The organism is Rhizobium sp. S163 (assembly GCF_030380805.1).
Taxonomy (GTDB): domain Bacteria; phylum Pseudomonadota; class Alphaproteobacteria; order Rhizobiales; family Rhizobiaceae; genus Rhizobium.
The window spans coordinates 784,255-894,066 of sequence record NZ_JAUDSA010000018.1; the positions used below are offsets into that span (position 1 = coordinate 784,255).

General features: G+C 62.2%; 112 protein-coding genes (2 of these 112 cut by a window edge). 62 read left to right on the forward strand and 50 right to left on the reverse strand.

Annotation, left to right across the window (positions count from 1 at the left end):
* Together QTL96_RS19430 and QTL96_RS19435 are read left to right on the forward strand one after the other, a co-directional pair.
* Positions 1 to 474, forward strand: partial view of a S49 family peptidase gene (locus QTL96_RS19430; RefSeq protein WP_113238573.1) — the 3' portion only. It extends 384 nt beyond the left edge of the window; 474 of the gene's 858 nt are visible here — the last part of the coding sequence; its start codon lies beyond the left edge, outside the window; it ends in the stop codon at positions 472 to 474.
* A gap of 41 nt (positions 475 to 515) precedes the next feature.
* Complete coding sequence (locus tag QTL96_RS19435) at positions 516 to 707, forward strand: hypothetical protein (RefSeq protein WP_113010089.1); 192 nt, start codon at positions 516 to 518, stop codon at positions 705 to 707.
* A gap of 4 nt (positions 708 to 711) precedes the next feature.
* On the opposite strand, the gene QTL96_RS19440 is transcribed toward QTL96_RS19435, so the two are convergent.
* Positions 712 to 1,026: a type II toxin-antitoxin system RelE/ParE family toxin gene (locus tag QTL96_RS19440; protein WP_289728798.1), complete on the reverse strand. Its 315-nt coding sequence runs from the start codon at positions 1,024 to 1,026 to the stop codon at positions 712 to 714.
* A complete protein-coding gene (locus tag QTL96_RS19445) occupies positions 1,016 to 1,303 on the reverse strand; it encodes a hypothetical protein (RefSeq protein ID WP_289728799.1) in 288 nt (95 codons plus the stop codon). Before QTL96_RS19445 ends, QTL96_RS19440 begins: the two co-directional genes overlap by 11 nt.
* A gap of 149 nt (positions 1,304 to 1,452) precedes the next feature.
* On the opposite strand from QTL96_RS19445, the gene QTL96_RS19450 reads away from it, so the two are divergent.
* The 8 genes from QTL96_RS19450 (at position 1,453) to QTL96_RS19485 (ending at position 11,238) form a co-directional block, all read left to right on the forward strand.
* Entirely contained in the window at positions 1,453 to 1,683 is a 231-nt protein-coding gene (locus tag QTL96_RS19450) for an AbrB family transcriptional regulator (protein ID WP_289728800.1), read from the forward strand.
* Between the two features lie 76 nt (positions 1,684 to 1,759).
* Entirely contained in the window at positions 1,760 to 2,722 is a 963-nt protein-coding gene (locus tag QTL96_RS19455) for a glycine--tRNA ligase subunit alpha (protein ID WP_026283030.1), read from the forward strand.
* A gap of 312 nt (positions 2,723 to 3,034) precedes the next feature.
* Positions 3,035 to 3,586: a LemA family protein gene (locus tag QTL96_RS19460; protein ID WP_018898637.1), complete on the forward strand. Its 552-nt coding sequence runs from the start codon at positions 3,035 to 3,037 to the stop codon at positions 3,584 to 3,586.
* Between the two features lie 123 nt (positions 3,587 to 3,709).
* Entirely contained in the window at positions 3,710 to 4,966 is a 1,257-nt protein-coding gene (locus tag QTL96_RS19465; protein ID WP_289728801.1) for a 3-phosphoshikimate 1-carboxyvinyltransferase, read from the forward strand.
* A gap of 68 nt (positions 4,967 to 5,034) precedes the next feature.
* Positions 5,035 to 6,990: a DUF2207 domain-containing protein gene (locus tag QTL96_RS19470; protein WP_289728802.1), complete on the forward strand. Its 1,956-nt coding sequence runs from the start codon at positions 5,035 to 5,037 to the stop codon at positions 6,988 to 6,990.
* A gap of 248 nt (positions 6,991 to 7,238) precedes the next feature.
* Entirely contained in the window at positions 7,239 to 8,510 is a 1,272-nt protein-coding gene (purD, locus tag QTL96_RS19475; RefSeq protein ID WP_289728803.1) for a phosphoribosylamine--glycine ligase, read from the forward strand.
* 106 nt (positions 8,511 to 8,616) lie between these two features.
* The gene (locus QTL96_RS19480) at positions 8,617 to 9,090 is read left to right on the forward strand and encodes a plant virulence effector HPE1-like domain-containing protein (RefSeq protein ID WP_113012190.1); all 474 of its coding nucleotides are present in this window, start codon (positions 8,617 to 8,619) and stop codon (positions 9,088 to 9,090) included.
* 327 nt (positions 9,091 to 9,417) lie between these two features.
* Positions 9,418 to 11,238, forward strand: coding sequence for a methyl-accepting chemotaxis protein (locus QTL96_RS19485; RefSeq protein ID WP_289728804.1), 1,821 nt, complete (start codon positions 9,418 to 9,420; stop codon positions 11,236 to 11,238).
* Positions 11,239 to 11,575: 337 nt separating this feature from the next.
* Here QTL96_RS19485 and QTL96_RS19490 read toward each other — a convergent pair whose 3' ends face one another.
* Both QTL96_RS19490 and QTL96_RS19495 read right to left on the reverse strand, forming a co-directional pair.
* Positions 11,576 to 11,839, reverse strand: a complete 264-nt coding sequence (locus QTL96_RS19490; protein ID WP_289728805.1) for a hypothetical protein — start codon at positions 11,837 to 11,839, stop codon at positions 11,576 to 11,578.
* Entirely contained in the window at positions 11,836 to 12,285 is a 450-nt protein-coding gene (locus QTL96_RS19495; protein ID WP_289728806.1) for a putative toxin-antitoxin system toxin component, PIN family, read from the reverse strand. Before QTL96_RS19495 ends, QTL96_RS19490 begins: the two co-directional genes overlap by 4 nt.
* A gap of 140 nt (positions 12,286 to 12,425) precedes the next feature.
* Between QTL96_RS19495 and QTL96_RS19500 the strand changes: the two genes are divergently transcribed.
* Entirely contained in the window at positions 12,426 to 12,866 is a 441-nt protein-coding gene (locus tag QTL96_RS19500; protein WP_289728807.1) for a YqaA family protein, read from the forward strand.
* Here the strand turns inward: QTL96_RS19500 and glyS are convergent, their stop codons facing one another.
* On the reverse strand, positions 12,867 to 15,044 hold the full coding sequence (gene glyS / locus QTL96_RS19505) for a glycine--tRNA ligase subunit beta (RefSeq protein WP_289728808.1): 2,178 nt from the start codon (positions 15,042 to 15,044) through the stop codon (positions 12,867 to 12,869). It abuts the gene before it with no gap.
* Positions 15,045 to 15,245: 201 nt separating this feature from the next.
* Positions 15,246 to 16,538 carry a hypothetical protein gene (locus tag QTL96_RS19510; protein ID WP_289728809.1) on the reverse strand — a complete coding sequence of 431 codons (1,293 nt, stop codon included), beginning with the start codon at positions 16,536 to 16,538 and terminating at the stop codon, positions 15,246 to 15,248.
* 297 nt (positions 16,539 to 16,835) lie between these two features.
* On the opposite strand from QTL96_RS19510, the gene QTL96_RS19515 reads away from it, so the two are divergent.
* From QTL96_RS19515 to ubiA, 4 genes are all read left to right on the forward strand, one after another.
* Positions 16,836 to 19,145 (forward strand): Tex family protein, encoded by a 2,310-nt coding sequence (locus tag QTL96_RS19515; RefSeq protein ID WP_289728810.1) that lies wholly within the window; start codon positions 16,836 to 16,838, stop codon positions 19,143 to 19,145.
* A gap of 135 nt (positions 19,146 to 19,280) precedes the next feature.
* Positions 19,281 to 20,540 carry a cyclopropane-fatty-acyl-phospholipid synthase family protein gene (locus tag QTL96_RS19520; RefSeq protein ID WP_018898649.1) on the forward strand — a complete coding sequence of 420 codons (1,260 nt, stop codon included), beginning with the start codon at positions 19,281 to 19,283 and terminating at the stop codon, positions 20,538 to 20,540.
* 70 nt (positions 20,541 to 20,610) lie between these two features.
* Positions 20,611 to 21,189, forward strand: coding sequence for a histidine phosphatase family protein (locus QTL96_RS19525; RefSeq protein WP_289728811.1), 579 nt, complete (start codon positions 20,611 to 20,613; stop codon positions 21,187 to 21,189).
* A 312-nt stretch (positions 21,190 to 21,501) separates the two neighbouring features.
* Positions 21,502 to 22,461, forward strand: a complete 960-nt coding sequence (ubiA, locus tag QTL96_RS19530; RefSeq protein WP_289728812.1) for a 4-hydroxybenzoate octaprenyltransferase — start codon at positions 21,502 to 21,504, stop codon at positions 22,459 to 22,461.
* Positions 22,462 to 22,474: 13 nt separating this feature from the next.
* Here ubiA and QTL96_RS19535 read toward each other — a convergent pair whose 3' ends face one another.
* Together QTL96_RS19535 and QTL96_RS19540 are read right to left on the reverse strand one after the other, a co-directional pair.
* The gene (locus QTL96_RS19535; RefSeq protein ID WP_289728813.1) at positions 22,475 to 23,365 is read right to left on the reverse strand and encodes an amino acid ABC transporter substrate-binding protein; all 891 of its coding nucleotides are present in this window, start codon (positions 23,363 to 23,365) and stop codon (positions 22,475 to 22,477) included.
* Between the two features lie 142 nt (positions 23,366 to 23,507).
* Positions 23,508 to 24,074, reverse strand: coding sequence for a DUF6101 family protein (locus QTL96_RS19540; RefSeq protein ID WP_112944656.1), 567 nt, complete (start codon positions 24,072 to 24,074; stop codon positions 23,508 to 23,510).
* A gap of 300 nt (positions 24,075 to 24,374) precedes the next feature.
* Here QTL96_RS19540 and QTL96_RS19545 point away from each other — a divergent pair, with 300 nt between their 5' ends.
* A complete protein-coding gene (locus QTL96_RS19545; protein ID WP_289728814.1) occupies positions 24,375 to 27,122 on the forward strand; it encodes a DUF1217 domain-containing protein in 2,748 nt (915 codons plus the stop codon).
* A gap of 50 nt (positions 27,123 to 27,172) precedes the next feature.
* On the opposite strand, the gene QTL96_RS19550 is transcribed toward QTL96_RS19545, so the two are convergent.
* The 3 genes from QTL96_RS19550 to QTL96_RS19560 all read right to left on the reverse strand — a co-directional run bounded on the left by QTL96_RS19550 (position 27,173) and on the right by QTL96_RS19560 (position 30,297).
* The gene (locus QTL96_RS19550; protein ID WP_289728815.1) at positions 27,173 to 28,600 is read right to left on the reverse strand and encodes an FAD-binding oxidoreductase; all 1,428 of its coding nucleotides are present in this window, start codon (positions 28,598 to 28,600) and stop codon (positions 27,173 to 27,175) included.
* Positions 28,601 to 28,616: 16 nt separating this feature from the next.
* A complete protein-coding gene (locus tag QTL96_RS19555) occupies positions 28,617 to 29,591 on the reverse strand; it encodes an L-threonylcarbamoyladenylate synthase (RefSeq protein WP_289728816.1) in 975 nt (324 codons plus the stop codon).
* Between the two features lie 100 nt (positions 29,592 to 29,691).
* A complete protein-coding gene (locus QTL96_RS19560; protein WP_289728817.1) occupies positions 29,692 to 30,297 on the reverse strand; it encodes a DUF6656 family protein in 606 nt (201 codons plus the stop codon).
* Positions 30,298 to 30,715: 418 nt separating this feature from the next.
* Between QTL96_RS19560 and QTL96_RS19565 the strand changes: the two genes are divergently transcribed.
* Entirely contained in the window at positions 30,716 to 31,960 is a 1,245-nt protein-coding gene (locus QTL96_RS19565) for an aromatic ring-hydroxylating dioxygenase subunit alpha (RefSeq protein WP_289728818.1), read from the forward strand.
* 323 nt (positions 31,961 to 32,283) lie between these two features.
* Here QTL96_RS19565 and QTL96_RS19570 read toward each other — a convergent pair whose 3' ends face one another.
* On the reverse strand, positions 32,284 to 33,351 hold the full coding sequence (locus QTL96_RS19570; protein WP_289728819.1) for a GH25 family lysozyme: 1,068 nt from the start codon (positions 33,349 to 33,351) through the stop codon (positions 32,284 to 32,286).
* A 156-nt stretch (positions 33,352 to 33,507) separates the two neighbouring features.
* On the opposite strand from QTL96_RS19570, the gene QTL96_RS19575 reads away from it, so the two are divergent.
* On the forward strand, positions 33,508 to 34,023 hold the full coding sequence (locus tag QTL96_RS19575; protein ID WP_289728820.1) for a BA14K family protein: 516 nt from the start codon (positions 33,508 to 33,510) through the stop codon (positions 34,021 to 34,023).
* Between the two features lie 66 nt (positions 34,024 to 34,089).
* On the opposite strand, the gene QTL96_RS19580 is transcribed toward QTL96_RS19575, so the two are convergent.
* Positions 34,090 to 35,085: a transporter gene (locus QTL96_RS19580; protein ID WP_289728821.1), complete on the reverse strand. Its 996-nt coding sequence runs from the start codon at positions 35,083 to 35,085 to the stop codon at positions 34,090 to 34,092.
* A gap of 287 nt (positions 35,086 to 35,372) precedes the next feature.
* Here QTL96_RS19580 and QTL96_RS19585 point away from each other — a divergent pair, with 287 nt between their 5' ends.
* The 4 genes from QTL96_RS19585 to QTL96_RS19600 all read left to right on the forward strand — a co-directional run bounded on the left by QTL96_RS19585 (position 35,373) and on the right by QTL96_RS19600 (position 41,547).
* Positions 35,373 to 37,163: an acyl-CoA dehydrogenase gene (locus tag QTL96_RS19585; RefSeq protein ID WP_289728822.1), complete on the forward strand. Its 1,791-nt coding sequence runs from the start codon at positions 35,373 to 35,375 to the stop codon at positions 37,161 to 37,163.
* A 10-nt stretch (positions 37,164 to 37,173) separates the two neighbouring features.
* Positions 37,174 to 37,926, forward strand: coding sequence for a crotonase/enoyl-CoA hydratase family protein (locus tag QTL96_RS19590; protein ID WP_289728823.1), 753 nt, complete (start codon positions 37,174 to 37,176; stop codon positions 37,924 to 37,926).
* A 125-nt stretch (positions 37,927 to 38,051) separates the two neighbouring features.
* The gene (locus tag QTL96_RS19595; RefSeq protein ID WP_289728824.1) at positions 38,052 to 39,437 is read left to right on the forward strand and encodes a methyl-accepting chemotaxis protein; all 1,386 of its coding nucleotides are present in this window, start codon (positions 38,052 to 38,054) and stop codon (positions 39,435 to 39,437) included.
* Between the two features lie 289 nt (positions 39,438 to 39,726).
* Positions 39,727 to 41,547 carry a HAMP domain-containing methyl-accepting chemotaxis protein gene (locus QTL96_RS19600; protein WP_289728825.1) on the forward strand — a complete coding sequence of 607 codons (1,821 nt, stop codon included), beginning with the start codon at positions 39,727 to 39,729 and terminating at the stop codon, positions 41,545 to 41,547.
* 81 nt (positions 41,548 to 41,628) lie between these two features.
* Here the strand turns inward: QTL96_RS19600 and QTL96_RS19605 are convergent, their stop codons facing one another.
* From QTL96_RS19605 to QTL96_RS19620, 4 genes are all read right to left on the reverse strand, one after another.
* A complete protein-coding gene (locus QTL96_RS19605; RefSeq protein WP_018902078.1) occupies positions 41,629 to 41,844 on the reverse strand; it encodes a hypothetical protein in 216 nt (71 codons plus the stop codon).
* 125 nt (positions 41,845 to 41,969) lie between these two features.
* Positions 41,970 to 42,371, reverse strand: a complete 402-nt coding sequence (locus tag QTL96_RS19610; RefSeq protein WP_289728826.1) for a DUF1398 domain-containing protein — start codon at positions 42,369 to 42,371, stop codon at positions 41,970 to 41,972.
* A 42-nt stretch (positions 42,372 to 42,413) separates the two neighbouring features.
* Positions 42,414 to 42,869, reverse strand: coding sequence for a MarR family transcriptional regulator (locus QTL96_RS19615; protein WP_289728827.1), 456 nt, complete (start codon positions 42,867 to 42,869; stop codon positions 42,414 to 42,416).
* 71 nt (positions 42,870 to 42,940) lie between these two features.
* Complete coding sequence (locus tag QTL96_RS19620; RefSeq protein ID WP_289728828.1) at positions 42,941 to 43,345, reverse strand: RidA family protein; 405 nt, start codon at positions 43,343 to 43,345, stop codon at positions 42,941 to 42,943.
* Positions 43,346 to 43,571: 226 nt separating this feature from the next.
* Here QTL96_RS19620 and QTL96_RS19625 point away from each other — a divergent pair, with 226 nt between their 5' ends.
* Positions 43,572 to 44,144: a TetR/AcrR family transcriptional regulator gene (locus QTL96_RS19625; RefSeq protein ID WP_289729150.1), complete on the forward strand. Its 573-nt coding sequence runs from the start codon at positions 43,572 to 43,574 to the stop codon at positions 44,142 to 44,144.
* Positions 44,145 to 44,173: 29 nt separating this feature from the next.
* Here QTL96_RS19625 and QTL96_RS19630 read toward each other — a convergent pair whose 3' ends face one another.
* Together QTL96_RS19630 and QTL96_RS19635 are read right to left on the reverse strand one after the other, a co-directional pair.
* Entirely contained in the window at positions 44,174 to 45,424 is a 1,251-nt protein-coding gene (locus QTL96_RS19630) for a class I SAM-dependent RNA methyltransferase (RefSeq protein ID WP_289728829.1), read from the reverse strand.
* Positions 45,421 to 46,167, reverse strand: a complete 747-nt coding sequence (locus tag QTL96_RS19635; protein WP_289728830.1) for a TlyA family RNA methyltransferase — start codon at positions 46,165 to 46,167, stop codon at positions 45,421 to 45,423. The genes QTL96_RS19630 and QTL96_RS19635 overlap by 4 nt, the downstream gene beginning before the upstream one ends.
* Positions 46,168 to 46,612: 445 nt before the next feature.
* Here QTL96_RS19635 and QTL96_RS19640 point away from each other — a divergent pair, with 445 nt between their 5' ends.
* Entirely contained in the window at positions 46,613 to 48,547 is a 1,935-nt protein-coding gene (locus QTL96_RS19640; RefSeq protein ID WP_289728831.1) for a methyl-accepting chemotaxis protein, read from the forward strand.
* Between the two features lie 87 nt (positions 48,548 to 48,634).
* Here QTL96_RS19640 and QTL96_RS19645 read toward each other — a convergent pair whose 3' ends face one another.
* The gene (locus QTL96_RS19645) at positions 48,635 to 49,525 is read right to left on the reverse strand and encodes a LysR family transcriptional regulator (protein ID WP_289728832.1); all 891 of its coding nucleotides are present in this window, start codon (positions 49,523 to 49,525) and stop codon (positions 48,635 to 48,637) included.
* Positions 49,526 to 49,697: 172 nt separating this feature from the next.
* On the opposite strand from QTL96_RS19645, the gene QTL96_RS19650 reads away from it, so the two are divergent.
* Positions 49,698 to 50,594, forward strand: coding sequence for a DMT family transporter (locus QTL96_RS19650; RefSeq protein WP_289728833.1), 897 nt, complete (start codon positions 49,698 to 49,700; stop codon positions 50,592 to 50,594).
* 4 nt (positions 50,595 to 50,598) lie between these two features.
* On the opposite strand, the gene QTL96_RS19655 is transcribed toward QTL96_RS19650, so the two are convergent.
* The gene (locus QTL96_RS19655) at positions 50,599 to 51,024 is read right to left on the reverse strand and encodes a potassium channel family protein (protein ID WP_289728834.1); all 426 of its coding nucleotides are present in this window, start codon (positions 51,022 to 51,024) and stop codon (positions 50,599 to 50,601) included.
* Positions 51,025 to 51,114: 90 nt separating this feature from the next.
* Positions 51,115 to 51,309: a hypothetical protein gene (locus QTL96_RS19660; protein ID WP_289728835.1), complete on the reverse strand. Its 195-nt coding sequence runs from the start codon at positions 51,307 to 51,309 to the stop codon at positions 51,115 to 51,117.
* 255 nt (positions 51,310 to 51,564) lie between these two features.
* Between QTL96_RS19660 and cax the strand changes: the two genes are divergently transcribed.
* Complete coding sequence (gene cax, locus QTL96_RS19665; RefSeq protein ID WP_289729151.1) at positions 51,565 to 52,641, forward strand: calcium/proton exchanger; 1,077 nt, start codon at positions 51,565 to 51,567, stop codon at positions 52,639 to 52,641.
* Here the strand turns inward: cax and QTL96_RS19670 are convergent.
* Positions 52,638 to 53,525: an AraC family transcriptional regulator gene (locus QTL96_RS19670; RefSeq protein WP_289728836.1), complete on the reverse strand. Its 888-nt coding sequence runs from the start codon at positions 53,523 to 53,525 to the stop codon at positions 52,638 to 52,640. The two genes, cax and QTL96_RS19670, sit on opposite strands and share 4 nt — an antisense overlap.
* A gap of 150 nt (positions 53,526 to 53,675) precedes the next feature.
* Between QTL96_RS19670 and QTL96_RS19675 the strand changes: the two genes are divergently transcribed.
* A complete protein-coding gene (locus QTL96_RS19675; protein WP_289728837.1) occupies positions 53,676 to 54,413 on the forward strand; it encodes an SDR family oxidoreductase in 738 nt (245 codons plus the stop codon).
* 303 nt (positions 54,414 to 54,716) lie between these two features.
* Here the strand turns inward: QTL96_RS19675 and dxs are convergent, their stop codons facing one another.
* The 7 genes from dxs to QTL96_RS19710 form a co-directional block, all read right to left on the reverse strand.
* Positions 54,717 to 56,633, reverse strand: a complete 1,917-nt coding sequence (dxs, locus tag QTL96_RS19680) for a 1-deoxy-D-xylulose-5-phosphate synthase (protein ID WP_047508446.1) — start codon at positions 56,631 to 56,633, stop codon at positions 54,717 to 54,719.
* A gap of 135 nt (positions 56,634 to 56,768) precedes the next feature.
* Positions 56,769 to 57,689, reverse strand: coding sequence for a pirin family protein (locus QTL96_RS19685; RefSeq protein ID WP_289728838.1), 921 nt, complete (start codon positions 57,687 to 57,689; stop codon positions 56,769 to 56,771).
* Between the two features lie 11 nt (positions 57,690 to 57,700).
* Entirely contained in the window at positions 57,701 to 58,036 is a 336-nt protein-coding gene (locus tag QTL96_RS19690; RefSeq protein ID WP_289728839.1) for a HepT-like ribonuclease domain-containing protein, read from the reverse strand.
* A 16-nt stretch (positions 58,037 to 58,052) separates the two neighbouring features.
* A complete protein-coding gene (locus QTL96_RS19695; RefSeq protein WP_209189430.1) occupies positions 58,053 to 58,364 on the reverse strand; it encodes a nucleotidyltransferase domain-containing protein in 312 nt (103 codons plus the stop codon).
* 70 nt (positions 58,365 to 58,434) lie between these two features.
* Positions 58,435 to 59,202 carry an SDR family oxidoreductase gene (locus QTL96_RS19700; RefSeq protein WP_289728840.1) on the reverse strand — a complete coding sequence of 256 codons (768 nt, stop codon included), beginning with the start codon at positions 59,200 to 59,202 and terminating at the stop codon, positions 58,435 to 58,437.
* 328 nt (positions 59,203 to 59,530) lie between these two features.
* On the reverse strand, positions 59,531 to 59,782 hold the full coding sequence (locus QTL96_RS19705; protein ID WP_047507965.1) for an exodeoxyribonuclease VII small subunit: 252 nt from the start codon (positions 59,780 to 59,782) through the stop codon (positions 59,531 to 59,533).
* A gap of 2 nt (positions 59,783 to 59,784) precedes the next feature.
* Entirely contained in the window at positions 59,785 to 60,720 is a 936-nt protein-coding gene (locus QTL96_RS19710; protein WP_289728841.1) for a histone deacetylase family protein, read from the reverse strand.
* A 486-nt stretch (positions 60,721 to 61,206) separates the two neighbouring features.
* Between QTL96_RS19710 and QTL96_RS19715 the strand changes: the two genes are divergently transcribed.
* Entirely contained in the window at positions 61,207 to 61,608 is a 402-nt protein-coding gene (locus QTL96_RS19715; protein ID WP_289728842.1) for a thioesterase family protein, read from the forward strand.
* An 8-nt stretch (positions 61,609 to 61,616) separates the two neighbouring features.
* Here the strand turns inward: QTL96_RS19715 and QTL96_RS19720 are convergent, their stop codons facing one another.
* The 3 genes from QTL96_RS19720 to QTL96_RS19730 are packed head-to-tail and all read right to left on the reverse strand — an operon-like array spanning position 61,617 to position 63,487.
* Positions 61,617 to 62,180, reverse strand: a complete 564-nt coding sequence (locus QTL96_RS19720; RefSeq protein ID WP_289728843.1) for a biotin transporter BioY — start codon at positions 62,178 to 62,180, stop codon at positions 61,617 to 61,619.
* A 24-nt stretch (positions 62,181 to 62,204) separates the two neighbouring features.
* Entirely contained in the window at positions 62,205 to 62,813 is a 609-nt protein-coding gene (locus QTL96_RS19725) for an energy-coupling factor transporter transmembrane protein EcfT (protein ID WP_289728844.1), read from the reverse strand.
* Entirely contained in the window at positions 62,813 to 63,487 is a 675-nt protein-coding gene (locus QTL96_RS19730) for an ABC transporter ATP-binding protein (protein ID WP_289728845.1), read from the reverse strand. Before QTL96_RS19730 ends, QTL96_RS19725 begins: the two co-directional genes overlap by 1 nt.
* Before the next feature lie 254 nt (positions 63,488 to 63,741).
* Here QTL96_RS19730 and QTL96_RS19735 point away from each other — a divergent pair, with 254 nt between their 5' ends.
* Both QTL96_RS19735 and QTL96_RS19740 read left to right on the forward strand, forming a co-directional pair.
* On the forward strand, positions 63,742 to 64,932 hold the full coding sequence (locus QTL96_RS19735; protein WP_289728846.1) for a winged helix-turn-helix domain-containing protein: 1,191 nt from the start codon (positions 63,742 to 63,744) through the stop codon (positions 64,930 to 64,932).
* A gap of 117 nt (positions 64,933 to 65,049) precedes the next feature.
* Entirely contained in the window at positions 65,050 to 65,403 is a 354-nt protein-coding gene (locus QTL96_RS19740; RefSeq protein WP_081620002.1) for a KTSC domain-containing protein, read from the forward strand.
* Between the two features lie 51 nt (positions 65,404 to 65,454).
* Here the strand turns inward: QTL96_RS19740 and ribB are convergent, their stop codons facing one another.
* The 3 genes from ribB to QTL96_RS19755 all read right to left on the reverse strand — a co-directional run bounded on the left by ribB (position 65,455) and on the right by QTL96_RS19755 (position 70,965).
* Positions 65,455 to 66,555 carry a 3,4-dihydroxy-2-butanone-4-phosphate synthase gene (gene ribB, locus QTL96_RS19745; RefSeq protein WP_209232859.1) on the reverse strand — a complete coding sequence of 367 codons (1,101 nt, stop codon included), beginning with the start codon at positions 66,553 to 66,555 and terminating at the stop codon, positions 65,455 to 65,457.
* A 10-nt stretch (positions 66,556 to 66,565) separates the two neighbouring features.
* Positions 66,566 to 67,663, reverse strand: a complete 1,098-nt coding sequence (gene aroC, locus QTL96_RS19750) for a chorismate synthase (protein WP_289728847.1) — start codon at positions 67,661 to 67,663, stop codon at positions 66,566 to 66,568.
* 170 nt (positions 67,664 to 67,833) lie between these two features.
* Positions 67,834 to 70,965 carry an EAL domain-containing protein gene (locus tag QTL96_RS19755; RefSeq protein ID WP_289728848.1) on the reverse strand — a complete coding sequence of 1,044 codons (3,132 nt, stop codon included), beginning with the start codon at positions 70,963 to 70,965 and terminating at the stop codon, positions 67,834 to 67,836.
* Between the two features lie 285 nt (positions 70,966 to 71,250).
* Between QTL96_RS19755 and QTL96_RS19760 the strand changes: the two genes are divergently transcribed.
* The gene (locus QTL96_RS19760; RefSeq protein WP_018902046.1) at positions 71,251 to 71,511 is read left to right on the forward strand and encodes a DUF1344 domain-containing protein; all 261 of its coding nucleotides are present in this window, start codon (positions 71,251 to 71,253) and stop codon (positions 71,509 to 71,511) included.
* A gap of 21 nt (positions 71,512 to 71,532) precedes the next feature.
* Here QTL96_RS19760 and QTL96_RS19765 read toward each other — a convergent pair whose 3' ends face one another.
* The 4 genes from QTL96_RS19765 to QTL96_RS19780 all read right to left on the reverse strand — a co-directional run bounded on the left by QTL96_RS19765 (position 71,533) and on the right by QTL96_RS19780 (position 75,086).
* Positions 71,533 to 72,123, reverse strand: coding sequence for a histidine phosphatase family protein (locus QTL96_RS19765; RefSeq protein WP_018902045.1), 591 nt, complete (start codon positions 72,121 to 72,123; stop codon positions 71,533 to 71,535).
* 79 nt (positions 72,124 to 72,202) lie between these two features.
* Positions 72,203 to 73,021, reverse strand: a complete 819-nt coding sequence (gene fabI / locus QTL96_RS19770; protein WP_026283646.1) for an enoyl-ACP reductase FabI — start codon at positions 73,019 to 73,021, stop codon at positions 72,203 to 72,205.
* 122 nt (positions 73,022 to 73,143) lie between these two features.
* Complete coding sequence (locus QTL96_RS19775) at positions 73,144 to 74,370, reverse strand: DnaJ C-terminal domain-containing protein (RefSeq protein ID WP_289728849.1); 1,227 nt, start codon at positions 74,368 to 74,370, stop codon at positions 73,144 to 73,146.
* Between the two features lie 257 nt (positions 74,371 to 74,627).
* Positions 74,628 to 75,086: an RT0821/Lpp0805 family surface protein gene (locus QTL96_RS19780; protein WP_026283645.1), complete on the reverse strand. Its 459-nt coding sequence runs from the start codon at positions 75,084 to 75,086 to the stop codon at positions 74,628 to 74,630.
* Between the two features lie 66 nt (positions 75,087 to 75,152).
* On the opposite strand from QTL96_RS19780, the gene pdxH reads away from it, so the two are divergent.
* Positions 75,153 to 75,773: a pyridoxamine 5'-phosphate oxidase gene (gene pdxH, locus QTL96_RS19785; protein WP_113238491.1), complete on the forward strand. Its 621-nt coding sequence runs from the start codon at positions 75,153 to 75,155 to the stop codon at positions 75,771 to 75,773.
* A gap of 218 nt (positions 75,774 to 75,991) precedes the next feature.
* On the opposite strand, the gene QTL96_RS19790 is transcribed toward pdxH, so the two are convergent.
* On the reverse strand, positions 75,992 to 77,041 hold the full coding sequence (locus QTL96_RS19790; protein WP_289728850.1) for a polysaccharide deacetylase family protein: 1,050 nt from the start codon (positions 77,039 to 77,041) through the stop codon (positions 75,992 to 75,994).
* Positions 77,042 to 77,287: 246 nt separating this feature from the next.
* Between QTL96_RS19790 and QTL96_RS19795 the strand changes: the two genes are divergently transcribed.
* Together QTL96_RS19795 and QTL96_RS19800 are read left to right on the forward strand one after the other, a co-directional pair.
* Positions 77,288 to 78,613, forward strand: a complete 1,326-nt coding sequence (locus tag QTL96_RS19795) for a D-alanyl-D-alanine carboxypeptidase (RefSeq protein ID WP_113008749.1) — start codon at positions 77,288 to 77,290, stop codon at positions 78,611 to 78,613.
* Positions 78,614 to 78,683: 70 nt separating this feature from the next.
* Positions 78,684 to 78,995: a MazG nucleotide pyrophosphohydrolase domain-containing protein gene (locus tag QTL96_RS19800; protein WP_018902038.1), complete on the forward strand. Its 312-nt coding sequence runs from the start codon at positions 78,684 to 78,686 to the stop codon at positions 78,993 to 78,995.
* Between the two features lie 3 nt (positions 78,996 to 78,998).
* Here the strand turns inward: QTL96_RS19800 and QTL96_RS19805 are convergent, their stop codons facing one another.
* The 3 genes from QTL96_RS19805 to QTL96_RS19815 form a co-directional block, all read right to left on the reverse strand.
* A complete protein-coding gene (locus QTL96_RS19805) occupies positions 78,999 to 79,496 on the reverse strand; it encodes a GNAT family N-acetyltransferase (RefSeq protein WP_289728851.1) in 498 nt (165 codons plus the stop codon).
* Positions 79,497 to 79,510: 14 nt separating this feature from the next.
* Positions 79,511 to 80,926 carry a metalloprotease TldD gene (gene tldD, locus QTL96_RS19810; RefSeq protein WP_289728852.1) on the reverse strand — a complete coding sequence of 472 codons (1,416 nt, stop codon included), beginning with the start codon at positions 80,924 to 80,926 and terminating at the stop codon, positions 79,511 to 79,513.
* A 110-nt stretch (positions 80,927 to 81,036) separates the two neighbouring features.
* Positions 81,037 to 81,642, reverse strand: coding sequence for an invasion associated locus B family protein (locus QTL96_RS19815; RefSeq protein ID WP_018902035.1), 606 nt, complete (start codon positions 81,640 to 81,642; stop codon positions 81,037 to 81,039).
* 337 nt (positions 81,643 to 81,979) lie between these two features.
* On the opposite strand from QTL96_RS19815, the gene coxB reads away from it, so the two are divergent.
* From coxB to QTL96_RS19845, 6 genes are all read left to right on the forward strand, one after another.
* Positions 81,980 to 82,873 carry a cytochrome c oxidase subunit II gene (gene coxB / locus QTL96_RS19820; RefSeq protein ID WP_113008710.1) on the forward strand — a complete coding sequence of 298 codons (894 nt, stop codon included), beginning with the start codon at positions 81,980 to 81,982 and terminating at the stop codon, positions 82,871 to 82,873.
* 17 nt (positions 82,874 to 82,890) lie between these two features.
* Positions 82,891 to 84,591, forward strand: a complete 1,701-nt coding sequence (ctaD, locus tag QTL96_RS19825) for a cytochrome c oxidase subunit I (RefSeq protein WP_018902032.1) — start codon at positions 82,891 to 82,893, stop codon at positions 84,589 to 84,591.
* 71 nt (positions 84,592 to 84,662) lie between these two features.
* On the forward strand, positions 84,663 to 85,619 hold the full coding sequence (locus QTL96_RS19830; protein WP_289728853.1) for a heme o synthase: 957 nt from the start codon (positions 84,663 to 84,665) through the stop codon (positions 85,617 to 85,619).
* Positions 85,616 to 85,744: a hypothetical protein gene (locus QTL96_RS19835; RefSeq protein ID WP_280636991.1), complete on the forward strand. Its 129-nt coding sequence runs from the start codon at positions 85,616 to 85,618 to the stop codon at positions 85,742 to 85,744. The genes QTL96_RS19830 and QTL96_RS19835 overlap by 4 nt, the downstream gene beginning before the upstream one ends.
* 9 nt (positions 85,745 to 85,753) lie before the next feature.
* Positions 85,754 to 86,359, forward strand: coding sequence for a cytochrome c oxidase assembly protein (locus QTL96_RS19840; RefSeq protein WP_113238500.1), 606 nt, complete (start codon positions 85,754 to 85,756; stop codon positions 86,357 to 86,359).
* A 57-nt stretch (positions 86,360 to 86,416) separates the two neighbouring features.
* Positions 86,417 to 87,295 carry a cytochrome c oxidase subunit 3 gene (locus tag QTL96_RS19845; protein WP_112945801.1) on the forward strand — a complete coding sequence of 293 codons (879 nt, stop codon included), beginning with the start codon at positions 86,417 to 86,419 and terminating at the stop codon, positions 87,293 to 87,295.
* 326 nt (positions 87,296 to 87,621) lie between these two features.
* On the opposite strand, the gene QTL96_RS19850 is transcribed toward QTL96_RS19845, so the two are convergent.
* The 3 genes from QTL96_RS19850 to QTL96_RS19860 all read right to left on the reverse strand — a co-directional run bounded on the left by QTL96_RS19850 (position 87,622) and on the right by QTL96_RS19860 (position 89,246).
* Positions 87,622 to 87,942 (reverse strand): hypothetical protein, encoded by a 321-nt coding sequence (locus QTL96_RS19850; protein WP_289728854.1) that lies wholly within the window; start codon positions 87,940 to 87,942, stop codon positions 87,622 to 87,624.
* Between the two features lie 131 nt (positions 87,943 to 88,073).
* A complete protein-coding gene (locus QTL96_RS19855; protein WP_289728855.1) occupies positions 88,074 to 88,295 on the reverse strand; it encodes a hypothetical protein in 222 nt (73 codons plus the stop codon).
* Positions 88,296 to 88,304: 9 nt separating this feature from the next.
* Positions 88,305 to 89,246: an AraC family transcriptional regulator gene (locus tag QTL96_RS19860; RefSeq protein ID WP_289728856.1), complete on the reverse strand. Its 942-nt coding sequence runs from the start codon at positions 89,244 to 89,246 to the stop codon at positions 88,305 to 88,307.
* A gap of 107 nt (positions 89,247 to 89,353) precedes the next feature.
* Between QTL96_RS19860 and QTL96_RS19865 the strand changes: the two genes are divergently transcribed.
* From QTL96_RS19865 to QTL96_RS19885, 5 genes are all read left to right on the forward strand, one after another.
* Positions 89,354 to 90,556: an MFS transporter gene (locus QTL96_RS19865; protein ID WP_289728857.1), complete on the forward strand. Its 1,203-nt coding sequence runs from the start codon at positions 89,354 to 89,356 to the stop codon at positions 90,554 to 90,556.
* 128 nt (positions 90,557 to 90,684) lie between these two features.
* Positions 90,685 to 91,656, forward strand: coding sequence for a DMT family transporter (locus QTL96_RS19870; protein ID WP_289728858.1), 972 nt, complete (start codon positions 90,685 to 90,687; stop codon positions 91,654 to 91,656).
* A 162-nt stretch (positions 91,657 to 91,818) separates the two neighbouring features.
* On the forward strand, positions 91,819 to 93,216 hold the full coding sequence (locus QTL96_RS19875) for a DUF1254 domain-containing protein (protein ID WP_289728859.1): 1,398 nt from the start codon (positions 91,819 to 91,821) through the stop codon (positions 93,214 to 93,216).
* Positions 93,217 to 93,235: 19 nt separating this feature from the next.
* Positions 93,236 to 94,279 (forward strand): DUF1254 domain-containing protein, encoded by a 1,044-nt coding sequence (locus QTL96_RS19880; RefSeq protein WP_289728860.1) that lies wholly within the window; start codon positions 93,236 to 93,238, stop codon positions 94,277 to 94,279.
* Positions 94,280 to 94,458: 179 nt separating this feature from the next.
* Positions 94,459 to 94,842: a glyoxalase superfamily protein gene (locus tag QTL96_RS19885; RefSeq protein WP_289728861.1), complete on the forward strand. Its 384-nt coding sequence runs from the start codon at positions 94,459 to 94,461 to the stop codon at positions 94,840 to 94,842.
* A gap of 162 nt (positions 94,843 to 95,004) precedes the next feature.
* Here QTL96_RS19885 and QTL96_RS19890 read toward each other — a convergent pair whose 3' ends face one another.
* Positions 95,005 to 95,646: a chloramphenicol phosphotransferase gene (locus QTL96_RS19890; protein ID WP_289728862.1), complete on the reverse strand. Its 642-nt coding sequence runs from the start codon at positions 95,644 to 95,646 to the stop codon at positions 95,005 to 95,007.
* A 121-nt stretch (positions 95,647 to 95,767) separates the two neighbouring features.
* Between QTL96_RS19890 and QTL96_RS19895 the strand changes: the two genes are divergently transcribed.
* From QTL96_RS19895 to rnhA, 5 genes are all read left to right on the forward strand, one after another.
* On the forward strand, positions 95,768 to 96,151 hold the full coding sequence (locus tag QTL96_RS19895) for a DUF983 domain-containing protein (RefSeq protein WP_047507915.1): 384 nt from the start codon (positions 95,768 to 95,770) through the stop codon (positions 96,149 to 96,151).
* Entirely contained in the window at positions 96,120 to 96,899 is a 780-nt protein-coding gene (locus tag QTL96_RS19900; protein ID WP_289728863.1) for an SURF1 family protein, read from the forward strand. The genes QTL96_RS19895 and QTL96_RS19900 overlap by 32 nt, the downstream gene beginning before the upstream one ends.
* A 63-nt stretch (positions 96,900 to 96,962) precedes the next feature.
* Positions 96,963 to 97,964, forward strand: coding sequence for a 4-hydroxy-3-methylbut-2-enyl diphosphate reductase (gene ispH, locus QTL96_RS19905; protein ID WP_112945792.1), 1,002 nt, complete (start codon positions 96,963 to 96,965; stop codon positions 97,962 to 97,964).
* A 156-nt stretch (positions 97,965 to 98,120) separates the two neighbouring features.
* Positions 98,121 to 99,086 (forward strand): homoserine kinase, encoded by a 966-nt coding sequence (locus QTL96_RS19910; protein WP_289728864.1) that lies wholly within the window; start codon positions 98,121 to 98,123, stop codon positions 99,084 to 99,086.
* A complete protein-coding gene (gene rnhA / locus QTL96_RS19915) occupies positions 99,083 to 99,523 on the forward strand; it encodes a ribonuclease HI (RefSeq protein ID WP_018902017.1) in 441 nt (146 codons plus the stop codon). Before QTL96_RS19910 ends, rnhA begins: the two co-directional genes overlap by 4 nt.
* Positions 99,524 to 99,754: 231 nt before the next feature.
* Here the strand turns inward: rnhA and QTL96_RS19920 are convergent, their stop codons facing one another.
* Positions 99,755 to 100,693 carry an AEC family transporter gene (locus QTL96_RS19920; RefSeq protein WP_289728865.1) on the reverse strand — a complete coding sequence of 313 codons (939 nt, stop codon included), beginning with the start codon at positions 100,691 to 100,693 and terminating at the stop codon, positions 99,755 to 99,757.
* 99 nt (positions 100,694 to 100,792) lie between these two features.
* Between QTL96_RS19920 and QTL96_RS19925 the strand changes: the two genes are divergently transcribed.
* Positions 100,793 to 101,701 (forward strand): LysR substrate-binding domain-containing protein, encoded by a 909-nt coding sequence (locus QTL96_RS19925; RefSeq protein WP_289728866.1) that lies wholly within the window; start codon positions 100,793 to 100,795, stop codon positions 101,699 to 101,701.
* A 779-nt stretch (positions 101,702 to 102,480) separates the two neighbouring features.
* Here the strand turns inward: QTL96_RS19925 and QTL96_RS19930 are convergent.
* A complete protein-coding gene (locus tag QTL96_RS19930) occupies positions 102,481 to 102,960 on the reverse strand; it encodes a helix-turn-helix transcriptional regulator (protein ID WP_289728867.1) in 480 nt (159 codons plus the stop codon).
* A 195-nt stretch (positions 102,961 to 103,155) separates the two neighbouring features.
* Between QTL96_RS19930 and QTL96_RS19935 the strand changes: the two genes are divergently transcribed.
* The 11 genes from QTL96_RS19935 to QTL96_RS19985 form a co-directional block, all read left to right on the forward strand.
* On the forward strand, positions 103,156 to 103,440 hold the full coding sequence (locus QTL96_RS19935; RefSeq protein WP_289728868.1) for a helix-turn-helix domain-containing protein: 285 nt from the start codon (positions 103,156 to 103,158) through the stop codon (positions 103,438 to 103,440).
* Between the two features lie 331 nt (positions 103,441 to 103,771).
* Positions 103,772 to 104,125 (forward strand): hypothetical protein, encoded by a 354-nt coding sequence (locus tag QTL96_RS19940; protein WP_289728869.1) that lies wholly within the window; start codon positions 103,772 to 103,774, stop codon positions 104,123 to 104,125.
* Entirely contained in the window at positions 104,125 to 104,970 is an 846-nt protein-coding gene (locus QTL96_RS19945) for a ParB N-terminal domain-containing protein (RefSeq protein WP_289728870.1), read from the forward strand. The genes QTL96_RS19940 and QTL96_RS19945 overlap by 1 nt, the downstream gene beginning before the upstream one ends.
* Entirely contained in the window at positions 104,967 to 105,428 is a 462-nt protein-coding gene (locus QTL96_RS19950; RefSeq protein ID WP_289728871.1) for a hypothetical protein, read from the forward strand. Before QTL96_RS19945 ends, QTL96_RS19950 begins: the two co-directional genes overlap by 4 nt.
* Positions 105,425 to 105,631, forward strand: coding sequence for a hypothetical protein (locus QTL96_RS19955; RefSeq protein ID WP_289728872.1), 207 nt, complete (start codon positions 105,425 to 105,427; stop codon positions 105,629 to 105,631). The genes QTL96_RS19950 and QTL96_RS19955 overlap by 4 nt, the downstream gene beginning before the upstream one ends.
* A complete protein-coding gene (locus QTL96_RS19960) occupies positions 105,628 to 107,670 on the forward strand; it encodes a transposase domain-containing protein (RefSeq protein WP_289728873.1) in 2,043 nt (680 codons plus the stop codon). Before QTL96_RS19955 ends, QTL96_RS19960 begins: the two co-directional genes overlap by 4 nt.
* Before the next feature lie 36 nt (positions 107,671 to 107,706).
* The gene (locus tag QTL96_RS19965) at positions 107,707 to 108,744 is read left to right on the forward strand and encodes an AAA family ATPase (RefSeq protein ID WP_289728874.1); all 1,038 of its coding nucleotides are present in this window, start codon (positions 107,707 to 107,709) and stop codon (positions 108,742 to 108,744) included.
* A complete protein-coding gene (locus tag QTL96_RS19970) occupies positions 108,741 to 109,040 on the forward strand; it encodes a hypothetical protein (protein ID WP_289728875.1) in 300 nt (99 codons plus the stop codon). Before QTL96_RS19965 ends, QTL96_RS19970 begins: the two co-directional genes overlap by 4 nt.
* Positions 109,037 to 109,312 (forward strand): hypothetical protein, encoded by a 276-nt coding sequence (locus QTL96_RS19975; RefSeq protein ID WP_289728876.1) that lies wholly within the window; start codon positions 109,037 to 109,039, stop codon positions 109,310 to 109,312. Before QTL96_RS19970 ends, QTL96_RS19975 begins: the two co-directional genes overlap by 4 nt.
* Complete coding sequence (locus QTL96_RS19980; protein WP_289728877.1) at positions 109,309 to 109,599, forward strand: hypothetical protein; 291 nt, start codon at positions 109,309 to 109,311, stop codon at positions 109,597 to 109,599. The genes QTL96_RS19975 and QTL96_RS19980 overlap by 4 nt, the downstream gene beginning before the upstream one ends.
* Before the next feature lie 16 nt (positions 109,600 to 109,615).
* On the forward strand, positions 109,616 to 109,812 hold the start of the coding sequence (locus QTL96_RS19985; RefSeq protein ID WP_289728878.1) for a DUF3164 family protein. 442 nt of this gene lie beyond the right edge of the window; the window shows 197 of its 639 coding nt (coding positions 1–197); its start codon is at positions 109,616 to 109,618; the stop codon falls past the right edge of the window.

Sequence of the window (109,812 nt, forward strand, 5' to 3'; positions counted from 1 at the left end):
GTCTCCGGCGGTTTCGGCTTCCCCGAGCTTCTGAAGAAGATCGGCGTCGAGCGCCGCGTCTACACCGCTGGCGAAAACAAGGTGATCCTCGACCCCTTCCAGCCGGAGAAGGAAAAGGACATCGAATATCTGAAGACCCTGCAGCTGGAGATCCATCAGGTGTTCATCGCGATGGTGCGCGAACGCCGCGCCGGCAAGCTGAAGGATGACGCGACGGTGTTTTCCGGCCTCTTCTGGACCGGCACGCGCGGCCTGGAACTCGGCCTCATCGACGGCCTCGGCGACATGCGCCAGGAACTGAAGAAGCGTTACGGCTCGAAAACCAAGCTCGAACTCGTGACCCCTGCAAGGGGGCTTTTCGGACGCCGCATTCCCGGCATATCATCATCGCTCGAAGGAGCCGCCTCCGGCTTCGCGGCGGGTCTTGTCGAGACGGCCGAAGACAAGGCATTGTGGAGCCGATACGGGCTCTGACGCAATTGCATTAAAATAACGAGGGGTTGAAGACAGACGACATGCCGCAGCTTTTGATCATGGGTGTGCTCGTCCTGGGCGCCTGGCTCCTCTACCGCCGCTTCGTGGCCGAAGCCAAGCGCCTGCAGGAAAAATCCCGCCGCGCCCAGAGGGAGCAGCAGACCGGAGCGATCGGCACGCTGGTGAAAGACCCGGTGACGGGCGAGTATCATTTGAAGAAGGATGAGGATTGAGGGGCTATTGCCTGTCCCGAACCCTTGCCTGCCAATCCGCTCCGCCATAGCTGATGCAGAGAACGAAGACGGATTGGGCTTCGTCATTGACGGTAAAGCAGACAGTCGCTTTTTCTGAGGCCGGAATGGCGCGCAGCCCGGGATAGAGGTCGCTTCGGATGGTGCCGATACGAGGAAAGTCGGCAAGAGAGCGCAGCTTTTGCTCAATCAGGTCGATTTTATCCTCGGCAACTTCATCGCCGGCGTATTCACCCACCAGAATGGTGATGTCGAGAAGATCGTTTTTAACGAGAGGATGGCGCGTAACCCTATACGCCATATTTCCTCGTCGCTTTACGTTCGCGGATGAATGCTCTCACCTCATCGAACATGGTGTCGCCTTCCAGCGGTATCCGCTGATCCTCGGGCAACTCCATTCGCCGACGGATTTCGTCGGCCATTCCCGCAAGCGGATCGCTTGAGGCATCGCGTTTCCTCATCCGCGCCAACCCTTCTTTGACGACGTCCGACACGCTCGCAAACCGTCCATCCTCGACGAGCTTCTCCGCGTAGCGAAGATCCTCATCCGACAGCATCACAGTGTTCTTGGCGTTCATAATCGTCTCCAAGGCAAGGTCTGTACTCACTATAAGGCAACCGACACCGCTTGTCCTCCCTGCAAACTGTGGGGAAGCGGCGGGAGGGCGTGCTTTGGCGCTTCCATTGCTGTGTGATACGGTGTGAGAGGTTCACGTCGGAGCGCGCCATGCGGATTTTCAAATTCGAAGACGGTCTCGGAGTCTGCATCCCACAGGCAATTGTGGACGCGCTTGGGTTGAAGGAAGGCGACGACATTGTGGTTCACATCGGCACGGACCGCGACCTTGAGGTCGCCGACGCCGATGCCCGGTCGAAGGCGTTTGAACGGATAAAGGCATCCAAGCTGCAGCTGCCGCCGGATTGGCGATTTGATCGCGACGGTGCGAACAGCCGATAAGTCCCGAAACCCTTGACCCCCATCGCCGCTCGTGGCACCTGTCGCCCACCGATCCAATTGAATGGCGACTAACCTCATGTCTGCACCCAGCATCCCCGACCACATGAACCCGAAGCGCTCGTTTCAGGCGCTGATCCTGACGCTGCACAGCTACTGGGCGGACAAGGGTTGCGCGGTGCTGCAGCCTTACGACATGGAAGTCGGCGCCGGTACGTTCCATCCGGCGACCACGCTGCGCGCGCTTGGTCCCAAGCCCTGGAAGGCCGCCTACGTGCAGCCCTCGCGCCGCCCGTCCGACGGTCGCTACGGCGAAAACCCGAACCGCCTGCAGCATTACTATCAGTACCAGGTGATCCTGAAGCCGAACCCGCCGAACTTGCAGGAACTCTATCTCGGCTCGCTCGCCGCGATCGGCCTTGACCCGCTGCTGCACGATGTCCGCTTTGTCGAGGATGACTGGGAAAGCCCGACGCTCGGCGCCTGGGGTCTCGGCTGGGAGTGCTGGTGCGATGGCATGGAAGTCTCGCAGTTCACCTATTTCCAGCAGGTCTGCGGCCTCGAATGCTCGCCGGTCGCGGGCGAGCTGACCTATGGTCTCGAGCGCCTCGCCATGTATGTCCAGGGCGTCGACAACGTCTACGACCTGAACTTCAACGGCCGCGAAGGCGACGAGAAGATCAGCTATGGCGATGTCTTCCTGCAGGCAGAGCAGGAATATTCGCGCCACAACTTCGAATTCGCCAACACCGAGATGCTGCATCGCCACTTCATCGATGCCGAGAAGGAATGCCAGGCGCTTCTCGCCGCCGGCGCGCCTGGAGACAGCGATAACCAGAAGCTGCATAAGTGCGTTTTCCCGGCCTACGACCAGTGCATCAAGGCCAGCCACGTCTTCAACCTGCTCGACGCGCGCGGCGTGATCTCGGTGACTGAACGTCAGAGCTATATCCTGCGCGTGCGCACGCTCGCAAAGGCCTGCGGCGAAGCCTTCCTCTTGACCGACGCCGGTGGCGTCAATCTCGCCAGCAAGGCTGCCTGATCAATCAGCGGCGCCTGTCTGCCTTCACCTCTACGGTGCGCGCTGCCGGACGCGGCGCGCCCTTGAGCATGAAGAACGAAGCGATGGCAAGCATGTTGAGCAGGAAGATGGCTGCGCTCATGGCTGATTGATCCTCGTGACCTAGTTTGGATCCCGCCGCCGTCGGCCGATCCATGGTCAAGATAAGCCCTATCCGGCCGCCGCGGTATCGCGAGATCTTGGGATGCGCCAGATTGCAAAGGCGGGAGATGACAAGCGGCGCCAAGCCGCATAGTCTCCCGGCCGACCTTGCGTCGTAACGGGGGATTCGCGATGTATATTATTCTTGGCCTCATCGTCCTGATCGCGCTCTATGCGGTCTTTGTCTATAACGGCCTCGTGCGCGCCCGGCAGATGGCGGAAGAGGCCTGGTCCGGCATCGATGTGCAGCTGAAGCGCCGCGCCGATCTGATCCCCAACCTGATCGAAACGGTGAAGGGCTACGCCACCCACGAAAAGACGACACTCGAAGAGGTCGTCAAGCTTCGCAACCAGGCGCAGACCGTTCCGGCAGGCGATGTCGCCGGCCGCGCGCAGGCGGAAGGCCTGCTCGGTGCAGCCCTCGGCCGCGTGATGGCGCTCGCCGAAGCCTACCCGGATCTGAAGGCCAACGAGAATTTCCGCGAGCTGCAGACCTCGCTCGAAACCATGGAAAGCGAGATCCAGATGGCGCGCCGCTATTACAACGGCTCTGCCCGCGATCTCAACGTCAAGGTCGAAAGCTTCCCCTCGAACCTCGTGGCCAACCAGTTCGGTTTCAGCAAGCGTGAGTATTTCGAGATCACCAACGAGGCGGATCGCGCCGTCCCGAGCGTAAAGTTCTGATCCCGAAGTTCTGACAACAGGCATTTGCCTTTGCTGAAAAGCTGCTATGGAGCAGGGCAAGATCGCGGCCGGATAGGGCCGCGCGCATTTGCCGGAAAAGACGTAACGAGTGAAGACAAGCCCATGAGTAAAGACAAGCTCACCATCATCCCGGCGGCCAAGCCGCTGTCCGGCCGCGCCGTGCCTCCCGGCTCGAAGTCGATCACCAACCGCGCACTGCTCCTGGCCGGTCTCGCCAAGGGCACCAGCCGGCTGACCGGCGCGCTGAAGAGCGACGACACGCGCTATATGGCCGAAGCCCTGCGCGCCATGGGCGTGACGGTGGACGAGCCCGACGCGACGACTTTCGTCGTCACCAGCTCCGGCGAACTCAAGGCTCCGGTCGGTCCTCTCTTCCTCGGCAATGCCGGCACCGCCACCCGCTTCCTCACGGCAGCATTGGGGCTCGGCCACGGCCGCTATGTGGTCGATGGCGACGAGCACATGCGCAAGCGTCCGATCAAGCCGCTGGTCGAAGCGCTGAAGTCGCTCGGCGTAGCCATCGAAGCGCCCACCGGCTGCCCGCCGGTGACGATCGACGCCAACGGCCGTTTTGCGAACAACAAGGTCGTCATCGATGCCGGCCTCTCCAGCCAGTATGTCTCCGCTTTGCAGATGGCGGCGGCCTGCGGCTCCGAGCCGTTCACGATCGAGCTTGCCGGTGCCGATATCGGCGCGCGCGGCTATATCGACCTGACGCTATCAGTCATGCGCGCTTTCGGCGCCAAGGTCAGCCAGCCGACGCCGTCCTCCTGGGTGATCGAGCCGACCGGCTACACCGCCACCGATTTCGTCATTGAGCCGGACGCTTCCGCCGCCACCTATCTCTGGGCCGCCGAAGTGCTGACCAAGGGCGCGATCGACCTAGGCGTCGCCAATGAAGACTTCACCCAGCCGGACGCGAAGGCTTACGACGTCATCAGGCAGTTCCCGCATCTTCCCGCCGAAATCGACGGCTCTCAGATGCAGGATGCGGTGCCGACCATCGCCGTGCTGGCCGCCTTCAACGAAACGCCGGTGCGCTTCGTCGGTATCGCCAATCTGCGCGTCAAGGAATGCGACCGCATCCACGCGGTCTCGACCGGCCTCAACAACATCCGCGCAGGCCTCGCGACCGAGGACGGCGACGACCTGATCGTCTCTTCCGACCCGGCGCTGGCTGGCCAGCACCTGCCGGCTGATATCGACACCTTCGCCGATCACCGCATCGCCATGAGCTTCGCGCTCGCCGGCCTGAAGATCGATGGCATCACCATTCTGGACCCGGATTGCGTCGGCAAGACCTTCCCTGACTACTGGAAGGTGCTGGCCTCGCTCGGCGTCGGCATTAAGGACGAATAACCGGCGGCTGATCTCGCCGGGCAATCCAAAAAAGACAATTCTGAAAAGACAAGGGGGAGAATGCCTTGATGCGTTGGTTGTCCGGTCTCGTTGCCGCTCTGATACTTCTGCTGGCGGCATCTCTTGCCGCCGCAAACGAGCGCATCACCTCCTATCATTCGGAAGTCGAGGTCGCCAAGGACGGCGATCTCACCGTGACCGAGACGATCTCGATCGTCGCCGAGGGGTTCAAGGTCAAGCGAGGCATCTTCCGCGACTTCCCGCTGACCATGCTGGATGGCGAGGGGCGCACAATCCGCGTCGGCTTCGATCTCCTCTCCGTCACTCGCGATGGCCAGCCCGAGCCCTACAAGACCGAAAGCATCGATGGCGGCATCCGCATCTATGCCGGCTCCAGCGACACCATCGTGCCTCAGGGCGAGCACACCTATGTCTTGACCTACAGGGCCGACCGCATGATCCGCTACTTCCCTGACCATGACGAGGTCTACTGGAATGTCACCGGCACCGGCTGGCAGTTCGCCATCGAGCAGGCCTCGGCGCGCATCACCATGCCGTCGGGCGAGGTGACGAAGCTTGCCGCTTATACCGGCCCGTTCGGCTCGCGCGCCACGAATGCCACGTCCCGCATCGAGGGCAATCAGGCGATCTTCGCCACGACCCGCATGCTCGGGCAGAACGAGGGCCTGACCGTCGTCGCCGGCGTGCCGAAGGGCGTCATCGACCCGCCATCAACAAGTCAGCTTCGCGCCTGGTGGCTGCGCGACCACATGGCCGATGTCATCGCCGTCGCTGGCCTTCTCCTCGTCGCGCTCTACTATGTGTTCTTCTGGGTGAGGGTAGGCCGCGATCCGGCCCGTGGCGTCGTTGTGCCGCGCTGGGACCCGCCGGAAGGGTTATCGCCGGCGCTGGTCAACTACATCGACAACAAGGGTTTCAACGGCGCCGGCTGGCCGGCCTTCTCGGCCAACGCACTTGACCTCGCCGTCAAGGGATACGTCACCTTCGACGATATCGGCTCCAGCATCACGGTCACCCGCACCGACAAACCGCTGCCGAAAGCCCTTCCGGCCGGCCAGGCCGCGTTCCTCTCCCTCGTTGGCCGCTCCGGCCAGGGCTTTGCAATCAGCAAGTCCAATGGCGAAAAGGTGCGCGACGCCGGCCAGAAGTTCCGCCAGGCGATCGAAGGCGAGCATCGCGGCAAGTATTATCACTCGAATGCGCTCTATACGGTCGGCGGCATCGTCCTCAGTGTCATCTTCATCATCGCCGTTCTGGCCTTCGGCGAAATCGATGCCGATCTCGGCGGCTTCATCGCCGCCACCGTTTTCTCGGCGGTGTTCTTAGGCATCCTGTCGTCGCGTCTGGGTCTCAGTTTCCGCAAGGGCGCGTCGCTGCGCAGCAAGATCGGCGGCGTCATCATCGGCGGCTTCTTCGGTTTCACGCTTCTGTCCATCCTCGCCGGTATCGTTACTGCCGCCGTCGAGCAATTGACCGCAGCCGACCACTGGCCCGTCATCGTCGCCGTCGGCGGTATCGTCATGATCAACGTGGTGTTCTTCTTCCTGATGGGCGCGCCGACGCCGCTCGGCAGCCGGCTGATGGACCACATCGACGGCCTGCGCCGCTATCTGACGGTCGCCGAAAAGGACCGCATGAACATGGCCGGCGCACCCGCCATGTCGCCGCAGCATTTCGAAACGCTGCTGCCCTATGCCGTGGCGCTCGGTGTCGAGAAACCCTGGAGCGATGCCTTCCAGACCTGGCTGGCAACGGCTGCAGCAGCCGGAGCTGCGGCGGCCGCCTATTCGCCCATGTGGTATCCGACCCATTCCGGCAGTTTCGGCGACAGCATCGGCGGCTTCTCCTCCTCGATGGCCTCCACCATCGCCTCGACACTCCCCGCACCCGTGACCTCGACCTCCTCGGGCTTTTCCGGCGGCAGCGGTGGCTTTTCGTCCGGCGGCGGGGGAGGTGGGTTCTCTGGCGGCGGTGGCGGCGGTGGCGGTGGCGGCGGCTGGTAGCCCAGCCGTAGGATGCGGTGGGTGTGGCCCCCTCATCCGCCTGCCGGCACCTTCTCCCCGTTGGGGAGAAGAGACTCGGGGCGCTCCGCTCGCGCCAATCTTCCCTTCGCCCCATAGGGGAGAAGGTGGCCCGAAGGGTCGGATGAGGGGGCCTCAACCACCGCCCCTGAACCATCACAACCCCATTCCCGCTTGACCTTTCCGCTCCAGCCCCTTAACCGCCACTCACAAACTGGAAAGGGACGGGCATGAAGGTTCTGTTGATCGGATCGGGCGGGCGCGAGCACGCATTGGCCTGGAAGCTGGCGCAATCGCCCGAACTCACCACGCTCTATGCCGCCCCCGGCAATCCAGGGATCGCCGAGCACGCGACGCTCGTCCCCGTCAACACCGAGGACAACGACGCGGTTGTTTCCTTCTGCAAGGACAACGCGATCGATTTCGTCGTCGTCGGCCCGGAAGCGCCGCTGGTGGCGGGCGTTGCCGATCGTCTGCGCGCCGAAGGCTTCGCCGTCTTCGGCCCGTCTGCAGCCGCCGCCCAGCTCGAGGGTTCCAAGGGTTTCACCAAGGATATATGCGCCCGCTACGATATCCCGACCGGCGCCTACCAGCGTTTCAACAACGCCCCCAAGGCCAAGGCCTATATCCGCGAGCAGGGCGCCCCGATCGTCGTCAAGGCCGATGGTCTTGCCGCCGGCAAGGGCGTGACGGTCGCTATGACCGTCGATGAAGCGCTTGCCGCCGTCGACGATTGCTTCGAAGGCGCGTTCGGCGCTGCCGGTGCCGAGGTCGTGGTCGAAGCCTATCTCGATGGCGAAGAGGCAAGCTTCTTCTGCCTGAGCGACGGCAAGCACGCATTGGCGCTCGCAACCGCCCAGGACCACAAGCGGGTGGGAGAGGGCGATACCGGCCCGAACACCGGCGGCATGGGCGCCTATTCTCCCGCTCCCGTCATGACGCCTGAGATGGTCGAGCGCACGATGAAGGAAATCATCGAGCCCACCATGCGCGGGATGGCCGAGAGCGGCTATCCCTTCTCCGGCGTCTTCTTCGCCGGCCTGATGATCACCAGGAAGGGCCCGGAGCTGATCGAATACAACGTTCGCTTCGGCGATCCCGAATGCCAGGTGCTGATGATGCGCCTGAAGAGCGATCTCCTGCCGATCCTTTATGCGACCGCCACCGGCACGCTCGACAAGGTCACGGCGGAATGGAGCGACGACCCGGCACTGACCGTCGTGATGGCCTCCAAGGGCTATCCCGGCTCCTACGACAAGAATACGCCGATCAAGTCCATCCCTGAGGCGGGCGAGGGCGCCAAGGTGTTTCATGCCGGCACAGCGCTGAAGGATGGCGCGCTGGTCGCCACCGGCGGCCGCGTGTTGAACGTCACCGCGACGGGCAAGACCGTCGGCGAGGCCCAGGCCCGCGCCTATGCGCTGCTCGACAAGGTGGAGTGGGACAATGGCTTTTGCCGCCGCGACATCGGCTGGCAGGCGATCAAGCGCGAAAAAGCGTGATCCGATATCGAAATCGGATCAGTTCTCTAAATTTTTACCCTTTCCCCTGACGGGATGGAAATAAAGCCGCGTTAAACCTGTGTGCAAGGTAAGACGGAGTGTTTCCATGCGTCAGGTTTCTGCGGTTGTTTTGGGTGTCGTCGGTGCGTTGATGGCGGGTTCGGCCATGGCGTCGTCGATCGACGTAGTCGGCGCCAATGCGGCATCGGCCGACAGCAGCATCCTCAAGATGACCTGCACCACATGCCCGCCGCTTCAAGTCGTGGAAGCCAAGAAGGAATATATCGTCCCGACGCTCGCCGACGGCACGCTCGAGCACTCGCAGATCCGCGACGTCGACGGCGAAAAGAAGCTGTTTCGCACCGAAGGCTGGATGGGCGGTTCCCCCGTCGTGTTCGTGACCAAGGCGCCCGCACCGGTCGCTGTTGCCGCCGCACCCGCCGCCGTCGACGGTGTCGATACGGCGACGACTTCTGCCGTCATCGGCGCTGATACCAAGCCCGTCGTTGCTGGTGCTGCAGGCCAGCCGACGGAACAAACGCGCCCGCTCGACGTTTCCAATTTCAAGCTTAGACCTTGATTTAAAGTTCCCTGCCCCTCCCGTCCAAAGTTTTGGTCATCCGGGGCTCCACCTCAAAAGGGTGGTGAAATGCGCTCCTGAAGAGAAGCAGGGGCGCATTTTCTATTTTCCACTTCGCCTGCCGATTCCAACTGCGGGTTCCGACTTCGCGGCTAAGAGATCATATAGTCCGTGGTTAAGTATTTCTTATAAAAAACAGGCCATTTCTAGCCGCGACCGGTAGCCGCATGTGTTTTCGCAGCAGTACCAGCGACGGGCCACGCGCTCTCGCATACGCGGTAGGATACCGCGCCGGACGATGTCACCCGACACCCGTTGCGAGGCCCTATGAAGAATCTGAGAATTTCCAGGCAGCTATTTCTGCTCGTCGCCGGCCTGATGGTGGCCTTCTGCGCCGCCTCCTACCTGCAGATCCGCTCTTCGATCGATGCGATCTATCATGAGCGCGGCGAGATGCTGCGCACGCAGGTGGAATCCGGGCTTTCCATCGTTCAGCAATATTACGACCGCGAGAAATCCGGCGAGCTGACCCGCGAACAGGCGCAGGCGTTGGCATACAAGCAGCTCTCCGCGATCCGCTATGAGCCCAACGGCTATTTCATCGGCTACGACTACGACGTCGTCATGCGCATCACCTATGACACGCCGAAGCTCGGTAAGAGCAGCAAGGGCGCGCCCGACAGCCGCGGCAAGCCCTATCGCGACGAGATCGTCAAGGTCGGCCGCGCCGGCGGCGGTATTGTCGAGTTCTATGGCCCCAAGCCCGGCCAGCCGGCAGATGCGCAGTTCCGCAAGGCCGTCTACACCAAGGCATTCGAACCCTGGCAGGTCGTGGTCGCCACCGGCGTCTATCTCGACGATCTCGACGCGCAGGTCCGCTCAGATGTCATCAAGGCGCTGTCGGGCGGCCTCGTCGTGCTGCTCTTGGGCGCTGCCGCCGCCTTCTTCGTGGTTCGCAGCATCTCCGGCCCGCTGACGCGCATCCACACTGCCCTCCAAGCTGTCGCCGAAGAAAACGTCACGATCGCCATTCCCCACACCGACATGAACAACGAAGTGGGTATGATGGCCAAGGCGACCAAGGCGCTGCAGGAAAAGGTGCGTGAGCGCCACGCCATGTCCGAACGCGAGGCCGCCCAGCAGATGGCGCTCGACGACGAGCGCGAAAACAATCAGCGCATGCAGCGTGACGAAACCGCGGTGCAGGCCCATGTGGTCTCCACCATCGGCCAGGCGCTGGAGCAGATCGCCCGCGGCGATCTCACGGTCCGCTGTGCCGATCTCGGCCAGAAATACGCCACCCTGCGCGACAACTTCAACGATGCGCTCGGCCATCTCGAGGCTGCCATGTCCAAGGTCTCGGTCAAGGGCGGCGACATCGCCGTCAGCAAGGAAGAGATCCGCCGTGCTTCCAACGAGCTGTCGCAGCGCACCGAGCGCCAGGCCGCAAGCCTGGAAGAAACCTCGGCCGCCCTCGACGAGCTCAGCGTCGCCGTGCGCCAGACCGCCGAAGGCGCGCATGAGGCGAGCCAGCGCGTCCACTCGGTCAGCTCCGAGGCGAGCCGCAGCGACGCCGTGGTGACACAGGCGATCGAGGCGATGGGCGGAATCGAGAAGTCTTCCGAGGAAATCGGCAAGATCATCGGCGTCATCGACGACATCGCCTTCCAGACCAACCTGCTCGCCTTGAACGCCGGTGTCGAGGCCGCGCGCGCCGGCGAAAGCGGCAAGGGCTTTGCCGTCGTCGCCCAGGAAGTCCGCGAACTGGCCCAGCGCTCGGCCGCCGCCGCCAAGGAGATCAAGGACCAGATCGCCCGCTCCTCGGGCCAGGTCGAACAGGGCGTTCGCTTCGTTGGCGAGGCAGGCGAGGCGCCGAAGCGCATCTCCGACCAGATCAAGGCCGCCAACGACATCGTCTCGAAGATCGCCCACAGCGCCTCCGAGCAGGACACGACGCTGCGCTCGATCACCTCCTCGATCAACCAGCTCGACGCCGCCACCCAGCAGAACGCCGCCATGGCGGAAGAGACGACCGCATCGGCAGAATCGCTCGCCAGCGACACCGACGAACTCCTCAACCTCATCCGCGGCTTCCGCGTCGGTACCCAGGCTGAGTACGGGGCAGTGCAGAGCCGCCGCGCGGCGTAAGGCTTGCGACACGAGTGACAGGATAACGACAGCCGCCGGAGCGATCCGGCGGCTGTTTCTGTTTTGCGGGCGCACGATCCGTGGCGTGGCTTGGGGTGAGAGCCATCCACGTTGCAATCGTGGCGACGTGCTTAGATCCTCGGCACGAGGCCGAGGATGACGTCGAGAATTTGGAAGCCTTTTGTTTTCACTGGCTTGCAGAATCGCGCCCCACCCGCCGACGTCATGCTCGGGCTCGTCCCGAGCATCTGCTGCCGTATCGGTTAGCCCGACGTGAATGGACCTTGCGGAGAACAGACTCCCCAGTACACAGCGCCGCCGTCAGCTGTTTCCTGCGCTACTTCCGGCTCATCTTCTTCGCAGCGACCAATTCGTCGCCGGCATCTGGTTCGCTATCGGGAACGCCGTCGAGGATGGCGAGCGCCGCGCTCACATCGCCCCGTTCCGCGCGCTTCTTCAAGCTCATGATCGCCCGCCGGTGCCCGATGCCATCAGCGATGAAGGCGGAAAGCAGCTGGTTCAACGATACATTGTCCTCCGCCGCCGCGCGCTTGGCTTCTTCCATCACATGATCGGCTATTCTGAGAGGATAGGTGCTCATGTCTCTTGTCTCCTTTGCGCGATAAAATCTCCAGCGCTCATGACTGACATGCCAAAGGCGCTGACTGCGGGATGCCGAAAATGGCGATCATTACTGATAATCAGGGTGGCTCCGGCTGCCAGGGCGCACTCGATGTAGATGTCGTCCTTCGGGTCAGCGAGGAACGGCCTGAAGTGAAACCACGGCGAGACGAGCTCGGCCTTGCTGACCACCGCATCGAGCACGATGTCGATCTTGCTCTCGCTGAGCGAGGGAGCCTTGCCGAGAATGCCCGGCCGCTTCAGCACGTCTTCATACTCCAGCGCCACCGCCGGTGACAAAGCGAACTCGACGCCACCCGTAAGCATCTCGCGCACAAGCTGATGCGAGGCGCCTTTCGAGGATCGCAAAGCCGAAACCATGACATTTGCATCAACGACGACCATGGCGGCAATATGATATCGCATATGATGTCATGTCAAGGCGGGCCGATCTCGCCTTTCAACGCCCCCAACGCTTGCGCCCAGCCCCGCAACATGATCATGAAAACCCAACCGCCGTCGCCAATCGAAAGCCCCACCATGCAGACCACCGAGCCCAGCGCGACATGACCACGCTTGCAGCCTATGCCGGCCTCTTCGCCATCTCGCTGATCGCGGCCACCATCCTGCCCGCGCAGTCGGAAGCCGGGCTCGTCGCGCTCATTCTCTCCGGGCAATATTCCACGCTGCTGCTCGTCATCGTCGCCAGCATCGGCAATATCCTCGGTTCGCTGGTCAACTGGCTGCTCGGCATCGGCATCGAGCGCTTTCGCGACAGGCGGTGGTTTCCGGTGGGGGAGGTGGCGCTCGATCGGGCGCAGCGCTGGTATCGGCGGTATGGGAAATGGTCGCTGCTGGCAAGCTGGTTGCCCATCGTCGGCGATCCCATCACCGTCGTTGCCGGCGTCATGCGTGAACCGCTGCCGGTCTTTCTGCTTCTGGTGACGATCGCCAAGACCGCGCGTTACGCGGTCCTGGCGGTGATCACTTTGGGCATCGTCGGCTGATCAGCCGGCGATCTTCGAGAAGTCGGCGACGGTGCCGGTGGCTTCGCGGATCAGGCGCAGGAGCGCCAGGCGGTTGGCGCGGATCGCCGCATCCTCGTCGTTGACGAGCACGTCGGTGAAGAAGCGGTCGACAGGCGCGCGCAGCGTCGAGAGAACAGCCATCGCCGAGCGGAAGTCTTCCTTCTCGATCGCGCCGGATGCCTCGGCCGAAACCGTCTTGATCGCGGCAAACAACTCCTTCTCGGCGTCGAGCTTCAGAAGCGCGTCCGAGACGCCGTCGGCGACCACGGTGCCCTTCTTCTCCTCGGCAGCCAGCAGCTGCACGGCGCGCTTGGTGCCGGCGAGCAGGTTCTCGCCGTCCTCGGAGCTGACGAAATGCGTCAGCGCCTCGACGCGGCGGGCGACCATGCGCAAATCGTCGGTCTCGGGCGTCAGCACCGCGTCGATCAGGTCGTGGCGGGCGCCCTGGTCGCGCAGATAGACCTTCAGGCGGTCGTGGAAGAACGACAAGAGGTCGAGTTGGCGCGACATGTCGTCGGCGGCAACCGTGTTGCCGATATCCATGTCGATGCGCGCCATGTGGCTGACGATGCGCGGCAGCAACGTCAGGTGCACGCCGCGCTCGAGGATGATGCGGATGACGCCGAGCGCGGCACGACGCAGCGCGAAGGGATCCTTGGAGCCCGTCGGCTTCTCGTCGACGGCCCAGAAGCCGATCAGCGTGTCGAGCTTGTCGGCAAGCGCCACCGTGATCGCCACCTTGTCCTGCGGCAGCTGGTCGGATGGGCCCTGCGGCTTGTAGTGCTCCTCGATCGCGGTCGAGACCACGGCCTCTTCGCCCTGAAGAGCAGCGTACTTGCGGCCCATCACGCCCTGCAGCTCGGGGAATTCGCCGACGGCTTCGGTACGCAGATCCGCCTTGGCGAGAACCACGGCGCGGTCGACCAGCTTGTAATCGGCGCCGGCAGGGAAGGCGACCTTGGCGGCCATGGCGCGGATGCGCTCCACGCGCTCGCCCTGTGTGCCGAGCTTGGCATGGAAGGTGACGTTCAGCGCGTCGAGCTTCGCCATGCGCTGGTCGAGCGGCTTCTTCAGGTCGAGGCTGAACTTCTTGGCCGAAGCCTCTAGCGTCTCCAGATCCGGCAGGTCACCCTGATCGCGCTTCCAGAAGTGCAGCGCGTCGGAAAGACGGGCGCGCACGACCTTGCCGTTGCCATGAATGATTTCCTTGCCGCCATCCGTCGCTTCGATGTTGGAGACGAGGATGAAATTGTTCGAAAGCGTCTCTTCGCCCGGTTTGCGGGTAACGAAGCATTTCTGGTTGGTCTTGATCGTCAGCCGGATGATCTCTGATGGGATCGAGAGATAAGCTTCTTCGAAGCTGCCCATCAGCACCTGCGGCCATTCGACGAGGCCGGAGACCTCTTCCAGCAGGCCCTCGTCCTCGACCAGTTCGAGGCCGTTGGCGAATGCGACGTCGCGGGCGTCGTGCAGGATGATATCCTTGCGGCGCTCGGCGTCGAGAATGACCTTGGCCTTCTCAAGGCTCGCGACATAATCGTCGAAGCGCTTGACGGTGATCGCCTCGGGCGCATGGAAGCGGTGGCCGTAGGTGATGTTGGAAGCGACGATGCCGGAGATCTCGAACGGAATGACCGTCGTTTCCTCATGCTCGGTGCCGAAAAGGCAGACGATCGACTGCAGCGGCCGCACCCAGCGCAGCGAGCCCGGCTGCGACGAGGCCTTGCCCCAGCGCATCGGCTTCGGCCAGGGGAAGTCACGAATGATAGATGGCATCACCTCGGCGATGATCTCCTCGGCGCTGCGTCCGGTCTTGGAGATGATCGCGACGTAGAAATCGCCCTTCTTCGGGTCGCTCTGCACCTGCGCCTCGGAAATCGAGGTGAGCCCAGCCGCGCGCAAAAAGCCTTCGATCGCCTTTTCGTTGGCGTCGGTGCGCGGGCCCTTGCGTTCCTCGCGCACATCGGCGGAGCGGGCGGTCAGCCCGCGAATGTCGAGCGTCAGGCGGCGCGGCGTCCAGTATTCCCTGGCACCCTCATAGGAAAGTCCCGCCTCGACGAGCGCGTCGGTCACAAGCTTCCTCAGATCGCCGGCAGCCTTGCGCTGCAGGCGGGCCGGGATCTCTTCGGAGCGGAGTTCTAACAGCAGATCGGGCATGACACTTTCCTTGCCTCCACGGGGAAGGCGCTACCTTGCGGGTCTGAAAACGGTCGCCTCTGCTAGCAAAGAATGGCGCTGGTTTACAAGCCGCAAAAGCGGGCAAGGGGCGAGGTAAGGGAAATTGGAGCGCTTGGCGTTTCGCTTATGCTCCGTGCGAGCCCCATCGCCCTTTACTCATTTGCCGCGTGCTAGGTGACGCTACTTAAGACCGTGTTCGTATGTTTTCTTCATTCCGGCATTGATGACCTCCGTGAAATCAGGCGGGTCAATGCCGTCGGGACCGTGGCCGGGAACCTGTCGGAAGATTGCCCAAAGCAACATGGGCAGCGCGCGTTGATCGTTCATGCCGTCGCGCAGCAGCAGCGTATAGCTTTCCATGATCGTCTGACGTTGGCTGGCGTCGTCGTAGATCAACATGGAGCGCATGAGGAACCGCACCATTATTTTGATCAGCCAGAAGTAAAGGATAACGGGCACGGTCACGAGCAGCACACGGCCAATCTGATGGCCGATTGCTGCCGTGGCGTTGTTCCCAAGCAAAATCGCAGCGATGTCACGCGGAGCTACGAAATTCATGATTTCACGCCCCCAACACAAGACCGCGAAAATTCCGAAGCCGCAGAGCGCAGCCACGGCAATTGCGGCTATCCATGTGCTGTGGAATGCCTGCTTTGCACGCCGCGACCACAGGTTTCCGAGTACATTCAAATTCAGTTTTGCTTCTGTAGCCCTTTGGTATCCCATAAGGTGGGTTTCAATTTCTGCGTGACGACCACCGATCGTTTTTTCCAAAACACCCAGCTCAGCTTCGAGCTTGGATTTGTCCGTTTCGAGTTGACCGATTTGCGCGCTTAACTGGATCGCTTGCGCCTTCTGTTCATCAATTAACGTGGTGAGAGTGGTCTTCGCGCTGTTGATCTCCAGCTCTAATCGTCCGTAAGCCTCGCCGATCTCAGTCTCAGCACGCTCGCCTTTCTCGATGCTCCATTTTTCCACCTTGTATTCGACCATTGCGGAAAGGATATCTGTGTCGAGATGTTCAAAGCTATCTGTTGCGAGTATTTCTCGATCAGAGAGCTCGACCAAAATACCTGCAATCAAAAGGCTGACTACCCTGCGTTTCCGCAGGCGGCTTTCGTTGCCTATCTTTTTGGGTATCTCGCTGATTACTATTTTGGCATGGTCCGGATGGAGCACCGGCAGGATGCTGACGACCTGGTTGCCTTGTGGATCTGGCTCGCCCTTCGACATAATCACTGGCGGCCGTTCAATGAGAGCTTTCTCTATGGTCTCCTCAAGTTTGTGGATTACCGTTTCTCTCCGAGTGTCCGGCGGACCAATGGTATCATTCATAGCCCTCAATAGCGTTTTATAGATTTCCCACTGACCCGCCGAGATGATCTTGGCGCTTTCGTTTGCTCTTGGGCTTGGGTCAGAAATAGGGAGTATTTCACTCTTCAAAAACCTAACGACATCCACGGCTTTCAACATGCTGGTGCGCCCCCTACTGAGTTCCGGTCACAGTTATCATGTCTGCGATAACGGCCGAACGGACGTAGACTCCCCCTCCACAACTATTGCGGGGGCTGCGTGATGGATGTGCTTCCTTACTCAAAGTCGAACGCATCGTTGATTCCGTCAGCCGCATCACATTATCTCAGCACAAGCTGCGCCAACCTGCGCACCACCCAAAATCCCCACCTTCCACAGCCCAAACCCATCTCCATCCTTGCCTTGCCGCTTTTCGCCGCTATGGTCCGCCACCTCAATTAAAACGCAGGAACCATCATGGCCGCTGATATCCGCATGCTCTCCGCAGTCATCGCCTCCGAGATCAATGCCCGGCCCGAGCAGGCGAAGGCCGCGATCGAGTTGTTGGATGAGGGCGCGACCGTGCCGTTCATCGCGCGTTACCGCAAGGAAGTGACCGGCGGGCTGGATGACACGCAGCTGCGCGATCTCTCCGAGCGCCTCGTCTATCTGCGCGAGTTGGAAGCCCGCCGCGATACGATCGTGGAATCGATCACCGGCCAGGGCAAGATGAGCGACGAGCTGATGGCAAAGCTGAAGGGCGCGGCCACCAAGGCCGAGCTCGAGGATCTCTATCTGCCCTACAAGCCGAAGCGCCGCACCCGCGCCGAGATCGCCCGCGAGCGCGGCCTCGGTCCGCTCGCCGAAGCGATCCTCGCCGACCGCGCCAAGGAGCCGGCAACGCTGGCCGAAGCCTATATCACCGCTGATGTCCCCGATGTGAAGACGGCGCTGGAAGGCGCCCGCGATATCGTCGCCGAAGGCATTGCCGAAAATGCCGACCTGCTCGGCAAGCTGCGCGCCCATATGCGCGGTGCGGCGCTGTTGAAGGCCAAGGTCGTCGATGGCAAGCAGGCGGCAGGCGAAAAGTTTTCCGATTATTTCGATCATTCCGAACGCTGGGCAACGGCCCCCGGCCACCGCGCGCTCGCCATGCTGCGCGGCTGGAACGAGGAAGTGCTGACGCTGACGATCGAGGCCGATGCCGAGACTGCCTCGCCGAACAAGCCGGTCGAGCGCATGATCGCTGCCGCCTACGAGATCGGCAACAGCCGTCCCGGCGACCGCTGGCTGATGGAGGTCGCCAGCTGGACATGGCGCGTGAAGCTCTCCATGTCGCTGTCGCTCGACCTGATGCGCGAGCTGCGTGAGCGCGCCGAGGAAGAGGCGATCCACGTCTTTGCCCGCAACTTGAAGGACCTGCTGCTCGCGGCCCCCGCCGGCTCGCGCCCGACCATGGGTCTTGATCCGGGTATCCGCACCGGCGTCAAGGTTGCCGTCACCGATGCCACCGGCAAGGTGGTCGCGACCTCAACCGTCTACCCCTTCCAGCCGCGCAACGACGTGCGCGGCGCGCAGATTGAGCTCGCCTCGCTGATCCGCAAGCACAATGTCGAGCTGATCTCGATCGGCAACGGCACCGGGAGCCGCGAAACCGAAAAGCTGGTGGCCGACATGCTGGCCGATCTGCCGGGCACGAAGCCCACCAAGGTCATCGTCTCGGAAGCCGGCGCCTCGGTCTATTCGGCGTCTGCCACCGCCGCTGCCGAATTCCCCAATCTCGACGTGTCGCTGCGTGGCGCCGTCTCCATCGCGCGCCGCCTGCAGGACCCTCTGGCCGAACTCGTCAAGATCGAGCCGAAATCGATCGGCGTCGGCCAGTACCAGCACGATGTCGACCAGCAGAAGCTGTCGCGCTCGCTCGATGCCGTGGTCGAAGACGCGGTGAATGCCGTCGGCGTCGATCTCAACATGGCCTCTGTGCCGCTGCTCGCGCGCGTCTCCGGCCTCGGCACCTCGATCGCCGAAGCCATCGTCAGGCATCGCGACGAGACCGGACGCTTCGAGACCCGCCGCGATTTGCTCAAGGTCGCGCGCCTCGGCCAGCGCACCTTCGAGCAGTGCGCCGGGTTCCTGCGCATTCGCGACGGCAAGGAGCCGCTCGATGCCTCCTCGGTCCACCCGGAAGCCTATGGCGTCGCCAAGAAGATCGTTGCCGCCTGCGGCCGCGACCTGCGCACCTTGATGGGCGACAGCGCGGTGCTGAAATCGGTCGATCCGCGCCAGTTCATCGACGACAAGTTCGGCCTTCCGACGGTCAAGGACATCCTGTCCGAACTGGAAAAGCCCGGCCGCGACCCGCGCCCGAGCTTCAAGACCGCGACCTTCGCGGAAGGGATCAACGAAATCTCCGACCTGAAGCCGGGCATGACGCTTGAGGGAACGGTAACCAATGTCGCCGCCTTCGGCGCCTTCGTCGATATCGGCGTCCACCAGGATGGCCTGGTGCACGTCTCGCAGCTCGCCGACCGCTTCGTCAAAGATCCTCACGAAGTTGTGAAAGCCGGCGATGTGGTGAAAGTTCGCGTCGTCGAGGTGGATGCAAAGCGCAAGCGCATCGCGCTTTCCATGCGCAAGGATGATGGCGCGGCAGCACCTGCGCCACGCGGCGAAACCCGTTCAAATCCAACCCCTCGCGGCGGAAACGACCGGCGCTCGTCCAGCCCCAAACAGGAGAGCCAGGGGGCGTTCGGCGCAGCACTCGCCGAGGCCATGAAGCGAAAATAAGGGCTTACGGATAAGCCTTGCAGAAATGTCACACTTCGGCGTTGATGTCGCCGAAGTGTCAAATACGGCGCTTGTAAGGCAGGCCAGACGGCCTAAGTTGATTGGATTATCCTGTCACATTGCGAGGCCTTACTTATGGCGTCGAATTTCTTATCGATTGTCCAAAAAATCATCCGCAAGGGTAACCTGAAGCTCACACTCGCCAATGGCGAGACACACACCATCGGGGACGGTACCGGAGAACTGGTTGCCGCCCGCGTTGCCGACGAGGAGGCGGAGCGACTGATCCGCCGAGACCCCACCCTCAAGCTCGGCGAAATGTACATGGATGGCCGGTTCATTCTGGAACAGGGCAACATCTACGATTTCCTGGCCCTGGTGAAACAGAACACCACCAACGAAATCTTCGACATCCCGATGGCGGCCCTCCTGATCGGCCGCATCGCCCTGCAGCAGCTGAAGAGCCGTCTGCCCGTCAACCACAACAAGCGCAACGTTGCCCATCATTACGATCTGTCGGAGAAGCTGTTCGAGCTTTTTCTCGATGAGGACTGGCAATATTCCTGTGCCTATTACAATCCGCCCGGCATCAGCCTGGAGGAGGCGCAGGTCGCCAAGAAGCGCCACATCGCCGCCAAGCTCCTGCTTCAGCCCAACCAGCGCGCGCTGGAAATCGGCTCCGGCTGGGGCGGCATGGGCATGTATCTGACGGAGTCCACGCCGGGGCTCGATCTCACCGGCATCACGCTCAGCGAAGAACAGCTGAAGATCTCGCGCGAGCGAGCGCAAAAGCGCGGTCTCACCGACCGGCTGCGCTTCGAGCTGCAGGACTACCGCACGATGAAGGGTCAGAAGTTCGACCGCATCGTCTCGGTCGGCATGTTCGAGCATGTCGGCATCGGCAATTTCGGCAACTTCTTCCGCAAGGTGCACGAGTTGCTGGCAGACGACGGCGTCATGGTGCTGCATTCGATCGCCCGTCCGAAGCCGAGCTTCGGCACCAATGCCTTCATCGAGAAGTATATCTTCCCACAGGGCTATATCCCCTCGATCGGCGAAACGCTGCCGGCGATTGAAAAGGCGAACCTTCTGGTCCGCGACGTCGAGGTCCTGCCGCTGCACTATGCCTATACGCTGCGCCATTGGCGTGAGCGTTTCGTGGCGCGCAAGGCCGAAGCCGTGGCGCTTTATGACGAACGCTTCTTCCGCATGTGGGAGTTCTATCTGGCCGGCTCCGAAATGGGCTTTCGCTGGGATGAGCTCTTCATCATGCAGATCCAGATTTCCAAGAACCAGTATTCCACCCCCGACAATCGCGACTATATCGCCGCGAACGAGGCGAAGCTGAAGGAATTCGAGGCAACGCGTCCGCCGCTCGAAAAGGTCATTCTCTGACTTGACGAAAAGGCGCGGCGAGACCCGCGCCTTTTTCATTCCCGCTGTTTCATTTTGAAAGGGTTGCGAGATGAGCAGTGCCTATCCCGAGATCACGCTGGTGCGCCATGGCGAGACCGAATGGAGCCTGTCTGGCCGCCACACCGGCCGCAGCGATATTCCGCTAACCGAAAACGGCGAAGCCGCCGCCCGCCGTCTCGGCCCGCGCCTTGAAGGCCTGACCGTCGCCGAAGTCTGGTCGAGCCCGTCTGAGCGCGCCCGCAACACCTGCCGCCTTGCCGGCTTCGGCGAGCGGATGGTGATCAAGGACGACCTCGCCGAATGGGACTACGGCGCCTACGAGGGTGTGACGACCAAGCAGATCCTCGCCAACCGCCCCGGCTGGCAACTCTTCCGCGACGGCTGCCCCGATGGCGAGAGCGCCGCCGACGTCGGCACCCGCGCCGAGCGAATCATCGCCGCGATCCGCGCGGCAAACGCCCCGATCCTGATCTTCTCCTCCTCCCACTTTCTGCGGGTGCTGGCGGCTCGCTGGGTAGGATTGCCAGCGGAAGGCGGGGCGCACTTCGTGCTGGATACGACGAGCATCAGCGTGTTGGGGTATGAGCATGATCTCAGCGAGCCGGTGATCCGGCGGTGGAATGGGTAGTTTTTTGGGGGCGTAGTTTAGGCTGACCTAAGCGCCCGGAGCCCCCTCATCCGCCCTTCGGGCCCCTTCTCCCCGCTGGGGCGAAGGGGAGGTTGGCGCAAGCGGCCCGCCCCAAGTCCCTTCTCCCCAGCGGGGGTCCGTAGGACGGGTCGAGACCGTTGGCTCGACCCCGGTCGATGCCGGCAGGCAGATGATGGGGCCACTCCCGCGAACCTCTCTAATATCTAATCAACCACGCCCACCAATCCCTCCACCCACACCACACCCACCATCCCGCTTGACCCGCCATCCCCCACGTCGCTAGATGGCCGCATGCAACAGATCGACGGAATCAACGGGCGCGTTGCGGATGCGCCGTCCAACAACTGGGTTTACCGGGTGCTGCCGCCATGGCTCTGGCCATATGCACAGCTGGCGCGCTGGGATCGGCCGATCGGCTGGCAGCTTTTGCTGTGGCCGTGCTTCTGGTCGGCGGCGATGGCGGCCAATGCGGCGGCTCATGTCGGCCTCTTTTCCGGCGGTCAGCTGATCTGGCATCTGGTGCTCTATTTCATCGGCTCCGTCGCCATGCGCGGCGCCGGCTGCACCTATAACGATCTCGTCGATCACAAGATCGACATGGAAGTGGCGCGCACCCGCTCGCGCCCGCTGCCGTCTGGCCGCGTCACCCGCACGCAGGCGAAGATCTTCATCCTGTTGCAAGCGCTGGTCGGCCTGGTCGTCGTTCTGCAGCTCAACTGGTTCTCCGTCATCCTCGGCGTCGCGTCTCTCGCGATCGTGGCGCTTTATCCCTTCGCCAAGCGCTTCACCGACTGGCCGCAATTCTTCCTCGGGCTCGCTTTCTCCTGGGGCGCGCTGATGGGCTGGGCCGCGATCTTCGGCAGTCTCTCGCTGGCGCCGGTGCTGCTCTATATCGGCGCGGTCGTCTGGACGATCGGTTACGACACCATCTACGCCCACCAGGACAAGGAAGACGACGAGCTGATCGGCGTCCGCTCGACCGCGCGTCTCTTCGGCGACAACACCAAGCCATGGCTGGTCGGTCTCTATGGTCTGATGCTGATCCTGACCTTCGCAGCCTTCCTGCTCGCAGGCGTCGGCGTCATCGCCTATCTCGCTCTGTTGATCGCAGCCGGCATGTTCGCCTGGCAGATCATCACGCTCGATATCAACGATGCCGATCAGTGCCTGGTGCTGTTCAAATCGAACAACCGCGTCGGCATGATCATCTTCGCAGGCCTGTTCCTGTCGCTGCTGTTCGTGCTTCCATAGGGCGATAACAAGCCTACGGAACGTGCTGCATGATGATTTGCGTGTGCAGCATTGGCGCATCGGCACCGAAATAGGTGTCGAGCACCGTAAGGAAATCGTCGGACAGATAGAAATCCGTCAAGGCGCGATCGGCGAGCAGCCGGAAATCGGCGTCGTTTCGGGGCAGGGCGATCGCATAGGGCTCATGCGTGAACAGCCGATTGCCGACCTCGAGCAAGGATGGATCCCGCGCCCGGGTGGCGAGGCTGGTCAGCAACACCTGATCGCCGATATAGGCGTCGATCTTGCGATCCTCCAGCGCCTTCAGACCCTCTTCATGTGTCTTGAAATCGGCAATCGTCGTCGTCGATGCCTGGCCCTTCATGGCCTCGTGCAGTGCCGCTCCCGTCGTCGAGTTCGCCCGCGCGCCGATCACGCTTGCCGACGCCGCGCGCTGGCTGACGGCGCTCACGGCCGGCTTGTCGAAAAAGAACGATTGCAGGTAGTCGGGCGAATCCTTGCGAAGCAGGGCGCTTGCCCCAGTCAGGAAGATCGGCTGCGAGAAGTCGACGATCTCCCGACGCTCGAGATTGACGGTGATCGCGCCGCACAGCAGGTCGACCTCACCATCCTTGACCGCATCGAAGCCGTTGGCGAGCGTCTTCTGGATGTATTCGCGTTTCAACTCCGGCACCTGATGCTCGATGTCATCGGCGATCTTGTTGCAGAGATCGATCGCATAACCCGTCGGCTCTGCCCCGGCCTTGGCTGAGGAGAAGGGGGCTTCGTCATCGATATAGCCGATGCGCACGGTCCCGCGCTCGATGATGCCGTCGAGAGTGGCGGCACTTGCCGTCAAGGCTGAAAGGGGAAGGGCGACAATCGCCAGCGGGAGCCATTTCATGCACTTTGTTGCCACCGGCATGACGCTCGTCTCCGAAAGACGGTTGCGATCTCAAAGCTGTGCACGCAGCTTATGGTCCGCCGGGCATTTGTCAACCGAGGTCCAAAAACGAAAAACCCGGCACACCGGCCGGGTCTTTCCGTCTGATCTCGTGCATCGGCCCTTAGCTGCGGGCGATGATTTCCTTGCCTTCGATCTTCATGGCGACGCCGAGCGTGCCGGTCGAGCGGCGCACGAGGAAGCGTGGGCGGCGGTTGGCGAAGTAGGAGTGGCGGCGGCGCGGCTTCAGGTGGCTGGTGCGCAGTTCGCCGAGATGTTCTTCCAGCGGACGGGCAATGCCGTCGGCTTCGACCATCAGCATGGGAATGCGGAATGCTTCGGACCATCCGCGCCAGTCGGCGGCGATGTCGGAAAGGTCGTGGGCCACCAAGAGCGGCACGCAGAGATCGGGATCTTCGTGGTGCAGTTCGAGCGTCACGGTGACTTCGCCATTGCCATGGTCGATGGCGCGGGCAGCAACGCCCTTGAAGGCGCGCTTCGGCAGCGCGATGGAGAGTGGAAGGCCGCTCGAGGGGAGGATCTTGCGCAGGATGGCGCCGCGTTCGTCGATCGTTATGCTGACATCGCTTGTGGAGTCGTGGATGGCGTAGCTCACCTGCTGCGGAAAGCGCGACGGATCAAGACGAAGTGTCGCTCCAGCCCATGCGGGCTTCATAACGGTATTGTTCATGTTCATTCTCACCCTTGTCTTACCTGAGAGCCGGTTTCCGGTCTTCTCCTCGGGACTTTTCGTCCTCTGTGGCTGACAATAGGCGCCGCCTGTTCGAGACAGCTTAAAAATCGCGGTTAAGAAGACCTTGCCTCCCTGGATGGTTATCAAAACCAAACGTGGCAGGGTTTCCGAGAGGTGAACGGAGCGGTGTCCCAGGTTGCAACAAAGCGCGGGTAAGTCTCGGGTAAGCTTTTCATAGCAAAATGGAGCGGTGAACCGTCTGTCATTCATCCAAGACTATTGCCGGAATAGAACGCTATGATCTCTGCTTCGTTGGGCTATACGATAATATCGGGCGATTTGCAGAAGAGCCTTGACCGCGTCGCCTCGCAGACGACGGTGAAGCGCCAGGCGCAGTACTACGAAGAAAATATCAACAAAGTCAAAGATGTAGACGACTTCCTCGGCAATTATAAGCTCTATAGCTATGCCATGAAGGCCTATGGCCTCGAGGATATGACCTACGCCAAGGCCTTCATGAAGAAGGTTCTGGAGAGCGATCTCACGGATGCCAACAGCTTCGCCAACAAGCTGTCGGACAGCCGCTACAAGGAGTTCGCGTCCGCCTTCAATTTCGGCACGACAGCGACCGACCCGCAAAGCGACAGCCAGGAAACCGACATGCTGGGGCTCTATACCCAGTCTTATGCGGATGAAGGCGCCAATGCGGCCACGGAGTCGACCTATTACAGCACGGCGATCGACAAGGTTCAGAGCGTAACCGGCCTAACGTCGAACGCCCGTCTTCGCACTTATGTGCTCGGCGCTTTCGGGATCGACCCGACCTACGTGTCCAACGACTATCTCAGCAAGGTCCTGACCAGCGACGTCAACGATCCGAACAGCTTCGTCAACACCAGCGGCAACGCCAAATACAAGGCGCTCGCCGCCCAGTTCAGCTTTAATGCGGACGGTACGGTCAACGGCACAGCGCAAACCGCCAATCAAAAGAACGCGGTGATCGAGCAATACAATCTCACCGTTCCCTCGATCGTCACCCCCAAGGCGGCCGAATACAACAAGGCTTACTTCGATGCCAACATCGGCTCGATCACCAGCGTCGATCAGCTGATTTCGGACAAGCGGCTGACCTCCTATATCAAGGCTGCCTATGGCGCCGGCGAGGATTTCAGCGATGCCGGCCTGAAGCGGGTGCTGACCGATTCCAGCTACGCGGCCATGCTTGGTTTTGACGCCATCAACGCCGCCTTCAATTTCAATGCGGATGGCACCGTCGACGCGACGAAAGCGGGATACGCGGCGCAGACATCGGCCCAGATCGGCGCCACGGCGACGGCCGCCAACAACATGTCTAGCGCCTATTCGACCAAGATCGCCGGTATCAAGACGGTCGATGACTTGATCGCCGATACCAAGATGACATCCTACATCAAGGATGCCTATGGCGTTCCGCAAAGCTTGAGCGATGCGGATCTGAGAAGCGTGCTGACCGATTCCAGCTATGCCGGGCTGCTCGGCCTCCAGGCCGTGCATGATGCCTTCAACTTCCAGGCGGACGGCAGCGTGACGTCGGATGGCGCGCAGACCGCCAGCCAGATCCGTCTCGTCGGCTATAATGCGAGCGACAACCTCAGCTATTACCGCAGCAAGATAAGCGCGCTCTCCAATGTCGACGACCTGATTGCCGACACGAAGCTGACGAGCTTCCTGAAGAGCACATATTCGCTGCCATCAACAATCAGCGATTCCGACCTGAAAAGCATCCTCACCGATGCGAGCTTTGCGGCCTCCAGTGGCTTCAGCAACGTCAATGAGGCATTCAACTTCGCCGCCGACGGCTCCGCCGCGGCAATGTCGGGTCCGCAGAGCACGCAGCAGACGACGAGCGTGGATACGCTATACTCGGCACACTACGCAGACGAACAGCAAGCCGAGATCGACAGCTCTGTTGCCAACTACAAGACGCGCATGGCCGATGACAAGGTGACCAACGTTGCCGATTTCCTGCGCACCAACCTCACGTCCGACACCGATCGCAGCAACGACAGCCTTCCCGATCTGTACCAGATGGCGCTTCGTTCCTATGGGCTGACGGAGCAGGATGTCTCGCGCACCATGATGCGCAAGCTGCTGCAAAGCGATCCCTACGACCCCAAGGGTTATGTCGCCTCGCTGAAGGACGATCGCATCACCGACATGGTGCGCGCCTTCAATTTCGGCACGGATGGCAAGGCCACATCCGAAGTGCAGGCCGTATCGACGGCCGTGCTGGCGAAATATGGAACGACCTACAAGTCGCTTGCGACGCTGGGCATGAGCGCCGGCCCCGTGAGAGACAAGGCTTCCAAGGATGCGACGACCGAGGTCGACGATTTTGCTAAGAAGATCGTGACGGTGAAATCGCTCGACGACTTCCTCAACGACAGCAAGCTGACCGATTTCGTGCTGAAGGCCAATGGTCTTGATCCGAAGGACTACGACAAGGCGACCTTGAAGAAAATCTTCACCTCGGACCCGACGGACGACAAGAGCTACCTGAACAAGACAGCGCCTTCGAAGTTCAAGGAAGTCGTTGCCGACTTCAACTTCGACACATCGGGCAACCTGACCCGCTCGAAGATCGGCGCCATCCAGAACGTCGGTGCCGAGGAGCGGACGCAGCAGGGCTATCTGCAGATGACGCTCGAAACCCAACAGGGTGAGAGCAACGACGGCGTGCGCCTCGCGCTCTACTTCGCCCGCAAGGCCCCGAGCGTGACTTCGATCTACTCGCTGATCGGCGACCAGGCTCTGTTCCAGGTCATCACCACCGCCTACAGCCTGCCGACCAGCATGTCGAACATGGACGTCGACAAGCAGGCGACGATGCTGAAGAAGTTCGTCGATATCAATGATTTCCAGGACCCGAAGAAGGTCGACAAGCTGATGAACCGGTTCACGGCCATGTATGATCTCAAGAACAACACGACGACGTCGCCGGCGCTGACGATCATGAACTCCTACGCCTCGAACGCGGCGACCATCAACAGCAACAACAAGCGTTAAGCGCTGTCGTTACCGTGAAGTGAGACGCGGCCATCCGGCCGCTCCGTCCTTCAGTCGACGTTGACGACCTTGCCGGGGTTCATGATGCCTTCGGGATCGAAAGCCTTCTTGATGCGACGCATCAGGTCGATCTCGATCGCAGGACGGATCGTGGCGAGCTCATCGCGCTTCAGCTGGCCGATGCCGTGCTCTGCCGAAATCGAGCCGCCATGCGCGAGCACCAGCCCATGCACGATCACGTTCATCTCGTGCCAACGCTCGAGAAACGCCTGCTTGTCGGCGCCAACGGGCTGCGAGATGTTGTAGTGGATATTGCCGTCGCCCATGTGGCCGAAGGCGCAGATGCGCGCGCCGGGCATCGCCGCCATCACCGCCTGCTCGGCTTCGTGCATGAACTGCGGCACGGTAGAGACCGGCACCGACACATCGTGCTTGATCGATCCGCCCTCCGGCTTCTGCGCTTCCGACATGCTCTCGCGCATGTGCCAGAGCGCCGTCTGCTGCGCGACGGAGGAGGCGATGGCCGCGTCCTGCACTAGGCCGGCCTCGAAACCCTGCTCCAGCAGCGCCGTCATCATTCGCTCGGCAGTCTCTGCCGAATCCGAAGTGGAGATGTCGATCAGCACGTACCAGGCATGTTCGCTTTCCAGCGGATCGCGCACGCCCTCGATATTGCGGGCGGTGATCTCCACGCCGAAGCGCGGCATCAGTTCGAAGCCTGTTAGAGACGTGCCGCACAGGCTGGAAGCGAGGTTGAACAGCGACAGCGCGTCTTCCACAGAGTTCAGACCCGCAAAGGCCACCTGCTTGCCGAGCGGCTGCGGAAAGAGCTTCAGCACCGCGCCGGTGATGACACCCAGCGTTCCCTCGGCGCCGATGAAGAGATCGCGCAGGTCGTAGCCGGTATTGTCCTTCTTCAGGCGGCGCAGCCCGTCCCAGATCTCGCCGGTCGGAAGCACGACCTCAAGCCCGAGGCAGAGCTGGCGCATGTTGCCATAGGCGAGCACGGCGGTGCCGCCGGCATTGGTAGCAAGATTGCCGCCGATGCGGCAGGAGCCTTCCGAGCCGAGCGACAGCGGAAACAGCCGGCCATGTGCCTCGGCCGCTTTCTGCACGTCGGCGAGGATCGCGCCGCCATCGGCCACGAGAACGTTGGCGACGGGATCGACGTCGCGGATCTTGTTCATCCGCTCCAGCGACAGGATAATGTCGGATTTCCCCTCGCGCGGCGTCTGTCCGCCCACAAGCCCGGTATTGCCAGTCTGCGGCACCACTGATGTGCCGGTTTCGCTGGCGAGCTTGAGGATCGCGGAGACCTCCTGAACGTTGGCGGGCTTCAGAAGCATCGGCGAGGAGCCGTGATAGAGCCCGCGGTTCTCGATCAGGTGCGGCGCCAGATCGGCCTCGTTGCGCAGCGCGTATTTGTCGCCGACGATGGCTGCGAAACGGTCGAGTAGCTCAGGTGAAACGCTGCTCATCGGGCTTTATCCTCTGTTATTCCCGTGGGGCCGCGGCGCGCCGCAGCCGGTCGTTGATGGCTTCGCCGAGACCCTCGTCGGGAATGGCGGTGAATGCGATCGTCGCCGCACCACTGGCATCGGCGCGCTTCATGTAGTCGAAAAGATTGGTGGCCGCTTCGGCAAGATCGCCGCTCTCGCTGAGATTGAGCACGACCTTGGCCTTATCTGCGTTCGCTATGGGGGAGGGACCGAAGGCGATCAACGCCTCGCCATCTCTCACCTCGCTGGCATCGAGCCGCACCGCAGCCCCCGGCGCATAGTGCGAGGCCATCATACCCGGCGCCTCGATCGCGGCGGACGCCACTCTCGGGCGCACCAGCTTCACGCCGGCGACGCGTTCGATCTCGTCAGCCGGCAGCCCGCCCGGCCGCAGAAGCCTCAGCTTCCCGTTCTCGACCTTGACGATGGTGGATTCCACGCCGACATCGCTCGCCCCGGCATCGAGGATCAATTTGATCTTGTCCCCGAGATCGGCCTGCACGTGGGCGGCGCTGGTGGCGCTGATCTTGCCGGATGTATTGGCGCTCGGCGCCGCCAGCGGATGGCCGAAGGCGCGGATGAGTTCGCCGGCAAATCCCTTCGGCACCCGGATGCCGACGGTGTCGAGCCCGGCCGTCGCCAGCGCATGAATGCCGCTCGTGGCCTTCAGTGGCACGACGATCGTAAGCGGTCCCGGCCAGAAGGCCTCCGCCAGCGCCCGCGACAGCGGATCGAAATCGGCATAGATCTCCGCCATTTCGAGATCCGCCATGTGACAGATCAGCGGATTGAACTGCGGCCGGCCCTTGGTTTCGTAGATGCGGGCGATGGCGGCCGGATTGGTGGCGTCGGCGGCAAGACCATAGACGGTCTCGGTCGGAATGGCGATCGGCAAACCTTCGCCCAGCACCTTGCAAGCGGCGTCGATCGCCTGCTGCCTGTTCTCGGTGATGTCGATGATCTCTGCCATATGCCGCCCGGATAGTCTGTCCGGCAGTCCTTATGCCCTTGCGGCCCCGCGATCAATATCAGAGCTGGCGAATGATCCCGGTCAAAGCCTGCGCATGGCCTCAGAGTTGGCGAATGATCTCGCGCAGTTGCTCGTTGCGGGCGCCGAGCAGGAGGACGTTGCGGATCGCCACCTGCGGGTCGTCGGTGCGAAACAAAAGGCCGTTCCCGCGGATATTGCGGTCGATCGTCATCTTCTCCGGCGTATGCTCGCCGGGCCGGATGGCGACCGCGAAATACATGCGCGAGTAACGCACGTCGATCTTCTCGAAGACATTGTCGTTGTCGCCGATATCGGCGTAGAAATTGGCGATGTAGAAGGCCCAGCTGACGGCTTCATACTGAGCGAACTTGGTGCGCGCCGCCGTCACGTGGCAGTAGCCGAGATGCGGGCTGTCTTCCAGTGTGCGGTGAAACACCATCTTCGGAAACTGGATGGAGCGGTGAAAGCCGTTGATATGCTGGTGTGTCTTCTCACCGGCGGTCTGCAGCTTGCGGCCGGTCTTCTCGGCCACTTCGTCGTGGGTGAGATAGCGACGCTCGGCGGCCAGCCAATGCGACTGGTGGCGGGTGATCTTGCCCGTGCGCAGGAATTCGGAATGCGGCGCGACCGGCGCGGTGGGCTGGTCGATGCTCGCTCTGGCGTCGAAGTAACGAAGTTTCGCCATGGTCTCGGATCCGGCTGCCTGTCTCTTTGGCCGAAGGATAGGCAATCATGCTTAATGCGATGTTAAATTTGGCCGACTGCCATTGCGGCTGCTACAAACTGCCACAAGCTGCTGTCGCAAACAGAATATCGCTGGCAAGGCCGCTCTCAAGTCCCTTGATCTCTGGTAATTTCGACAAAGTCGCAAATAATCCTATTTGTCTGAAGCGACGCGGAAATGCGCCTTTTTGGTCGCGGCGCGATCGCCCGTGTGGAACTGTCGTCATTTTCGAAGCCGATGTCGCTTTGCAACCACGCGGGCGGCGTGGGCAGTGGTTAAATGCATCATATAGGCAATATCTCCTTCGGGAGAGGGGGCGAGCGCTTCCCGCGGCTTTCGCCATCCGTTATGTGGCAGCCCGAATAGACGAGGATATGAGATGGATATTCGCAGCAACGTTTTACGGCAGCTCAAGAACCGCCGCGAGGGCTTCAGCCTCGAGCAACCCTTCTATATCGACGAGGATTACTTCAAGCTCGATATGGAGCTGATCTATTATCGCGACTGGCTGTTCATGGGCCATGACTGCGAGCTGCCGAAGGCCGGCGCCTATTTCACGGTGCAGATCGGCGACTATCCGGTCGTCATCGTGCGCGGCCGCGATAACGTCATCCGCGCCTTCCACAACAGCTGTCGCCATCGCGGCTCGCGCGTCTGCACCAAGGATCACGGTTCGTCGGTCCGTCTTGTCTGTCCCTACCACCAGTGGGCCTATGATCTCGACGGCAAGCTCGCCTTCGCCCGCCACATGGGCGACGATTTCGACAAGTCCGGCTTCGGCCTGAAGCCTGTTCATTGCGAGAGCTTCGGCGGCTATATCTTCATCTGCCTCGCCGACAAGGCGCCGGACTTCCAGCCGGTTCGCGACATGGTCGCCCCCTACATGATGCCGCATCACCTGAAGGACGCCAAGGTCGCCTTCCAGAGCACCATCATCGAGAAGGGCAACTGGAAGCTCGTCTGGGAAAACAACCGCGAGTGCTACCACTGCGCCGCGAACCATCCCGAACTCTGCCGCACCTATCCGGAAGCCCCGAGCGTCACCGGCACCGATGGCGGCGCCGATGATCCGGAGATCGCGGGCCACTGGGCACGCTGCGAGGCCGCGGGCCTTCCCAGCAAGTTCCAGATCTCGCCGGATGGCCAGTTCCGCGCTGCCCGCATGCCGCTGATCGAGGATGCCGAGAGCTACACCATGTCCGGCAAGCGCGCCGTCGCCCGTCCGCTGTCGGATGACGTGACGATCGACCGGATCGGCACCATGCTGCTCTTCCATTATCCGACGACCTGGAACCACATCCTCGGCGACCACGCCATCTCCTTCCGCGTCCTGCCGCTCAGCGCCAACGAGACGGCCGTGACCACCAAGTGGCTGGTCCACAAGGACGCCGTCGAAGGTGTCGATTACAATCTCGAGGAACTGACGCACGTCTGGACCGAGACCAACGACCAGGACCGCCGCATCGTCGAGGAAAACGCCTTCGGCATCCACTCGCCGGCCTACGAGCCGGGCCCGTACTCGATGCTGCACGAGGGCGGCGTCATGCAGTTCCTCGAATGGTACGCGCTGTTCATGACCAACCGCCTGCAGGGCGATCAGGCCAAGCTCTCCGTCGTCGCCTGACGTCGAGGTATCACAGCATGGAGCACACCCTTGGTAAGGGTGTGCTCGTCAGGCTGACGATAAAGCTTTCCGGGTCAAGAAGCCTCAATCTCCTCATTCCTGTGCTTGTCACAGGAATCCAGCCGCCGCGCGTCGGCGCGGCGAAGAGAGTCTTTTGCGATCAAGGACTTGATCGCGCTGGATCCCTGTGACGAGCACAGGGATGAGGGAGGGTGAGGCGCCGTGCTGACTAAAACAAAGTTGGCATCGCTAAAGGCCGGTACTCTGTCAGGTTACCCAGCCCCTCTTCAAAAGGCGCCCTCGTTTTCGTTCGACCCTGTCGCTCAGAAATCCTGGTAGTTCAGGGCGTTGATTTCGCGCGGCGGCACCGATGAGGTCACGAGCCCATCCCGCGCCGCCACCGTCACCGCTGTCGCGGCTGCCGGCAGCTGTGCGGCGGCGGGCAATTGCGCGATCGGCGGTAGCCCCGGTGTTGCGGCCACTAATGGCGGCAGCGGCTGGCGCGGTTCCATCTCGATCTTGGCGAGGATCAGCGGCGGATCCGGCTCGCGCGGCGGCAGGAGATTGCCCTGCGCCCAGATCTTCGCAAGGTCGGCCTTGCTCATGGCGGCGACATTGACGTCGATATCGGTCAGCGTGCCAGGCACCCGATAGGGGCAGCGCCGCTTGCTGCAATTGGCGCCGGCCGAGAACTGCCAGAGCAGGTAATTGTCCCAATTGCCCATCGGGAACGCGCCTTTGACGTCGGGCTTGTAGCGCGCATACCAGATCGGCAGCCGCGCCAGCACCGGATAGTCGTTGCGATAGGCGGCGATGTAGCGGGCGGTATCGTGGTTGGTATAGAGCACCGGATAGCGCCCGGTCCGCGTCTTGATGTGGCCGACGAATATCTGCGCATCCTCGAGCGACATGAACTTTTGAGGATCGATGCCCTCCAGATCGAGGATCATCATCTCGTCAGGCTTGGGGGTCGCGTAGTCGAGAAAGTGGTTGGCCTGGTTGATCGGGTTGCCGGGGCGGGCGAGGTGATAGGCGCCCCACAAGAGCCCCGCCGCACGCGCCACCAGCCGCCTTGTCTGGAAAAGCTCTCGGCTGACCGCGTACTTGCGCCACATCGTCTTGCAGTGGCCCACCGTGTCACCGGCATGGTCGCCATCGCACGAAAAACTCTCGGGCAATCCGTCCGACGCCTTGGAGATGAAGCCGGCGATCCGCTTGTCTGATGTCAGCGCTTCCCAGTCGATCGTGTTCAGTTCGTAGCCATCGACCACGAGCGCGTTATCGGTCTCTTTCCAGGGGAGTGTATCGCCGGCCGTGGCGTAATGAGACAGTCCGGCCGCGATCGCCAGAAGCAGAATACGGAGAGTGGCTCTTCCATGCCGTTGCTTCATGTAACGAGAGTGATGAAAACTGGTTAATGGATTGCTTATCAGCTTTTACGAATAAACAAAAAACCGTGACCGGTCGCGAAAAAAGATGCGTTTAGGAACATTTTCCCCATCAATGCGTTACACCACGGATTAATTTACGGTGAGATTGGAGTCTTCATGCCCAGGTCGTTCAAGCAACTCGTCGTCGCGGCCATTTCCTCATTGATGCTGGTGACAAGCGTCGCGCCGTCGCAGGCGGTCCAGATGCCTGCAGCGCCGCAGGTGGAAAAATCGGCGGATGTTCAAAACGTGCAATATTGCCGCTATGGCCGCTGCGGCCCGCGTCCGGGCTATTATGGCCGGCCGGGTGGCTACTATCCCGGTTATCGCCCCGGTTACCGCCCTGCCTATCGTCCCGGCTGGTACGGCGGCTATCGCGGTTACACCTACGCACGCCCCGGATATCGCCACTATAATGGCTACTGGTACCCGCTCGCCGCCTTCGGCGCCGGCGCCATCATCGGCGGCGCAATCGCCAGCCAGCCGCGCTATGCACCGGCACCGCGTTACGTCGCCCCGGCCGGATCGAGCCATGTCGCCTGGTGCGAGCAGCGCTACCGCTCCTACCGCGCCTACGACAACACCTTCCAGCCGTACAACGGCCCACGCCAGCAGTGCGTTTCGCCTTATTGATCTATCGGTCTAGTTGACATGAAAATCCCCTTCGGTTCGCTGCCGAAGGGGATTTTTGTTTGTCCGTCACAAAATATTCACCCGCTTCAACAGCCACCAAGCCAGTGCGATCGACGCGATGATCATCCCGATCGCGTATTCCGTCCCGGTCGACCCCTGCGTGAACGGCAGGTTGGCCGTGTTCATGCCGAAGAAGCCGGTCACCAGCGTCGGCGGCAGCAGGAAGGCGGTCATGATCGACAGGATGTAGAGGTGCCGGTTGGTCTCTGACGAGAGCTTGGAATCGATTTCCTCGTGCAGCAGCCGTGCCCGATCCTGCAGAGCGTAGATGTCGTGATCGACCGTCTCCAGCCGCGCCGTCAGCCGCCCGGCGACATCCTCGAAGCCGAATGGCATCTCGTCGTCATCGGAAGCCGCCGCCCGGCGCATCAGGCCGAGTACGGTCCTCAGGTGCCGGTGGATGCGTACGACGGCGCGCCGGACCGGTGCCAGCCGCCGCCGCTCGTCGCGCGGCGCCGTGTCGTAGACGAAGTCCTCGATGATATTAAGCTCTTCGGTCAGGTCCATCACGATCGAAATCAGCGTGCGCTGGAATTCGGTGACCAGCAGTTCGAACAGATCGACCGGCCGGGTGAACTTCGCCGGGTTCTTCTCCATCAAGAGCCGTGCCCGCTCGACGCTGCGCAGCGGCTGCAGCCGGGTGGTGATGATGAAGCGGTCGGAGATCGCGAAGTGCAGCCAGCCGAGATCGGCGGTCTCGTGATCGAACTCGCGCTGGCAATCGACCAGCGTGCCGTAGAGCATCTGCTCGTCGACCGTGATGGCCGAATGCGTGTCATGCGTGGTGAGCGCCGCCTTGGCGTCGTCGGTCAGCCCGGACAGCGCATCGATAAGCGCGGGCACGCGGGCGTCGGCGAGGTTGAGGTGCAGCCAGTAGAAGCCGCCATCGGCGGTGAGGTCCGCTGGCAGCGCGTTGTTGGAGAGCCGTATCGGCTTGCCGCCGCCTTCAGGGAAACGATAACCCCAGACGAAACCCGGCATGCTCACAGGCAGTGTATCCATTCTTTGCCGGTCCTCTTGCATTGGCGGTGCGCTCCACGCTGGCGTCTGGGTCTCGGCGACCAGCAGCGCCGGATCGGCAGCTCATAGGAGAGCATGAGCATGGCGCCGCACCCGATGGCAAGACCCTTTCAAGCGATGCCTCCCTATGACAGCGACACCACAGTTTCATGACAATGATGCCCGCAAGTTTAAAATTGACGTTTACGTAAAAATCAATTAGCTCTGCCGTCGGAGGCAGCGGGTAGGGGAGAGCTATCCCGCGCCATCAGGCTTACGAGGAGAGCAGCATGTACAAGGCGCCCGTCGAGGAGATCGCATTCACCCTGAAGCACGTGGCCGGTCTCGCCCAGGCGATCGACGACGGCCTGCTTGGCGATCTCGGCGAGGATCTGGTCGATGCGATCCTTCATGAAGCCGGCCGCTTCGCATCCGACGAGATCGCCCCGCTCGCCGAGATCGGTGATCGCCAGGGCGCGCGCATATCGGACGGCAAGGTCACGACGCCGGATGGCTGGCGCGATCTCTACCGCAACTGGATATCAGGCGGCTGGAACGGCCTGACGGCATCCGAAGACTTCGGCGGCCAGGCGCTGCCGCACATGCTGAATGTCGCGGCACTCGAAATGTGGAACTCCGGCTCCATGGCATTCGCGCTCTGCCCGACGCTGACGATGGGCGCCATCGAGGCCATCACCGCCCACGGCAGCGACGCGCTGAAGGCGACCTATCTACCGAAACTCGTCTCGGGCGAATGGACCGGCACGATGAACCTGACGGAACCGCATGCAGGCTCCGATCTCGGCGTGCTCAAAGCCCGCGCCGAACGCCGCGACGACGGCAGCTACCGCATCTTTGGCCAGAAGATCTTCATCACCTGGGGCGAACACGACGCCGCCGACAACATCATCCACCTTGTGCTCGCCCGCCTGCCGGATGCGCCCGCTGGTACGCGCGGCATCTCGCTGTTCCTGGTGCCCAAATTCCTGGTCAACGAAGACGGCTCGCTCGGCGCCCGCAACGATCTCTTCTGCCACGCGCTGGAGCACAAGCTCGGCATCCACGGCTCGCCCACCTGCACGATGATCTATGGCGACGGCCGCTTCGGTGCGGAGAAGGGCGCCATTGGCTGGCTGGTCGGCGAGGAAAACAAGGGCCTCGCCTGCATGTTCACGATGATGAACAATGCCCGTCTCGCGGTCGGCATGCAGGGCGTCGCGATTGCCGAAGCCGCGACGCAGAAGGCCGTCGCCTATGCCCGCGAGCGCACTCAGGGCAAGGCGCCCGGCTGGACGGGAGCAGGCCAAACAGGGGCCATGAGCCCGATCATCGAGCATCCCGATGTCATCAGAATGCTGCTCACCATGAAGGCGCTGACCCAGGGCACCCGCGCCATCGCCTATAGCTGCGCCCACGCCGCCGACATGGCGCACCGCGCCGGCGATGACAAAAGACACTGGCAGGAGCGTGCCGCCCTGCTGACCCCGGTCGCCAAGTCCTTCGCCACCGATATCGGCGTCGACGTCGCCTCGCTCGGCATCCAGGTGCATGGCGGCATGGGCTTCATCGAGGAAACCGGCGCCGCGCGCTATCTCAGGGACGCGCGCATCGCCCCGATCTACGAAGGCACCAACGGCATCCAGGCGATCGACCTCGTCACCCGCAAGCTGCCGCTATCCGATGGCGGCGAGGTGAAAAGCCTGATCGCCGAACTGCAGGAAATCGCCGACCGCGTCGGTGCCTCGAATGCCGAAAACTTCGGCGCCACCGCAAACCGCCTCAACGCCGCCATCACCGATCTCCAGGAGGCGACCGACTGGCTCCTGGCGCAACTGGCGGCCGGCAATGCGACCGACGCCTTGGCCGGAGCCACGCCCTATCAGCGCCTGTTCGGCCTGACGCTGACCGGCTGCTATCTCGCCAAGGGTGCTCTCGCCGATGCTGACGATGGCAAGGCCGCCGATCGCATCGCGCTCTGCCGCTTCGCCGCCGAAAACCTGCTGGCCGAGACCACGGCGCTGAAGAACAGCGTCGTCAACGGCGCCGCAAGCCTCGCCGCCGCCAGATCCATTTTCGCCTGAGGGACCCGATATGACCGACCACATTCTCGTCGAGCGCCCCGAGACCCATCCCGGCGTCCAGATCATCCGCTTCAACCGCCCGGAAAAGAAGAACGCCATCACCCGCGCCATGTATTCCGTCATGACCGAGGCGCTGACCGCGGCCGATAGCAACCCCGACATCCGCGCCACGGCCTTCCTCGGCACCGAGGGCTGCTTTTCCGCTGGCAACGATCTCGGCGACTTCCTGGCTGTGGCAATGGGCGGCGGCATGCCGCGCGAGGTGATTGATTTCCTCTATGCGCTGGTGCGCTCGGCAAAGCCCATCGTCTCGGGCGTCGATGGCCTGGCGATCGGCATCGGCACCACCATGCATCTGCATTGCGACCTGACGGTCGCCTCCGCCCGCAGCCAGTTCCGCACCCCCTTCGTCGATCTCGCCCTGGTGCCGGAAGCTGCCTCAAGCCTGCTCGCGCCGCGCATCATGGGCGCCCAGCGCGCCTTTGCCATGCTTGCCGCCGGCGAACCCTTCTCCGGCGAACAGGCGAAGGATGCCGGCCTGGTCTTCAAGGTCGTGGAGCCGCATCAGGTCGAGACGGAGACGCTCAGCCTCGCCGCAAAGCTCGCCGCCAAACCGCCCGAGGCTTTGCGCCTTTCGCGCGATCTCATCCGCGGCGACCGCGAACAGATCATCGCCCGCATCGACGAGGAAGCCCGCCACTTCGCCGCCCGCCTGCAAAGTGCCGAAGCCCGCGCCGCATTCGAAGCTTTCATGCGCCGTTGAGGCTGCGGGAACCCAGTCTCCAATAGTATGAATTTATGCTTTTTGGCGGGTGAATTTGCGAAAGTAAAAATTTACTACAATTTAACGTACCGCATCAATTCTCGCGCCAAAACGAGGATAATGCTGTGAAACTATTTAAAAGTGCAGTGTCTTTCAGACAGGAAATCTCTGATTTTATTTTCATGCGCTCGCCGGATGCGTATTACGTACTGGAAGATGAGCGCATCGTCGATTGCAACCATGCGATGGAGGTGATGCTCGACTTGCCGCGAGACAAGATCATCGGCATCCACCCGGCCAAGCTTTCACCTGCCGTGCAATCGGATGGCCGCCCGACCAGCGAAGCCGCCGTCGCCATTTTCGCCGAGATCAAGAAAAACGGCATGGCGCGTTTCGAATGGGATCACCAGCGCCTCGATGGCACGCCGCTGCCGGTTCTGGCAACGATCCTCCAGGCCAATATCGCCGGCCGCAACGCGCAGGTCGTCTTCTGGCAGGACATTCGCGACGTGGTGAAGATGCGCCGTCAGGAAGCCGAAGCCCGCAAGCGCGATGAGGCCAAGGCCGCCGAGCAGGCGGAAGTCGTGCGCACCCTTGCGTCGTCTCTGAGAAAGCTCGCCGCTGGCGACCTCAACTGTCTTCTGGATAATCGCTTCCCGAATGAATACGAAGGGCTGCGCCAGGACTTCAACGGCACCGTCGATCAGCTGGCTGGCATCCTCGGAAAGCTCGCCGTAAACGCTGAAACCATCCGCGCCACCACCGCCGAACTCAGCCGGGCCACCGATGATACGGCGCGCCGCACCGAAAATCAGGCCGCCAGCGTCGAGGAAACCGCTGCTGCCCTGAACCAGATGACGGCTGCCGTCGCCAGCACCGCCGAAAGTGCCGCCACCGCCGCCAGTTTCTCGGCCAAGGCCAAACAGGACGCCGAGGAATCGGAAAAGATCTCCAACCAGACCGTCGCCGCGATCGATGAGATCGCCCAGTCCTCGAAGGCGATCAACCAGATCATCGGCGTGATCGACGAGATCGCCTTCCAGACCAATCTTCTCGCCTTGAACGCCGGCGTCGAGGCGGCGCGCGCGGGCGAGGCCGGTCGCGGTTTCGCCGTCGTTGCCCAGGAAGTGCGCGAACTCGCGCAGCGTTCCGCCAAGGCAGCGAAGGAGATCAAGACGCTGATCGTCAATTCGGGCACGCAGGTCGAACGCGGTGTCGCGCTGGTGAGCGATTCCGGCAAGGCGCTGGGCGATATCATCGGCCACCTCTCGCACATCTCGCAGCTGGCAACGACAATCGCCGATTCCGCCCGCGAACAATCGTCAGGCCTCTTGCAGATCAACGCGGCGATCAACCAGATGGACGGCGCCACACAGCAGAATGCCGCCATCGTCGAGGAAACCGCCGCCGCCGTGCACGGTCTGTCGGAGCAGGCCGGTGTCCTGAACGACCTGGCCGCAACCTTCCGCCAGCGCCGGGACGCCCCTGCGAAAATGCGTGTTGCCGCCTGATATCGGCGGTCAGCGCAGGGCCACCGACCGCTGACGAGATGTTCGAACAAAATGAGCCGCCACGCCCAGCGTGAGCGGCTCTTTCATTGTGGCGCTGCGGCCCGAATGTTCAAAAAGTATTACTTTTAATCAAATTTTACCAATTGCCTTGTTTAGTGATCGGCAATGCATGACGCAGCACGGGCATGAGCGCCCGGCCCCTTTTCCGGCACAATCAAAGGCGCAGACGCCAGCGGATCGACCCCCCGATCGCTGAGGCATGTCGGTCGGCCGCATTCGAGACAATGCTATGTTCAAAATGAAGATCAAGACGCTGCTACCGGTGCTCTTTCTGTCCCTCGTCGCCATTTCCCTCGTGCAGGGCGCCATCGCCGCTGTCGCGCTCACCAGTCTCGAAGCCAATACACGGGAGATCGGCGCCCAAAACATCCCGAACACCGAGCGCCTGCACGCCATCGTCACGACGCTGAACGATGTGCGCCGCAGCTACGCCGACTATCTGCTCGCCTCCGGCAAGACCGATTTCCGCAATGCCGAGACCACGCTGAAGACCCGCCGCCAGCGGCTGGCGGGCGCCATCGATGCCTTCGAAAAGCAGCCGAAGAGCGACTACATGAGCCAGAACTTCGCGCGGCTGCAGAAGGCGCTCGCTAACGACGCCGCCGTCGCCGACAAGATCATCGCGCTGGCGCTCGACAACAAGCGCAGCCAGGCCAATTCGCTCTATCGCGGCGAGCTGTCCATGTCGGCCAACAATATCCAGACGCTGATCGACGGCATGATCGCCAAAGACCGTCAGTCGACCGATGCCGGCCTCGTCTCGGCCGCCGGCAACTATTACGCCGGCACGGTCTCGATCGTCGCCGGTCTTGCCGTCGCGCTCGTTGCCGCCATCGCCGCCGCCTATCTCGCCTGGAAGCGCATCTCGCGCCCGATCACGACGATCGCCTCGCGCATGGCAGGCCTTGCGAATGGCGATATCGAAGCCGCCGTGCCCTATACCAACCGCCATGACGAGATCGGCGACATGGCCGCCGCCGTTTCCGTCTTCCGCGACAACGCTTTCGCCCGCCTCGATCTCGAACGCAGCGCCGAGGACAATCGCGCCCACGCCCGCGACGAGCGCGCCCGCAACGAAGCCGTCAAGGCGCGCGAGGCGGCCGAGATCAGTCATGCCGTCGAAGCGCTTGCCGGTGCCCTTGGCGCCCTGTCGGAAGGCGATCTCGCCCATCGCATCGAGCAGCCTTTCGCCGATCACCTCGATCGCCTCCGCAGCGATTTCAACGCCTCGGTCGCCAAGCTCAGCGAAGCGCTGGAAGAGGTCGGCCACAATGCGCATGCGATCGATGCCGGTGCCGGCGAAATCCGCAACGCCGCCGATGGCCTTGCGCGCCGCACCGAGCAGCAGGCCGCCTCGATCGAGGAAACGGCTGCGGCACTTGAAGAGATCACCACCACGGTGAAGGACACCGCCCGCCGCGCCGAGGAAGCCGGCAGCCTCGTGTCGCGCACCCGCGGCGGTGCAGAGGAGTCCGGCAACATCGTCCGCAAGGCCGTCTCCGCCATGACCGAGATCGAGCAATCCTCGCAGAAGATCGCCAACATCATCAGCGTCATCGACGACATCGCCTTCCAGACCAATCTCCTGGCGCTCAACGCAGGCGTCGAAGCCGCTCGCGCTGGCGAGGCCGGCAAGGGTTTTGCCGTCGTCGCCCAGGAAGTGCGCGAGCTCGCGCAGCGCTCGGCTACAGCCGCCAAGGAGATCGAGACCCTGATCTCGGCCTCCAACGCCCAGGTGCGTTCCGGTGTCAGCCTCGTCGGCGAAACCGGCAAGTCGCTGGAGACGATCGTCGGCCAGGTGCAGGACATCAGCCGCCATGTCGACGCGATCGTCACCGCCACCCGCGAACAGTCGACCGGCCTGGCCGAGATCAACACCGCAGTGAACACCATGGATCAAGGCACCCAGCAGAACGCCGCCATGGTCGAGGAGCAGACGGCCGCAAGTCACGGTCTCGCCCAGGAAGCCGCCAAGCTGATGCACCTGCTCGGCCAGTTCAACCTGCAGCCCGGCAATCGCAGCATGGCGCGCCGCTACGCCGCCGCCTGATCGATCGGTGACATAAACGACAAAACGCCCGCGCATGTCGCGGGCGTTCTTTTATGGACTTGGAAAGATCGGGGAAACCCGTTATCCGTGCATCCGCTGACGCTCGGGCTGCTCCGCGATGAAACGGTTGTTGCGGGCCGAAAGCGGCTCCACCGGTAGAATATCGATGACATCGGCAGCATCGAATTTGCGCTTCATGCCGCATATCGTGGCAATCACGACGCCCCTGTCAATATTGAAGGATGTCGCCAGGAAATTCCGTTCGTCGCCATGATCATCAATGGAAATAACAAACATATTATCCTCCGTGTATTATCCATTGATACACGCAGATTATTTATCATAGATGAATTTATAGATCATCCATCTTCAGCATATGAAAATATGCTTTGATTTTCTATCGACGATACACGCGCATTTGTTCACGACGGGAAATGCTCGACATGCGTTTCGGCGGTGCGACCGAAGTAGAGCACGCGGCGGCCGGGAAACGACACCATGTAGCCGGCGCAACCCATTGCCTTCACATTTTTGCAAAAGGCGCCGTAGCTGTAATCGGGCGGGTTCGCCTGCGCCCATCTGACCTGCGCGCCAACGCCTTCCGCGTCGAAGGCGAGCGCGACCATATCCTCCACCGGGCGGTTGTCGAGCACTACGCTGTCGCCATCAGGCAGGAAGTAGGTCGTCGTGTTCAGGCGATAATCGACGGTATAGCCCTCGAAGCCGGAACCGATCAGCGTTCCGACGATCTCGGGAAAGCTCATCGTCCCGTCATAAGCGCCATCAAGGCAGGTCTGGGCAATGGTCGTCTGTTGCGCGTTCATGGCGCTCTCCTCTCTTGAAACTGAAATCGAAGCTCGCTGGCCCTAGCTGACCGGGATGTCGCTGAGACCACGCTCCCGCGCGATCAGCCGCAACAGCCGCTCAAGTTCCCCGCGCTCCTCAGGCGAAAGCCCGCCGAAAAACATCGCGTCGTTTCGGTCCGCCAGTTCCGCCAGCCGTGGCACCAGCTCGCGGGCCGCAGGCTTGAGCATCAGCGTCTGCCCGCGCTTGCCATCCGGCTTGGCGTCGCGGCTCACCAGGTTCTTCTCGACCAGTCGATCGGCAAGCTTGGAGATCGCTCCCTTGGTCATGCCCATGCGCTCGGCCAGTTGCGAGGGCGCAATGCTCTCGACGTCGTAAAGCATGCGCAGAAACACCCACTCCGCCACCGTCACGCCTTCCGCTTCCACGTTGAGCGCGAAACTCTGCGACACGGCATTCGATACCGTCCGCAGCCAATAGCCGAGATGCGCTCCGATGTCGGAGATGGTTTCGGTCACGGGTGCCTCGTTGGTTAACTAGTAAACTACCATAACGAGGTTTCCTAGTCAACCTTATTCGCTAGGCTGCGTTATACTGCAGCGGGGGAGGGGATGCGGGCGATCACCTTGATCTCGAAATCGAAGCCCGCCAGCCAGTTGACGCCGACAGCCGTCCAGTTCGGATAGGGCTTATCGCTGAACACCTTCAGCCGAACGTCGTTGACCGTCGCGAACTGGTTTTCGGGATCGGTATGAAAACTGGTGACGTCGATGATGTCGTCGAAGCCGGCGCCGGCGGCCTTCAGCACGGCCGCGAGATTGTCGAAGGCGCGTTGCACTTGTTTCGAGAATTCCGGCTCGGGCGATCCATCCTCGCGGCTGCCCACTTGGCCGGAAACGAAGAGGAGATCGCCGGAGCGGATCGCGGCCGAATAGCTGTTGATCTCATAAAGCGCCTGTCGGCCGGCGGGGAAGATTGCGTCGCGTTTGGTCATGTCATGCTCCTGTTTCAACAAGGCAAAGCCCAAGCGTCCGCCGTCACGCCAAATGGCGCGACACGTTGCTTTTCAGTCACCTGGATCTCTGCTCTTCACGATCAAGGGCGAGAGTGATATACGCCCCGTATGTGAATATAGGAAGCATACGCGACGTATGTCAATGCGCATACGTCGCGTATGCTAATTTACGGAGACGAGGGTGACGGCGAGAACGCGCGCGCAGATGGTCGAGGAAACGAGGGCAAAGCTCATCGCGGCCGGCCGAAAGGCTTTTGCCACAAAGGGTTACGCCGCCTCGTCGATGGATGATTTCACCGCCGAAGCGGGGCTGACACGCGGCGCGCTCTATCACAATTTCGGCGACAAGAAGGGGCTGCTGCAGGCCGTCATCGACCAGATCGACGCCGAGATGCTGGTCCGCCAGCGCGCCGCGCAGGCCAAAGGGAAGACACCCTGGGAAGGTTTTATCAACGAAGGCATCGCCTATATCGAGATGGCGCTCGAGCCCGAGATCCAACGGATCATGCTGCTCGATGGTCCCGCCGTGCTCGGCGATCCCTCGCAATGGCCGAACCAGACCGCCTGCCTGCGCACAAGCACTGAGACCATCGAGGCGCTGATTGCGGACGGCATCGTCAAGCCCGTGGATGCCGAGGCCGCTGCCCGGCTGATCAACGGTGCGGCGCTCAACGCAGCGCTCTGGATCGCCGCGGCCGATGATCCGCATGCGGTTCTGGAAAAGGTCGTCGATGCCTTCAAACATCTCGCCGGCGGCCTGTTGCGGACCGCCAGCTAAGCTCTATCCGGTAGTCGGGCGCGCCGGGTTTACTTCTCCAGTGTCGCCACCACCTCGACATGCGAGGTCCACAAGAACTGGTCGATCGGCGTCACCGAGGTGATGCGATAGCCGCCCTCGATGAGAATGGCGAGGTCGCGGGCCAGCGTCAGCGGGTTGCAGCTGACGGCGGCGATCTTCTTCACCGTGGAGCGGGCAAGCTCCTTGCACTGGAATTCTGCGCCAGCGCGCGGCGGGTCGAAGACGACGGCATCGTAGACCTTCAGTTCGGAGGTCATCAGCGGCCGGCGAAACAGGTCGCGGCGCTCGACGCTGACGGGTTTGGTCCCCTGCGTGTTGCGCGCGGCGTGGTCGAGTGCCGCAAGCGGCTTGTCTTCGCTTTCCACCGCATGCACCCGGCCGATCCGCGCCAGCCTGAGCGAGAAGGTGCCCGTACCGGCGAAGAGGTCGGCGATACGCTTGGATTTGCCGGCATGGGCAAGCACCAGCTCGGCCATCGCTTCTTCCGCCGGCTTGGTCGCCTGCGTGAAGCTTCCCGCCGGTGGCGAGACCTGGACGCCGCCGAAATCGAGCATCGGCTTCACCGGCTCGATCAGGATCTCGCCATTGACGGAGACGCGCGCGATCCCGCGCATCGAGAGCACCGTCTCGGTCGCCTTGCGCCGCTGCTGGTCCGACAGTTTCTTCAGGCCGTCGGCGGCGATGTCGAGGCCGGTCGCCGTTTCTAGCACGGTGATGCGAAACGCCTCGGCGTTGACGGCAAGTGCCGCGCCAATCGCCTTGATCGCCGGCAGCCGCGCGATGAGGCTTGCCGACGAGATGGGACATTCCTCGATATTGACGAGGTGATGGCTTTCAGCCTGGTTGAAGCCGATGAGCATTTCTTTCTCGGTCTTGCGCGCCGCGAATGTCACGCGGCGGCGCTCGCCGGGATGAGCGACGACAAGCTCGCCAACCTCGGGCGTCAGTCCCTTGGACTTCAGCGCATCGATGACCAGCTGCCGCTTGAAGCCGCGATAGATCGCATCGCCTGCGTGCTGCAGCGTGCAGCCGCCGCAGGTGCCGTTGACGCCATCGGGGCCGAAGTGCCGACAGTGCGGCTCCTGCCGATCCGGCGAGGGCGTGGTGATCGACATCACCGTGCCCTGGCTCTTGACGCGCGCAATGGCGACCGTCTCGCCCGGCAGCGTGAAGGGCACGTAGACGGGGCCATCAGTGCCGTTGGCGATGCCGTCGCCCTGGGCGCCGAGCTTCTGGATGGTGACTGTTTCAGTGCTCACGGCTTGGTTCCTGCGAGTAGATATTCCTGGTTTCCGTCCCCGCCCGAGATCGGCGAGGGGATCAGCCCGAGGCTGCTCCAGCCCATGTCCTCGACGAACCAGCGCTCCAGTTCGGCGGCGACGGCCGGTGCGGTCGAAGGGTCCTTCAGCATGCCGCCCTTGCCGATCGCCTCGCGCCCGGCCTCGAACTGCGGCTTGACCAGCAATACGGCGGTAGCACCCGGTTCAGCGAGATCGAGCGCCGGCGCCAGCGCCAGCTTCAGCGTGATGAAGGAAACGTCGGAGACGATGAAGGTGAGGGGATGGCCGACATCCTCGGCCTCCAGATTGCGCGCGTTCAGGCCCTCGATATTGGTCACATCGGGGTTTTCGGCAAGCCGCGGGTGCATCTGGCCATGGCCGACGTCGATCGCGGTCACGTGCGCGGCGCCCCGTTCGAGCAGCACTTCGGTAAAGCCGCCGGTGGAGGCGCCGACATCGAGACAGTGATGGCCGGAAGGATGGAGCTTGAAGTGATCGAGTGCTGCCGCAAGCTTCAGCGCCGCGCGCGACACATATTCCTGCGCGGGATCATCGATCTCGATCGAGACATCCTCGCCGAAGACGGCGCCGGCCTTGGTGACGACCTTGCCGTCGACCTTGACGGTGCCACGGCTGACCGCGTCGCGGGCGCGCGAACGGCTGGCAAAAAGACCCAGGCTGACGAGGAGCTGGTCGATGCGTTGTGTATTTTGATCGGACATGGCCTGTCCATGCCGGGCAATGCCATCAGTTGCAAGCCTTTTGTTGATTGCCTCCGCCGTCGCTGTAGTCCTCTGATGTCACATGGATCGGCCATGCCCGCTCACCCGTCGACAGCAATGGGAAAATTAGCGGTCTCTAGCCAAGCGAAAAGAGACCTACAACCTGCGCTATGATGGCGTGTAATGACGAGACGTCAAACGGGTTGAATCCCCGAGAATTCAGCGCCTGCAGCCAATAAACTGCGACCAGTTGCCGCGCCGACTTAAACAATTTTAAATTTTCCGTGGCTAGTGTCGCCGTCGATTGCAGCGGCCGAAAACCGCGTCCGCCATGATGGCCCGAAATTCCACCGCCGATCATGTTTTCCTTCGTTGATAGTTTCCCCGCACGCGCTGACGCGTGCCCGATTTGCCATGGCGCCAGGCGCCCAGGAAAGACCGACTGATGTTTGCTAGAAACATGTCCCTGAACGGTAAGCTCGCCGCGACCTTCGCGGCTCTCATTCTCATCTTTGTATCCGTCTCCGCCTTCGTCTATTCGAAGGCCGGCGCCGTGGCGGAAGCTGCCATCGAGGAAAAGCGGTCGGAGCTGCTGGTCAACCAGATCGACGACGCGCTGCAGGCCATGCTCGAGCAGGCCGTAAACCTGCGCGGCTTCCTGCTCTTCAAGAGCGACAGCACCTATGGCGATCTCTTCAACAACCGCGACCGCATGCTGAATGCCATTGCCGCCGCCAAGCAGACGGCTGCGGGCAAGACCGAGTTCGTGAGCCAGATCGACGCCATGCAGAAGGCCGCCGACCTCTATTTCAACCAGCTTGCCGTGCCGCAAAGCAAGGCGCGCAAGGAAACCGACATGCCGATCGACCAGATCGTCAAGATCGGCGTCAACGAAACCAAGGGCCAGCTCGACGGCTTCCGCCAGGCCTCTGCCAAGATCAAGCAGGCCGCGCGTGATGAATCCGCAGCGCTTTCCGCCATCAAGGCCGATGCCAGCGCAACACTCAACATGACGTTGCTCTTCGGCGGCATCTTCGCGGCACTCGCCGCCGTCGTGCTTGCCTGGATGCTGTCGCGCAGCATCGTTCGCCCGATCGTCGGCATGACCTCCGCCATGGGCCGTCTGGCCGGTGGCCAGAACGATATCGACGTTCCCGCGCTCGATCGCCAGGACGAAGTCGGCCGCATGGCGCAATCGGTGCTGGTGTTCAAGAACGCGGCGATCGAGAAGCTGCGCCTTGCCGGCGAAACCGACCGCATGCGTGGAGATGCCGAGCGCCAGCGCCAGATGGGCGACGAGCAGAAGGCGCGCGAGGAAAGCGAACTGCGCTTCGCTATCGACAACCTCGCCGACGGTCTCTCCGGCCTTGCCAACGGCAATGTCGCGATCCGCATCACCACCGCGTTTGCGCCGCAGTTCGACCGCCTGCGCAACGACTTCAACCACGCCGTCGAGAAGCTGCAGGCAGCCCTGCAGTCGGTTGGCCACAATGCGTCTGCCATCAATGCCGGCGCCGGCGAAATCCGCACCGCAGCCGACGATCTGGCCCGCCGCACCGAGCAGCAGGCCGCAGCCGTCGAGGAAACGGCAGCAGCCCTCGAAGAAGTCACCACCACGGTCCGCGACAGCGCCAAGCGCGCCGAGGATGTCGGCCAGCTCGTCGAGCGCACCCGTCTCGGCGCCGAGCGCTCCGGCGAGGTTGTCCGCAAGGCCGTCACCGCCATGCAGGAAATCGAGAAGTCCTCGGGCGAGATCTCCAACATCATCGGTGTCATCGACGACATCGCATTCCAGACCAACCTGCTGGCGCTGAACGCCGGCGTCGAGGCCGCACGCGCCGGTGAAGCCGGCAAGGGCTTCGCGGTCGTCGCTCAGGAAGTGCGCGAGCTCGCCCAGCGCTCCGCCAATGCCGCCAAGGAAATCAAGGCGCTGATCAACACGTCTGGCACGCAGGTCAATTCCGGCGTCTCGCTGGTCGGCGAAACCGGCAAGGCGCTGTCCGAAATCGTCGGCGCCGTGCAGGAGATCAACCGCCATGTCGGCGCCATCGTCACCGCCACGCGCGAACAGTCGATCGGCCTGCAGGAGATCAACACCGCCGTCAACAACATGGACCAGGGCACCCAGCAGAACGCCGCCATGGTCGAGGAACAGACGGCCGCCAGCCACTCGCTCGCCCAGGAAGCCATGGCGCTGGACGATCTGCTGCGCCAGTTCAACCTCGGTAACGACCGCGCCGCACCGCGCGCGGCAACCGCCACCCCGGCCTCGCGCCCGGTCGCCTCGCCGGCCAACGCGCTGAAGCGCAGCGTTGCCCGCGCCTTCGGTGGCGGCGGCGCAAGTGCCGCGGCGGTCAAGGAAGAATGGTCGGAGTTCTGATCGAACGCCCGATCATCGACAGGAAAGGGAAGGGGCTGCGCATGACGCGGCCCCTTTCGCGTTCAGGACCTCAGCTGGCCGAAAACCTCAGCTAGCCAGCGCCAGCCCGCCATAGCGGCTGATCTCGCTTTCGATCTCCGCCACCAGCGTATCAAGTGCCGCGTTGCGCACCTTGCGGCCGCGACGGACCACATAGACGAGATCGGGCGGCACGGGGAAGCGGTCGGTGATGATCTGCATCTCCGGCCGGAGATGCCGCTCATTGAGCAGTGCCACCCCCATACCCGAACTGACGGCGGCGATAATGCCCGCGGCACTAGCGCATTCGAATACCGTCTCCAGAATGATCCCGCCATCTTGCCCGATATCGAGCGCCCAGTGGCGGTAGAAGCAATCGTCGTGGAAGGAGAGGAAGGGCACGGACGCCGTCTGCGGGAGGAGTAGGCTCGGATGCTTCACCCAGTGCAGCGTTTCGCGAAACAGGATGACATCGGTCGGGCGCACCTCGTGCGCGAACACCTGCACGATCGCCGCATCGAGCTCGCCCTGCTCAAGCATCGCTCTCAGGACCAGACTCATCCGCACCTGCGTGCGCACGGAAACATCGGGATGCAGCCGGCGGAAGCGGCCGAGAATATGGGCGAGCGCCGAGCAGGTCGTATCCTCCGTCAGCCCGAGCGCGATCCGCCCGGCCAGCGTCGTCTTCGACAGGCTGAGCAGCGCCTCGTCGTGCAGGCCGAGAATGCGGCCGGCATAATCCAGCAGCTCCTCGCCCTCGGTGGTGAAGGCGGTGGCGCCGGCCTTGCGGTTCAGGAGTTCGCAGCCGAGGCTCGTTTCCAGCCGCTTGATCTTGTGGCTGACGGCCGATTGCGACAGGCCGAGCGCTTCCGCCGCGCGCGTGATGCCGCCGTGGTGGCGGATCGCCCAGATGGCGCGCAAGGCGTCGATCTCCAGCCGCCGGTTGTTCAGGTCGCTCATTTCGTCTCGGTCTCTTCGTTGCCTGCCGGCGATAGCATGCAATGTTGAGCCAGCGTTTGCAAACTTCCATGACTGTTTTCGCTTGAAAGTCATGCCGTAATCGAAATTTGTCATGTGCCCGTCCGCAGCCAATAGCTTATGCCCTCGGTGAGACGCATGACAGGGATGACCGATGACGGACCACGCACTGACCGCCACGACCAAGCAGCAGCATCGCCTTCTATGGCCGGTGATGGCCACATTGCTGATCATCGGCTGGAGCTCCGGCTTCGTCGGCATCCGCTACGCCAGCGAGGAAGCAAGCGTCGTGCTGGTGCTCTTCTGGCGCACGCTGCTGTCCGGCCTGATCCTGCTGCCCTTCGCCCTGACCATCGGCCCGCGCATGCAGTGGAAGGCGATCGTCGGGCAAATGTGGTTCGGCGTCATGTCGGTCTTCCTCTATCTCGGCGGTTTCGCGCTGGCGATCGAGCAGCGCGTGCCCACCGGCCTCGTGGCGCTGATCTCGGACCTGCTGCCGCTCGCCATCGCCACCCTGTCGCAGCCGGTGCTCGGCGAACGCCTGAGCGGCCGGCAGTGGCTGGGCACGGCGATCGCCGTGGCCGGCGTGCTGATCGTCTCGCTCGATAGCCTGAGCTTCGGCTCGGCGCCGCTCTGGGCTTACGGATTGACTGTCGGCTCGATGCTGATCTTCGCGCTCGCCTCGGTGCTCCACAAGCGCCGCCGCGTCGGCCACATGCCTGTGCATCAAAGCCTCTGCATCCACACGCTGACCGGCTCCGTGCTCTTCGGTATCTGCGCCCTGATGCAGGGCGACATCGCGCCGCCGATGACTGAGAATTTTGCCATCGGCATGGTCTGGCTGGTGCTGATCGCCACCTTCGCCGCCTATTCGGTCTATTACACCAGCCTGCGGCTCTTCCCGGTCGCCAAGGTCAGCGCCGCGATCTATCTGAGCCCACCGGTCACCATGCTCTGGGCCTGGGCGCTGTTCTCCGAGCCGCTGACGCTGACGATGTTCGTCGGTCTCGGCGTCACGCTGGTCGGCGTCTTCATGACCTCGCGAAGCTGACACGTCACGCGTCGTTCGCCTTGCCGTCCCGGAAATACAGGCGCTGGATCACCGCCATGATCAGCGCCGTCGCCCAGCCGAAGATGATCCAGCCGTTGACCGCCTCGAACGCCGAAATCTGCCGCCACTCCTTGCCAAGCACGACATCGCCATAGCCGACCGTCGTGAAGGTGGCGGTGGAAAAATAGATGGCGTCGTCAAGCGATGGCAGCGCGCCGATCAGATAGTAGAGAAGCGCCCAGAGGCAAATATCGAGACCGATCGGGATCAGCAGATAGCTAACCCAGGCGACCGTCGCGATCGTGGCGTGGCGGCCGAGATATCCGGGCTCAGCGTGCCGGATGGCGCGAAGCCCGATCTCCATGAATATGGCCTGTATGGCGACTGTGGCCGCGATCAGCGCGGTGGCGAGAAGAAAATTGACGGGCACCGGACCTCCAGCGGATGTGGGTCAATATCAATATTGCGCGACAATCTCGGCTTCGTTGCGCCCACGCGCGAGCCGGCAGAACAGCACGCTTCAAGCGGCGCGCGATGAACGCTCGCCAGCGTCGTCGCCCTCGGCATGCGCGCGACGCAACAGCCAACGCACAAGTTCCCTCGCTTCGCGCGGCTCAAGCAGGACAGCCGTCACCCCTGCATTGACAGGCAAGCCCGTCGCCCGGTCGATGACGTCGACAAGCCCAAGGCGGCCCGGCACAACCATGTACCGCACTCCGATCGCCGCTCCTGACTGCATTCCAACCACACCCCTCGCTTTCATCCCGGCCAAACTAGCAGGCACGTCACGTTCCGCATTGCGCAGGATCAATCCTTCGGGGGAAAGGCAGCCATATCGGCGCAGCGTTGATCACACGCAATGCAGGCCGACGACCAAGCCCCTATGCTCATCCGCGCGAAAATCCGGATGGAGCCCGCCGTGCAGAACGTTCAGCGCAAACATGGCCCCTCAGGGCTGGTCGCGGCAACAATGGCCGAGCTGCGCGCCGCACCGCTCCTCGCACTCCTCGTCTTCGTGCCCGTCGTCATCCTGACCGATATGGCGGCACCCGAGGCGCACACGCTGCTCTTCATCCTCTCCGTGCTCGCCATCATCCCGCTCGCGGCCCTGCTCAGCCGCGCGACCGAAGCCGTCTCCGCCCGCACGGGCGACGCCGTCGGCGGCCTGTTGAACGCCACGCTCGGCAATCTCACCGAACTCGTCATATCGCTCGCTGCCCTGCAGGCCGGGCAATATCTGCTGGTCAAGGCCTCGATCGCCGGCGCCATCGTCACCAACACGCTGTTCATGCTCGGCGGCTCCTTCCTGCTCGGCGGCCTCAGGCATCACCTGCAGGAGTTCAATCGCGTCAGCGCCCGCTTCCAGGCGTCGCTGCTCTTTCTCGCCACCGTCGCGCTGTTCGTGCCCTCGCTGGTCAGCCGTGCCGATCAGGGCCCGGAGATGGTGCAGGCGCTCAGCCTCGGCCTCGCCGTGATCCTGATCGCCGTCTACGCGATGGGCATGCTGTTCTCGCTGAAGACCCACCGCGAACTCTTCGCCAGCGTCGGCGAGGCCGAAGAGCACCACGGCGGCTGGGGGCTTTCGACCAGCATTATCATCCTCGTCGTGGTGACGCTTTTCGTGGCGCTGATCAGCGAGGTCTTCGTCGGCTCAGTGCAGGCGGCGGCCGAGAAGATGGGTATGACGCCAGCCTTTGTCGGCTTCATCGTCGTGGCGCTCGTGGGGGCGGCGGCGGAAATGACCGCGGCCTTCTCGGCCGCCCGCGCCAACCGGCTCGACCTCAGCGTCGGCATCGCGCTTGGCAGCGCCTCGCAGATCGCGCTCTTCGTCGCTCCCGTTCTCGTCATCGTCAGCTATTTCATCGGCCCTGAGCCGATGTCGCTGCAGTTCTGGCCGGGCGCGGTGGCTATGATGTTCCTCGCCATGATGGCGGCCGCACTGCTCTCCAATGGCGGGCGCGGCGCCTGGTATGTCGGCGTGCTGGCGCTCGCCGTCTACGCCATATTCGGCCTGACACTCTTCCTTCTGCCGCCCGCCGCTTCCTAGTATCCGGCAAAGTTCGGAGACGTGCGCATCCGCGCCACATCCCGCTTCGGCGTCTCCTTGTGCACGCGGACATAATCGCGGTTGAACTGCGATGGGCTGTCATATCCGACGCGAAACCCCGCCTCGGCCGCCGTCATGCCCTCGACGATCATCAGCCGCCGCGCCTCCTGCAGGCGGATCTGGGTGCGAAACTGCAGCGGGCTCATCGCCATCGCCGCCCGAAAATGCTCGTAGAAGGATGACGAGCTCATGCCGGCAATATCCGCCAGTTCCTCGATCGCGAACGGGCTGCCGAAATTGCGGCAGACATAATCCACCGCCCGGCCGATCTGGTTCAGCCGGCTCTCGCCGCTGGCGATCTGCCGGATCAGCCCGCCCTGCGGTCCCGAGATCAGCCGATGCAAAATCTCCCGCTCGACAAGCGGCGCCAGAACCGACGCATCCTCGGGCGCATCGAGCAGACCAAGCAGACGCGCCGCCGCGTCGATCAGCCGTGGCGTCGTCCCGCTCACCCGCGCTGCCGCCGGGCTTTCGTCGCGCGCAGGTGATCCCGCGATCATCTCGTTCAGAAGCGTGCGGTCGAACTCCAGCCGCAGGCAGAGATAGGGCGCCTCAGGGCTCGCCTCGATCACCGCGCCGATGACAGGCAGGTCGACGCCAACCACGAGATAATGCGCGGCATCGTAGATATAACTGGTATCGCCGATCGTCGCTCGCTTGCGCCCCTGCGCCACGATGCAGCAGGAGGGCTTGTAGAGCGTATGCAGCGGCTCGGTGGTCGCCGAGGATCGTATAACGCCGACGCGCGGCAGCGCGGTGTCGAAGTTTCCATCAGTGCCGGCATGGCGATCGATCAGGGCGGCAAGATCGGTAATTGTTTCCATGGCGCCAGCATCGGACGTCTCGCGCGCTTTGCCAAGAGACCATCATCCCATTTCGGAGGATCGTGCAAGAATTCCGGAAAAGCCGTCTACCGCAACAAGTCTTGTCGGCGCGATCCTGTGTCGGTCAACAGATCGCTTGAGGAGCAAGACATGACCGATATGAAGAACAAGGTAGTGCTGATCACTGGCGCCAGCAGCGGCATCGGCGCCGCCACCGCCCGCGAATTGGGCCGCGCCGGCGCAAAGCTGGTCATCGGCGCGCGCAGAACCGACCGTTTGGACGCTTTGAGCGAGGAAATCCGTGCCGCTGGCGGTGTCGTGATCTCGAAAGCGCTCGATGTCACCGAGCGCGCCGACATGCAGGCCTTCGTCGACGCCGCTGTTGCCGAGTTCGGCCGCGTCGACGTCCTCGTCAACAATGCCGGCGTCATGCCGCTGTCGCTGATGTCCTCGTTGAAGGTCGAGGAATGGGACCGGATGATCGACGTCAACATCAAGGGCGTGCTCTATGGAATCGCCGCGGTGCTGCCCGTCATGAACGCCCAACAATCCGGCCAGATCATCAACGTCTCCTCCGTCGGCGGCCTCGCCGTCTCGCCGACAGCGGCGGTCTATTGCGCGACGAAGTACGCGGTGCGGGCGATCTCCGATGGCCTGCGTCAGGAAAACAAGATCCTGCGCGTCACCTGCATCTATCCCGGCGTGGTCGAATCCGAACTCGCCGACACCATCACCGAACCCTTCGCCGCCGAAGCCATGGTCGCCTACCGCGCCGTTGCACTGAAACCCGACGCCATCGCCCGCGCCATCCTCTACGCCATCGGCCAGCCCGCCGATGTCGATGTCAACGACATCGTCGTGCGCCCGACGGCCAATGCCGGGTTGTGAGGGGGAGGTTTGGGGGGGGGGGCGAGGCGAGGGCTAGGCGAGACCAGGGTCGTGGGCGTTTGAGATTGTGACACCCCCCTCTGTCCTGCCGGACATCTCCCCCACAAGGGGGGAGATCGACTCGCGGTTAGGTTTTCGCCAGATGTTGAGGTAAGAACCAGCGGCCAAGCCCAGCCAATCTCCCCACCTGTGGGGGAGATGCCCGGCAGGGCAGAGGGGGGTAATTCTTGCGCAGAGCTAGCGTATGGAAATTCCCAGGGGCCGAGCGTTCATTCACCCCGCCAATACAAACTCGACGCCCACTTACCCAGCAAACCCAACAGCCGCCGGCCGCCCAAGCGCCTTGAACACGGTGCCGACAATCCCGGCCCGGTCGAGCCCGGCCTGCGCGTTCATCACCTCGGGCTTCGCCTGCTCCACCCAGAGATCGGGCATCACGAGCGAGCGAACCTTCAGCCCGTTGTCGAGCAGGCCCTCGGTCGCCAAGAACTGCAGCACATGGCTGCCGAAGCCGCCGACGGCACCTTCTTCAACCGTGATCAGCATTTCGTGGTGACGCGCCAGCTGGCGGATCAGGTCGTGGTCGAGCGGCTTGGCGAAGCGCGCATCGGCAACCGTGGTCGAAAGCCCTGCGGCATCGAGGTCTTCGGCGGCCAGCATGCAGTCGGCCAATCGCGTGCCGAAGGAGAGCAGCGCCACCTTGGTGCCTTCCTTGACGATGCGGCCCTTGCCGATCTGCAGGATTTCGCCGCGAACCGGCATCTCGACGCCCACGCCTTCACCGCGCGGATAGCGGAAGGAGATCGGGCCTGCGTCATAGGCGGCTGCCGTGCGCACCATGTGCTTCAGCTCCGCCTCGTCGGCGGCGGCCATGACGACGAAGCCCGGCAGTGTCGCGAGGAAGGTCGTGTCGAACGAGCCCGCATGCGTCGGGCCGTCGGCGCCGACGAAGCCGGCGCGGTCGATCGGGAAGCGCACCGGCAGGCCCTGGATCGCCACGTCGTGCACCACCTGGTCGAAGGCGCGCTGCAGGAAGGTCGAATAGAGTGCGGTGAACGGCTTGTAGCCCTCGGCGGCAAGCCCGGCGGCGAAGGTCACGGCATGCTGCTCGGCAATGCCGACATCGAAACAGCGTGACGGAAACACGCTTGCCAGCTTGTCCAGACCCGTGCCGCTCGGCATGGCGGCGGTGATGCCGACGATCTTGTCGTCGAGCTCGGCTTCCTGCACCAGCGCTTCGGCAAACACATTGGTGTAGCTCGGCGCGTTCGGCTTCACCTTCGCCTGCGCGCCGGTGATGACATCGAACTTGTTGACGCCGTGATACTTGTCGGCGGCGGCTTCCGCGGGTGCGTAGCCCTTGCCCTTCTGCGTCACCACATGGATCAGCACCGGCCCATGCGCATTGTCGCGCACATTGCGCAGCACTGGCAGCAGGTGCTCGAAGGAATGACCGTCGATCGGGCCGATATGATAAAAGCCCATCTCCTCGAACATGGTGCCGCCGGTCACGTAGCCGCGCGCATGCTCGACGGCGCGGGTAATGGCGCGATCGACCGATTTGCCGAGATAGCTCGTCAGTTTCTTGCCGACCTCGCGCATGCCCATATAGGTGCGGCCCGAGGCCAGGCGCGCCAGATAGGCGCTCATGGCGCCCGTCGGCGGCGCGATCGACATGTCGTTGTCGTTGAGGATGACAATCAGCCGCGCATCGAGCGCGCCGGCATTGTTCAGCGCCTCATAGGCCATGCCGGCCGACATTGCGCCGTCGCCGATCACCGCGATGACATTGCGCTTCGAGCCGGACAAGTCCGCCGCCACCGCCATGCCGAGGCCGGCCGAGATCGAGGTCGAGGAGTGTGCGGCGCCGAATGGATCGTATTCGCTCTCCGCGCGGCGGGTGAAGCCCGAGAGCCCGCCTTCCTGGCGCAGCGTGCGAATGCGGTCGCGCCGGCCGGTTAGGATCTTGTGCGGATAACACTGGTGCCCGACATCGAAGATCAGTTTGTCGTCAGGCGTGTTGAAGACATTGTGGATGGCGATCGTCAGTTCGACCACGCCGAGGCCGGCGCCCAGATGTCCGCCCGTCTTGGATACCGCGTCGATCATCTCGTCGCGCACCTCGCGCGCAAGCTGCGGCAGGTCGCGATCCTCCAGCTTACGGAGGTCGGCCGGATAAATGACCTTGTCCAGCAGCGGCGTCTTCGGCGGTTGTGTCACGGGAGGCACTCTTTCTTGTCGTTCTTGTTCTTGTCGTCTTTTCCAGGCGTTTTGGGGCACATAGCCTTTAGGCCATAAGTTGCGGTGAAAGAAGTCGATTTCAAGAACCGCAAGGATCCTTTCTAGAGGAGAACGCTACTCCGGCAAAGGGACGAATTCCTCTTCATCCCCCGGAACGATGTCGAAACGGCCGGTGCGCCACTCCTCCTTGGCCTTTTCGATCCGCTCTTTCGACGACGAAACGAAGTTCCACCAGATGTAGCGCTTCGAGTTCAGCGCCGCCCCGCCGAACAGCATGAGATGACAGCCTTGGGCGCCACCCTCGAGCGTGATTGCGTCACCCGGACGGAACACCAGCAGCTGGTCGGCCGCGAATCGGTCGCCCGCGATCAAGACTTCGCCAGACAGCACATAGATCGCCCGCTCCTCATGCGCGGCGCCGAACGGGAACTTCGCGCCGGCATCGAGATTGATATCGGCATAGAGCGTGTCGGAAAGCACGTTGACCGGCGAAGTCATGCCCTCGAACGCACCGATGACAACCCGCCCACGCACCCCGCGCTCGTCGATCACGGGCATTGCGCTCTTTTCCGTATGCGCGAAGGAGGGATCGATCTCCTCCTTGTCATCGGGCAGCGCCAGCCACGTCTGCAGCCCGGACATCAGGAGCGGATGGCCGCGCAGATTGTCGGGCGTGCGCTCCGAATGCACGATACCACGCCCCGCCGTCATCAGGTTGATATCGCCGGGCCGGATTACCTTCTCGGTTCCGAGGCTGTCGAGATGGCGGATCTCGCCATCGAACAGATAGGTGACCGTCGACAACCCGATATGCGGATGCGGCTTCACATCGAGCGCCTCATCAGGCTTCAAGATCGCGGGGCCCATCCGATCAAAAAAGATAAACGGCCCCACCAGCCGCCGCTGCCGTGTTGGCAGCGCCCGCCTGACCTGAAACCCGCCGATATCGCTGGTGCGCGGGATGATCAGGTTCTCGATGGCGTCGCAGGCAAAGGCATCGCCGGGGAGAGGGTCTTTGCCGGGGAAGAAGGACATGGGGGGCCTTTCTAAAGCGTTTCCTGGTCGTCAGGATACTTCGCCAGGAATGTTTCGAGCTCGGCAAGCAATCGCGGTAGATGCTGGCTAATAGCGGCCCAAAGCACATCGTCTAGTACATCAGGATAGTCATGGCGCAGGATGTTGCCGAAATTCCGGATGCCGTTCCAATTATGTGAGGGGAATAGCTCTTCAGCAAGCGGACCAAGCTTTACTGATGCTTCCGAAAGCCGTGAAAAGCACCGTTCGCAAGCATCCTTTACCAGGTTGTTGCGAACATAGTCCCCAAGTTCCATTCCGTGCGAGTATCTAAGAATGGCTTGGCCGTTCTCGACGATGTCGCGCATACGGATGAGAGGGCGCTTAGTAGGCAACGGCGCGGTCCCGTTCCACGTTACGCTTGAACCGTTCCTTGCCCAATGGTTCCGCGACTATATCGACGCTAGGCGCGCCCGTGATTCTGCTGATCAGCAGCCGCAGATTTTCAAGCGCGCTGAAATAGCCAAAGCCGGACTGGATCACGGGCTCGGAGAATTTGACAAGCACGTCAAGGTCAGACTCGTCAGTCGCTTCGCCGCGCGCCACTGACCCGAACAGCGAGACATGCTCCGCGCCTGCTGCCCGCAGTTCGGTCTCATGCTTGCGAATGATCGCTATCACCTGATCCTTGTCCATGCCGCCAATATAATCGACCTCTGCGACTTGGTCGAGACGCCGCCACAACCGGCCAAGCCGCCCGCGTCGATCACATCGCCGTAAACCCGTTATCGACGAACAGATGCGCGCCGTTGACGAAGCTCGATTCATCGCTGGCGAGATAAAGTGCCGCCCGCGCCACATCCTCCGGCTCTCCGATCCGCCCCTGCTGCGCCGCAATCGCAGCGTCGGAGACATCGACGCCGAGTTTCTGCAGGTCGGCCACTTCGCGCAGGCCGTGCGGCGTGCGGATGAAGCCGGGGCAGACCGCGTTGCAGCGGATGTTGCGGTCGCGGAACTCGACGGCGATCGCCCGCGCGAACATATGCACCGCCCCCTTGGTCGTGTCGTAGAGCACTTCCATCGGCGTCGCCGCCACAGCCGAGATCGAAGAGGTGCAGACGATCGACCCGCCGCCGGCCGCAATCATCTTCGGCAACACCGCCTTGGTCATCAGGAACATCGAGCGCACGTTGACGGCATGCAGCCAGTCCCATTCCTCCAGTGTGGTTTCGAGGAACGGCTTGATGACGATCGTGCCGGCATGGTTGAAGAGCACGGTCACCGCGCCATAGCGCGCCTCGATGTCCGCTACGGCTGTATTCACCGCCGTCTCGTCAGAAACATCGGCCGTCCAGAAATCAGCCTCGCCACCGGCGGCCCGGATATCCTTCACGGTCTCAGCCGCCGCCTCGCCATTGCGATCGATGATCGCGACCTTCGCGCCCTCGGCCGCAAACAGCTTCGACGCCGCTCCGCCCATGCCGGTCGCCCCGCCCGAGATAATCGCGATCTTGCCCTTCAATCTGTTCGTCATGCCGTCTCGTCCTCTCTGGTGTTTCGAGGATGATAGACCGCCATTTGGCCGCTGGCCAAGAGGTGTATTTGTGGAGAGAGCACTGACCGCGACTAAAGGCGCCTGAGCCATTTATTCGGGCACCGCCTTCACCTCCCTCATTCCTGTGCTTGTCACAGGAATCCAGCCGGCGCGCGTCTGCGCGGCGAAGAGACTCTATTGCGATCAAGGACTTGATCGCGCTGGATCCCTGTGACGAGCACAGGGATGAGGGCGGAGAGTTGGATGCGCGTCGAGATTATCTGGAAGGCACCGCCGTCCTATGCGCGCCGCTCTGAAGCGTCGTCCCTCAAGCCCCGTCCAAAGGCTCCACGCCCTGCGGCTTGCCCGCGCGGTCGAGCCTGATCTTCTCAATCCGGTTTTCAGCCGCCGAAAGCAGCGTCTCGCAATGCTTCTTCAGCGCTTCGCCGCGCTCGTAGATTTCGATGGACTCGTCCAGCGCCACGTCGCCGCGTTCCAGCCGGGCGACGATGCTTTCGAGTTCGGCGACCGCCTTTTCGAAAGAGAGGCCGGAAACCTCCGGCTTGGCGTTGTCGGTCATACTCAACCCTTCATCATTCTCAAAACATGCAAGCCTGCCGATTCGGCTAGGCCCTCGAGATCATAGCCGCCTTCCAGAAGGCTGACGACCCGGTTGCCGGCACTTTTGTCGGCCACTTCGAGCAGCCGTCCGGTCGCCCAGTCGAAGTCCTCGCCGACAAGGTTGATCTGCGCCAGCGGGTCGCGGTGATGCGCGTCGAAGCCGGCCGAGATGATGATCAGGTCGGGGCGGAAATCGTTCAGCGCCGGCAGCACGCGGGATTTGAACGCCTCGCGGAAATGCTCGCTGCCGACATTGGGCGAAAGCGGTGCGTTGACGATCGTGTCGTGCGCGCCGGTTTCGTTCTTGGCGCCGCTGCCGGGATAGAGCGGCATCTGATGCGTCGAGCAGAACAAAATGGACGGATCGTCCCAGAAGATGTCCTGCGTGCCGTTGCCGTGGTGCACGTCCCAATCGACGATCGCCACGCGTTCGGCGCCATGCCTGCGCTGGGCGTGGCGTGCGGCGATGGCGGCGTTGTTGAAGAAGCAGAAGCCCATCGCCTTGGATTTCTCGGCGTGGTGGCCGGGTGGCCGCGAGGCTACGAAGACATTGTCCGCCTTGCCGGTGAAGACGTCGTCGACCGCCGCCATCGCGCCGCCGATCCCGGTCAGCGCGGCCTGCAGGCTCTTCGGGCTGGCATAGGTGTCGGCCTCGAGCTGGTTGATCTCGCCTTCTTCCTCCGGCACCTGCCGCATCACGGCGAAGAGATGCTCTTCCGGATGCGCCAGAAGCACGGCATCTTCCGATGCCTGCGGTGCCTGCTGGCGATCCAGCCGGTCGAAATGCGGGTGCCCCAGCGCCACGTTCAGCGCCCGCAGCCGGTCGGATCGCTCGGGGTGGCCCTCGGGCGTGATGTGTTCCAGAAAGATCGGATGTTCGTAAAGGCGGGTGCTCATAAGAGCCTTTCCTGGTTAGATTGAAGCATTCTGTTGGCTCAAACGGAGTCGAATGGTCGTCCGGCCGGCGCGCGTCGTAGCCCAAGCATACGGCCAAGCCGGCCGGACGATCAGGCGGCCCGTTTCAGCCAACCCGAAGGGCCGGGCATCTTTCCGCCAGGATCAAAGGCGATCGGCTCGACCGTACCCGGGGTATGCCCTTCGCCAATCGCCTTTGCCCTGACGAAAACCTGCTCCGGCAGAATGCTTCAAGCTAACCAGGAAAGGCTCTAAATCACTCTATCTGCCTGCCTCGTCATGTTCCACAGCAGATGGGGTAGGGGCTCGCGATTTCAACAATCGTGCGCTGTCATACGCCTTTCGCGTTCATTTACATAATATTAGCAGGAGATTATTCTTGGGGGACTAAAGCAATTCCAGCAAAAGTGCAGCGCGGTTTTGCGTCCGGAATTGCGTGGTAGCAAAGGCTGAGACTGGGGGAAATCGATGAACGCTGCGATGCGCTCCAACATTGTGCAGATCCACGTGCCGTTTCGCGATGTGGATATGAACGGCCAGATGTTCCTCGGCTCCTACATCTCCTATGCCGAATCCGCGCTGGCGAAATTCTGGTCCGAGCGCCCGGAACTGGCGGACGAGCCTCTTTACGTGGCGAGCAAGATCACCTGCATCCTGCACCGTCCGCTGCGCTATGACGAAATGGTGCTGTTTACCACCGCCGTCGACAAGATCGGCGTGCGCTCCGTTGGCTTCATCATTGCGGTGGACACAGGCGAAGAGCGCGCCGCCGAGGTCGAGATTGTCTGGCAGGCGCAGACGCGCGAGGACAAGGCACCGGTCCCGCTGCCTGAGGTGACGCGGGACTGGCTCTACGGTTTCATGAACTAGGTTCTGGCTTAGCCTTTAACGGGCAGCAGCGGATAGCCGGCCATGACCGCGCGGCCGACCAGTGCCGCCACGAAGGCCTTGATCACGTCGCCGGGAATGAATGCCATCGAGCCGGTGAACGCCGCCTTGAGGCCGATCTGAGCGGCAAAGGCGAGATAGACGATGCCGAAGGCATAGAGCACGACGATCCCGCCCATCATGGCCGCGAAGAAGAAGCCGGTCAGCTGCATCCCGGCCGCCTGGCCGTGCTTCACCAGCCGCTCGCTGATATAGCCGGTCGTGAAGGCGGCGACGACCCAGCCGATCAGGAAGCCCGTGGTGGGCGCTACAAACGCCGCGAGCCCGCCGCGTCCGCCGGAAAGAACCGGCAGGCCGATGGCGACAAGCACCAGCACGATCAACACCGCCACCGTGCCGCGCCGGGCGCCGAGCACCACGCCGGCCATCATCACGCCGAGCGACTGCGCCGTGATCGGCACCGGAATGAAGCCGAGCGTGATCGGCGGCAGGATGCCGAGCGCGACGATGATGGCGGCAAACAGGGCGGACAGAACGAGGTCTCGGGTGCTCATGATGGCTCCGTGGTTCAATAGGTGCTAATTCACATGCCGCCGAATACCGCGCGCGTCAATCGCAGCCGCGATGTTATCAGCATCCTTCAGCGTCAGGATGATCAGCGGCACCAGCACGGTCGCCGGCCGCACCTTCAGCCCGCGCGCATGGTGCGCCTCGGCAATCGCGTGGTAGCGGCCGATAATTTCGGGCACGAAGCGCACCACCAGCCCGACGGCAAGCCCGACATCGTCGGCCCGCACCAGCCCCAGTCGCTCCAGCGGCCGGGCGGCAAGCGTGATCTCGTCCATGAAGGCGGCGATCGTGGTTGTCGCGGTCACACTCGCGGCAAACAGCATCAGCGCCGTCAGCCGAAGCAGCGCCACCACCGCGCCGTGCCATGGATTGAAGGCGAGGCTGAAGACGGCGACGATCAGAATGGTGAGAAGGATCGGCTTCAAGCGCGCAAGGGCTGCACGAACCGGCATGCCGATGCCGAAATAGACCGCGCCCGTAGCGACGACGGCCACGACCAGCAGCGCGATGTTGGCGGTGGCGAATAGCGCGACGCCGAGCACGGCGAGCACGATGAGCTTCACCCGCGCCGAGATCAGGTGCAGCCGGCTATTGCCCTCGACGTAAAGCGATTGCATCAGGCCGCGAGCTCCCGGTAACGGGCGATCGCCTCGGCGGCCGGCGCATCGGCCGCCAGTTGGCCCTGGTGAAACACCAGCACCCGCGGATAATCGGCGATCAGTTCCAGATCGTGGGTGATGACGATGGCGCTTTCGTGCAGGCTCTCGATCAGCCCCTGCACGAGGCCGCGGTTGCGCAGGTCGAGCTGGTTGGTCGGCTCGTCGAGAATGAGAATGTCGGGGCCGGTAGCGAGCACCGAGCAGAGCGCCGCCATCTGCAGTTCGCCGCCGGAAAGCTCGTGCGCACGCCGCTCGGCCAAATGCCCGGCGTTGAAGCGGTCGAGCACCTCGGCCACCCTGGCCTCGATCGCGGCCTTTGCAAGCCCGCGGCTCTTCAGCCCAAAGGCGATATCGTCGCGTACGACAGGCAGGATGATCTGGTTCTGCGGCGATTGGAAAATGAAGCCGACATCGCCGAGCGCTGCCTTCTCGTCCGATGTGTCGCGACCGTTGACGATGACCCGCCCCGTGGACGGCTTGGTCAGGCCGTTGATCAGCCTTGCGAAGGTCGTCTTGCCGGAGCCGTTCAGCCCGATGATGGCGATGCGCTTCTCGGTGAGTTCAAGCGTCAGCGGCTGCAGCGCAGTCCGCGATCCATAGCTGACACCGGCGCTTTCGAAACGGATATTCACTGCGTCCCCCTGAGGTGAAGCGCCGTTCTATAAACGAATGCGGCCGGAGGGAAGATCAAAACGTGGGCGGCCGGAAGGCCATTGCATCCTCGCCCGAACCCGCCATATTCGGGTGGCCAGAGCATGTCGCGCAAAAGTGTGAAGCGGTTTTGCGATAACGACATGCGGTAGAACAAAGGCCTAAAGCGCAACGAGCGAATCTGAAAGATCGCGAGGCGTGCTTTAGGAACATTTTCCGGATTATCATCGCTGCCATGACGAAGCTGATCTCCAATGCCGACGCCCGCCGCATCTTTCTGGCCAAGCAGGGCCTCAGTGCCCCGCCCAACCGCGTGCTCACCAAACCCGGCCTGCTGCAGCTGATCCACGATCTCGGCTTCGTGCAGATCGACAGCATCCAGTGGGTGGAGCGCGCCCATCACCAGATCCTCTTCTCGCGCAACCAGACCTACAAGCGCGAGCACCTGACGGCGCTGCTCGAAAAGGACGGCGCGCTGTTCGAGCACTGGACGCACGACGCCTCCATCCTGCCGAGCAGCTACTTCCGCTACTGGAAGCACAAGTTCCGGCGGGAGGAGGAGGTTCTGGTGGATCGCTGGCGCAAATGGCGCGGCGAGGGCTTCGAGGATGCCTTCGACGAGACCTATGAGCGGGTGAGCCGCGACGGCGCCATCATGGCGCGCGAGATCAAGGCCGATGGTCACGTCTCCGGCGGCTGGTGGAACTGGCATCCCAACAAGACGGCGCTCGAATATTTCTGGCGCACCGGCAAGTTCGCCATTTCAGGCCGCTCGAATTTCCAGAAGGTCTATGACCTGGTCGAGCGCGTCATCCCGGCCGAGTTCCATGAGCCGGAGGTCAGCCGCGAGGAATTCGTGGAGTGGGCCTGCCGCAGCGCGCTGACGAGGCTGGGCTTTGCCACCCATGGCGAGATCGCGGCCTTCTGGGCGCTGGTCTCGCCGGATGAGGCGAAGGGCTGGGTTACTGCCCATCGCGATGAACTGACCGAGATCCTGATCGAGCCGGCATTGGGCGGCAAACCGCGCCCGTCATGGGCGTTTACGGATTTCCTCGATACGCTCGATGACTATCCCGCGGCACCACCGCGCATCCGGGTGCTCAGCCCCTTCGATCCGATGATCCGCGACCGCAACCGCACAGAACGCCTCTTCGGCTTCTTCTATCGCATCGAGATCTTCGTGCCCGAGCCGAAGCGGGAGTACGGCTATTACGTCTTTCCGCTCTTGGAAGGCGATCGCCTGATCGGCCGCATCGACATGAAGGCGGACCGGAAAAAGGGCTCGCTCGACGTCAAGCGCCTGTGGCTGGAGCCGGGCGTAAAACCCTCCGCCGGCCGCCTTGAAAAGCTCGCAGCAGAGCTTGATCGTGTCGCCCGTTTCGCTGGCGTCGAGCGGGTCGAGATGCTGGAAGGTTGGCGCGGCTAAGCGATTGTCATTGTTGAGATAGTTCGTATTTTAGATGATTACCGCCTGTTAATCTTGACGGGGGTTTACCATGCTTCTTCGCGAACTTCTTAAGGACCGCGCTCGTACGATTACAGCATGAAAACACGAGCGATCAGATACGCCGCATGGACGGCATGGAACAGCCTCGCCCGCAGGGTCAGAGCACTGATGCGTAACCGTCGCGACGCCCGCGCCGCGGCGACAGGTTCGATCGTTTCGTTGAGCGAACAGCGTGCGCGGATGAAGCCCGTCACGGTCAAGTCCGCCCTGATAGATGCGGTCTATTTCAGCCAGGAAGACGGCAGATTGCGTGTCTGCCTGAACAATGGCGAGGAGCGCATGTTCGAAGGCGTGGCCGAAGCCCATGTCATCGCCATGGTGACGTCTGAATCGCCGGGCAAATATTACATGCAGAACGTCCGGACGCGCTTCAAGCGCATCGCCGCCTGACGAAGGGCGAAACCGGCGGGCGTTACCCGCCGGTTGATCATCTCACCGGCCTTAGCCGATCTCTGTCTCAGCGATCTTGATGCCGAAGCCTTCGAGGCCGACATAGTGGCGCTCGCTGCGGGTCAAGAGCTTGATCGAGGTGACGCCGAGATCCTTCAGGATCTGCGCGCCGAGACCGATTTCCAGCCACTCGCTTTCACGGTTCTGCGCTTCCGCATGGGCTTCGCGGCCCTGGCCCAGAGCCTTGCGGCCATTGTCCTGGTGACCGACGCCAACAGAACCTTCGCGCAGATAGACGATGACGCCGCGACCCTTCTCGGCGATCTTCTTCATGTAGTGATCGACCGAGCGCTTGCCGAACAGGTCGTCCACGACGCTTTCGGTGTGCAGGCGCACTGGAATGTCGATACCATCGCGGATATCGCCGAAGACGACGGCGAGGTGCTGCATCGGATCCCAGGGCAGCGAGTAGCTGTGCGCCTTGGCCTTGCCGAACGGCGTTTCGACATCGAAGCTCGCCTGCAGCTGGATCAACGTTTCTTTGCGCTGGCGATAGGCGATGAGGTCGGCGACGGAAACGAGCTTCAGGCCGTTTTCTTCGGCAAAGCTCGAGACCTGCGGACCACGCATCACGCTGCCGGTGTCGTTGACCAGTTCGCAGATCACGCCGATCGGCGGCAGGCCGGCGAGCTTGCAGAGGTCGACGGCGGCTTCCGTATGGCCGGAGCGCATCAGAACGCCACCCTCGCGGGCGACCAGCGGGAAGATGTGGCCGGGGCGCACGAAGTCGGAAGCGCCGACATTCGGGTTGGCGAGATTGCGCACCGTCAGCGTGCGGTCGTCGGCGGAGATGCCCGTCGTCGTGCCGTGCTTGAAGTCGACGGTGACGGTGAAGGCCGTCGTATGCGCGCTATCGTTTTCCGCGACCATGGCGTTGAGGCCGAGGCGCTTGGCCTCTTCCTTCGGCATCGGTGTGCAGACGATGCCCGAGGTGTGGCGCACGATGAAGGCCATCTTTTCCGGCGTACAGTGAACAGCGGCAACGATAAGATCGCCTTCGTTCTCGCGGCCGTCGTCATCGACGACGACAACGATTTCGCCGGCCTCGAAGGCCCGGATAGCGTCTACGACGCGCTTCTGATCGTAAGGCATGGGAACGTTCCTATTTCAGCCGGCCGGTCTGGCCGCGGTCTCGAAGGTAGTGATCAGCAATCGCGCAGGCGATCATCGCCTCGCCGATCGGCACGGCGCGGATGCCGACGCAGGGGTCATGGCGGCCCTTGGTGCGGATATCGACATTCTTGCCGTCGGCATCGATCGACTGGCGCTCGGTCAGGATCGACGAGGTCGGCTTGATCGCGAAGCGGGCGATGACAGGCTGCCCGGTCGAAATGCCGCCGAGGATGCCGCCGGCATGATTGGACAGGAAGATCGGCTGGCCGTCATTGCCCATGCGCATTTCGTCGGCGTTTTCTTCACCGGTGATTTCCGCCGCCTCGAAGCCGTTGCCGATCTCCACGCCCTTGACGGCGTTGATCGACATCAGAAGCGAGGCGATATCCTGGTCGAGCTTGCCATAGATCGGCGCGCCCAAACCGGCCGGAACACCATCGGCGACGACCTCGACCACCGCCCCGATCGACGAGCCCTTCTTGCGGATACCGTCGAGATATTCTTCCCAAACGGGAACGATCTCGGGATCCGGCGCGAAGAACGGGTTCTGGTCGACCTGTTCCCAGTCCCAGTTGTCGCGGTTGATCTTGTGCTTGCCGATCTGCACCAGCGCGCCGCGCACGCGAACGCCGGGAACGACCAGCCGCGCGATACCGCCGGCCGCAACGCGCGCCGCCGTCTCGCGCGCCGAAGAGCGCCCGCCGCCGCGATAGTCGCGAATGCCGTATTTCAGATCATAGGTGTAATCGGCATGGCCCGGCCGGTACTGGCGGGCGATCTCGCCGTAATCCTTCGAGCGCTGGTCGGTATTCTCGATCAGCATCGAGATCGGCGTGCCGGTCGAGATCATCGTCTCGCCGTCGGCATCGAACATCACGCCCGAGAGCACCTTGACGAGGTCATCCTCGCGGCGCTGCGTCACGAAGCGCGACTGACCGGGCTTGCGCTTGTCGAGCCACACCTGCAGGTCTGCAAGCTTGAAACGCAGGCCGGGAGGGCAGCCGTCGACGACGCAGCCAAGCGCCGGTCCGTGGCTTTCGCCCCAGGTGGTTACGCGGAAGAGGTGACCGAATGTATTGTGTGACATATGCTCCGACCGGATCGCGCCGCCGGGCGTCCCCGGGCCGCGCCATTCTCTAAAAAGGCGCGACACTCATAGGCCAAAAGCCGAGAGGGCAAAAGGCTTTCTTTGCGCCAAACCGTCTCCATTGGGAAACGGTGTTTCCTCAAATCCGAGAACAACCGCGCAAAGCCATACTACGAAGCGATGCGCCAGGCCGTATGGGTGGCCGCTTCGGTGAAATCGTCGAAGGAGAGGGGGCGCGAGAAGGCGTAGCCCTGCAGCAGATCGCAGCCGAGTTCGAGAAGCAGGCTGGCATGCGCGACAGTCTCGACGCCCTCGGCCACGGTCTCGACGCCGAGCGAGCGGGCGATGTCGATGATCGAGCGCACCAGCGCACGCTCCTGCGCCGAGGTGATGATCGGCTGCACCAGCTGCCGGTCGATCTTCAGCCGCTTCGGCTTCAGCTTGAGAAGGCTGACGATCGAGGTGTGGCCCGTGCCGAAATCGTCGATCTCGATGTCGATGCCGAGCGCCTTGATCTTGTCGAGGTTCTCGGCGGCGACGTCCTCGCTCTCGTCAAGGAAGATCGATTCCACCAGCTCGAACGAAATCTCGCCCGGCCTGATCTGCAGCATGCGCAGCGAATCGGCCAGCGCATCGTCATGTAGGCGCCGGGCAGACACGTTGACCGAGACCTTGGGAACGGAAACGCCAAGCGCCGCCCACCGCATCTTGTCCTTCAGCGCCGTTTCGAGAACGATGCGGTCGAGCGTCTGCACGACATTGATCTCCTCGGCGATCTTCAGGAACTTGTCGGGCGTCAGCAGACCCCGGGACGGATGCTGCCAGCGCACCAGCGCCTCGACGCCGGTCAGCTGCATGGTTCGGGCGCTGAATTGCGGCTGGTACCAGGTGGTGAACTCGCCGTTTTCGATGCCCGAGAGGATCTCGTCGGCCAGCCGCTTGTTGTTGATGATGTCGGCCTGCAGATTGTGATTGAAGAACTGGAAGCGGTTGCGGCCCTGGCTTTTCGCTCGGTAGAGCGCGATGTCGGCGTTGATCAGCACCTTGCGGGCATCGACGCGCATGCCGCTCGCCAGCGCAATCCCGATCGATACGCCGCAGCGGCAGGCAAAACCCTGGAAGTCGATGGGCTGGCGCATCTCCTCGACGATCCGGCCCGAAAGCGCCGACATCTCGGCGTCATTGGCATTGAGCGCCAGGATGACGAATTCGTCGCCGCCGATGCGCGCCACGATGTCGCTCGGGCGAATGCTGCGCGAGAGCACGCGAGAGGCATGGACGAGCATGGCATCGCCCGCCGCGTGGCCTAGCGTGTCGTTGATCTCCTTGAAGCGGTCGAGGTCGATGTGCAGGATCGCGAACTTCTGCCTGGCGTGTTGGCCGGCGTCGGTCAGCTGCTCCAGCGCCTTGTCGAGCTTGCGGCGGTTGGCGAGCCCGGTCAGCGGATCGTGTAGCGAATTGTGCTCGATGCGGTTGTTGGCGAGTTCGAGCTCGATGTTCTTGCCGATCGCCTCGTCCTTTGCCGCCTTCAGCTCCGCCGTCATCAGCGCGTCTTCGGTGATGTCGAAGGCAACGCCGATGATCTTCAGCTGGCCGTTCGATGTCGCGTGCACCTTTCCGGTCGAGCGCACATAGCGCATCGTCCCGTCCTCAGTCGGCACGCGACAGACGACGGTATGGGTATCGCCGACCTTCTTGAAGTACCGCGCGCTTTCGATCGCCAATGGACGGTCTTCCTTGAGCACGCAGGAGAGCCACGTCTCCTCGTCCATGAAGCCGGCGCGCGGCTCCAGCCCGTAGAGCTCGTGCATCCGGTCATCCCAGAAGGAGCCGGCCTTGCCGAGCGTGGCCTCCCAGATGCCGCACTGATAGGAATCGAGCGCCAGATCGAGCTTGCCGGAGAGCTCGGCGAGTTCGGCCTCTCGATGCGAGAGTTCGTCGAGCGCAAGCTCCAGCTCGGCGTTCTTGATGTCGCTGCTGTCTTTCGCCCGGCGCAGCGTCTCGGCCGCAACCGCATCGGCGGTCACGTCCCAGACGATGCCGATCGTGCGGATGGTGCCGGCCGCGTCGTTGTAAACCGAGCCCACCGATCGCAGATAACGCGTGCCGCCGTCCGAAAGCTCGATCCGGTACTGCGTCGTGTAGGAGTATCCGGATCGGCCATCCTTCAAGAGGTGGATCTTCGCCACCCGGCGGTCGTCGGGAACGATCGTTTCCAGCCAGTCGTCGAGCGAGTAGCTGCCCTCAATCGCTTGCTTGCCGTGCAATGCGGCGGCGCGCCCATCCCAGAACAGGCTCTGGCCGCCGTTTCTCAGTTCCCAGATGCCGATATTGGATGTCTCTAGCGCCAGGTTTAGACGCTGTGACAGCTCCAGCAGCGTCTCTTCGCGCTTTTCCAGCTGCCTGATGTTCTTGTTGCGCTCACCGAGCAGAAGGGTCGCGAAGAAAACGGGAATGATGGTGAGGCAGGCGGCGGCGAGAATGATGAACCGTAGCGTCTGCTGATTCTCTGGAGGGGCGGTCCAGCCGGTCTTCGGTGCCGCCGCGATCTCCCAGCGCCCGCCGGCGAATGTGATCTTCCGCGTCAGCGGCCGCTGTCCAAGCACTTCCGGCGAACCGAAGAACGGGGAGACGGCGGCGCCCGTCGTTCCAAGATCGCGCAGCGCGATGGAGAGGTGGTCGAGATGCGGGTACTTTTCGCGGTTCTCGCTGTCGCGCGCCGGCTTCAGGCCGGTGTTCTCATAGAACATGTCGGCGTCGATGACTGCCTCGACCGCGCCCCAGACCCGGCGCTGGCCGTTCTCTTTGACGAAGACGGGGAAAAAGATCGCGAATGTGTCCTTGCCGTCGAGTGTGCGGATCGGTCCATAGAAGCGCGCCTGCTGGTTGCCGGTGGTGCGCGCCACCGATTGGCGATCCATCAGGAACTCGCGCACGTCGTGACCAAGCCGATCCTTGCCCTCCGTCGGCGGAAACACAGACTGCACGATGAAATCGGGCGCAACGGCGATATGCACGAAATGCGGGTTCTGGATGAGCAGCCAGTTGATCTGCCGCTCCATCTCCTCGGCATTCACCTTCGAGCTGATCGCGACCATGTTGGAGAGGTCGCGCACGATGGTGATGTCCATGTTGATCTGGGCAGTCACGCGCGCGCGAATAAGGCTGGTCTCGTTTTCCGTGCGGATCGTCAATTCGCGAAGATTAGTCGCCGTATTGGCGCGATCCAGGCTGAAACCGACAATGATGACGACGACGGCGACCAGGCAGGAAACCAGAAACGAGATATGGGTATTCCGCAAAGAACTCCGCGTTGCCTCGTTATGTTTCCTGCGGAATAGCAAAACCCCAGTCTCCCCGTTTCCCTATGACTGTAAGTAGCGGGTGTTAATTTACGATTTCTTACAGGTAGTATTGGGAACACGTTTTAAGTGTACGACTGTATTAACGAACCCTCTTGATTGTTGTTAAAATGCGCTTCATCAATTGGGCGGGAATGGTCACGGTTCAGGGCAAATTTCGCCATATTCGGGAGGCTATCTATGCACAATTGGATGTTTGAGTCGTGTTTTCGAAGGAATGCCGTCATGCGCTTCGTAGTTGCTACACTTTTGGCCACAGCGAGTTTTCTGTCGCCGATCAGCGGCTTTGCCGAGAGCGCGGACGTGGAAGCGACGATCAAGAACATCGACATGAGCAATCTCAGCCTCACGCTCGATGACGGAAAGACTTATCAGGCGTCGGAAGAATTCAATTTCGAAGGCTTGAAGGCAGGCGTGAAGGTCATCGTCTTCTATACGGAAGTCGACGGAAAGCGCGTCATCAACGATCTCGATATCGTACAGTAATTCGGCTGGCGCGAAGCAGGCTCAGATCCAGGCGATCTGCTTCGTGTCGGTCTCGATCTTGAGAATCCGGTCCTGTGGAATTTCGCCCTCGGCCGCTTCATCCTTCGGCACGTTGGCAATCGTCCTGAACAGGCTGCGAATGACGCCGCCATGCGTGACACAGACCGTCGGCCGGTCCACCTCGTTCAGCCAGGACGCCACCCGCCACGACATGATCTCGTAGCTCTCGGCATCGGCACCCGGCGGAATGAAATCCCACTTGTTGAGATTGCGCTCGACGATGCGGTCCTTGGCAGTCGCCTTCAGTTCCTTGACCGTAAAGCCTTCCCAGTCACCGAACGACACTTCCACCAGGCGCTCGTCGGTGCGGTAGTCCTTGGGAGGAAGGTTCATTGCTTCGCGGGCGATTTCCATCGTCGCCCGCGTACGGCCAAGCGGGCTCGCGATGAAATCGAATTCGATGCCTTCGACTTTCAGGATTTCCGCGAGATTGATGCCGTTCTGGCGCGCCTGCTCACGACCGATGGCATTGAGCGGGATGTCCTTTTGCCCCTGCAGGCGACGTTCCGCGTTCCAGTCTGTTTGGCCGTGACGAATGACGTAGATAAGCAATGATCGGCTCCATATTGCAAACGGCCCCTTATCGCTTCCGCGAGGAGGGGCCGCGAGCATGACTCATAAGAGAGTACGATCAGTCTTTTATGACGGAAATATCCGGCGCGTCCACAGCCTTCATGCCGATAACATGATAACCGCTGTCGGCGTGATGCACTTCGCCGGTGACCGAGCGCGACAGGTCCGACAGCATGTAGAGGCCGACATCGCCGACTTCTTCGATGGTGACGGTGCGGCGCAGCGGCGCGTTGTATTCGTTCCACTTGAGAATGTAGCGGAAGTCGCCAATGCCGGACGCTGCAAGCGTCTTGATCGGGCCGGCCGAGATCGCGTTGACGCGGATGTTCTTCGGTCCGAGATCGACCGCGAGATACTTCACGCTGGCTTCAAGAGCTGCCTTGGCAACGCCCATGACGTTGTAGTTCGGCATGACCTTTTCGGCGCCGTAATAGGTCAGCGTCAGCATCGAGCCGCCATCCGTCATCAGCTTCTCGGCGCGACGGGCGACCGAGGTAAAGGAATAGACGGAGATCTGCATCGTCTTGGCGAAATTGTCCGCCGAGGTGTCGACGTAACGGCCGGTGAGCTCGTCCTTGTCCGAAAAGCCAATCGCATGCACGATGAAGTCGATCTTGCCCCAGGTCTTCTCGATGTTGTCGAAAACCTCGTCGATCGATGCTTCATCGCTGACATCACAGTGTCCAGCAAGAATGCCGCCGAGTTCAGCTGCCAGCGGCTCGACCCGCTTTTTCAGCGCATCGCCCTGATAAGTAAAGGCAACCTCGCCGCCCTGTGCATGAATAGCTTTGGCAATGCCCCACGCAATCGAACGATTGTTGGCAACGCCCATGATGACGCCGCGCTTGCCTGACATGAGGCCTTGTGCCTGAGCCATGTTTCGCCCCTTAGGTAAATTGATCGATCCTGCCTATGGCATAGCCGGCCAGCCGGTTCAAGATTGCTAGCAATCATCAACTGTTAGGGAACGTAACAAAGGGTGCTAATGTCACCCAAAATTCACAAAAACAGGCCGTTCTTCATAATTCTCATCAAATCCGTGACCTTATCGTCGGGCTTTTCCCACAGGATAATGCGCAGTTCGACCACCAGATCGCCCTTTCCGCCATCCGATTTGGGCAATCCCTGGCCTTCGAAGCGGATTGATTTGTCCGATCCCGACCATGCCGGCACGGTGACCGTGAGCGGTCCGTTTGGTCCGTCGATGCGTGCGTCGGTGCCGAGCACGGCGTTTTCGATGGTGACGGGAAGCACGGTGTGCAGGTCGAAGCCGTCGACGGTGAAGTCGGCGTGTGGGGCGATGTGAATGTTGACCACCGCGTCGCCGCGCTGCATGCCCGTCAGCTTGTGACCCTGGCCCTTGAGGCGCACCGTATGGCCCTCGGTGGTACCCGGCGTCAGCGCGAAGCCGGCGTCGCGGCCATCGCTGAGATCGACGTTCACCCAGGCGCCCTTCAAGATATCCTCGATGGTGACAGTTGCGATGGCCAGCTGATCCGGCGCCTTCTCGGGCGCGGGGGCTGCGCCGCCGGTAAAGCGGCGAACGAATGAGGTGAGGAGGCTCAGCGGCTGCAGGACGGCAGCGCTCGCCGCCGCGGTCTCGTCCGCGCCGTGCTCGTCGTCCGCCATCTTGCCGAAGTCGCCGGCCTTGGCGCTCTCGGTAGCCTTATCTGTTTGCTTGTCGGCCTCGGCGCTTTCGGGCTCCGGCCGCTTGGCCCGGCCGGAAGCAAAACCGCGCGCCCGTCCGCCACCGCTCGCCGCGCGGGCCTGGTTGCCGAATATCCGCTCGATCATCTCTTCCGCGGGTTCTGCGGCGCCGGCCTGCTGCTGTTGTTGCGGCTGTGGCTGCTTGGCGGCCTCGGCGGCCGCCTTCTGCGCCGCTGCCCGCGCCAGCTCTTCCATCACCCGCTCGGCGTTTTCCTGCGCCTGCTTGGCGCGGATCGCGGCTTCGCGCGCCGCCTGGCGCTGCGCCATGATGGTGTTTTCGTTCTGTTTCTCGTTCTGCTTGGCTTCGGCCGCCCGCGCCGCGCTGTCGAAGAGGCTGCGCTTCTTCGGGTCCTTCAGCGTGTCGTAGGCGCGGCCGATCTCGGCGAAGCGCGCACCGGCCAGCGGGTCGCCCTGATTATGGTCAGGGTGCACCACCTTGGCCATGTTGCGCCAAGCTGCCTTGATCTCGTCCTGCCCCGCATCGCGCCTGACGCCCAATATCTTATAAGGATCGCGCATGTTCCAAACCGCCCGGTGTCCAAATGCGAGGTGCCCTGTCCGGCACGCCGCAGCCCCGATTAAACTCATTTGGTGCGCCGAAGTTCGCTTCGCGTGCAGAAAATCTGCGCACATATGCGAACCACAGTCCCGCAAACTTGCTAATCAGTCCTTATTTGGCGTCAGGACACGCCACGGTTTCATGCGGAATGGTTATCTTTTGCTAAATCTGGAAACGAAGCCGGGCGCCGCCGTTAACGACTGCGAGAAAGGGCCGCTCAGCTCTCTGGCTGGAAGCTCAGAAGCTGCCAGTTGCCGCCGCCGACGAGGCAGGTCTTGCCGTAGAATTTCGAGATGCCGACATAGGAGTGGCGCGTCGTCTTGAACTGACGGCAAACCTGGCCGGTGTCGTTGTTTTCGACGATCGTGTCGATCACGCCGGCGCTGCCGGTTGAAGCGTTCGCCCAGGGAAGGGGGCGTCCCTGCAGGCCATTGATGTCGGCCGAAGTCACGGCATTGCCCACGGTCATTTCGTCGGAGATGCTGTCGCTCGTCGGCGCCGGCTGCGGCACGGTGCCTGTGGCCACCGAACGGTCGACCTTGTTGCTGCTGAACATATCAAGCCCGCCGGCCATGCAGCCGGAGAGGGAAAGCACTGCCATTCCGACAACGCAGATGGCCGCGCATTGGCGCATGAGGCCCTTTGTATGACGAACTGACTTTGCTATGACTTCCACCCTGTGTCCTGTCCAGTGGTTTTGGGCTGGGCAATTATCGAATAAACCCGGGGCATTTGAGCTAATATGTCGGAAAATGAGTTAACAACCAGTGACTTCACCGAGCAAAACGAGCCGTTCCAGCTCTTTGCGGATTGGCTGAAGGAAGCCGAAGCTTCCGAGATCAATGACCCGAATGCGGTGGCGCTTGCGACGGTCGACGAAGACGGCCTTCCCAATGTCCGCATGGTTCTCCTTAAGGGATTCGATCAAGACGGATTTGTGTTCTACACGAATTTCGAAAGTCAGAAAGGCCGCGAAGTCCTCGGCCAGAAAAAAGCGGCCATGTGCTTCCACTGGAAGACGCTGCGCCGCCAGGTTCGGCTGCGCGGCCCGGTTGAAGTGGTGAGCGACGAAGAGGCCGACGCCTATTACAAGACCCGCGCCCGCGGCAGCCGCATCGGCGCCTGGGCCTCCAAGCAGTCGCGCCCGCTCGAAAGCCGCTTCGCGCTGGAGAAAGCCGTCGCCGAATACACCGCGCGCTATGCCATCGGCGAGATCCCCCGCCCGCCGCACTGGTCCGGCTTCCGCATTAAGCCGACCTCGATCGAGTTCTGGAAAGACCAGAAGTTCCGGCTCCACGACCGCATCGAGTTCCGCCGTGGCACGCCCGAGGGCGGCTGGGACAAGGTGCGGATGTATCCGTAAGCATCGCCTCGGTGACGCCCGCTATTGCTTGCGCAAGGGCGCCACGAACCCGCCGCCGCTCACATCAAAAACGAGCGCCGCGCAACCACGGCGCTCTTCGCTTGAATTTTCATCCTAGGTTGAAAAGATCGTGCCTCCGGGCGCCGGAGTGACCTGCAAACGGCGCGCCGCCTCAAAAGAAAGTGATCGGTGGATAATCTGGCGGGGAGGGCTGATCCTCAGCCGCGGTTGCCCATCAGCTTCAGCGGAATCCCCGAAGCAAGGCCGGAGACATAGCGCGGCTTCTGATAGAGCCCGTTGATCGACAGGCGCGGCAGATAGGTGGCGCGCTCGAGCGATTGCCGGCCGATCACGCCGGGCTGCGTGGTCACCGCCAAAGAAAAGCCGAGATCCCTAGCGATCGCCGCCTGCTGCTGCGTCACCGCCTCGCGTGTTCCATAAGGATAGGCAAATGCATCAGGCCGGTGGCCGCTGATCACCTCGACATAGTCCTGGGAGTGCGTCATCTCATCGCGAACCTCGGCGTCGGAAAGCCGCGCGACGGCACGGTGGCTGACGGTGTGGGCGCCGAGCGAGGCGAGCGGGCTAGCGTCTAGGAGGTTGAGCTCCGGCGCGCCCATCACCAGATCGTCGACGATCTCAACGGGCTCGATCCCATGCGACCGCGCCAGCGCATCCACGGCTTCTACGGCCACCGTCTCCTCGTTCGCATGAATATAACGTGCGAAGCGGGCAAAGGCGCGGTGCTTATCAGCGGGTGTCGCGGTGTCGATCGTTTCGACGCCAGCGCCGAAATCGAAGCTCAGCCTGTCCTCGCGCCGCAAGAGCGCCGTCAGCGTCTCCCACCAGATCGTATGCGTCCGCTCGACCAGCCCCTTGGCCACGAAGATCGTGAACGGCGCCTCATGCCGCTCGAACACCGGCATGGCGTAGACGAGATTGTTGCGATAGCCGTCGTCGAGCGTAAAGGCCGCGAAGGGCTGCGATGGTTTGGGCTCGGTGAGCGCATCGGGAACATCAGTAAGCGACACGAATCGGTAGCCGTCGCTCTTCAGCCGCGTCAGCACCGCGTCGAGAAAGTCCGGCGTGATCTCCAGATGTGCGTTCGGCGAAAAGGCGGACGGCTCGTGGGGGCGAACGTGATGCAGCGTGAAGATCGCGCCCATGCCGCGTGCGCCGCGCATCAGCCCGACCGAGCGCAGGAGGTTGGCCACCTCCAGCCCGCCGGTTATCGCGATCCGCTTTGCCAGCGTTCTGGCGTTCATCATCTCCGCTCCGTTTGCGGGGTCGTGAGGAGGGCGACCCTAGCAAGCGCGAGGTTAAGCCTTGCTGAATGCCGACTTTGCCTGAATTCTAATATTGCAGGGCGTGTTTTACGGTTTTTTCACCATAAAGGGTAAAATTTGACAAAAATGGTCCACGTTGCCGCAAAGTCGCGCCATATTGCGTCCATCTGTCTAAGAACGGGACAAAATTCGGGCGACGAGGGTCGGCTGTTCATCGAGGGGAAGTGCATGAGAAAGCTGTTGGCCGCGATTATAACCGCGACGTTGGTCGTTGCGGCGCCGTTGTCGGCTATGGCAGGCAGCGCCTCCCTCATCCTTGATGCGAGAACCGGCAAGGTTCTGTCGTCGGAAAACGCCGATGTCCTCAATCATCCCGCGTCTCTCACGAAGATGATGACGATCTACATGGCGTTTGAGGCCATCAATCGCGGCAAGATGAACTGGGATACCCCGATCGTCATGTCGAAATACGCGGCCTCCCGCCCGCCGACCAAGCTCGGCGCCAAGGCAGGAACGTCGATCACCGTGCGCGACGCGATCCTCGGCATGATCACCAAGTCGGCCAACGACGCCGCTGCCGCCATGGGCGAAAAGCTCGGTGGCTCGGAAAGCAACTTCGCCAGGCTGATGACGCAGAAGGCGCGCCAGCTCGGCATGAGCCGCACCACCTTCGTTAACGCGTCGGGCCTGCCGGATGGTCGCCAGATCACCACCGCCCGCGATATGTCGACGCTCGCCGTCGCCCTGATGAAGAATTATCCGCGCGAGTACCGCCTGTTTTCGACCGCGAGCTTCAATTTCCGCGGCCGCCAGATTCGCGGTCACAACAACCTGATGTACCGCTACCAGGGCATGGACGGCATCAAGACCGGCTATACCAACGCCTCCGGTTTCAACCTTGTCAGCGCCGTCAAGGATGGCAACCGCCGCGTCGTCGGCGTGGTCCTCGGTGGCCGCACCGCCCGAAGCCGCGACGACAAGATGGCGGCCCTGCTCGACAAGGCCATGGGCCGCGCGTCCTCCTCGGGTGGCGCCCGCCTGGTCGCCAGCGTCAATTCGCGCGAGCCGGTCGAAGTTGCCTCTGCGGCCGATGCCAGCGACCTGCCGGTTCCCGCATCCGCACCGCGCGTCGAGGATGTCGCCCCGGTCGCAGCACCCGAAATCGCCCGCAGCGAACTTGCTCCCAAGGCGCTCGGCTATCTGAGCGACACGGTTCCGCAGGAGCGTCCGTCGGCGCTCGACGCCGTAACGCCGTCGGCGAAAATCGGCTCCGCAAAGCCACTCGCATCCGTTGCCTCGACCGGCGACTGGTCGATCCAGATCTCCGCTGCCCCGAGCGATGAAGCCGCCCGCGCGCTTCTCGCCCAGGCCAAGTCCGAAGGCGGCGCCGCGCTGAAGTCGGCCAACCCCTATACGGAAGCCGTCGGCAAGGGCGCCAACAAGGTCTACCGCGCCCGCTTCGTCGGCTTTGAAAGCCGCGACGCAGCGACATCGGCCTGCGACGCGCTGAAGAAGCGGTCCTACGATTGCATGCTGCTCGGCGACCGCGGCTGATCCGCCAGCCATTCCGACTGGACATTGCCGCTGAATCAGGGTTCTCCTACGTAAACGAAAGGAGAACATGATGCTGGATGATCTTGCCCTGAAGTTCGAGCGGGCCTCGAGCGCCTATGCCGGAGAAAACGGCATCACCCGCGATGCCGACTGGTTCTTGTTGAAGCTCCAGGAAGAGATGGGCGAGCTGACCCAGGCTTGGAACCGCGTCAGCGGGCGAGGACGCCCCAAGGGCCGCTCCGGCGAGGACATGGCCCGCGACCTCGAAGACGAGGCCGCCGACGTGCTCGGCCACATCCTGCTCTTCGCGCACCAAAACGATCTCGACCTCGCGGCCGCGATCAAGCGCAAGTGGCTGTTTTCGCTGGATGAAGCTCTCTGAGCGTCAGGCGGCGCGGACGCTCAGCCTGTAGAACTTGCTGTCGACGACCATGATGGGGAAGCTTGGCGGCAGCGTGCTCTTCGCGACTTCCACAAAACCGTTCTTCTCGTAGAAGCGATGCGCAGCGAGAAACTTGTCCGTCGTGCCGAGATAGATGTCGGCAAGCCCCTGCGCTTCTGCGTGACGCACCAGCGCGGCAAGAAGCGCCGTGGCAACCCCACGTTCGCGGCCGCGAAAATCCGCCGCCACGAACATCTTGCGCAGTGCTGCCTGGTCGTTGCCGATATCCTTGAGGCCGATCGTGCCGACCACGGTGTCACCCGATGTCGCCACCCAGAACTGACCCTTGCCCGACTGGTAGAATTCGGGAATGGCCGAAAGGTCCGGCTGATCGGCGGCGGTGATCGCGATCCCGAACTCCTCGCTCTGGATCGGCAGGATGGTCGAGATCACGCCGTCCTTGTCTGACGGCGCGAAGGGGCGAATGCTGATATCGGTCATCGGGCAGCGCCGTCTTACGCCTGCGTGCCGCCCACCGTCACCTGGTCCATCCTCAGATGCGGCTGGCCGACGCCGACGGGAACCCATTGGCCGGCCTTGCCGCAATTGCCGATGCCGGTGTCGAGCTTCATGTCGTTGCCGACCATGGAGATCCGCTGCATCGCATCCGGACCATTACCGATCAGCATTGCGCCCTTGACGGCGGGACCGATCTTGCCGTTCTCGATCAGATAGGCCTCGGTGCAGCCGAACACGAACTTGCCGGAGGTGATGTCGACCTGGCCGCCGCCGAAGGAGACGGCATAGATACCCTTCTCCACCGACGAGATGATCTCTTCCGGCGTCTTGTCGCCACCCAGCATGTAGGTGTTGGTCATGCGCGGCATCGGCACATGCGCGTAGCCTTGCCGGCGGCCGTTGCCTGTCGGCTTCATGCCCATCAATCGGGCGTTCTGCCGGTCCTGCATGTAGCCGACCAGTTTGCCGTTTTCGATCAGCACGTTGTAGCCCGAAGGCGTGCCTTCGTCATCGATGGTGATCGACCCGCGGCGGCTGTCGATCGTGCCGTCGTCGACGACGGTCACGCCGGGGGCGGCGACCATCTGGCCGAGCAGGCCGGCGAAGGCCGACGTCTTCTTGCGGTTGAAATCGCCTTCCAGCCCGTGGCCGACGGCCTCGTGCAGCATCACGCCCGGCCAGCCGGAGGAGAGCACCACGTCCATGGTGCCGGCAGGCGCGTCGATCGCTTCGAGATTGACCAGCGCCTGGCGCAGCGCCTCGTCGGCGCCATACTGCCAGTTGCCCTCGGCGATGAAGTCGCCGAAGCCGATGCGTCCGCCGCTGCCGTAGGAGCCGCTTTCCTGCCGGTCGCCCTGGCCGACCATGACGGAGATGTTGATGCGCGTCATCGGCCGGATGTCGCGGACCCGGTGACCGTCCGCGCGCAGGATGTCGACCACCTGCCAGCTGGCGGCGACGGAAGCCGTCACCTGCCTGACCTTGTCGTCCTTGCCGCGCAGATAGGCGTCGATGTCCTGCAGAACCTTCACCTTCTCCTCGAAGGTGGGCGAGCCGATCGGGTTTTCGTCGCTATAGAGCTTCTTGTTGGTGCCCTGCGGGGCCGCTGCATAGCTGCCGGTATAGCCGCGCGTCACGGCGCTCACCGCGTCGGCAGCCCGCTTCAGCGCCGAAACCGATAGATCGCCCGCATGCGCGTAGCCGACCGCTTCGCCCGCCACCGCGCGCAGGCCAAAACCCTGCTCGGTGTTGAAGCTGCCGCCCTTGAGCCGGCCATTGTCGAACATCAGCGATTCGGCCTGCGCGTGCTCGATGTAGAGCTCCCCGTCGTCGGCGCCGGAAAGGGCCTCGGCGACAAGCGAACGCATCTTCGCTTCGTCGGCGTCGAAAAGCGTCAGGAGATCGGTATTCATGTCATTATGCTCCGCTGCGGCAGGAAATGCTTCCTGCCGATGTAGGTCCCGGGGACGGTTCGAGCAAGTGTCGAATTCGTAAGGATCGCAAAAGCGATCAGGTCCTGATATCAGGGAAGCGCGTCGTAGCCTTCGGCGAAGCCTTTCAGGTCGACAGGAATGCCGATACCCTCTTCAGGTGTCTGGAAGACGATGAAGGTGGCGCTGGCGCCGCTGCGGAAGGTCTTCAAGAGCTCGTCCTCGAGCACGACTTCGGCGTAGCAGCCGTCGGCGAAGCAGCGAACGAAGTAGGCGCGGCCGATATCCTTGCCGTCGACGTTAAGGCCGAGACCGTTGGGCAAAAGCACGCCGAGTGGTGCGAGAACGCGGAGAATCTTCGACTTGCGGTCGGCGGTCTTCAGCACGACCACCGAGAGGCCAACTTCCGGGCGATCCTCGGCGATGACGTTCTGCATCAGCGCGCATTGCTCGGCCGAAGCGCCGGCCGGCTTGTCGCAGACCACGGACCACGCGCCGTGATTGGAGCGCACGGTGCCGGGCGCCTGCGGTTGCGTCTGGCCTGGTGTCGCCTGCGCGGCAGGGGCGCCGGGGGCGGGCTGTGCTGGCGCGGCCGGAGCTGGTGTCGGCGCCGGCGTCTGCGCGAAAGCCGGAGCGATCGCCGCGGCGGTAACACAAGCCGACAGCACGAACGGCCGCACTAGGGAACGGAAACCCATGAAAACCTCTGCAGTTCGAATCAGTGCCGCTAAGTTGGGGCGGGCCGTCCAAAATGAAAAGCCCCACCCGCTGAAAAGCCGGGGACTACGGCGGAAATGGGACGTTTCTTGATTATTCTTGGGAAGGGTGGCTGGCTCAAGCCAACATTTTCCGTATCATAAGGAAAATCATGGCATGTTTCGATGCGCCCGGAGGAGGGATCATCGGGGCGAAAATGCCGCACGGCCAAATGCTTTGGATTGTTGCGGCAAGTGTTAAACTGTGGTTTGAAGCGCATGAGGATGGCAAGGATTCTGCGTGCAGTGCACGCGGGTCAGCGCTCGAGGGAGATGAAACGTGATTAAGAAGGCCTATGCAGGCATGACCGCGATGGTCTGTCTGCTTTCTGCTTCCGGCAGTTATGCCGACCAACCGATGCCGTGGCAGGCCACTTTGCAGCCCGCCGCGACACCGATCATGCGCGATATTCACTGGTTCGAACAGTATACCCTTTGGTTTATTGTTCCCGTGACACTCTTTGTGCTCGCTCTTCTTATCATCGTCTGTCTTCGCTTCCGGGCCAGTGCGAACCCGGTGCCCTCCAAGACAAGCCACAACACTGCCATCGAGATCGCCTGGACCGTGGGACCGGTTCTGGTGCTGCTCTTCCTGGCGGTTCCGTCGTTCAATCTTTTGACCGCGCAGCTGACGCTTCCGGAAAACCCTGATGTCACCATCAAGGCGACCGCGACGCAGTGGCAGTGGAATTATGAATACGAGGGCTCGGGCGACAATCCGCTCGCCTTCGACAGCTATCTCTTGAAGGATCAGGACCGCGCCGCCGCCGGCAAGGAAGACAAGGCCAAGTATCCGCGCCTTCTCGCCGTCGACAACGAACTCGTGCTGCCGGTCAACAAGACGGTGCGCGTTCTCGTGACGGCTGCCCCGACCGACGTCATTCACGCGTTCGCGATGCCGTCCTTCGGCGTCAAGATCGATGCCGTGCCTGGCCGCCTGAACGAAACCTGGTTCCGCGCCGAGCGCGAGGGCCTGTTCTACGGCCAGTGTTCCGAACTCTGCGGCAAGGACCATGCGTTCATGCCGATCGCAATTCGCGTCGTTTCCGAGGACAAGTACAAGCAGTGGATGGCGTCCGCCGCCTCCGATCTGCCCGGTGCTTACAAGAACCTCATGGCTGAAACCGATGGTCCCGCAAAGACCCTCGATGTCGCCGAAAACGTCGCTCAGTAAAGGAAAAGGAACGGGACATGGCTGGACCTTCCGCACACGATCATTCGCATGATCACGATCATGGCGCGCACGCCCATGACGATCACCACCACGACCACTCGCACAAGCCGAGCTTCGTCAATCGCTGGCTCTTTTCGACCAACCACAAGGACATCGGCACGCTGTACCTGATCTTCGCGATCATGGCCGGCATCGTCGGCGGCGCGCTCTCCGTTGCCATGCGCATGGAGCTGCAGGAGCCTGGCATCCAGATCTTCCATGGCCTCGCCGCCATGGTCTACGGTTACGAAGGCGATGCCGCCATCGACGGCGCCAAGCAGATGTTCAACATGTTCACCACCGCGCACGCGCTGATCATGATCTTCTTCATGGTCATGCCGGCGATGATCGGCGGTTTCGCCAACTGGATGGTGCCGATCATGATCGGCGCGCCTGACATGGCCTTCCCGCGCCTGAACAACATCTCCTTCTGGCTGATCGTTCCAGCCTTCATTCTGCTCATCATGTCGATGTTCGTCGAAGGCCCTGCTGGTGCTTATGGTGCCGGCGGCGGCTGGACCATGTATCCGCCGCTTTCGAGCACGGGTACGCCGGGTCCCGCGGTCGATCTGGCGATCTTCGCGCTCCACATCGCTGGTGCATCGTCGATCCTCGGTGCGATCAACTTCATCACCACGATCCTGAACATGCGCGCTCCCGGCATGACGCTGCACAAGATGCCGCTCTTTGCCTGGTCGGTCCTGATCACCGCATTCCTGCTTCTGCTGTCGCTCCCGGTTCTCGCCGGCGCCATCACCATGATGCTGACCGACCGCAACTTCGGCACTTCCTTCTTCGTGCCCGAGGGCGGCGGCGACCCGATCCTTTACCAGCACCTGTTCTGGTTCTTCGGTCACCCTGAAGTCTACATCCTGATCCTGCCCGGCTTCGGCATCGTCAGCCACATCATCTCGACCTTCTCCAAGAAGCCGATCTTCGGCTATCTCGGCATGGCATACGCCATGGTCGCGATCGGCGCCGTCGGCTTCGTCGTCTGGGCCCACCACATGTATACGGTCGGCCTGTCGCTCGACGCGCAGCGCTACTTCGTCTTCGCAACCATGGTCATCGCCGTTCCGACGGGCGTGAAGATCTTCTCCTGGATCGCGACGATGTGGGGTGGCTCGATCACCTTCTCGACGCCGATGGTCTGGGCGATCGGCTTCATCTTCCTGTTCACGGTCGGTGGCGTCACCGGCGTGCAGCTGGCAAACGCCGGTCTCGACCGCTCGCTGCACGACACCTATTACGTCGTGGCGCACTTCCACTACGTTCTGTCGCTCGGCGCCGTCTTCGCCATCTTCGCTGGCTGGTACTACTGGTTCCCGAAGATGACCGGCTACATGTACAATGAGCTCATCGGCAAGCTGCACTTCTGGGTCATGTTCATCGGTGTCAACCTGGTGTTCTTCCCGCAGCACTTCCTCGGTCTCGCCGGCATGCCGCGCCGCTATATCGACTATCCGGATGCCTTCGCCGGCTGGAACTACGTGTCCTCGATCGGCTCCTACATTTCGGCCTTCGGCGTTCTGATCTTCCTCTTCGGCGTGTTCGAAGCCTTCGCCAAGAAGCGCGTCGCCGGAGACAATCCGTGGGGTGAGGGTGCTACGACCCTCGAGTGGCAGCTTTCCTCGCCACCCCCTTATCACCAATGGGAACAGCTCCCGCGCATCAAGTAAATGGATGCGAGACATCGTGACCGCCGCCGGAGGAGCGCGGCGGTCACCGTTCAGTTTTCAGGACAATACCAATGACAGTCATCGACGATCGCAGCAGCCTAGGAGACGACAGCGAATTTCGCATGTCGGAAGCCAGCGCACGCGATTACTTCGAGCTTCTCAAGCCGCGCGTCATGTCGCTTGTGGTCTTTACCGCATTCGCCGGCCTGATCGTGGCGCCCGGCCACATCAACCCGATCATCGGCATCATCGCGGTGCTCTGCATCGCCGTTGGCGCTGGCGCATCCGGCGCGCTCAACATGTGGTATGACGCCGATATCGATGCGGTGATGACCCGCACCGCCAAGCGCCCGATCCCGGCCGGCCGTATCGCCCCCAACGAGGCGCTCGCCTTCGGCCTCGTGCTCTCCTGCTTTTCCGTGTCGATCCTCGGGCTCGCCGTCAATTGGCTCGCAGCCTCGATCCTCGCCTTCACCATCTTCTTCTACGCCGTCGTCTACACGATGTGGCTGAAGCGCTCGACGCCACAGAACATCGTTATCGGCGGTGCCGCCGGCGCTTTCCCGCCGATGATCGGCTGGGCCTGCGTGACCGATAGCGTCACCATCGAAAGCACTGTCCTCTTCCTCATCATCTTCCTCTGGACGCCGGCCCATTTCTGGGCGCTGGCGCTGTTCAAGATGCGTGATTATCGGTCCGTCGGCGTGCCGATGCTGCCCAATGTCTCGGGCGAGCGCACCACCAAGAACCAGATCGTCGTCTACGCCGTCTTGACCGCTTTCAGCGCCGTGGCGCCGACCTTCCTCGGCTTTGCCAGCACCGGCTATGGCGTCGTCGCCGGCCTGCTCAGCGCCGTATTCGTCTACTGGTCCGTCATCTGCTGGCGCATGCCCGATGGCGACGAGAAGATGGTGCCGGCCAAGAAGCTCTTCGCCTATTCGATCTTCTACCTCTTCGCCATCTTCTCGGCGCTGATGTTCGACCGCCTGGCGTCCTTCCTGGTCGCCCACTGGGGAGCCGGCCTTTGATAGAGACCGTCAAGCTCACCGACGCCCAGCGCAAGTCCCGCCGCAACCGCAATGTTGCGCTCGGCCTCGTGCTGGCCGCTCTGGTCGTCATTTTCTACGCCATAACCATCGTGAAATTCACTTGAGGGCATGAGATGAGCGAAGCGCAAAGCACGCCGAGAAAGCCGCGCAACAATGGCGCCGTCGTTTTCATGTGCCTTGCCTTCGTCTTCGGCATGGGCGCGGCAAGCTATGCCGCCGTGCCGCTCTACCGCATGTTCTGTCAGCTGACCGGCTATAACGGCACGACGCAGCGCGTCGAGCAGGCCTCGTCGGTCATCCTCGACCGCAAGATGCGGGTCACCTTCGATGCCAACGTCGCACCCGGGCTGGATTGGGAGTTCAAGCCGGTGGAGCGCGAGGTCAATCCGCGCATCGGCGAAACGATCCAGGTGAATTTCACCGCCGTCAACAAGTCCGACAAGCCGCAGCGCGGCCAGGCCGTGTTCAACGTCACGCCGGGCGAGGCGGGTGTCTATTTCAACAAGGTGCAGTGCTTCTGCTTCAACGAGACCGAGCTCAAGCCGGGCGAGAAGCTGGAGATGCCTGTCGTCTTCTACATCGACGCCGATATCGTCAAGGCCGTGGAATCCAAGGATATCCACACGGTCACCTTGTCTTACACGTTCTATCCGAAGGAAGGACCGAAGCCGGTGGCTTCGCGCGAGGATGGAACGCAAACGCTTGAAAAGAAACTTTGATACTGGGTTCGTTTCCGGCTAAGCCGGAGCGGAGAGGATAGGTCCGGGGGAGTCCAAATGGCCGAAGCGCATCAGAAACATCACGATTATCACATCATAGATCCGAGCCCGTGGCCGCTTCTGGCCTCGATCGGCGCCTTCATCATGGCCTTTGGCGGCGTCGGCTTCATGCGCTACATCAATGGCGGCTCGCTGCACATCTTCGGCATCGAATGGGCGCATCCCTGGCTGTTCTTCATCGGCCTTGCCGTCGTGCTCTACGTGATGTTCGGCTGGTGGGCCGACACCGTCAAGGAAGCCCATGACGGCGCCCACACCCGCGTCGTCTCGCTGCACCTGCGCTACGGCATGATCATGTTCATCGCCTCGGAGGTGATGTTCTTCGTGGCCTGGTTCTGGGCCTATTTCGACGCCAGCCTCTATCCGCACGAAGCCATCCAGGCCTCGCGTCTGGCCTTCACCGGTGGTCAGTGGCCGCCGAAGGGCATCGAGGTGCTCGACCCCTGGCACCTGCCGATCTACAACACCGTCATCCTGCTGCTCTCGGGCACCACGGTCACCTGGGCGCACCATGCGCTGCTGCACAACGACCGCAAGGGCCTCATTCAGGGCCTGACGCTGACGGTTCTGCTCGGCGTCCTGTTCTCCAGCGTCCAGGCCTACGAATACGCCCACGCGCCGTTCGCCTTCAAGAACTCGATCTACGGCGCGACCTTCTTCATGGCGACCGGCTTCCACGGCTTCCACGTGCTCGTCGGCACGATCTTCCTGATCGTCTGCCTGATCCGCGCGCTCCGTGGCGATTTCACCCCCAAGCAACACTTCGGCTTCGAAGCGGCGGCTTGGTACTGGCACTTCGTCGACGTGGTCTGGCTCTTCCTGTTCTTCTCGATCTACGTCTGGGGCGGCTGGGGCGCACCGCTCGCGGCCGGGTGAGGGCTGCGGAAAGACGGGTCGCAGAGACCGCCTGAAATGCAAATGCGGAGCCATCGAGAGGTGGCTCCGCATTTTTTTGTTTCAGACGTTTCGGCTCTCAGCTTCGTCTCACCTGTAGCCCCCTCACCCTACCCTCTCCCCGAGGGGAGAGGAGAAGAGACTACAGAGGGCGCCGCTTTTCCCTTCTCCCCAGCGGGGAGAAGGTGCCCGAAGGGCGGATGAGGGGGCTCCGGATGGTGAGGCTAACCGCATTTGCGGATCATCTTCGTACGATGTCGGCTTCCGGCCCTTTGCGGACATAGACTGAGGATCGTAACGCGGCATTCTTAGAGGTCTAGCCTCAACGGCTCCAAGGATTTTGTAAATGAGTGCGGAAGTTGCCCAACTTCGACAATATCGAAACTCTCAATGCCTGCGGGGATGACGCGGAAATCGTATGTCTCAAAGGAGCCGCTGAAGATTTCAACCTCCATGGGCGGATCATTCCAGCTTATGCGCACAGTGGGAAAGATGCCTTCTAGAACTTCGGACGGTGGCACTAAGTTTGCGCTTGCATAGCTTACAAAAGATCTGACGGCACATTTTGTGGCTATGTCGATACGCTCTGAGAAATGCTCGACAGTTTCAAAAACTTTTTCCCACTTCATGCCAAGTTACGCGCTCCGATCGTGCATATCAGTATACTACCTAGACCGCGGAACGAATGACCGCAATTGGCGCAAAGCTGTCTCCCGCCTTTACCTATGAGCCGCAAACCCACCGCCCAATAAGCGGCCGATCACGCCAATTCCTTGAGAATCAGAATCCGGTTCGCGGTCGCGAAGGCAATGGCTCCGTCCTGCTCGAGCGCCCGCAACACAGCCTTGATCTCCCCCGGCGCATATCCATCAACGCCCAGCCGTTCGATGACATCAAGCAGGTTGATCGTCACGTCAGGCTTGGCCTTGAGCGCGCGCAGCCGTCCGATCAAGGCGTTTTCGGTATCGTCAAATCGGCTCATCGGAGTACCTCAGCCGGCAATCGGCGCAACAGCGCCATTCCGCTTCTCGCGAAAATGGCTCGGCGAAGCACCGATCACGCGCTTGAACGCGCGGCTGAAGGACGCCTCCGAATCGTAACCCAGCCGTTCGGCGACGGTTGCCACCCGCTGGCCCTCGCGTAGCCATTCATGGGCCTGATGCATGCGCATCCGCGCCACGTAGCGCGCCGGCGTTTCGCCGACGACGCTGACGAAGCGCTGGGCAAAGCCGGAGCGCGAGGCGCCCATGTGGCGCGCCAGTTCGTTCACGCTCCAGTCGTGCGCGGGATCGAGGTGGATGGCGGCGAGCACGCGCCCGACTTCCGGGTTGCGCACGGCGGCAAGCCAGCCGCTTGCGTCGCCGCAGCCATGCTCCACCCATGTGCGGATGATCGTGGCCGTCAACACATCGGCAAGGCGCGACAGGATACCTCCCGCACCCACCCGGTTCATCTCGACCTCGCGCATCATGGCGTCGAGCAACGGTGGGATCGTCGGCTCGCTCTTGGCCAGATCGCTGGTGCGCATCACATCGGGCATCAGGTTGAGGAGCGGATGCCGCTTGTCGACATTGAAGCGCATGACGGCGAAAAAGATGAGGTTATTGCTGTCGGTACATGGACATTGCAGGTCGACGATGCCATCGCAGAGCGGCCTGCGCGGCAGGCAGTCGACCGGGGTCGGCGAAATGCCCGGCTCGCTCGCCAGCACATGCGCGTCGCCGCGCGGCAAGAGCACGGCGTCGCCGGGGCGCATTTCCGTCCACTCGCCATCGGGTGCCTGCAGATAGGCGCTGCCCGCCGCGAGGAAGTGAAATCGCGCTTCGGCCTGGGCGGGATAGGCCGTGGCCCAGGGCGCTGATGGCTGGCAGCGACCATATTCGACGCCATCGAGCCGCAGCCCGCGCAGCATCTCGGTCAATGGATCGGTCATCATGGCCTCCGGCAGGTTTGGACGAATTGTTATGCTTTATAGCTTTTCCAGCATGGAAACGCCAGATGCTTGAGCGTAGCGTCGCCGCAGAATTTACGGAGATGCATATGAATATTCACTCGGAGATCAACCATCCAGCCGCGAAGGGCGAGACACCTGCCGCATGGGCAGGCGTTGTTTCGCTGTCGCTTGGTGTATTTGGGCTCGTGACGGCGGAATTTCTACCCGCGAGCCTGCTGACGCCGATGTCGCATGACCTTGGTGTCAGCCTCGGCGCGGCCGGGCAATCGGTGACGGCCACGGCCGTGGTCGGCGCGCTGGCGGGGCCGGGCATCGTGCTCGGCACGGCCCGCTTCGATCGCCGCTATACGCTGCTCGCGCTCACAAGCCTGCTCATCATCTCGAGCCTGATTGCCGCCACGGCAAACGGGCTGGTGACGCTGCTCCTGTCGCGCGCGCTGCTCGGCGTTGGACTCGGCGGCTTCTGGGCGATGTCGCTGGCGCTTGCCATGCGCCTCGTGCCGGAGCGGCTGATGCCGCGCGCCATGGCAATCGTCATGACCGGCGTGTCCGCCGCCACCGTCTGTGCGGCACCTGTCGGAGCCTGGGTCGGCGAGGCGTTCGGCTGGCGCGCGGCCTTCTGGATCGCCTCGGTGCTGGGCGTCGTCGCGTTCCTCGTCCAGGCATTCACGCTTCCCGCCATGCCGCCGACAGGTTCGGCCGGTCTCGGTACAATGGCCGCGGTCCTGCGCCGTCCGGCCATCCGGCTAGGCCTCGTCACCATCCTCTTCGTCGTCGCCGGCCATTTCGCGGGCTTCACCTTCATCCGCCCCTTTCTTGAAACGGTGCCGCATTTCGGTGTCGAGGCGATTTCCGGCATCCTTCTCGCCTTCGGCGTTGGCGGCTTTGTCGGCAATATCGCGGGCGGCCTGGTCGCCGAGCGCAACACGACGCTTGCGATAACGCTTGCCGCCTCAGGCATCGCCGTCACCGCCTTCCTGCTTGCCTTCGCAGGCGAAGCGCCGGCGCTGGCTGCAGTCGCCACAGCCCTGTGGGGCTTTGCCTTCGGCGCATTGCCGGTCAGCGTGCAGAGCTTCATCACCGAGGCTGCCGCCGATGAGGCCGAGAGCGCCGGCGCCCTCATGCTGACGACGTTTCAGGTCGCGATTTCGAGCGGCGCCGTGCTTGGCGGGCTGATCGTCGATGTCCAGGGTGCCGCCGGCGTCTTTGTCTTCGCCGGCGTCGCGGCCCTGCTCGGCGCCACCTTGGTTGGCGTCGCCAGCCGCCGCAGGATGGTCGCCGCAGGCTGACAAAACCCGGTACTTGTTTGGCCCCGCGTAGTGATGAACCGCGCGGGGCTGACCTTTGTCCGCGGTCGACCTTAGGCCGGCACCGCCTTCATCTGTGCAGCGCTGGGGAATTGTGGCATAGTTGCCTCATGGCGATACATGTCTTGGCAGTCCATCGCGACACGGTCAGGGCGGAAAAGGGGGCGGGCGGTTCGCTTGCGGCCGCCTATTCCGTGGGTATCTTCTGCTGGCTGCTGTCATCAGGCGTCTACATCGCCGCCAAATGGGTCTCTCCCGAGATGCCGCCCTGGGCGCTTTGCTTCTGGCGCGTGTTGATCGCCTGGGCGATACTGATGCCGATCGTCTTCAGGCATTTCGGCGCCATGGTCGCGCTCGTGCGGGCGCGCAGTCTCGAACTGCTCATCATCGGCGGCATCGGGCTCGCGATCTGCCAGGGCCTGATTTTCGTCGGCCTCGAACATGCCGACGCCACGACAGCCGGCATCATCATCGCCCTGATCCCGATCATCACCATGATCCTTGCCCGCTTCATTCTGGCCGAGCCGATGGGGCGCTGGCAGGTGATCGGATCGATCCTCGCATTCGCAGGCATCGTGGTGATCATCATCAAGGGCAGCCCGGCCGCACTCCTGCGTCTCGATTTCAATCCCGGCGAGCTATGGATCGTCGCCGGCGCCTTCTGTTTCAGCCTCTACACGGTCCTGCTCCGCCGGGCGAAATTCGATGTGAACCGCCTTGCGCTCCTCGTGCTGCTGCTGGGCGCCGCGGCGCTGACGGCGCTGCCATTCTATCTGTTCGAGCTCATTTCCGACGAACGCTCGACGCTGAACGCCAGCGGCCTCATCGCGCTCGCCTATGTCGCGATCCCCGGCGGCGCGATCATGTATTATCTCTTCAATCGCAGCATCGAGGCTCTGGGGGCGGCGAGGGCGGGTGTGCTGCTCTACATCCAGACGATCTTCATCGCCGTGCTCGCCTACCTCATCCTCGGCGAGCAGCTGCAACGCTATCATCTCGAAGGCGCATCGCTCATCGTCGCCGGCCTGCTGCTGATCATCCTGTTGAAGCCACCGGCTAGCGCGGAGGCGAGCAAGGGCTGAGGATGGGCGCGGTAGGCTCTTTCAATGAGCCGTAGCCGCGACGCGCGGTCGGCTTGCGGCCCCAAGCTGACATCTGTTTACGATGCCATTTACCGTTGCGTACTTGTACTCCACTCTCGCGCGACCCCAAACTCTCGCCGGATGCTCAGCGGGGGGAAAGCAATGAGAACACAAATCCTTCTGATTGCCGCGACCATGATGTTCGCCAGCACCCACGCCGCATTCTCGATGGACGACATTGCGCGCCGGAGCGCCGAGCGGCGCGCGGCGGAGGTGGTGATTTGGGCGATGCCTGCGGTCAACGCCGACCTCATGCTGCAGGCATTCAGGAAGGCCGGTGGAGCTGCCAACCAGATCGCCTATTGGTCCCGCCTGCCGTCGTGGAAGAACCAGACGCTGACGCCCAATCCCGACACTGTCTATTTCATGCCCTTCTTCGATACGAGCAAAACGGGGCCCATCGTGCTGGAAATTCCTCCGGCCGATACGGGCTCGCTTACGGCCAACATCGACAATTTGTGGCAGGTGGCACTTGAGGATGCCGGTCCATCGGGAGCAGACAAGGGTAAGGGCGGAAAATATCTCATTCTGCCGCCCGGCTACTCCAAGAGGGTACCCAAAGGCTACATAGCGCTCAAGTCGGACACCTATGCAGGCTATGCCCTTATCCGCTCAACGCCGAAGACGGGCAGCGACGCGGACGTCGCCAAGGCCGTTTCCTACGGCAAGCGGGTCAAGCTCTATCCGCTCTCATCGGCGGCGCGGCCGGAAGATACAAAATACGTTGATGTCATCGATACGCTGTTCGATGCGACGATCCCTTATGATCTGACCTACTTCCACTCCCTTGATCGCGTTGTCCAATCCGAGCCCTGGCTGGAGCGAGACCGCGCCATGATCGATGCCGTGCGGTCGCTGGGCATAGAGAAGGGGAAGCAGTTCCAGCCGGACGAAGATATGTCCGCAGCACTGGTGCAGGGTGCCAAGGACGCGCACGAATGGCTCGATCGACAGCGAACCATCGTCTTCGAGCCGTTTTACAGCGGCGCCAAATGGTTCGTTCCGGCATTGCCGGATGTCATCCAGGGGCATTCCGACAACTTCGCGCGCAAGGACGTTTATCCGACGGACGCGAACGGTGTTACCTATTCAATGGGATATGTCGGCATCAAGCACCTCGGTACCGGCCAGTTCTATCTGATGACGATGACCGACGGCACTGGTGCGCCGCTGGAAGGGAGCAAGGCCTACAGGTTGACGGTGCCGCCTCACGCGCCGGTCAGGCAATATTGGTCGGCCACCGTCTACGACAGCAAAACGCATGCTTTCATCCGCGAGGTGGACCGTTTCAGCCGTTCATCGAACAGCCCAGACATCAAGGCCAACACCGATGGCTCGGTAGATGTCTACTTCGGTCCGGCCGCCCCACAGGGGCAGGAGAGCAACTGGGTTCCGACAAAGCCGGACCAGCGCTTCGAGGTTCTGTTCAGGCTCTACGGCCCGGAAAAGCCGTTCTTCGAAAAGAGCTGGGTGCTCCCGGATCTGGTCGCTGTTCCATAGATGATGACAGGAGAGACGAATGACCATCGCTACATTGCCGCGCATCATCGCCTTGGCTGGGTCTCTGGTGCTGATCGGTCAAACGACCGCTTCGGCGGACGAACCGGTGAAGGTGACCGCTGACAATTTCGTTCGCGCCGAATCCGACTCCTACATCGCGGTCGCGGCCAAACAGGCCGGAAATGTCGGCCGTTTTTTCCATTATCAGGAAGCGATGCCGATCGACAAGCAGACGGTCGTACGCGCAAACCGGGATACGCTTTATTCGGCAGCGATTTTCGATCTCGACGCCGGCCCGGCGACGATCACGCTGCCGGAGGCTGAAGGACGCTTCATGTCCCTTCAGGTGATCAACCAGGACCATTACGTCGTCGGCAGCGTCCACTATGGAGCAGGCTCCTACAAGATCGACCGACAACAGGCCGGCAGCCGCTACGTGCTTGCGGCTGTCCGGACCCTGGTGAACCCGGAAGACCCCGCCGACTTGAAAAAGGTCCGTGAACTGCAGGGCGCAATCAAGATCGAGCAGCCGGGCGGGCCGGGAAAGCTTGACCTGCCGCGATGGGATACGAAGAGCCAGAAGCAAGTGCACAACGCGCTCCTGATCCTTGCCTCCTCGCTTCCCGACACCAAACGCATGTTCGGCGACAAGGAGCACGTCGATCCGATCCGGCATCTGATCGGCACGGCTTCGGCCTGGGGCGGAAATCCTGAGACGGACGCGCTCTATCTGAACGTGACGCCCGCCAAGAACGACGGCAAAACCGTTTATGCCCTGACAGTACCCGCGACTGTGCCGGTCAATGGCTTCTGGTCGATCAGCCGCTACGGCGAGGACGGCTACTTTCACAAGAACAAGCTCGACGCATATACCTTCAACAACATGACCGCCAAGAAGGAGGCGGATGGATCGACGATGATCCAATTTGGAGGATGCAACGCAGACAGCAAGAACTGCCTGCCCATTGAAAAGGGCTGGAACTACATGGTTCGCCTCTATCGGCCGGACGCCAGCGTCCTCGATGGTTCCTGGACCTTTCCGACGGCCAAGCCGAAGGATTGAGGCTCGCCGTCGGGCAAAGCACGGTATCCGGTTTGGTCTTCTTCAGCCAATATCGAGTGCAGCGATGACCGCTTGTCACGCTTTGCGCACGAAGCGTTCCCGTTCGGCTCGGCCCCTTTGCAGAGACATGAAGCGACCTGTACACTCAGCCAGCGGATATCGAGGTAGCGGAGACTTGCATGAGCGAAATTCTCCTGACGTCCATCGTCCCGATCCTCTTTGTGCGTGATGTGCCGACGAGCGCCCAATTCTTCCAAGAGAAACTCGGATTTGGCGTCGATTTCCTCCACGGTACGCCGCCGTTTTACGGCGCGGTGTCGCGCGGCGCGGCCTGCCTGCATCTTCGGTGTGTCAGCAAACCGAATTTTGCCGATCTGGCAGCACGCGAGGTCTCGCTTATTCTCGCTACAATTGAGGTTTCGGACGTGCACGGGTTGTTTGAGGAGCTGCGCGGCCGCGGCGCGGAGTTTGCGCAGGAGCCAACCAGCCAGCCCTGGGGTGGAACGGACTTCCATGTCCGTGACTTGGACGGGAACGTGATCTCGTTCGTCGCCTACGAGTGATGGAACCACAGCAGCAGCAGTCGTGATGACCGCTTCCGCCGCTTAGCTGCCAATGCATTCCGAAACGTCGCCAGCCATGGGCGATGCCCCGATAACCGAAGTTGCAGGGACATCGCTGAACACCGTCAAAGAGTTCCACAAATGAGTGGCTGCTTGCGTGCCTTACCGCGCTTCCGCGATTCGCTCGAACGCCGACGGCCTCGCAATCCCGAGGTCCAGCGTCTGCCGGATGATCTCGGCACATTCCAGCGGCGTCAGAAGCGACGTGTCCACTTCCAGATCGTAGATCCCCGGCTGGTGCACATGGTCCTGCCAGCGCTGCACCGAATCGGGGATCGGGTCCTCGGCGCTTGCCTGGTCGTAAAGCCCCTCGCGGCCCGGCATGCGGATCTCGCGGCGGCGCATGATCGTGTCGAGTGGACAATGCACGCCGACGAACAGAACCGGAAAACCTTCCAGCCTGCGGGCGCAGTCGGCGAGAATGCCGAGCGGTTGCGAGTAGAAATCATGGTGCCCGAGATCGGCGACGACGTTGAGGCCGAGGCCGACATGGATGGCGATGGTCTCGTAGAGGGCGGCGTAGAAGAACGGCACCGCGTCTTCCAGATCGGGCCGTTCGCCGCCGGGCCGCAGGCCGATGCCGGGCAGATAGCGCTCCGGCGTCATACCGTTATAGGCGTCGACGCCGATGTTCATCCACGGGCCGTCGAACTCGTCCTGGATCGCCTTGGCGATCGATGATTTTCCGCTGCGCGGTGCGCCGTTCAGAATAACGATCTGAGCGGCGGGGTTTTCCTCGGACATGTGTTTTCTTCTTTTGTTTGGCGCGAATCAGTGAGGCGAAATCGCGCAGGCATTTCACTTCGTATTGCGATTACATTATGGGTGACTTTAAGGCGGTGACTCACCGCGTCGGGAGGATAGCATGAACGAGGACAGCGCGCATTTCCCACCTGTGGATCCTTTGAAAACAGGTATTCGCGGCTGCTGCCCGCGCTGCGGCAATGGCAAGCTTTTCAATGGCTTGCTTGGCCTGAAGCCGCGTTGCGCCGCCTGTGGGCTCGATTATGCCTTTGCCGACGCCGGCGATGGCCCGGCCGTCTTCGTCATCCTGATCGTCGGCTTCATCGTCATCGGCTCGGTGCTGTGGCTGGAAGTGAACTATTCGCCGCCGATCTGGCTGCACATCCTGCTCTTTGCGCCGCTGACGATCATCCTCTCGCTGCTGGCGCTGCGGTGGTGCAAGGGCATCCTCATCGCCATGCAATACCGCCACAATGCCCGTGAAGGACGTCTCTCCCGTGATTGATGCCACAGCCGCAGCCCCCCGCCGCACGCGATCCGTCCTGACCGCCATCGCGGTCCTCGTAGCACTCGCCATCCTGATTGCGCTCGGCACTTGGCAGGTGGAGCGGCTGCACTGGAAGGAAGGCCTGCTCGCCGATATCGCCACCCGCCTCGCGGCCCCCGTAGTCCCGCTCTCCGATATCGAGGCCATGGCCGCCAAGGGCGAGGATATCGAATACCGCCGCGTCACTTTGTCCGGCGTCTACGACAACAGCCGCGAACGCCACTTCTTCGCCACCTGGCGCGGCCAGACCGGCTTTTACGTCTACACGCCGCTGCAGCTCGCAGACGGCCGCTTCCTCTTCGTCAATCGCGGCTTTGTGCCTTATGACAACAAGGAACCGGAAATGCGCATGCAGGGCCAGTTGACGGGCGAGCAGACCGTCAACGGTCTCGCGCGCAGCAAACTTCCTGGCAAGCCGTCATGGATCGTGCCCGATAACGACGTCGCCAAGAACATCTTCTACTGGAAGGACCTCGACGTCATGGCCTCGAGCACCGGGCTCGACAAGGCCGCCGTCGTGCCCTTCTTCGTCGATGCCGACGACACGCCCAATCCCAAGGGCATGCCGATCGGCGGCGTCACCGAGGTCGACCTGCCCAACAACCACCTGCAATACGCTTTCACCTGGTATGGCCTGGCTGCCACGCTGGTCGTGATCGTCGTCGTCGCGCGCTTGCGCAAGCGCGGCAATCCGCCGGCGCAATAGTATCGCTTCAATTTGTGCCTATATTGGGCTAGACGGTCGATATCTGCACACATCGGAACAGACATGAATATTGCGGCGAAACCTCCACTGACGATCAGGCTCTGCGGGCCGCGCGGCTTTTGCGCCGGCGTCGACCGGGCGATCCAGATCGTCGTTCTGGCGCTGAAATCCTATGGCGCGCCCGTCTATGTCAGGCACGAGATCGTTCATAACCGCTATGTCGTCGAAGGTTTGGAAGCCAAGGGCGCCGTCTTCGTCGAGGAGCTGAATGAGATCCCGGAAGAGCACCGCGCCCAGCCGGTCGTCTTTTCCGCCCATGGCGTGCCGAAATCGGTGCCGGAGGATGCGACCACACGCAACCTCTTCTATCTCGACGCCACATGCCCGCTGGTCTCCAAGGTCCACAAGCAGGCCATGCGCCACAACAAGCTCGGCCGCCACGTGGTCCTGATCGGCCATGCCGGCCACCCCGAAGTGATCGGCACCATGGGCCAGCTTCCCGAAGGCGCCGTCTCGCTGGTCGAAACCATCGCCGACGTCGATCTCTACGAGCCCGTCGATCCCGACAATCTCGGCTATGTCACGCAGACCACGCTGTCCGTCGACGACACCGCCGGCGTCATCGCCCGCCTGCAGGAACGCTTCCCGAACCTCACCGCGCCATCGGCCGATTCGATCTGCTATGCCACGACCAACCGCCAGGAAGTCGTCAAGCAGGCGGCCCCCGGCTGCGATCTCTTCATCATCGTCGGCGCGCCGAACTCGTCCAATTCCAAGCGCCTCGTCGAAGTGGCGCTGAGGGCAGGGGCGAAGAAATCGATCCTGGTGCAGCGCGCCTCCGAGCTCGATTGGGACGATATCGGCCATGTCGGCACGCTCGGCCTCTCCGCCGGCGCCTCGGCCCCCGAGGTCATCGTCAACGAGATCATCGAAGCCTTTCGCGCCCGTTTCGATGCCCGCGTCGAGCTTGCCGAGACGGTTCAGGAAAACGAGCACTTCCTCGTCAACCGCGAACTGCGCGACATCGAGCTGACGACGGCGGACATGGCCTTCGTCAACGGGTAATTGGCGGTCGCTCGCTGCAAGATCAATTGTTTGGGGAAACCCCCACCACGGATCAATCTCCCCCCTTGTGGGGGAGATGCCCGGCAGGGCAGAGGGGGGTATCATCTGCGCCGCCCGAAGCCGACCGAAGCACCAAACCGAAAACGAGAGCCCGCCTTGGCAGTCTACACCGATATCTCCGAAGACGATCTGAAGTGGTTCCTGACGGAATATGACGCCGGCACGCTGTTGTCCTACAAGGGCATCGCCGAGGGCGTCGAAAACAGCAATTTCCTGCTGCATACGTCGAAGGACCCGCTGATCCTGACGCTCTACGAAAAGCGCGTGGAGAAAACCGACCTGCCGTTCTTCCTCGGCCTGATGCAGCATCTCTCCGCCCGCGGCCTGTCCTGCCCGCTGCCGCTACCGCGCAAGGACGGCGCGCTGCTCGGCCAGCTGTCGGATCGCCCCGCCGCCCTCATCTCCTTCCTCGAAGGCATGTGGCTGCGCAAGCCCGAGGCCAGGCATTGCCGCGAGGTCGGAAGAGCGCTCGCCCGCATGCACATCGCCGGCGAAGGTTTCGACCTCAAGCGCCCCAACGCGCTCTCCGTCGATGGCTGGCAGGTGCTGTGGGACAAGTCAGAAGCCCGCGCCGACGAGGTCGAGAAGGGCCTGCAGGCGGAAATCCGCAGCGAGCTCGATTTTCTCTCGGCAAACTGGCCGAAAAATCTCCCCTCGGGCGTCATCCACGCCGATCTCTTCCCCGACAACGTCTTCTTCCTGGGCGACGATCTCTCGGGCCTGATCGACTTCTACTTCGCCTGCAACGATCTGCTCGCCTACGACGTCTCGATCATCCTCAACGCCTGGTGCTTCGAAAAGGACGGCGCCTATAACATCACCAAGGGCATGGCGATGCTCGAGGGCTATACCAGCGTGCGACCGCTGAGCGACGCCGAACTTCAGGCACTCCCAATCCTCTCGCGCGGCTCGGCGCTCCGCTTCTTCCTGACCCGCCTCTACGATTGGCTGATGACGCCGGAGGGCGCGATGGTGACCAAGAAGGACCCGCTCGAATACCTGCGCAAGCTGCGCTTCCACCGGCAGATCAAATCCGCCGCCGAATACGGGCTCACACCATGAAGCACGTCGATATCTACACCGACGGCGCCTGCTCCGGAAATCCGGGCCCCGGCGGCTGGGGCGCGGTGCTGCGCTATGGCGAGGTCGAAAAGGAGCTCTGCGGCGGCGAGGCGGAAACCACCAACAACCGCATGGAGCTGCTCGCCGCCATCTCGGCGCTGACCGCGCTGAAAAGCGCCTGCGAGGTCGATCTCCACACCGACAGCAAATACGTCATGGACGGCATTTCGAAGTGGATCTTCGGCTGGAAGAAGAACGGCTGGAAAACCGCCGACAAGAAGCCGGTGAAGAACGGCGAACTCTGGCAGGCACTCGACGCCGCCAACCAGCGCCACAAGGTCAAATGGCACTGGGTCAAGGGCCACGCCGGCCACCCGGAAAACGAACGCGCCGACGAGCTTGCCCGCAAGGGCATGGAGCCGTTCAAGAAGCGGTAGGCTTGCTTCTCTTTTTTGTGGGGTAGGGGCTCGCCGCTTGCTCGGCTTTCCCTTCGCCCCACAGGGGAGAAGGTGGCCCGAAGGGTCGGATGAGGGGGCTCCGGGCTCCAACTTATCCATTTGAAATTATTATCTTAGACGTCTCACCCGCAGCCCCCTCATCTGCCTGCCGGCATCTTCTCCCCGCTGGGGAGAAGGGACTCGTGGCGAGCCGCTCGCCCCAACCAAATCTCACCCCGCCACCGCCAGATACGCCGAAATCGTCCCAATCGACAGCACCGTCGAGGCCAGCACCACGCGCCCGGTCAAACTCGCCTCGCGCCCATAAAACTCCGCCAGCATGAACGGCCCGGTCCCCGTCGGCAGCGCCGCGAGCAGAACGCAGGTATGCACCGCAACCGGCGGCAAATGCAGCAGCGGCCCGGCAATCACCCAGGTCACCAAAGGCTGCGCAACCAGCTTCAGCCCGACCAGAATCCCCGCCGTCGCCGCCCGCTCGGTCGCCGCCCCCGCCTTCGATCCGGCCAGAAATAGCCCAAGCGCAATCAGCGCGCAGGGCGAGGCCGCACCGCCGAGAAGTTTTAGAAACGCATGCACCGGCGCCGGCAACGCCACGCCAGAGACCATGAACAGCGCCCCCAGCACCGGCGCGATCAGCAGCGGGTTCTTGGCCAGCGAGAGCAAGGTCTTCATCGCGATATCGCGCCGCCGCGTCTCCGATTGCAGCCCGCCCTCGATCAAGACGATGGCGACGGCGAAGAGCACGCAGACGGTGACGATCGTCGCGATCAGCGTCGGCGCCATGCCGTTGTCGCCGACGATCGAGAGCACCAGCGGAAAGCCGACGAACCCCGTATTGGCATAGCTGGCGTTCAGGCTGTCGATCGCCGCATCCGCCAGATGCCGGCCTTTCGCCATCCGCCACCAGAGCGTCGCGCAAAAGATGATGGCGCAGCCCGAAGTGAAGGCCAGGATAAAGCCCGGCTGCCAGATTTGCGATAGTTTCGCGTTGGCCATGATGTCGAAGAGCAGGGCCGGCAGCGCCAGATAGACCACCAGCCGGTTCACCTCGCGCGTCGCATTGGGGCCGAGCGCGTCGGTCTTGCGCGCGATCCATCCGGTAAGGATCAGCGCGAAGATGGGCAGCACGATGAGAAGATTGGTCAGCATTGGCAGGGGAACTCAGGTTGCAAAGACCATTGTCTAACCCCTGATATCGATATAATCCAATGTCGATATCATCGCTGATCGATACCTCAGAGGTATGAAATGGACACGCGCCACATGCGCTATTTCGTGGCGCTCGCCGAGACGCTGCACTTCGGCCACGCGGCAGCCCGCATGAACATGAGCCAGCCGCCCTTCAGCCGGCAGATCGCCGCGATCGAGAAGGCACTCGGCGCCCGCCTCTTCGAGCGCAACTCCCGCAACGTCGCGCTGACGGCGGCGGGCAAGCATTTTCTCGAGGAGTGTCGCGCGGTGCTCGAGCGTTTCGATACCGCCTGCCGCGACGTGCAGCTGGTGGCATCCGGCGTGAAGGGCGAGCTGAAACTCGGCTTCATGATGAACGCCGCCTACAGCGTCGTCCCGGCGCTGGTGCGATTGTACTCGCAAGCGCGCCCCGATGTCCGCCTCGTTCTCGAGGAGCGCATACCCACGGATATCGAGGAGATGCTGATCGAAGGCCGCCTCGACGCCGCCGTCACCTTCGGCGGCAGCCCGGCCGCGCATCTGCGCACCACGCTTCTCGCCCGCGACCGCCTGCGCCTGATCGCGCCGCGAGATCACCGCCTGGCTGAACTCGACATCGCCGGCCCAACCGATCTTGCTACCGAACGTCTGATCGCCGCCCCCGCAAGCGTGACGCCGACGCTCCGCGACGCCATCCGCAACTACTGCGCCTCCCCGGGCGTCGTCCCGCATTTCGCACTCGAACCCCGCCTGCAACACACCATCATCCGCCTCGTCGCCGAAGGCCTGGGCATCGCGCTCATCCCGCAGTCTTTGTGCGCGGACCTGGCGGAAGGGCTGGTCTCGCGGCCGATTGTGGATGCGCCGGAGTTCGACATCGTGCTCTGCGCTTCGGCTGCGTCCAGCAATCCGGCGGTGCCGGCGCTGTTTGAGGTGGCGGAGAGGTTGGGTGGGGTGGGATGGCTTCTCGGCGAGCGAACGCTCTAAAGAAGCTTGATCGGACAGTCAACAACTGCGCCAGCAGCCCCCTCATCTGCCTGCCGGCATCTTCTCCCCGCTCGGGTGTTGTTTGTCACCCCACTCTGCAATAGGTGGGATTATCCGGGATTAACCGGTAAAAGCTGAAAAGCCCTGAAAATCCAGGGCGTCTGGCGGGTGGGAGTAGCAAAAAGCGCGCTCACTGTTTGTCACCCGCGCCAACGAGTTTTCCGCACGTTCGACGATGGCGGCGGCTAGGCGGGTGGCGGCCTCAAATCGGCCCTGAAAAATCCTCGAGCCGCCTTTGAAGGCCTTTAAATCATTGAAAAGAAACGACCGGCAGAAAAACGGCGATCGGGGCGGCTAGCGCGCGACGCGGTGCGGGTGGTCGAAAAAGCCAATTTGGATTTCCATATCTGGGTGGAAATTCGAATGATCGCTCTGTGACGCCCGGATTACCGGGCTTTTCGTGGTTTTACTGGTTGGCTTGCCGGGCGAGAGATTTCCACGTCCGCGAGCGCCGACCAGCCTGCCGTTAACCTCGAATGTGACTATTAATCGTTCTTTAAGGATACAAGTTGAAAGCGCATTTTTCGGCCTCTACCTTCAATTCTTAGGGTAAGGGGCATCGGAATGAAATCGTAAGTTTTAGAAATTGACAGTAGCCGCTCATCAGCGGCCCTATTGGCATGCCCAGGCGTCTGCCTGGTGAGCTGATCATCGAAAAATCCTAAGAGCGTCAACGTGCACGTCGCGCGAACGCCTCTTTATGCGCCAGATTTAGACAATCATGAAGCCGAGCGTTTCCCGGTGCCGGGCTCGTTCGTTGCCTCATCAAGCCGCTTCCTCAATCGATTTTCGATCCAGGGCAGCATGGCGGCGACCTCGTCCTGGTCGCGTATATCATCGACCTTGTTGACAAGGTCGTTGTAAAGGCCGCCGGCCTCGACGGCGACCTTCTCTGCAGGGATGCGAATGCCGGCTTGGCGATGCACACTGGTGACGATCCCGGCCAAGCGATCGAGCAGCTTCGTGTCGACCGCGACTGCGGGCGCCGGCGCCGCTGCAGGATCGTCGAACATGGCGCCTTCACCCGTGACGATCCAGTTGATGTTTATGCCGTAGCGCTGCCGATAGAGTGCCAGCACATCGCCGTCTGGCGTACGCTCTCCCCGCTCATAGTGAGCGAGCGCGCTTTTGCTGATCCCGAGCCCGGTCGCCAGCTCATCCCGGTCCTCAATATCCAGCGCACGCCGAAGCTCTCTCAAGCGCCGGCCCATCGGGGTTTTCGCCTCGATCTCAGGTCTTGCCAATACCACCACGCGTAAAATCACGATTGGACTTTACAAAGGTCCAAACGTAATTTAACCCTATGTTTGTCGCCTGATTTGACAGGCGACATTTGCACACCAACGACACACAAAAAGCGGATGCGCCAACATCCGCTCCTTGAGGAGAAAGAAATGACAAAAGCCCCGGCTTGGGACCGTCATTCCATCCTCGCCGAGCTTCGCCGAAAGGGTATGACCCTGGCGCGGCTCGCCGAGTTGAAGGAGCTAAGCAAGAGCGGCGTCCGGAATATCTGGACCCGCCCCAACTCGCTCGCGGAAAGAGCTATCGCCGACTTCCTGGAAGTGGATGTCGAGAAGCTTTTCCCGGGCCGTTATCCGAAGCGACGTTCTCACATCCTCGCTCCGGAGTTCGCCCCAAAGTCCAAAGCGGACGCCTCGACAAGAAGCGCCGCCTGAACATGAAAACGGACGGTCTGAGCTGCTCTAGCCTTTACCATCTGAGCCCTCTCTTACGAGTTGGTCAGCAAAGCGGCAACACACCATTGCACGACGGGCCGCTCCGGCTGGCAGCGTCCTCTTCCGTCCGCTCCACCTTCCCACAATCGCCGAACTTTCCGAGTCTCGCAATGACGAAACGCGCTGGCAAAATAGACAAGCGAAATCCCTTTATTCCGTCCCTTTCCCGCGTCTGCATCGCCGCCGACCTCATTCTGGTCGCCGGCGTTGTTTCGATGGCTCTGATTGCTGTCTCGGCATCCGTTTTCACACACTTCATAGGGTTTAGTTCATGGTAAATCCCTCATCCGAAGACGATCGCCAGAAGGCGATGCTCGCGGCCACTTATGGAGCCGTCCGTCACCATTTCTCTCACCTCGCCGTCCGCGACATCATTAGCCCGCCGAACGGCTGGTTTGATGCGCTCCTGGCGCGTCAGATCGTGGTCCATATCATGGTCGTTGATTTCGATGTCCCGAAGCGGCGCCTGGCCATCCTTCAGATGCGCGATCGCACGCAGCTGATCGTTGCTGTTCGGGCGATCAATGCCCGTCTCGAAGATGCCGCCTTCAAGCGCGCTTACGGTCAAATGGTTGCCCGCGCCCAAGGTCTCTTCGCGCAGGAAATAAAAAGGGCGGCAGCATAATGGCCGAGTTTAAGCGTCTCCTCCTCGCGGAAATTTTCATTCCTGAGCGCCTTCGGGCGATCGACGAAGATCACGCGCTCGCGATTGCGAACTCGTTCGTCGAACACGGCCAGATCAACCCTATCACGGTTCGGAAAACGCCGGCCAAGAGTAAGGGCGCCACGCCCTATACGCTTGTAGCTGGTGGGCACCGCATTCGCGCGGCTGCGATTAACGAAGACACCGAGATCGACAGCATCATCGTCGAGGCCGACCAGGACGAAGCCCTCCTGATCGAGATCACTGAAAACCTCTTCCGCAACGAGCTGTCGGTAATCGATCGCGCGGTCTTTGTGCAGACGTACCGCGAGGTATGGGAGAAGGCGTACGGCAAGATCGAGGCAGGCCGTCCGGGAAATAGGATCAACTTGATCCAATTATTCGAGCATGAGGCGGGCAAGGGTTTTTCCCAGCACGTTGCTGACCGCATGGGCATTTCAGTGCCCTCTCTTAAGCGCCTCAACCAGATTGCGCAGAACCTGCACCCGGACGTTCGTGCGGCAGTCCGTGGAACGCCAATCGCTGACAACCAGTCGGCGCTTATCAATCTTGCGAAGATGGAGCCGAAGCAGCAGCGCCAGGTCGCGATCGCCTTCAAGGCCGAGGGCGACTTGAAGAAAGCTATCCAACTTGTGGTGCCGCCGCCAGTGAAGGCCACCGCCGCAGCCCAGCAATCGGCCGTGCTGTCGAAACTCGTCGAGGCATGGGAGATCGCCAGCGAGGAAACCAGAGATCAGTTCCTTCAGCACATCGGCATGGCCGATGACGGGATGATGGCGACGATCGTCGGGGAGAGCGGCGAATGAGCAAGCACCCTGGCCAGCTCGACTTCTTCCTTGAGCCGCTGTTTCCGGTGCGCTCGCCGGCGGCAAGCCTGGACCTCTCGCGTTTCCGCTCAAAGCTGAAGCGCGCCATGGCCCAGGCGATCCGCGAGTGCCCGCATGGGCGCGAGGTCATCGCGGCACGCATGGCGCAGTATCTCGGCCTTCCTAACGTCTCCCGCTCCACGCTCGATGCCTACACTGCGGAAAGCAAGGAGAACCACGACGTTAGCCTCGTCCGCTTCAAGGCCTTTGTCCGAGCGACGAACGCCACCTGGCTTTGGGACATGGTTGTTTCCGAGGACGGCTTGATCATGCTCGAGGGCGACGAGGCTCGCCTAGCCGAGATTGCACGGCTTCAGCAGGAGCAGCGCAACCTCTCCGCCGAGCTGAAGGCGCTCCGCTCGCTTCCGGTATCGATCCGCCGCAAGGGAACACGATGATGGCGAAAGTCTCCCTCTCCAGCCAGATTGAAGCAATCGACGCGTTCCTTCAGCGCGGTAACCGTGCGGCGGTCTTCCCCGGCGCGAAGGGAGATTTGCATCGCGATCACATGAGAGCTGTCGGAGAGACGTTGCGCTGGGTTCAGCGCAACGAGCCCGACATCCGCGACTTCATCGCAGAGAAGAAGGCGAGCCGAGCATGAAAGAGTTCTTCACCGTTGCCGAGCTGGCGGCCGCCAAACTTCCGGACCTTCCGCCGGCTGAGAAGAGCCTGGACAACCTAGCGCGCGCGAGCTGGCGCGGCAATGATGCCCTCGCGCACACTGTCCCTGGCAAGACCAAGCCAGTGTGGGTCTATCATTACTCGCTTCTCCCGCAGTCCGCGCAGACGCGCCTGCGGATCATCCACGATGCTCCAGCCAACAACGACCACGATCTGGCGATCGCGCGCCGTGAGCAGCTCTGGAGGAAATATGAAGGCCTTTCGAGTGAGCATAAGGCGACCTGTGAAGTGCGATTGAGCGCACTTCTCTATGTTGACCAGCTGCAGGCCCGGCTTGTCACGGCGGAAGCCGCAGCCACCATGACGGCACGGAAATTCAACGTCAGCATCCGGACGATCTACAATTGGCAGGAACTCGTGCAAGGCATCGATCGCGGCGATTGGCTGGCGGCCTTGGCACCCTCTTTCAAGAGCGAAGGCGTTCGCTCCGATTGCCACCCCGATGCCTGGGAATACTTGAAGTCGGATTTTCTGCGCCCGGAAGGGCCAGCCTTTTCTGAGTGCTACCGTCGCCTGCTGGTCGCGGCCAAGAAATCAAAATGGGCACCGATTGCCTCTGAGCGCGCACTGCGGCGTCGTCTTGATGCAACCGTCTCTAAAGCGGTCCAGACGCTTGCCCGAAAAGGCAAGGACACGGCGAAGAAGCTCTATCCAGCCCAGCGCCGCCTGCGTCAGCACCTGCATGCCATGCAGATGGTCAACATGGATGGTCACAAGCTGGACGTCTTCGTGAGCGTGCCCTGGTCGGACAAGCCTGTCCGCATGTTCCTCCTTGGCATCCAAGATCTGTACTCGGGCAAGATCGTCGGCTGGCGCTTGTCTGACAGCGAAAACAAAGAGACGGTTCGCCTGGTCATCGGCGATATGGTCGAGAGCTATGGCATCCCTGATGCAATCTTCCTCGACAACGGCCGAGCCTTCGCCTCGAAGTGGATCTCTGGTGGCGTAACCAACCGCTTCCGCTTCAAGGTGCGCGATGAAGATCCGCAGGGGTTGCTGGTCACGCTCGGCGTAGAACTTCATTGGACCACACCTTATTCCGGTCAGTCCAAGCCGATCGAGCGCGCCTGGCGCGATCTCGCCGAGAAGATCTCCAAGCATCCATTCTGTGCCGGCGCTTATGTTGGCAATAAGCCTGATGCGAAGCCGGAAAACTACGGCTCCCGTGCCATCCCCGTTGAGGAATTCAGGCGCCACGTTTCCGCGCAGATCGCTGAGCACAATTCTCAGGTCGGTCGCACCGCGCTCAATTGCGCTGGCAGGAGCTTCGATCAGACTTTCGCCGAAAGCATCGCCTTGCCCAGCACCATCGTGCGCTGGCCGACGGCTTCACAGAAGGCTCTCTGGCTTCTTGCATCGGAACTGATCCGCACAAAAAAAGGCAGCGGGGAGATCCATTACCAGGGCAATCGTTACTGGAGCCGAGAGCTGAACCAGTTTGCCGGCAAGAAGGTCACCATCCGCTTTGATCCGGACAACCTGCATCAGGCGGTCAAGGTTTACGATTTGGAGAATGCGCTGATCTGCGAAGCTGAATGCATCGCTGACGCCGGCTTCAACGACCAGGAGGCGGCACGGCAGCACGCTCGCAAGCGGCGCGATTATGCCAAGGCGATTACCGCCGAACGCGATGCGCACGCCGCGCTTTCCGCCAGCCAGCTATCCGACCTTTATTACAAGGGTGATCTCGCCGATCAGGCGCCGCCCGAACCCATCCGTCCGCGCGTCACGCGCCTGGCGACTGCAGCGGCGGTCGCCTTCCAGCCGGCGCCGGCGATCTCTGAGGACGAGATGGAAGACACATTCTCGAAAGGCCTGGCCCGGATATCGGGCGGCGCTTCGATCATCGAGTTTCCGCAAGGAAATGCCTCGGCAGGTTTTGTGTCCGGGGTAAGTGAGCCGAAAAGTGCAGCGTACGGTTCCAGAAAAAAGAAGGGCGGGGAAAACCCCGCCCGATAACCGGCCATTGGCCTACAAAAGCAGGAACCTTTTATCATGAATGAGAGAATTGGCACAAGCCAAATTAAGAATGCCACACCCGCCTGGGATCGTCCGGTGGCGCCGCCGGCATTGTCGGCCAACCGCACCGAGCAGGATATCGCGCTCTGGTGGGAGCTGATCGACCGCGTCATGGCCACGGCGGGCGCCAACGGTTACTCTAAAACCGAAGTCGCGAAGCGCATGGGGATGCCCGAGGGAACTTTCAGCCAGTGGTTTTCCGGCAAGTATGCGGGGCGCCTGGACAGCACCAACCGCACCGTCGAACAATGGCTGCTGGCGGTCGAGGAGCAAGCTGGTCTCGCCGCGACCATCCCGACTTCGCCCGGCTTTATCAAAACCCGGATCGCAACCGAGATCACGGAAACGCTCGCCTGGGCGCAGATGACGGCGGACATGGTTATGGTCACCCTTGCCGCAGGCAATGGCAAGACGGCGACCTCGCGCCACTATTGCAGCACCCGACCTCACGCCTACCTGGTGACGATCTCGCCGCACACCAAAACGGTCCACGGCATGCTGCTTGAGTTGGCGGCGGTGTTGGAGGTGCACGAGCACAACCCCGCGAAGCTCACCCGTAAGATCGGCGAAAAATTGGGCCGCATCGGCGGGGGCTCTCTCCTCATCATCGACGAGGCGCAGAACCTCGCCGACGAGGCCATCAACCAGCTTCGCCATTTTGTCGATGTCTATCAGTGCGGTGTCGCCCTGGTCGGTAACAACGAGGTCTACACTCGTTTCGTCAAGAAGAGCGACGGCCCTTCTTACGATCAGCTAAAGAGCCGCCTGGGCAAGCGCCTGAAGCGCGACAAGCCTCGGCTCGAGGACCTGCAGGCGTTCATCGCAGCTTGGGGCGTCGTTGATCCCGACTGCGTCAAGCTGCTCACCGGCATCGGTATGAAGGGCGGCGCCCTTCGTCAGATCGACAAGACGCTGAAGCTGGCTTCTCTGGTCGCCATGGGCGCCCAGGAGCCGCTCGCCAAGAAGCACATCGAGGCGGCTTGGAAGAACCGTGACGTGGAGGACATGGCATGACATCCTCCGCTCACAAACTCAGTGACGAACTGAAACTGTTGGACCGCGCCTTCGCTCCGATCGCCCGCTCCGGCGGCTATCTTGATGCGGCCAGCGTAAAGCGTCTGCGCGAGCGGATCGGCCTCCTGGGCAAACTCGCCAACGCGCTCGAAACGGAGGTTTCGTATTTCCGTCTCATCGAGGCCGGCCGCGAGGGGAAGCAGATCGTTGAGCAGCTCGCCACGGATAACCTAGTGCAGCTGGTCAAAGATCCCGAGGGCAAGATCATCTTCCCTGACTTCGGGAGGAAGAAATGAACTGCCAGCAGCTCAAGCCGTCCTCGGCGATCGTCGATTTCCGCAAGTCCATTGTTTCGCTCTTCCAGGCCGGCCGCGTCGTCACACCGACGGCGATGGCCGACGCGATCGCAGGCATCAACACCTGCCTCGCGCTGGCGAGAGAGTACGAGGAGGAGATGGCGATCATCGAGCGCGCCATCACCCGCTCGGAGCCCGTCGTGATCAAATGGGACATGGGGCGGGAGGCTCCGCCACTCCGCCTGATCATTTCCAATAGGCCGGTTCCGTGAGGACCAGCGGCCCAGCCCTCCGCTTCTCGGCGAAAGAACTCGCCGAGGAGCTGGCGCCCAAGGTAGCCCGCATCCTGCTCGACCAGACCTACCGACCGCCCGTCAAGGCGAGGGAAGTCAGAGCGGTCGTGAAGCCAGAACGCCCGAGCCTAGAAAACGCCATCCACGAAGTGATCGAGGCGACCGACCGCCTTGATGCCGACCAATTCACTATCGGCGAAGCCGCCGCTGCCAAACGTCTGTTTCAGGCAGCACAGCGCCTTCGAGCCGCAGCTAGGAGACTTTAAAATGGAAGCAGTCATTATGGCCGACACCGATCGCCCTGGCGTAACGGAGATCAACGGCAAGCTGTTCATGATCAATGCCAAGGGCGGTTTCGATCCGATGGTCGCCGTCAAAGATCAGCATAAAGTCGAGGACACGACGGTTCGCAACATCTTCCAGTTTGCGGAAGAACTCAGCGCCCAGGTCACGCGCTTCAAGGATCACACCTTCGCTGA

Excerpts from the sequence above, each read along its gene's own strand:
- QTL96_RS19435 (WP_113010089.1), top strand. The coding sequence starts at position 516 with ATGCCGCAGCTTTTGATCATGGGTGTGCTCGTCCTGGGCGCCTGGCTC.
- QTL96_RS19440 (WP_289728798.1), bottom strand. The coding sequence starts at position 1,026 with ATGGCGTATAGGGTTACGCGCCATCCTCTCGTTAAAAACGATCTTCTC.
- QTL96_RS19445 (WP_289728799.1), bottom strand. The coding sequence starts at position 1,303 with ATGAACGCCAAGAACACTGTGATGCTGTCGGATGAGGATCTTCGCTAC.
- QTL96_RS19450 (WP_289728800.1), top strand. The coding sequence starts at position 1,453 with ATGCGGATTTTCAAATTCGAAGACGGTCTCGGAGTCTGCATCCCACAG.
- QTL96_RS19455 (WP_026283030.1), top strand. The coding sequence starts at position 1,760 with ATGTCTGCACCCAGCATCCCCGACCACATGAACCCGAAGCGCTCGTTT.
- QTL96_RS19460 (WP_018898637.1), top strand. The coding sequence starts at position 3,035 with ATGTATATTATTCTTGGCCTCATCGTCCTGATCGCGCTCTATGCGGTC.
- QTL96_RS19465 (WP_289728801.1), top strand. The coding sequence starts at position 3,710 with ATGAGTAAAGACAAGCTCACCATCATCCCGGCGGCCAAGCCGCTGTCC.
- QTL96_RS19470 (WP_289728802.1), top strand. The coding sequence starts at position 5,035 with ATGCGTTGGTTGTCCGGTCTCGTTGCCGCTCTGATACTTCTGCTGGCG.
- purD (WP_289728803.1), top strand. The coding sequence starts at position 7,239 with ATGAAGGTTCTGTTGATCGGATCGGGCGGGCGCGAGCACGCATTGGCC.
- QTL96_RS19480 (WP_113012190.1), top strand. The coding sequence starts at position 8,617 with ATGCGTCAGGTTTCTGCGGTTGTTTTGGGTGTCGTCGGTGCGTTGATG.
- QTL96_RS19485 (WP_289728804.1), top strand. The coding sequence starts at position 9,418 with ATGAAGAATCTGAGAATTTCCAGGCAGCTATTTCTGCTCGTCGCCGGC.
- QTL96_RS19490 (WP_289728805.1), bottom strand. The coding sequence starts at position 11,839 with ATGAGCACCTATCCTCTCAGAATAGCCGATCATGTGATGGAAGAAGCC.
- QTL96_RS19495 (WP_289728806.1), bottom strand. The coding sequence starts at position 12,285 with ATGCGATATCATATTGCCGCCATGGTCGTCGTTGATGCAAATGTCATG.
- QTL96_RS19500 (WP_289728807.1), top strand. The coding sequence starts at position 12,426 with ATGACCACGCTTGCAGCCTATGCCGGCCTCTTCGCCATCTCGCTGATC.
- glyS (WP_289728808.1), bottom strand. The coding sequence starts at position 15,044 with ATGCCCGATCTGCTGTTAGAACTCCGCTCCGAAGAGATCCCGGCCCGC.
- QTL96_RS19510 (WP_289728809.1), bottom strand. The coding sequence starts at position 16,538 with ATGTTGAAAGCCGTGGATGTCGTTAGGTTTTTGAAGAGTGAAATACTC.
- QTL96_RS19515 (WP_289728810.1), top strand. The coding sequence starts at position 16,836 with ATGGCCGCTGATATCCGCATGCTCTCCGCAGTCATCGCCTCCGAGATC.
- QTL96_RS19520 (WP_018898649.1), top strand. The coding sequence starts at position 19,281 with ATGGCGTCGAATTTCTTATCGATTGTCCAAAAAATCATCCGCAAGGGT.
- QTL96_RS19525 (WP_289728811.1), top strand. The coding sequence starts at position 20,611 with ATGAGCAGTGCCTATCCCGAGATCACGCTGGTGCGCCATGGCGAGACC.
- ubiA (WP_289728812.1), top strand. The coding sequence starts at position 21,502 with ATGCAACAGATCGACGGAATCAACGGGCGCGTTGCGGATGCGCCGTCC.
- QTL96_RS19535 (WP_289728813.1), bottom strand. The coding sequence starts at position 23,365 with ATGCCGGTGGCAACAAAGTGCATGAAATGGCTCCCGCTGGCGATTGTC.
- QTL96_RS19540 (WP_112944656.1), bottom strand. The coding sequence starts at position 24,074 with ATGAACAATACCGTTATGAAGCCCGCATGGGCTGGAGCGACACTTCGT.
- QTL96_RS19545 (WP_289728814.1), top strand. The coding sequence starts at position 24,375 with ATGATCTCTGCTTCGTTGGGCTATACGATAATATCGGGCGATTTGCAG.
- QTL96_RS19550 (WP_289728815.1), bottom strand. The coding sequence starts at position 28,600 with ATGAGCAGCGTTTCACCTGAGCTACTCGACCGTTTCGCAGCCATCGTC.
- QTL96_RS19555 (WP_289728816.1), bottom strand. The coding sequence starts at position 29,591 with ATGGCAGAGATCATCGACATCACCGAGAACAGGCAGCAGGCGATCGAC.
- QTL96_RS19560 (WP_289728817.1), bottom strand. The coding sequence starts at position 30,297 with ATGGCGAAACTTCGTTACTTCGACGCCAGAGCGAGCATCGACCAGCCC.
- QTL96_RS19565 (WP_289728818.1), top strand. The coding sequence starts at position 30,716 with ATGGATATTCGCAGCAACGTTTTACGGCAGCTCAAGAACCGCCGCGAG.
- QTL96_RS19570 (WP_289728819.1), bottom strand. The coding sequence starts at position 33,351 with ATGAAGCAACGGCATGGAAGAGCCACTCTCCGTATTCTGCTTCTGGCG.
- QTL96_RS19575 (WP_289728820.1), top strand. The coding sequence starts at position 33,508 with ATGCCCAGGTCGTTCAAGCAACTCGTCGTCGCGGCCATTTCCTCATTG.
- QTL96_RS19580 (WP_289728821.1), bottom strand. The coding sequence starts at position 35,085 with ATGGATACACTGCCTGTGAGCATGCCGGGTTTCGTCTGGGGTTATCGT.
- QTL96_RS19585 (WP_289728822.1), top strand. The coding sequence starts at position 35,373 with ATGTACAAGGCGCCCGTCGAGGAGATCGCATTCACCCTGAAGCACGTG.
- QTL96_RS19590 (WP_289728823.1), top strand. The coding sequence starts at position 37,174 with ATGACCGACCACATTCTCGTCGAGCGCCCCGAGACCCATCCCGGCGTC.
- QTL96_RS19600 (WP_289728825.1), top strand. The coding sequence starts at position 39,727 with ATGTTCAAAATGAAGATCAAGACGCTGCTACCGGTGCTCTTTCTGTCC.
- QTL96_RS19605 (WP_018902078.1), bottom strand. The coding sequence starts at position 41,844 with ATGTTTGTTATTTCCATTGATGATCATGGCGACGAACGGAATTTCCTG.
- QTL96_RS19610 (WP_289728826.1), bottom strand. The coding sequence starts at position 42,371 with ATGAACGCGCAACAGACGACCATTGCCCAGACCTGCCTTGATGGCGCT.
- QTL96_RS19620 (WP_289728828.1), bottom strand. The coding sequence starts at position 43,345 with ATGACCAAACGCGACGCAATCTTCCCCGCCGGCCGACAGGCGCTTTAT.
- QTL96_RS19625 (WP_289729150.1), top strand. The coding sequence starts at position 43,572 with ATGGTCGAGGAAACGAGGGCAAAGCTCATCGCGGCCGGCCGAAAGGCT.
- QTL96_RS19635 (WP_289728830.1), bottom strand. The coding sequence starts at position 46,167 with ATGTCCGATCAAAATACACAACGCATCGACCAGCTCCTCGTCAGCCTG.
- QTL96_RS19640 (WP_289728831.1), top strand. The coding sequence starts at position 46,613 with ATGTTTGCTAGAAACATGTCCCTGAACGGTAAGCTCGCCGCGACCTTC.
- QTL96_RS19645 (WP_289728832.1), bottom strand. The coding sequence starts at position 49,525 with ATGAGCGACCTGAACAACCGGCGGCTGGAGATCGACGCCTTGCGCGCC.
- QTL96_RS19650 (WP_289728833.1), top strand. The coding sequence starts at position 49,698 with ATGACGGACCACGCACTGACCGCCACGACCAAGCAGCAGCATCGCCTT.
- cax (WP_289729151.1), top strand. The coding sequence starts at position 51,565 with ATGGCCGAGCTGCGCGCCGCACCGCTCCTCGCACTCCTCGTCTTCGTG.
- QTL96_RS19670 (WP_289728836.1), bottom strand. The coding sequence starts at position 53,525 with ATGGAAACAATTACCGATCTTGCCGCCCTGATCGATCGCCATGCCGGC.
- QTL96_RS19675 (WP_289728837.1), top strand. The coding sequence starts at position 53,676 with ATGACCGATATGAAGAACAAGGTAGTGCTGATCACTGGCGCCAGCAGC.
- QTL96_RS19685 (WP_289728838.1), bottom strand. The coding sequence starts at position 57,689 with ATGTCCTTCTTCCCCGGCAAAGACCCTCTCCCCGGCGATGCCTTTGCC.
- QTL96_RS19690 (WP_289728839.1), bottom strand. The coding sequence starts at position 58,036 with ATGCGCGACATCGTCGAGAACGGCCAAGCCATTCTTAGATACTCGCAC.
- QTL96_RS19695 (WP_209189430.1), bottom strand. The coding sequence starts at position 58,364 with ATGGACAAGGATCAGGTGATAGCGATCATTCGCAAGCATGAGACCGAA.
- QTL96_RS19700 (WP_289728840.1), bottom strand. The coding sequence starts at position 59,202 with ATGACGAACAGATTGAAGGGCAAGATCGCGATTATCTCGGGCGGGGCG.
- QTL96_RS19705 (WP_047507965.1), bottom strand. The coding sequence starts at position 59,782 with ATGACCGACAACGCCAAGCCGGAGGTTTCCGGCCTCTCTTTCGAAAAG.
- QTL96_RS19710 (WP_289728841.1), bottom strand. The coding sequence starts at position 60,720 with ATGAGCACCCGCCTTTACGAACATCCGATCTTTCTGGAACACATCACG.
- QTL96_RS19715 (WP_289728842.1), top strand. The coding sequence starts at position 61,207 with ATGAACGCTGCGATGCGCTCCAACATTGTGCAGATCCACGTGCCGTTT.
- QTL96_RS19720 (WP_289728843.1), bottom strand. The coding sequence starts at position 62,180 with ATGAGCACCCGAGACCTCGTTCTGTCCGCCCTGTTTGCCGCCATCATC.
- QTL96_RS19725 (WP_289728844.1), bottom strand. The coding sequence starts at position 62,813 with ATGCAATCGCTTTACGTCGAGGGCAATAGCCGGCTGCACCTGATCTCG.
- QTL96_RS19735 (WP_289728846.1), top strand. The coding sequence starts at position 63,742 with ATGACGAAGCTGATCTCCAATGCCGACGCCCGCCGCATCTTTCTGGCC.
- QTL96_RS19740 (WP_081620002.1), top strand. The coding sequence starts at position 65,050 with ATGAAAACACGAGCGATCAGATACGCCGCATGGACGGCATGGAACAGC.
- ribB (WP_209232859.1), bottom strand. The coding sequence starts at position 66,555 with ATGCCTTACGATCAGAAGCGCGTCGTAGACGCTATCCGGGCCTTCGAG.
- aroC (WP_289728847.1), bottom strand. The coding sequence starts at position 67,663 with ATGTCACACAATACATTCGGTCACCTCTTCCGCGTAACCACCTGGGGC.
- QTL96_RS19760 (WP_018902046.1), top strand. The coding sequence starts at position 71,251 with ATGCGCTTCGTAGTTGCTACACTTTTGGCCACAGCGAGTTTTCTGTCG.
- fabI (WP_026283646.1), bottom strand. The coding sequence starts at position 73,021 with ATGGCTCAGGCACAAGGCCTCATGTCAGGCAAGCGCGGCGTCATCATG.
- QTL96_RS19775 (WP_289728849.1), bottom strand. The coding sequence starts at position 74,370 with ATGCGCGATCCTTATAAGATATTGGGCGTCAGGCGCGATGCGGGGCAG.
- pdxH (WP_113238491.1), top strand. The coding sequence starts at position 75,153 with ATGTCGGAAAATGAGTTAACAACCAGTGACTTCACCGAGCAAAACGAG.
- QTL96_RS19790 (WP_289728850.1), bottom strand. The coding sequence starts at position 77,041 with ATGATGAACGCCAGAACGCTGGCAAAGCGGATCGCGATAACCGGCGGG.
- QTL96_RS19795 (WP_113008749.1), top strand. The coding sequence starts at position 77,288 with ATGAGAAAGCTGTTGGCCGCGATTATAACCGCGACGTTGGTCGTTGCG.
- QTL96_RS19800 (WP_018902038.1), top strand. The coding sequence starts at position 78,684 with ATGCTGGATGATCTTGCCCTGAAGTTCGAGCGGGCCTCGAGCGCCTAT.
- QTL96_RS19805 (WP_289728851.1), bottom strand. The coding sequence starts at position 79,496 with ATGACCGATATCAGCATTCGCCCCTTCGCGCCGTCAGACAAGGACGGC.
- tldD (WP_289728852.1), bottom strand. The coding sequence starts at position 80,926 with ATGAATACCGATCTCCTGACGCTTTTCGACGCCGACGAAGCGAAGATG.
- QTL96_RS19815 (WP_018902035.1), bottom strand. The coding sequence starts at position 81,642 with ATGGGTTTCCGTTCCCTAGTGCGGCCGTTCGTGCTGTCGGCTTGTGTT.
- ctaD (WP_018902032.1), top strand. The coding sequence starts at position 82,891 with ATGGCTGGACCTTCCGCACACGATCATTCGCATGATCACGATCATGGC.
- QTL96_RS19830 (WP_289728853.1), top strand. The coding sequence starts at position 84,663 with ATGACAGTCATCGACGATCGCAGCAGCCTAGGAGACGACAGCGAATTT.
- QTL96_RS19840 (WP_113238500.1), top strand. The coding sequence starts at position 85,754 with ATGAGCGAAGCGCAAAGCACGCCGAGAAAGCCGCGCAACAATGGCGCC.
- QTL96_RS19845 (WP_112945801.1), top strand. The coding sequence starts at position 86,417 with ATGGCCGAAGCGCATCAGAAACATCACGATTATCACATCATAGATCCG.
- QTL96_RS19850 (WP_289728854.1), bottom strand. The coding sequence starts at position 87,942 with ATGAAGTGGGAAAAAGTTTTTGAAACTGTCGAGCATTTCTCAGAGCGT.
- QTL96_RS19855 (WP_289728855.1), bottom strand. The coding sequence starts at position 88,295 with ATGAGCCGATTTGACGATACCGAAAACGCCTTGATCGGACGGCTGCGC.
- QTL96_RS19860 (WP_289728856.1), bottom strand. The coding sequence starts at position 89,246 with ATGACCGATCCATTGACCGAGATGCTGCGCGGGCTGCGGCTCGATGGC.
- QTL96_RS19865 (WP_289728857.1), top strand. The coding sequence starts at position 89,354 with ATGAATATTCACTCGGAGATCAACCATCCAGCCGCGAAGGGCGAGACA.
- QTL96_RS19870 (WP_289728858.1), top strand. The coding sequence starts at position 90,685 with ATGGCGATACATGTCTTGGCAGTCCATCGCGACACGGTCAGGGCGGAA.
- QTL96_RS19875 (WP_289728859.1), top strand. The coding sequence starts at position 91,819 with ATGAGAACACAAATCCTTCTGATTGCCGCGACCATGATGTTCGCCAGC.
- QTL96_RS19880 (WP_289728860.1), top strand. The coding sequence starts at position 93,236 with ATGACCATCGCTACATTGCCGCGCATCATCGCCTTGGCTGGGTCTCTG.
- QTL96_RS19885 (WP_289728861.1), top strand. The coding sequence starts at position 94,459 with ATGAGCGAAATTCTCCTGACGTCCATCGTCCCGATCCTCTTTGTGCGT.
- QTL96_RS19890 (WP_289728862.1), bottom strand. The coding sequence starts at position 95,646 with ATGTCCGAGGAAAACCCCGCCGCTCAGATCGTTATTCTGAACGGCGCA.
- QTL96_RS19895 (WP_047507915.1), top strand. The coding sequence starts at position 95,768 with ATGAACGAGGACAGCGCGCATTTCCCACCTGTGGATCCTTTGAAAACA.
- QTL96_RS19900 (WP_289728863.1), top strand. The coding sequence starts at position 96,120 with ATGCCCGTGAAGGACGTCTCTCCCGTGATTGATGCCACAGCCGCAGCC.
- ispH (WP_112945792.1), top strand. The coding sequence starts at position 96,963 with ATGAATATTGCGGCGAAACCTCCACTGACGATCAGGCTCTGCGGGCCG.
- rnhA (WP_018902017.1), top strand. The coding sequence starts at position 99,083 with ATGAAGCACGTCGATATCTACACCGACGGCGCCTGCTCCGGAAATCCG.
- QTL96_RS19920 (WP_289728865.1), bottom strand. The coding sequence starts at position 100,693 with ATGCTGACCAATCTTCTCATCGTGCTGCCCATCTTCGCGCTGATCCTT.
- QTL96_RS19925 (WP_289728866.1), top strand. The coding sequence starts at position 100,793 with ATGGACACGCGCCACATGCGCTATTTCGTGGCGCTCGCCGAGACGCTG.
- QTL96_RS19935 (WP_289728868.1), top strand. The coding sequence starts at position 103,156 with ATGACAAAAGCCCCGGCTTGGGACCGTCATTCCATCCTCGCCGAGCTT.
- QTL96_RS19940 (WP_289728869.1), top strand. The coding sequence starts at position 103,772 with ATGGTAAATCCCTCATCCGAAGACGATCGCCAGAAGGCGATGCTCGCG.
- QTL96_RS19945 (WP_289728870.1), top strand. The coding sequence starts at position 104,125 with ATGGCCGAGTTTAAGCGTCTCCTCCTCGCGGAAATTTTCATTCCTGAG.
- QTL96_RS19950 (WP_289728871.1), top strand. The coding sequence starts at position 104,967 with ATGAGCAAGCACCCTGGCCAGCTCGACTTCTTCCTTGAGCCGCTGTTT.
- QTL96_RS19955 (WP_289728872.1), top strand. The coding sequence starts at position 105,425 with ATGATGGCGAAAGTCTCCCTCTCCAGCCAGATTGAAGCAATCGACGCG.
- QTL96_RS19960 (WP_289728873.1), top strand. The coding sequence starts at position 105,628 with ATGAAAGAGTTCTTCACCGTTGCCGAGCTGGCGGCCGCCAAACTTCCG.
- QTL96_RS19965 (WP_289728874.1), top strand. The coding sequence starts at position 107,707 with ATGAATGAGAGAATTGGCACAAGCCAAATTAAGAATGCCACACCCGCC.
- QTL96_RS19970 (WP_289728875.1), top strand. The coding sequence starts at position 108,741 with ATGACATCCTCCGCTCACAAACTCAGTGACGAACTGAAACTGTTGGAC.
- QTL96_RS19975 (WP_289728876.1), top strand. The coding sequence starts at position 109,037 with ATGAACTGCCAGCAGCTCAAGCCGTCCTCGGCGATCGTCGATTTCCGC.